The organism is Kordia sp. (assembly GCF_022447245.1).
Classification (GTDB): domain Bacteria; phylum Bacteroidota; class Bacteroidia; order Flavobacteriales; family Flavobacteriaceae; genus Kordia.
This window is the reverse complement of the sequence record NZ_JAKVBC010000003.1, coordinates 57,672-173,014: the sequence shown is the minus strand read 5'-3', so window position 1 is coordinate 173,014 and position 115,343 is coordinate 57,672. Positions and strand designations below refer to the sequence as shown.

The following is a 115,343-nucleotide window of genomic DNA, read 5'->3' as shown; positions in this document are numbered from 1 at the left end:
TAAAGAATTAGAATCTCCATATAATACTTACAAAAACAGAGGTTTGCCGCCAGGGCCTATCTATATTCCTTCGGTACAATATATTGATGCTGTGTTGAATTATGAAAAGCACGATTATATCTTTTTCTGTGCGAAAGAAGACTTTTCAGGATATTCGAACTTTGCGAAAACGAATCGTCAGCATGAAATCAATGCACGTAAATACCACAGAGCCTTAAACGAACGTAAAATATTCCGCTAATGGCAAATTACAATAGAAGAGACTTTGCAAAATTGGTGGTTTTGGGCGGAATCGGTTATACGGTTTTTGCTTGTGCAGATGATCCTAAAAAGGATGCTTCTACCGCAACGAAAGAAGAAGAGAAAGTAACTCCAAAAATCCCGGAATTGCTTCCTGAAAATATAAAACTCTATCAAAAAGCAGATGCAGAATATCAAGATCTAGCTGACCGATTCAACAAACGTTTTCAACAATCGCCAACATATATAGCACAATGCTTTACAACACAAGGTGTAGCAGATGCAGTAGAATTTGCCAATTATAAAGACCTAAAAGTAGTCGTAAAAAGTGGAGGACATAGCTTTGAAGGATTTTCAAGTACCAACGACGGTTTGGTAGTAGATGTTTCTGCCATGAAAAAAATGGAGTGGAGGCCAGATCACAGTTTGTCGGTAGAAACAGGCTGTATTTTAAAAGAAATTTATAACGAAATGTTACCAAAACAACGTATTTTGCCATCAGGATCTTGTGCTACGGTTGGAATTGCAGGTCTAACTCTTGGCGGTGGTTATGGTTTTTTTAGCCGTAAATATGGTTTAACATGCGATAGTTTACAAGCGATTACAATCGTTGATGGACAAGGAAACATTCGTCACGAAAGTGGCAATTCAGCGATATTAAAAGCCTGTAAAGGTGGTGGAAATGGTAATTTTGGAATTGTTACTAAAATGAAGTTTAGAACCTATCAAGCACCGAGTTTCTTTCAAGCCTATCGTTGCAAAGCCTATAAATTAGATACTGCCAGAGCTAAAAACTTACTTGAAACTTGGTTCCGTTACACAAGAAGTCTTCCGAATACGGCGTTTTCCGCTTTTGTATTAAACGGAAAAACCTTGACAATTCTCATCACCAATTATTCGAACGATAACAAAGGTGTGATGGATATGTATAATGCACTCAAAGAAGTTTCAGATAAAGCCACCATTGGAAGCAAACGACCGTTACCAAAAGCTTTAAAAACATTTTACGGTGTACAACATCCAATCTATTTTAAAAACGCATGTGCAGGATTGTATAAAGATTTTGCTGAAATTGAAGGTTGCATTGATGATGTCATTTCCAAAGTAATTTCTTCCAGAGGATTAATTTATCAAGTGAATACGCTTGGTGGAAATATCAATTCCGCGGCTTCTGAGAAACGTTCGGTATATCCGCATAGAAGCTATCCGTATTTATCAGAATTACAATCATACTGGGATAAACCATCGCAAGAAGTGAGTAGATTAGTGGCGTTTAAAGAAGTGCAAGATCGTTTCTATAAACAAGGAATTCGTGCGCATTATCGCAATTATCCGGATATTAATTTCAAAGATTATGAAACGGCGTATTATGGAAAATACCTTCCAGAATTGAAAGCCATCAAAAAACAACTAGATCCAGACAATCGTATTCAGCATCCGCAGAGTATTTCTTTGTAGACTTCTTAGATTTTTAGATGATAAGACTTACTTAGCGCTGAGGTAATGGGGCAAGCCTACTTTTGTTAATTTTCCTTTTTGTGTCAAAAATCACTAATAAAATATTCGTTAATCCTAACACACTATTATCCCTTGTGGTTCGATACCTATCATTTTGTTTAGTACACAAGTATCTGCTTGGAAATAATAGGTTTTGTAGTTTTTGCTTTTAAAATAATTCCTTAAACTACTGTCCTAATTTCGGGGGAATAATCAAAAAACAGTAAAAAGTAAAGTAGCTAATTGCTGTTTTTCTTTTTTGAAAGTGATGTTTTCATTTCTTATATATACGATGCGGCAGTAATAAAGCAGCAAAAAACAGTATTTGATAGCAATAATGAAAGTAATACAAGAACCAACTATGCTGGAAATTACATTTACAAGAAATCAAATGCAGACACAGCATGACACCATGGTGAGAATACTGTCCCGAGAAAAAGGAAAACCAAAATTGACAGATCAAGAAAAAGAGGCTGTAAACTTCGAAAATCAATTACAAGAGCTTCAACTAGAAATGACATCTTAAAAAGGTGATCAGTATCTTCTCCTTAAGCGACAGGATAAATACCAATTTATAAAATGTCATACATTCAAGTTTCTGGTAGAGAAGATTTGTAAAGTCGCAGGAGTAAGTATAAGTTGTTATTATGACTGGATGCAATCAAGATTATTCAAACGTTGGTAAGAAGATGAAATTATCAACATTCTTATTAGTTATATTTTCAGTGCAATTCACCAGAACTATTGACCTATTGGAATTAAAGCTGAATTAAAAATTTGATATAATAGAAAAAGAAGACATTTACATCTTGGGCTTGTGTTTACATGGGAATTTGAACTTAATAAGGAACAACAAAATTAGCAGCTTATTAATCTTATCTTTTTGTCTAGTTTTTTGTTGTAAGTCCAAGTTTACTATGTATCAATGAAGCCAAGAAAAAAAGGGTTCAACACCATGTTGAACCCTTTTTTAAATTAGTTGCCTAAAACTATATTATTTTTCTTCCGCAGAAAGGTTTTTCATTTCTTTTTCTATCATTTCGTAGAACTGATCAATCTTTGGCAATACCACAATACGTGTACGTCTGTTGGTAGCTCTATTTTCAGCAGTATCATTTTCTACCAATGGGACATAATGACTTCTTCCTGCCGCGATTAACTGTCCGGGGTTTACACCTAATTCTTGCAGTACACGGATAATAGATGTAGAACGTTTTACACTTAAATCCCAGTTGTCAATCAACACACCTTTTTTGTACGGTACATTATCAGTATGACCTTCTACCATACATTCAAAATCAGGCTTGCTGTTTACTACTTTTGCTACTTTTCCTAGTACTTCTTTTGCTCTTGTAGTCACGTTATAACTTCCGCTCTTGAATAACAATTTATCAGCAATGGAAATAAATACAACTCCTTTTTCTACGTTGATTTCAATATCCGGATCACCAATTCCTACAGCTTTCTTCAAACTAGATACTACCGCTAAGGTAACACTGTCTTTTTTGTTGAGTGCATCTTGCAAACGAGTAATCTTCAAGTCTTTCTCCTTCATGCTCTCTAATGACTTTTCAAGATTTTCTGCACCTTTGGTACTTAAAACAGTGATTTCTTTAGTGCTTTGAATTAAATCTTCATTGGTTTTTTTCAAATCTGAAATACGATCTTCCAAAGCATCAGCTTTAGCAGTAACAGAGGCTTTTTCTTCTAAACAAGCATTTAATTTACAGTTGCGGAATTTAATAAATCTTTCGTCTCTTTGTGTCTAGCTTCTAAATCAGCAAATTCTTTTTTAGAAACACATGAGGATAATACAATGGAAGCTGTCGCTGCCAATAAGAGGATCTTCTTCATAAATCTTGTATTTTATATATAATTAAAACGGTTTTTTCAAAACTTTAACCAAAAGTATTAAAAATGATATGGAATTTACAAGGATTAACAAACTTTTAAAGATATGAATCCTCGTTTTTTTAACATTTCAAAAACAACTCCTTTTTATTGAAAATATTGTATTTGTTTTCAATTTTTCAAGTAATTTTCTTTGGAGTATTGATTCTTCAAATTGATAAATTTGAGTTGTCGCTTCTATTTTTATCCATAAAATACGATTACATTAAAAAACGAATCAAATCAATTTAAACTTTTTGAAAAAAAATCTTAAAACATTAGACCTTAACAAAAAGTCTATTTCGAAACTACAAGGCAATGTAGATGCTGTGAAAGGTGGATCTTGGGTAACACTTTGTGACTGTCCAGTATCTGTAGGACCACTTTGATGCGGAGCAACAAGTGTGTTTGTAAGATGTGCAGCTTGCTTGTCCAACAATACCTGAATAAATTTAAAATACTGTCTAAAAAGTGCAGTAGAAGTGACATAAACGCGCTACATAACTTTTTAAGTTTTACATAGCATTATAAAACCTTTTTCAGTTTCCATTTCTCAGCGCCAAGTTTGATTAATTTACTTTTTCTAAATCGATATTTTAATTGAAAATTTACATTGTCAAGCTGTACCCAATTTCCTTTAGAAAGTGTGCTATCTCTATCTTCTACATGTGTGATTTTTTTTGATGTTAAGATCAGTGTATCATTAGCATTCTCCCAAATACCTTCACAAAATTCTAGAGCGTTCTTTTTTTGAATTGTAAGTGTAAATGTTCTTTCGTGAGTCATTGTCAATTCAATTTTAGAACGATTTTCACCTTTTCCTTTGAATGTACCATAAAAAAGATGTGTGGTATAATCTGGACTTTTAATTTCCAATAATTGATACATTGTTGAATTGAAAATTTCAATAAATTCTTCATCGTAATGATTATCATTACATCCATAGCAGAAATTCAGACAAGTTATTTTTATAGTGTTTAAATAAATTGTTTCGATCTTATTTTCTTCGCGACAACCTTTATAACCACCAGTTTCACCGAGCAAAATATATTTTCCTTCTGCATGTAAAGCGGAGACTAGTTTCATAATTTTTTCTTTCATCCAATCAATTTCTTTTGGAGAAAATTTTGCAAAATGTTTTAATCAATGATGAAGTCTAGTATTTATAATTGAATTGAAAGCTATTCTTGAAATACGAATTTCAGGATTGTAAATAGTATCGTTTTCAAGACTTTTAGGAACATAATTGAAAAGCTTATTATATTCGTCTAAAATGACTTTAGAAGTTGGTTCTTGTGCACTCAGCAGTGAACTAAAGAGTAATAATATAAAAAAGCTTGTCTTTTGTAATGAATACATTTATTCTAAATCAGAATATTGCTTTTTCCCTTTGATAAAGTAGGAATACACAATAGATTTCTGATCAAAATACTTTTTTTGCTGAACCTTTTCACGTTTTTTAACGATCTTTAACAAACGTCCATAAAAGTGAAAATGTGCTTTGAGAATGGCGAAGAAATGATTGAACTTGAATTTGACTAAAAATTGAATTCCAGCAATGCCATCCAAAACTAAGCGTAAAAATATAACAGGAATTAATTTTCCTTTGGGAAGATTCTTCACCAGCAAAGACAATGAATTTCTAAAATTCAAATAGGTTTTTCGCGGATTTGTACTGTCCAAAGTTGCGCCACCAACATGATATACAACACTTTCTCCTATATACTTGGCTTTGTATCCTTTGTTATACGCACGCCAACATAAATCAATTTCTTCTTGATGTGCAAAGAAATCTTCGTCCAAACCATTTAGAACTGAAAAAACTTCTTTTCTAATAAACATGCATGCTCCAGAAGCCCAAAAGATTTCTTTGGTATCGTTGTATTGTCCATTGTCTTCTTCTAAAGTATGAAAAATGCGTCCACGGCAGTATGGATACCCGTATTTGTCAATAAATCCGCCCGCAGCGCCAGCATATTCAAAATGTGTTTTCTGTTTAAAATCTAAAATCTTTGGTTGAATAATCGCAGTTTCAGGATTTGCTTCAAATTCTGCTAGGATAGGAGCAAGCCAATTTTCGGTAACTTCAATATCAGAATTTAACAAACAAAAAATTTCTTCTTCTACAAATGGCAATGCATCATTATATCCTTTGGCATAACCACCATTTTCAGCATTTTGAATGATTTTCACGGTTGGATAATTTTCCTTTACATAGTCAATGGAATCATCTGCGGAAGCGTTATCAGCCACATATATAGAAGCATTATTGGAATATGACACTACTTTGGGTAAAAACTGTGCTAACAATTCTTTTCCATTCCAATTTAATATAACAATAGCAATTTTAGTTGGCTTCAAAAGTGATTCCCGTTTTAAGAATTAAGAGATTTCAAAAGTAGTACATTTTTATTCAATAATTAGTTTTTATAAAAATCAAATAAAAATACGGAAACATGCTTAATGTCATTTTTTGCTACAAATACACACGGTAATTTTGCCCTAAAATTTATTAATTAACTTTAAAAATATCAATAAAATATTATTTAGAATGATTTTAAATAGTTAAATTTGAAACATCAAAAAAATATAAAATGAAAGCATATACGACAACAGCAGAAGAAGCTGTTAAAGTAATCAAATCAGGAGACCGAGTTTTTATTCATACAGCCGCAGCGGCGCCACAATCTTTAATACAAGCGATGACAAATCGCCATCATGAATTGAGAAATGTAGAAATAGTTTCAGCACATACAGAAGGAGAAGTTCCGTATGCAGCAGAGATGTTTTCAGATAATTTTACAATCAATTGCTTTTTTGTAGGGCATAATATTAGACCTTATGTACAAAATGGACGAGCGCATTATATTCCAATTTTCTTAAGTGAAATACCAGCATTATTTAGAAGTGGACAAATGCCAATAGATATAGCTTTGGTAACTGTTTCTCCACCAAATGAAAAAGGATTTTGCTCTTTAGGTTGTTCGGTTGATATTTCGAATGCAGCTATTGACACTGCTAAATATGTTATTGCAGAAATTAATCCTAACATGCCATTTGTTCATGGAAATGGAATCATACATTTGAGTCAAATTCATGCCTGCGTAGAAGTAGATAGACCATTGCAAGAAATGAATATTAAACCAATTACGGAGACCGAAGATAAAATAGGAAGACATATAGCAAATCTAGTCGATGATGGTGCTACACTACAAATGGGAATCGGAGGAATACCAGATGCAGCACTGTCTCACTTAACCAATCATAAAAACTTAGGAATTCATACAGAAATGTGTTCTGACGGAATTATTGATTTGGTAAAAAAAGGTGTGATCAACGGAAGCAAAAAAGTAACAGAACCAGGCAAAATAGTTTCGGGATTTGCTTTTGGTACAAAACGTATTTACGATTTTATCAATCAAAATCCCATTGTCAATATGATGGATGTTGGTTATGTAAATGATACAAGAACTATTAGGCAAAACCCAAAAGTAACTGCGATTAATAGTGCTATCGAAATTGATTTATACGGTCAAGTTTGTGCAGATTCTATTGGAACAAAACATTATTCAGGAGTAGGAGGACAGATGGATTTTATTCGTGGAGCAACACTTTCTGAAGGCGGAAAAGCCATTTTAGCATTGCCATCAAGAACCAACAAAGGAATTCCTAGAATTGTGCCTACATTAAAGGAAGGCGCTTCTGTGGTAACTACAAGGGCACACGTTCAATATATTGTAACAGAGTATGGTATAGCTTCTTTGTATGCTAAAAACTTAAAAGAACGCGCAAAAGAAATGGTGAAAATTGCGCATCCAGAGGATCACGAATTTTTGTGTAAAAAGGTATATGAAAATGCGAAAGTTTTAATCTAATAATCACTAAAACATTTATTTTGAGAGAAATACACCATTTATTTGATAATGATTATGGCATTGCTTTTCGTTGGAAGCATTGTGGACCTAAAGAGTTCAAAAAAATACAATTGGTATTTAATGATATTGGATTCAATCTGTCCATGAGAAATTTTAAGAAGTTTTTGAATAATATTAAAACTACCTTAGAATATCCTCCAATTTGTGATGCTTGTGATGATCACGGGAATTGCAAATCCTACTTGTTAGAAACACCTTCTTCTATGATAAGTTTGGCAGTTAGTTATACTGAATTGAAGAAATTAGAAGAATTACTAGAAGGCGCATTTTTTCAAATAGAAATGGATAATATGCTAGGAACAGACGCTATTGAGTAGACAAAATACAAAAGGATAGGATGAATTTTTCATTCTATCTTTTATATGTCAAATTCCAAAATTGCTGTTTTGAAAAAACCAACATTCACTTTGCCATGTAATTCCTGTTCTGTATGAAAGTTAATTGCAGTATTATTGGGAAGCATGACAACATTCATATAATGATTTCCTAGAAAAATACTTCTTGTTATTTTTGTTTTGATGGTATAATCCGCTGTTGAATCAATTGAAAAATCACGTATTCTAATCGCGTAGGTTTTATCTTTTGAAGTTTTAAAATTAAAGAAACTTAAATCTTCTTCAGAAAAAAGATGTATCGGATTGAATAATGCTGCTACATACTTAGTTTTTGGATGATTATACATAGTGTCTACTGAACCTTGTTGTACAATTTTACCATCTTTTAAAACAATAATAGTGTCTGCAATGGCTATGGCATCTTGGGTATCATGCGTTACAAAGATTGAGGTAACACCTTCTGTTTTTAAGATGGTAAAGATTTCGTTTCGCAATTGAAGTTTTAAAACTACGTCCAAATTACTAAAAGGTTCATCTAAAATGAGCAATTCAGGTTTTGGAGCCAATGCTCTTGCCAATGCCACACGTTGCTGTTGTCCACCAGATAACTGATGCGGATATCGATCTTCGAAACCTACTAAATCTACAAGTTGTAAGACTTCAAAAACACGTTGTTTTTTATCCTTTTTGTTTGCAATTCCATAACTCACATTCTGCGCAACTGTCAAGTGTGGAAATAAAGCATAATCTTGAAAAACCATGCCAACTTTTCTTTTTTCTACAGGAATGAACGTTGTTTCATCATTGACAACTTTTGAATTCAATTCAATACTTCCAGCATCAGGAGTTTCGAGACCAGAAATAAGTCGTGTCAAAGTAGTTTTTCCACTTCCGCTTTCGCCAATAATAGCAGTAATACTTCCCTTTTTCAAAGAAAAGTTCACATCATTTATTACAGGTTTTTTACTGTTTTTAAATGATTTTTTAAGAGATTTTATGGTGATGAATGCTTCCAAATTCTATTTTTTAGTGAGTATCCAAGCGCTAGAAATTGTTGATTGATGAAATTTTACAATACTCGTAAAACCTACTTTTTCTGATAAAAACTTCAATCGATCTTCACTGATTACGTTCAATACATTTAAAATACGTTCTTTACGCATTTCTTTTTCTTCTCGTGACCAATTATAAGGGAATGTGTGACTTAAAATATCATACTGTTGTTCCAATTCTTCTTGTGTTCCACAAATATCAAATAATACAAACGTTCCTCCAATTGTTAACTTATTATAAATGTCTTGTAATAGCTGTTCTTTTTCTCCATCATCAGATAAAAAATGCAGTACCAAAAACAGTGTAATGGCTGCATACGATTTGTTAGTCGGTAAATTTTCTACAGTACAAGTATGCAGACTAACATTTTGATAAGCAGCTAATTTTTCTTTTGCGATAGCTATCATTTCTTCAGAAGGATCACACGCATCAATTTTCCATTCGTCATTAAAAGCAGCTATTTTTTTCGTTTCATTTCCTGTTCCGCAACCTACCACAAGAATATTAGGAGTCGTTACAGATGAAAGTATGCCTTTTAATAATTGAGGAATACTATTCATTACAAACTCATAATTTGGAAAAAAATGACGAACAAAATTATCGTAATTGGTGGCTCTATCACCTTCAAAGATTTCTACTTTTTTATTTTTTATCATTATTCAAAATTAATTTGTTCAACAAAATGATTGGAATAATTCCAGTAAATATAATGCACAGCGAAGGTAAAGAGGCTTCCATAATTAATTCATCACTAGCGTATTCATACGATTTTACAGCCAATGTATTGATGTCATACGGTTTCAATATGAGTGTCAGTGGCAATTCTTTCATTACATCCACAAAAACAAGGATAAAGGCGCTTAGTAAACCTACTTTTAGCAATGGAAAATCTATTTTAAAAAAGGTATATAGATTTCCTTTACCGAGTAATTTAGAGGATTCTGAAAGTGATTTTCCAATTTTTAGCTGACTGGCTTCTATTGGATTGTAGGCTACGGCTAAAAAGCGAATGATATATGCATATAAAAGCACGATGATTGTTCCGTTGATAATTAAACCAACATTGGTGTCAAATAATTCTTTTATTGTAGAAATCAGCCATTTGTCAAGTTGCAATGTTGGAATCATAATACCAATCGCAATCACAGCTCCAGGAATGGCATAACCAATAATAGCAATACTTGAGCTGTTTTTTAACCATGAAATCCGATTCCATCTTGGTACATAAATCAGTATGATAGCAATGAACACTGTTAAAAATGCAGCCAGTAATGAAATGCCTAAACTTTGCAAAGCTATTGTAAAAAAAGAAGCAGAGGCAACTTCTGTGTACGTTAAAAAACTCCAATATACCAATTGTAAAAATGGTAAAATGAACCCAAAGAAAACAGGAATACAGACTATTGCAGATAATACAAATCGCGTACGTTTTCTAAGGTTTATTTTGGGTGTTTTAATATCGCTTTTGGTTGTAATTGCATAGTTTTTATTGCGTCGTTGTAATTTTTCAAAATAAATGATAGCAAAAACAATTACTAGTAAGATAGCGGCTAAATATACAGCAGTAGCAGGTTCTTCTAAAGAAAACCACGATCTAAAAATTCCTGTAGTAAAGGTATTTACTCCAAAATATTTAGCAGCTCCATAATCGTTTAAAACTTCCATGAGCACTAAAATGAGTCCACCAATAATGGCTGGTCGTGCAATTGGTAATACGATTTTGAAAAATGTTTTTCGTTCGCCAACGCCCAAATTTTTAGAAGCTTCTATCAGTCTACCAGATTGAAATAAAAACACAGCACGTGCACTTACGTATACATAAGGAAACAAAGAAACACTCAGTATAAAAATAAGTCCAAAAATATTAGTGATATTTAGCTTTACGCCAGATATTCCAACACTTTCTAAGAGTAATTCCAAAGATCCGCCATAGTCAAAAAAGCCAGCATAGGCATACGCGGTAATATATGACGGAATCGTTAAAGGAAGAATTAGCATCCATTCCAAGTATTTTTGAAATGGAATAGAGTAGCGGCTCACAATCCAAGCTGACGAAACACCAAACGCAAGCGTTAAAATGGTACAACCATTAATTAAGAACAATGAATTTAAGGAATAGTCAAGCAATAAATTCTTTACGATATGATCCCAAGTTTCACCAGGACCATAAAATAATCGAAAGAAAATAGTAAGAATTGGAATGGCAATAAAAGAAATAATGATCAATGTTGTCACTGACCATTTATTCCAATCTCTTTTAATATTTTTTAACTTTTTGATATTCAAATTGTACTCGCTAATCGAGATTTACGATTATTTCCAACAGCTTCATCAAAGACAATCACAGCTTTTTTGTTATTCTTTCCTAAAATAGAAAGTGCAATATTGTCTTCTTTAAATGTTCCCCACGATTGTAACAACTCAGAAGGTTGAACTTCGGCATTTACAGGATATTCGTAGTTTGCTTTTGCAAATACTTCTTGTGCTTCTTTGCTCGCTAAGAATTCAATAAACTTGATGGCATTTTCTTTGTTAGGAGCATATTTAGCAACTCCAGCACCACTAATATTAATGTGTGTTCCTCTGTCTTCTTGATTAGGGAAAAAGATACCAACGCCATTTCCTGCTTTTACTTCCTCAGGATTTTTAGAGTTTAATAATTTTCCGATGTAGTAAGTGTTTACAACTCCAACATCACCTTCGCCAGCTACAATTGCTTTTACTTGATCTCTATCATTTCCTTGTGGAGAACGTGCCATGTTTCCAACTACTTGTTCTGCCCAAGTTTTGGCAACTTCTTCACCGTTATGTTCAATGATTGAAGCCATTAAGGATTGATTGTAGATATTTCCAGAAGAACGAATTAAGATTTTATTCTTCCAGGTATCAGCCGCTAAGTTTTCATACGTAGATAATTGCTCTGGTTGTACACGATCTTTTGCATACACAATCACACGCGCACGTTTAGTCAATGCAAACCATTGATTATCTTCATCACGCATGTTTGATGGAATGATTTTATCTAATTTTTCTGATGCTACGGATTGCAATAAGTTTTTATCTTTTGCTCTAACCAGTCTTCCAGCATCAACTGTTATTAATACATCTGCAGGCGATTGCTCACCTTCTTGCGTCATTTTAAGAATCAATTCGTCTGCTTTAGCATTAACAACATTTACTTTGATACCAGTTTTCTTTTCAAAAGCAGCAAATAATTCTTGATCTGCCGGGTAATGTCTGTGTGTGTATACATTTACTTCTTGAGTTTTTGCTTTCTCTTCAGTATTTGTATTTTCTTTTTTATCATTTTTACATGCAACAAAAACTAAGAGTGTTGCAATTGCTAATAGTGTATTTCTCATCAATTGTATGTTAAATTATCTTAATGATTAAATTTCCGCAAAGTTACTATCTAATAATTCTTTATGAAAGTTTATTTAGAATTATTTTAAATAAAATAGCTTTTTCTTTATTTAGGAATTTGTATAATCTGGGATTTCTCTCAAAAAATGATACTGTTGTGCCTCATAATTCATCGTGCAATAATAATGATGCAATCCGTTGGTGACCATTAAGTATTCTGCATTCAAAATCATGTTATAACGTGCAATTTGATCAAAGGTTTGCTGCGTAATTTTTACTTTACTACGTTTACATTCTGCCACCAAAAAAATACTTCCATCCGAATTAAAAATTACGATGTCGTATCGTTTTTTTAAATCGTTATATATAAGTTCTTTCTCAATGTTAATCAAGCTTATGGGATAGTTTTTTTCTTGAATTAGAAATTGTACTGTGTGTTGTCGAACCCATTCTTCAGGAGTCAACACCACAAATTTTTTCCGAATAGCATCAAAAATATAGATTTTATTTTCCTTATTTTTGAAGCGGAATGTATATTTTGGAAAATTCAAGGGTTCCATGGCACAAAACTAAGGATTCGTGCATCGAAAACCAATACAATTTCGCATTTGTAAGATAGAATGGAAGAAGCTAAACAGATTGTCGTAGATATTCAGAAAGGAAATATTAAACCTATTTATTTTTTAATGGGTGAAGAGGCCTATTATGTAGATAAGATTGCGGAATATATTGAAGATAAAGTGTTGGCAGAAGAAGAAAAAGGCTTCAATCAAATGGTATTGTATGGACGCGATGTTTCTGTAGATGATATTGTGGCAAATGCAAAACGCTATCCAATGATGGCAGAACGTCAGGTAGTGATTGTCAAGGAAGCACAAGATTTATCACGTACGATTGATAAGCTAGTAACCTATTTTGAAAACCCGCAACCTACAACGGTGCTAGTGATTTGTTATAAATACAAGAAGATTGCTAAGAATAAAAAAATCTACAAAGCTGCTGCGAAGAATGGCGTTATTTACGAGAGTAAAAAACTATATGAAAATCAGGTTGCCGATTGGATTCGCAGAGTCTTAGCAGGGAAAAAGTATCAAATTACACCGAAAGCCGCACAAATGTTGGTGGAGTTTTTAGGAACGAATCTGAGTAAAATCAATAATGAACTTGAAAAGCTACAGTTGATTTTACCCAAAGGAAGTGAAATCACACCTGAAATTATTGAAGAAAACATCGGAATTAGCAAAGATTACAACAATTTTGAGCTCCGAAAAGCCATTGGCGATAGAGATGTAAAAAAGGCATTCCGGATCATTACTTATTTTGCGGAAAATCCAAAAGACAATCCTACAGTAGTTACCGTTTCTTTGTTGTTTAATTTCTTCTCACAATTATTACAATATCACGGTTTGCGCGATCAAAATCCTCGAAATGTAGCTTCTGCATTGCGAATCAACCCATATTTTGTAAAAGAATACCAAGCAGCGGCACGCAACTATCCGATGAAAAAAGTGAGTGGTATTGTGGCAACCTTACGAGAAATGGATGTCAAAAGTAAAGGAGTTGGTGCAACAAATTTATCTAATGGTGATTTGTTGAAAGAGTTGATGGTAAGGATTATGAATTAATCTTTAAACTTGTATTAAATTTTTGAAACGTCACTACAAGGAGTTAACGACGTTAGTCTTTATAAATGCAATACTAATTTTTTTGAAACATATTACTTCACTTCATTCGTAATTACGTATTATGTATTAGTAAAAAATATTGAGTATACTGAGCCTAGCCTAAGTGATGTTTTTTTAATTATAACCAACTTTATTGCAAACATAGCGCAGACTGAGCGGAGTTGAAGTCAAGCAGCATTGATATCCACTTGAAAGTTTTTCTTCATAAAATGCCCAATCATTTGTCTGGCTAGGCCTAAATATTCTTGAGTTGGTTCTAAAAAACTTTGTAAAGTTTCCATTTCGCGTTGGAGTACTTTGGCAAAACGTTCGGAACGTTCCGGATCGTCAATGAAATCATTATAATTCACAAAAGCTTCTTCTACACGTTGCATTTGTGCACTGATAAGAATGGCTCTTTTTTCACGCTCCATTACTAGAGGAACACGTTGCAATGCAAATACTTTAATAGACGATAATGCACGTTGTTTTAGAAATTCTTTTTGTTTTTTGGGCTGAATTACGCCTGACTCAATATCATATTTAAAATAGTCTTCTGGATTTTCGATACACGGATTTAGCAATAAACGTACTTTTTCTTCTTCTTCTATGTCATCCTCATGCGAACGTACACGTTTCGACTCATCAAATAAAGGAAATTGATTCATTTTTCCCATACTTTTTGCTTCATCAACAAAAGCTGTGACTTGTTTGGATTTCTGATTGCAGTTTCTACACGAAAATAACAAGTTCTCCCAATCGGCAGCCAACCAATAATAACATGGTTTTGAATTGCCAGTAGCTTTTAATTCTTCAATTTCTCCTTTTGGGCGAAAATGTTCAATATCACCAACATACGTTGCTAAAATATCACTTTCGCAATAGGCGCACTTTCCTTTGCCCATTTCAATCAAAGCTTCTTTTACTTTTGCGTGGCTATACACTTTGAATTTATAAGCCTTTTTTCGCTTTTCAGGATCTGTATAATGCTCAATCGCTGCTTTTAATTCTTTCTCCAGTTTTTCACTTCCATCTTTTAGAATCTCTGGAGTTTCAACCGAAGTTCTATCAATGAAAATCATAATTTATTTTTTGCGGAGATATTTTTCCAAATATCTTGTACTTTTAAAATGGTTTTTTCTTTAATATCATCATCAATAATCTTGAGTTTTTTACTCTTCATTTTCTTTGCTAACAACTCGTCAATAGCGTGATACATCAAGTCTTCGCGGGCATCTTGTCCCAAACGTTTTTTCTGTGGAAGCACTTTTTGCAAGGCTTCTATTTCTTTAATTTCAGATTCAGTTCTGTCGGTTTCTTCAATGGTTAGTAATTCATAATAACGTTCAAATTCCTTTTCGGTTTTAGAATCCATCGTACTATTCAATCCAAAATATTCCGAAGTCAACAATTGATCAATTCGTAAGGTGCTTGGATCAGGCAAATCACTAATCGCAATAATTACATTCTCATCATCACGTTTTAAAACCACAACTTCATTCTCCTTCAAACCACGTAAACACAAAGGTTCGTGTGTCGTAATAATGAATTGAATTTTTGGAAATGTATTGCGCAAACGTTCAATAATTTCCATTTTCCAACGTGGATGTAAATGTGTACCAATTTCATCAATCAACACAATTCCTTCTGCCAATTCGTATACGATGTTTTCTTGCGAAAGGGTGTAAATCATATCAATTGCCACAGCAAAAATGGACTTATATCCATCGCTTAAATGATCAATATTAATATTATCGCCAGATTGATGGTATTTAATATAAATTTCACCTTTTTTCGGACTTCTTTTAATGGAATCTAAATCGTCTAGCAACAATAAGTTTTTCAGCGTTTTAGATACTTGATTGAAGGTTTTACGATTGGTAGCTAAGAACCATTCTTTAGCACTTGATAAGGAAACCGAAGGATCAAATAAGTTTTTGATCTTTAAATAACTCGGATGATCTTTTTCGGGTTGTAAATTTCCAATCGGTAACAAACGTGTAGAACCATAGCCAATAATAAACGCTGGTGGTTTTTCAATACTGGCTTTGATTTCATTCTTTTTTTTGCTGAAAGTGACACTATACACTTCTTCATTCCCTTTTCCATATACTTTAATGTATCCGCTATAGGTATTGTACTTTAAGACATCTTTTACCGTAATACCAAGAACATCCAAATATTCTTGTCCCATCAATGCAATTGCAATGGCTTTGAGGACAGAACTTTTTCCAACACCATTTTCACCTAAAAAAACCAACCAAGGTTCTTCGCTAGTATCATCCGCATAACTTGGCAATTGAAGTGCTAAGTTGGAAAAACACTTAAAATTTTTCAATTCAATGCGATCGAGATATACATTTTTGAGAATGCTTTTGTAATAAGCATCGTCTTTTTGTTGAAAAATTGCCTTTTTGACTTTTGGAGGTTTTGTTTTATCTCTTGTATAGCCTTCTTCCGTTTCTTCTAGTGGAAAAGATATAGATTCAAAGATGCTACCTCCTTTGATGTTGGAGCTTCCTTTTATATTTATGTTTTGTTGAGCAGTTGGACTTGGCGGTGTTTGCTCCTGTATTTGTTGCTGTTGTTGAGTTTGACTAAAATAGGAATCTTTTGAATCTACTAAGCTAGAAACTCTATCATAGAGTTCTTGATTTTCTAAAAGTTTATTGATAATTGCAGTACATAGTGCTAAATGATTTCCATTAGAATTCCCTTTTAAAATTTTATTCCATTCTAAGGCTATTTCTTGTGAATTTTTTGCTCCATTTAATAAATCATCAGCATTTTTTTGTATGCTATGTGCAACAGCTTGTCGTCCATAAATTAAATCGGAACGATTCAATCCTAAAATTTGAATGGTTGCTTCTGCTCGTTGTTTATTGGCTTCAATTTGCGTTGAAAACTGTTGGCTATTCTGTAAAAAATCAGGGTAATTTGAAGCACTTTTAGGAATGATTTCAAACTTTTCTAGATCGAAATCAAAAAAGTCATTTGGATCTTCGTTGCAAGGATCAATTAAATAAGCATTTTCCTTTTTTGCAATTTGAACGTACGGTGTTTTCATCGCAGCACGTTTACCTTCTACAGGAAATACATTTGATTTAAAACGTTGACAGGCGTGACAAATCATATATAAATTTTCCCATTCATAAGTAAGCCACCAATAATGATCTTCTGATATTTCTTTACTATCAAACCCTTGAGTATAGCTGCTAGGACGAAAACGTTGCAAATAGCTTTCATACCCTGGTTTTCCTCTTCGTAGGGTAGATTCACACATCGCACATTTATGATCAAAAAGTTCTGCCAGTGTATCAGAAACTTCGCTTGGTATATAACCTACACTAAACGTACGTTGCGCACGCGAATTTTTATGTAAACTATAAAAATCATTTATTTCTTGTTGTAGCTGTTCATATTCTTTGGAGGAAAAGAAATCTGGCTTTGGTATTTTATTTCGATCTACTTTAATCACAATGAATCAATTTTTAGAGATTTTGTCACTTTTAGTACCTAAAGTACGTGAATATTTCATGAATAGTAAAGAAAAGATAGGAAATACAGTGTTTTTCCCCTATGCTATTTTTTGATTAATAGCTACTTTGTAATCGTAATTAATGCATGTAAAATCACCTAAGAAAATTAAGTGTGAAAGTGGAGAAGCAGTCTGATGCGACAGAAGAAATAGCTCAACTCATACAACGAAAGGGAACGAAGTGTGTTTGTCACTAAAATACTGCAATAGTTAGTTAATAAATTTAGAAAATGAAAACAGAAAAACAACCGAATCAACAGGATAAAGGCACTAAAAATATCATTCAAAAAAAGGATAAAGGTTCTTTTATAAAACCTGTTGGTGATACTACAAAGTTTTCGCCACCTTCCACAGCTGGAAAAAGAAATAATAGCTTGCCAAACAAATTACAATCCAATATGGAAAATTCGTTTGGACAAGATTTTTCTGATGTAGGAATTCATAAAGATTCTCAGAAAGCGGTTCAAATGAATGCACGTGCTTATACACAGAACGAACAAATTCATTTTGCACCAGGTGAATTTAATCCAGAATCTACTTCGGGTCAAAATTTAATTGGTCATGAGTTTACACATATTGCACAACAGCGAGCAGGCGTAGTAAAACCGACCAAAGTATTGCAAAAAGGAGTCATGGTGAATGACGATAAAAGTTTGGAAAGCGAAGCAGATGCTTTTGGACGCAAAGCAGCTAAAGGAGAAGCCATTTCAAAATACCGTTCAGCAAGCTTGGAAATGCGAAACTCGGTAAGAACTGCGCAGGCTAAGAGTAATGTGGTGCAGATGGTAGCTACTGATTATGGAGAATTTAAGGATGAATCATACACAACGTTAAAAAATTCGGCAGGAAAAGAAGTAGGAGTAGATATGTATATGAAATTTGTGCCAGGCAATAATGTAGATGCCAAACTTATTGGGCTTACACAAACAGTTCGTTCTATTAAAAGTGGAGGGAAGCCAATAAATATAAATCCTACTGTAGGAACAAGATCTATTACTAGTGGAGATGCACAACCTATTAGTTCTCCTACATTGGGTACAGATCAAGGAATGCATATCGATCAACATTCAGGTGCAGGATATAGAAATCCGCTGTATGCTACAGGAAAAATTTCAGATAAAGATACAGAACTAGCACAAGCAGGAACGCCTAGCCCTGTTAAGAAACTAACTGCAGCCGAGATTGCTGCTTCCAGTTATTCTGGATTAAATTACAAAGGCTGGGGAGAACATGGCTATCGTTACAAATCTGGGAAGGTATGGAAATCAAAAGATGCAGAATTACACGATGCACCAAAGTTGACAGCTAGGGGAACTAATGCCGAACAGTTATTTGAAACAGCAGCATTAGCTATTGATGGAAATCAGGAAGGAATGTATTATGGATCTGTAGAATGGGGCTGGCGAACAGATGCTAAAGGTGTATTTACAAGACTTCCTTTTAAAGTAAAATCGAAAGCGGTACCAACTTCAACTTTTATGAAAGCTGCGCAAGTATGGAATGCCGATAAAACAGCAGGAAAAGATAATATCCAATTACCAGCAGTATGGACAGGTACGATACATAATACGTCATTAGCAGCTTTAAGATCAGGACAGTCAGCAGCATCACAAATTTTAGCAGATTTACCAACAGGAACTTCATTGACCGTTTTAGACGATTCATCAAATTGGTTGCATGTCCAATTGAGTACCACACAGGCAGGATTAATATTTAATAGACATGGAAGAGCGGCATTCATGACAGGAGATTTGATCAGAGGATATGTTTCTAAAGAATTAGTAAACAAAGATGCAAGTTATGTTCGATAATTGTTATGATAATGCAATACTTTTCTTTTAATTTTAAATATTGTTTATTTAGATAATGAGGAGAATTAAAGTAAATATAATAGCACTGTTACTGATTTTCATTAGCTCATGTGCAAAAAATAACAATCAAAAAAGCATGTCAGCATCAGATAAAAATTTAATAGAGGAAATAGAAAAAAATAGTTACAGTGATTTGTTTTTGACAGAAAATGAAGAACTGATAAAGGAGTTGTGGAATGAAGGCAAAAATGAAGAATCTTTGTTTCATATTTTAGAAATAGATACTGTTCATGATCTCACCAAGCTTAAGATAGCCGAGTTATTATTCCTCCAAAAAATACATATACCTAAACAGTATTATCAATCAATTGCCCATAGCTATGCTTCTTGTTTGACACTTACAAGTCGTGAAAATAATAATAGTGTAGGCTTATCTGGTAATTCTTGGGGATTTCTCTATGAGGATGATGATGCAGGTGTATTGGGTAGTCGATTTTTTGTTTTTGGGGAAGAATCTATGACTGCATTACTGAAACTATTGAATGAAGATGCTGCTATTGAATATGAAGGTAGTAAAAGCGCTATGATTGGCAATGATTATCAATACCGAGTAAAAGACTTCGCAGCATTCTACATCTCAAAAATTAAAAATATTTCCATCACTTTTTATCAAGATTTTGATAAAAGAGATGCGGAAATTGAACGTTTGAAAGGAATTTTAGAAAAAGAATAAATACAGAATAATGGACGCATTTAACCAAGATATTAAAATTGTACAAGAATTGGAACGTCAATTGGAGCGTTCAGGGTATTTTACGCATAGTTCGTTGAGTCAGCAAGCAGAACGTATTAATGAAATAGAATCGTTTTTATATGGTTTGATTGTTACGTTGATTGACGATGGAAAAGTTCAAAAAGAAAAACTAGAACAAGTCGTTCAAAAAGTACGGAAAGAAACGGTAGAACGCCATGAACATTTTCATGCAGGAATTGCGATCAGAGTGGATGGAAAAGAAACAGCAATAGACGATTTTGTACCTGTAAATTGCGACGAGCGCATGCACATTTGTAAAGGTGTATGCTGTAAACTCAACTTTGCGTTGTCTGTAGATGAAATTGAAAGTGGAAAGCCAAAGTGGGATTTAGGACAACCGTATTACATCCGACAAAAATCAACTGGCTATTGTACACATTTAGATGAAAACAAACAATGCTGCTCTATTTATAACGATAGACCGAAAGTATGTAGAAAGTACAGCTGTGCTAAGGATACACGAATTTGGAAAGATTTTGAAAAAATGGAACTCAATACCGAATGGATTGCACAAAACTTAAAAGAAAGACAAGTGCATTTGCAAGGTATTTATATGATTCCAGATCAAAAAGTTGAGTACAAAACTAAATCGTAATTAAAATAAACTCTTTATTCCTTTCGCCAGTTCTGTTGCTGCGTCATTATGGAAGCGAAACCACAATTCGGGTTCTATCAATTCCAATTCGGAGATCGCAAGTTGATCTTCATTGTCCCACACTATGTCTACACGTGCATACATTGGCGGTTCAATACAGGCTTTTACAGCATTTTCTGCAAATTCAATTTCTTCTTGTGAAGGTGTATATTCATGAACGCTTCCGCCGAAATCATCTTGTACTCTAAAATCTCCTTTTTTTGCCTTTTTTAAGATTCCGTGTGTATATTTTCCATTGATGACTATCAATGAAACTTCTCCTTTGGTCATGATTTGGTGCATAAAAGGTTGCAACATCATGGATTCGTTTGCAATGAGTTCTTTAAAGATAGCTTCATACTCGTGAATATTTGCTGGGTTCAATTTGTACGTATGTCTTGCAGCTCCAGAAACACATGGTTTTACAATCGTTTCTTTCCAAGTAGTTTCTGCATGTATTTCAGCAAGTGTACGTGTATCTCCTTTTTCAATAAAGTACGTTGGAACAATGGCAACTTCTTTTTTTGCGATATCTTGTAAATAGTGCTTGTCAATATTCCAATAGATCATTTTTACGGAATTTAACAATATAGTTTGTGTACTAACTTTTGCGAGCCATTCAGAGAACTCTTCAAAACGATGAAAATAATCCCAAGTCGTTCTAAAAAGTGCATATTTGGTTGTATTCCAATCAAAATCAGCATCATCCCATGAAAGTCTTTTAACTTTTAAACCTTCTTTTTCAAGTGCTTCTTGCACTAATTGGTCTTCTAACAATACATTATCAATATATGCATCGCGCTCCAAAGGATTTACGTAACGATTGTCTGTTAAAATGACAACATCAATGGATTTCATAGCTAAAAAGTTAAGAGCTACAAATATAAAAAGCCTGTGTATATAAACAGACTTTTTATGATATATATTTATACAAAATTAATTTATAAAAGGATCAGCGAATTTAGGATCATTTACTACTGTTTCATCCGTTAGCGTTCGTAAAAAGGCTACTAAAGCATCTTTTTCAGCTTGTGTTAAGTTCATGCGCCTTGGTTGTCCGTTTTGCATCAAACGATTGTCTAACGATGGACCTAATTGAATTCCAGAATTGTAAAATTCTACAACTTCTGCTAAACTGCTAAAGCGTCCGTCATGCATAAATTGTGCAGAAGTTCCAACGTTTTTAAGTGAAGGCGCTTTAAAAACAGTTGTTTCACCAGCATCCAAGCCTATACTTCTTGAGTTTTCATTTAGAGCAAATGTTGGCAGCTCATGACAGGTTGCACAGTTTATATTCCCTTGATTTGTGGTGAAAATTTGTTTTCCCAAGTTCTCTTCAGCTGTAAATTCTGGGAAATTTTGCCCAACACCATCGCCAGGCGCATTCGGATTGTATACTTGTGCAAATGCTTGATCAAATCTACTATCGGTAGAAACCATACAACGAATGTATTGCGCTAAAGCACGTTGAATTCTATCATGTGTGATAGCGTTATCTCCAAATACCATTTCAAATAATGCTGGATAATATTCAATCGTATTCATTTTTGTAATTAGGGCATCAATTCCGCCATTACTTGCATCAAATCCCATTTCTACACTGTCCATAATTGGCATGGTAGATTGTTCTTCCAAAGTCTGTGCACGCTTATCCCAAAAAAATGATCCATCTTCATAAAAACGAGCATTTAATAATCGCATCGAATGTGCAGCTGTAACATTTACACCATCAATTCCTGTACTAAACTGATTATTGTCTGTAAATGCTATTCCTTGTTGGTGACAACTTGCACAAGAAATGGTATTATTGACACTCATTTGCTTATCAAAAAATAAAATTCTTCCTAAAATAGCGCCTGTATCTGTTGCTTGATTGTTTGCAGGTTCATTATTGTCAGCCAACGTGTTTATGTAATGAATTGGATAGTCAGGATTACTATAGTTAGGTAAATCGCTAAAATTGATTGAAAAATAGTCAGACATATCTATTCCGTTCACAATATTAGAATCTGGGACTGTTGGTGTTTCAATGTTTTCTTCTGGAATTTCAGTATATACTTCTTCATCAGAAGCGCAGGCACATACTAAAATCGAAAATAGGAATACATACTTTTTCATAAGGTATAGGTGTTTTAATATTATCAAGTAGTATTACTGCAATAGGCAAATTGATTGTGGTTTTAGTATAAGATGTTGTTTTGACAAAAAACTTGCGCATTGGTTTAATTTTTTTTTGAAAAAGTTAAAAAGAGACTATAAAAGCCTCTTTTTTAATCTCAATAGTGATGTCTTTTTTTAAAATAATTTCACGGTAGTATTTGCATCTTCTTTTTTGATAATGACTAATAATTTTCGCAACCCTAAACCATTGACTTTATATGTTTTAGTACCAATGGTCCAATTTTCTTTACGAGTAGCATTTGGTATCATTGGAAATCCGTAACTAAACTTAGAACCCTCTTTTTTTGGACCTACAACAAAGAAGTTATTTCTTTTTGAATTGTTATTTTTTATCTTAAAATGAATACATTCAGCAGTAGGATTTTTATGGTATTAGAAGTTTCTGCACTTTTATAATGCGACCTTCTTTTCGAGTTTTCTTGTTAATTTTTTTGGGCGAATTGACATAGATAAGCTTTCCCCGGTTTTTTACTTCTGCATCTAAGGTATTTGTGACATTCACTTTGGCATTTCCCCAACTCCAAATGTTAATCACAGCATTTTCTGCCACTAATTTTGAAGCGTCTACATTGGCAAGTTCTACACCTAAACGAAACTCTTTGGTTTTTCCTTCTAAAATAATGGTGCCAATAGGTGCCGTAAGTTGTAAATAGTCGTTATGTACATTGATGATTCTCGTTACATCATGCGTTCCAGTTTCTACATGACGAAGGTTTGGTGCTCCAATTGTAATCGTAGCTTGTGATGGTTCAATCCATTCAATTTGCCCTAATTGCAAGGTATTTCCGTTAATTTCTTTCGCGATTATTTCCATGACATTTTCATCGGTAGTAATCGTCATACTTTCTGTTGTTGCAGATTGATCAATGGTGATTTTTGCATAAAAATTGATTTTATTTTTTTACTGGTGAGATAATCGAGTCCAAAACGCCCCGATCCGAAGTATACATTGTAAATAGCAATCCAAAGGAATCCCATGGCTGGAAGCATTGCCCATGTTCCTTGTCCCCATTTTTGTAGAAAGATGGCAACTAGCATGGTACACATAATTAAGAAGGAAGCGATACGTGTTTGCAATCCGAGGGCGAGTAATAATCCGCCAACAGCTTCACTAAATGCGCCCATCCAAGCGAAGAATACAGGAAATAATGCGAAGATTCCACCATAGTTGGCAACATCTTCAGGAAACCAAGCAGCAACTTCAAATAAGTTTAAGTTTTGACCTTCTTCTGTCCAAGGCATTCCAAACTTGCTGGCTCCAAAGTCAAGTGCAAGAATCACACCTGCGATAATTCTAATGAGCGCGAATAATACATCGGCAAACCAATGTTTTTGTGTAATGGGATTTGTAAGTCTTATCAAGTAATTTTTAAGCGTTTTCATGATGCATAAATTTGTTTCGTTTTGTTTGATACAAATTTGCAACATGATGTACTGCTAGGCGACTTAAAACGTGTAGAAACGGCTTATGATACGATTTGAGACGTCTTATTTTTGTCGAAATATGGACTCGCTGTGCTCTCAGATACGCTTTGCTGTTGGATTGTTAGATTCCCTTGCGCTCTTGGAAGTTTTGGTTGATAGTAATAGAGTTATTTTGAATGAACAAATTAACGAATTAAGAAAAAGATAAATCAACTAGATTGCGATTGCAAATACTGCGTAGGAGAGAAGTTTGTTAGTTTCTTGAAGACTCTATTAAACGTTGCTTTGCTGTTAAAACCACATTCGTAAGCAATTCCAAGCAACGATAATTGTTTGTGTTTTCCTTCTTTGAGCATTCCTTTGAAGGCATTGACGCGATAAGAATTTACAAAATCATTGAAGTTCATTTGAAATCCATTGTTGATGATTTCAGAAAGCTGTCCACGTGTCAAATTTGCTTGCTTGGCGAGTTCAGATAAATTTAAATCTGGATTTAAGTATGGTTTTTCGGTCTCCATCAATTCTTTGATGGCTGTAATTGCTGCGTTTGAGATTTCTTTTTTAGCGTCCTTTGTTGGTTCGGGAATTGAAATTTGCTTTGGTGAAAAGCTAAAGTCCAATTTATTGAGTTTGGTAGTATCTGTAAAATAGCCTTTCAATCCTATATAAATGGCACAAATAGCCATTGCTAAATTCAACCACCAACGTTCATCGTATCCTAAATCGATGATGACACTTCCGACAAAATCTTGTATAGAATTATAGATAAATAAAGCACTAAAGACAATCAGGAAGTTTCGAATCCAATTCAATTCTAACTTAAAAATATTAGAGAAATACTGCTTTATCTTTTGACGATAGTTAACATATAATTGAATTGTAAATGCCAAATAGAGTAACATAACAGAGAAACCAAGTACGGTTAAAATGGGTTGTACAATTGGTTCATCGAGTTCAATTTTTAAAAGACCATTTTGCGTTTCATTGAACCCTGGTTGCAAAGCATCATACGTAAAAATGCCAAGTCGGTAAACAACCAAGCTAATTGGAATAGCAAAGTGCCACCAATGTTGTTTCTGGAATCGATAGTTTGACTTCGTAATTGATGTTACATAGAAATAGATAAGTGGCGCAATGGCAGTGCCAGCAGGAATTAAAAAGTAATTGATTTTTGTATTTCTAAATGTATCATACCAACCCATAAAACCAACCGTATAGCAGATTTGGGTATAGGAAACTACAAGTAGTAAAATTGCTAAAATAGCATCGGAAGCATTCTTTTTCTCTACATAGCGTTTTAACAAAAGTCCCACTAAAATCAACGCTTGTATAACAAGAATCAGTAGCGGTGTACTAAGAATATTAAAATGCGGAAAAAGAAACATTTACTCGGTGTATTTGATTGTATTCAAATCTACTAAACTTTTTCAATTTTTAAGCTGGCAAATTGACTCAGGATACGATTTGAGACCTTAATTTTTATAAAACTACCACCAAACAATAAAGAAGTTTTCAAAAGAACTTCCCTGTTTCTGCCAGCATAAAAGTGAATGTTTTGCTGATAGATTTTCTAGAATTGTTTTTTCTGTGGTTAGAAAGTCAAACCAATTTGTATGTGTGGCAGGATTGATTCCCCATTCTTTTTTGGTAGGAATGTAATAATTTTTTTCAGGATGATCTAATTGCTTAAACATTTCAAAGTCCATATAGTAACCTTTTACAGCCTCTTGATAATCATTATGCAGTTGTACTTTGTATTGATATGGAACGAATAAATACGCCAATATACACAGTTTTTGAGTTATATTTTTAATATGAATATTTGGTAAATGTGACTTGGTAATTTCATGATAGAGTAGTGGAAATTGTTTTTGTTGTAGCTTTTCTAACTTTTCATGTAAGGCATCTTTCCGATTTGGTCCAATCCAACAATGTTTTACATTTGATGAAAGTGTCGGATCAAACAAATAGAATTTATAAGCCAATTCTAAGTGAATGATCTCTTGTGTTTCTAGATTCTTAATAATAAAATCGAGTTCTCCAATAGTATTTTTATTCTGTATGATTTGTAGATTTTCATGCAGAATGGTATAATTCTCAGAAGCTTTGATAAGTTCAGATACTATTATTTCTACCAAATGTCCCAACCTACGATTGTTAGGCAATTCAATTTCAGGAAACTTTTTAAGCTTTAATACCGAGAGATTAAAATCGTCAATAGTTACAATCACATTTGACAATAGTGTTGCATTTAGAACGGATTCTATTCTTAATTTTGAGTTCATTTAGAATGATTCGATATATAATTAATTCAAAATTAGCCAACTACCAGGAAGAGGTCTCACTATATTTCCATCAATTTTTATTTCTTCCCAATACCTTTTGTCATCTGATTCATGGTCTTCAATAATTCTAAACTCTGAAGAAGGCGTATTTGTTTTATTTTCTGGTATTTGCACAATTTCTTTTGTAATGTCAATATTGTATAAATCTCCTTTTTTGAGCCAATTTATTGCCATGTCTAATGCTTTCTTTTCAGCTAATAATTCTGGAGTTTTATGAATTCTTAATTCAGTAATTATTTCTGCAATTCTTTTTTTGAGAATGCTTATGGGTATATTATAATCAATCTGCATTTTTAAAGTTTGTATAAAAATATTAATTATTAATATGAACAAAAAAACGCCAAACTATAATGAGTTTGGCGTTTGTGTATTTTAAGATATATATTTTCTAGTACAACTCAGGATAATTTGTTGGATTAGCTTCGTGCATCATAGCATATATTTTTTCAAAAATGTCTTCTGCTGAAGGTTTCGAGAAATAATCTCCGTCAGTTCCATATGCTGGTCTGTGTGCTTTCGCTGTTAACGTTTGTGGTTTGCTATCTAAATATTGGTATCCATTTTGTTCGTCAACAATATGTTGCAAGATGAACGCTGAAGCTCCACCAGGTACATCTTCATCCACCACTAGTAAACGATTTGTTTTTTGCACACTTTTTACCGTATCGTGATTGATATCGAAAGGAATTAAGGATTGACAGTCAATAATTTCGATATCGATACCAACAGCTTGTAATTCTTTGGCTGCTTGTTCTACAATGCCTAGGGTAGAACCATACGAAACCACAGTCATATCACTTCCTTCTTTGATAGTTTCTACAACACCGATTTTTGTTTTGAATTCACCTAAATTCGTAGGTAGTTGTTCTTTTAAGCGATATCCGTTCAAACATTCTACAACTAAAGCAGGTTCATCACTTTCTAGCAAGGTATTATAAAAACCAGCAGCTTTGGTCATGTTTCTTGGTACTAATACATGAATTCCTTTCAATGCATTGATTACTGCTCCCATTGGAGAACCTGAATGCCAAATTCCTTCCAAGCGATGTCCACGCGTACGGATAATAACCGGCGCTTTTTGGGGTCCTTTGGTGCTGTATAAAACTGTTGCCAAATCATCACTCATGATTTGCAATGCATATAGTAAGTAATCTAGGTATTGAATTTCTGCAATTGGACGTAATCCACGCATTGCCATTCCAATACCTTGACCTAAAATCGTCGCTTCACGAATTCCTGTATCCGAAACTCGTAAGTTTCCATATTTCTCTTGCATGCCTTCCAATCCTTGGTTTACGTCACCAATTTGTCCGGCATCTTCTCCAAACACTAATACTTCAGGGTATTTAGCAAATAGTGCATCGAAGTTGTCTCTTAACACAATACGAGCATCAACTTCTTGTCTTTTTTCTCCATATACAGGAGCATTGCTTTCTATGTTTAAAACACTTTTAGCAGATTCGCTGTATAAATGTGAACTATATTTTGGTTGAATTTTTTCAAAGTACGCTTTAATCCAAGTACTTAAAGCTTGCTTTTCTGGAGAATTTTCACCAATTACCAAACGCAACGCTTTACGTGCATATCCTGCAATTTCTTTACGAATTGGTTCTGCAATTGTAGCTAATTCTTCTTTGAGCTTGTTGATGAATACTTTGTTAGGACTTGTTTGTGCTAAGTTTTCAAGCAAACTGACAACTTCAGTTTGTTCTTGCTTCATTGGCGCTACAAAATCTGTCCAAGCAGCTTTTTTTCCATCACGTACTTGCTTTTTGATGTTTTTCTCTAGCGTAGTTAAATTTTCATCTGTTTCAATATCATTTTCAATAATCCACTTACGCATTTGTGCATTACAGTCGTATTCAGTTTCCCAAGCTAAACGTTCTTTGCTTTTGTAACGTTCGTGTGAACCAGAAGTAGAGTGTCCTTGTGGTTGTGTTACTTGTTGGACGTGAATCAACACAGGAACATGTTCTTCACGTGCAATGTCTGATGCTTTTTGATATGTTGCAATCAATGAAGGATAATCCCAACCGTTTACTCTGAAAATTTCATATCCATTTTCGTTTTCAGTACGTTGGAAACCTTTTAAAATTTCAGAGATATTTTCTTTGGTAGTTTGATGCCTTGCATGCACTGAGATTCCGTATTCATCATCCCAAACACTCATCACCATAGGAACTTGTAATACACCAGCTGCATTGATCGTTTCAAAGAACAATCCTTCACTAGTACTAGCATTCCCAATAGTTCCCCATGCAATTTCATTTCCGTTTACAGAAAATTTTTCAGCATCGATTCCTTCAACATGTCTGTATATCTTAGAAGCTTGTGCCAATCCCAATAAACGTGGCATTTGTCCAGCAGTAGGGGAGATGTCAGCACTAGAATTTTTTTGTTGTGTTAAGTTTTTCCACTCACCATTCTTGTCTAAACTGTGTGTGGCAAAGTGTCCACCCATTTGTCTTCCAGCAGACATTGGTTCTACTTCAATATCTGTATGTGCATACAATCCAGCAAAAAACTGTTGAATGTTCAATTCGCCAATAGCCATCATAAACGTTTGATCTCGGTAGTATCCTGATCTAAAATCACCATTTTGAAATGCTTTTGCCAAGGCTAATTGTGGTACTTCTTTTCCGTCTCCGAAAATACCAAACTTCGCTTTTCCCGTCAATACTTCTCTACGACCAAGAAGGCTACATTCACGACTGATTACTGCTGTTGTATAATCTTGAATGATTTCTTCTTTGAACTGACCGAATGAAATATCTTGTGTGTTTTCAACTTTTGCTTGCATAGTTTTATTTTGGATTGAAGTGTTACAAAAGTACAAAAAAGCTAGGAGACTTCCAATACTGGATTCTCTTAAAAAAATGTGAATAATTCAATGAAAATGATATTTTGATGAGATATTTTTAATTTTGTCTAAAAAATAACTTTTTGACTGATAATTGTTCAATTTTCTGACAGAGGACATTTGACTAATTTTAAGCCTAATTAATCAGAATTAGCGAGTTACTTTTTTGTTGATTAAAATATATTTTTTATTTGATTTTTCATTTTAGTAACAGATAATTCCATAGTTTATAATTAGAACCATCCATAAAGTTTCCACTTTTATCTTTTTTCCATTTTTTATGTGGTAAAATTTTTTTGAGTTTGAGTAAGTATTTTTTCAGACTCTTAATTTTTTGAAGTAAATATTTTAGTTTACTTTACATCAGAATAGATGATGGTGACTGAACCACTTGCTTTGATCGTTATAGATTCTGTATGTGAAATCTTAAGATCTCGCTGAAATTTCTTGATTTCTTTATTGTCTTGATCAACGACTTTTATAAATTTCCATTCGTCAATGAGAATGTCTTTCGATTTTATTAACCAAAGATTAGAACCATTTTCGTGTAAAGAGTTTTAATAAGGTTTTTGGGCTGAGCGTTACGATAAATCGGATACGTTGATCAAAACCTGGTTGTGCAATTTCCCAACCATTGTTAGAATACACAGGAAAGTACAATTCAAAGAAATCTGGCACTAAATTCAAACGAATTCCAGAATCGTATACAAATCGAGTATTACTTCCATTGTCTTTAATAAAACCTATGTCTCCATACGCTTCAATCCATTTCCAAAGACTGTAACTCGCATTGGCAGTTCCTATCCAATCATTTGAGAATGGATTTGGAAGTTTTGATTTGAATCCTCCTTCTGCTACAATGATTTGCTGACTAAATAATCCTGTATCTTCTGATCGTCCGTAATAATTGTAGTCAAATAAATAATCCGTTGGTCTGTCGAGTGCAAAGCTAAAAAAATCTGAATTTGTATCGTTGAATAAAAACTTACCAAAAAAGAAACGAACATTTAACTGCCTGTTATCTTGAAACAATTTTCTGTAGTCTAAATTGAAAGAGATTTTAGAGAATCGCTTGGTAATTTGGAAATCCGTAAACCAAACCATGTGACGAATAGGATCAGGGTTTGAGTATACATAGCGTGCATTGAATACGCTGTAGTTTGGGTCATTATCGACAGCAATATCTGGATCGGCAGATTGTTCTCGTTGAACAATTACATATCTAAGATCAATAAATTCCTTTTGATTTGATCTAAAATCAGGATCTCTAAAACCAAAGGTTATTTTAGGTACAAAGCGCGTATACGTTAGATCTTCTGCGTAGTTAAAGTAGTTTCCACCTACAGTATAGCGTATAAAGTATAAATCACTGTTTGTTTTTTCAATATCATGACGATATGATACAGATCCAGAACCTACTAACTGTTTGGAACGAAGCCCATAAGATGGTTTTAAGTCGTATAAGAAACGTTTTGTAAGGAATACTTTGTTGTATAAACGCATTCCTGGCGTAAATCCATCATATAAATTGAAACGTGCTACAGGCACAAAGAATATTTGATTGTAATGCGGATTTTCTGCATCTTTAAAGAAAGTGAAACGTAGCTTTTTATTGTTTGCAAAGAATCCATTCAGTGATTTCCAGTTGTCACGTTGATTAAATTCTGGAATAATTTTATCGTAATTTAATACCAAACGATCAATGCCATCGCTCGGAATACTTACTGTTTTCTTTTTTCCAATATCCGTGACCCAATGTTTAGAAACCACCGTATCATTTTTGATTCCAAATAGTGAAATAGGGAAGTCGCCGTCATATTTGTTTTTGATGGTTACTTGCAAAGAATCGTCAAGTTTTTTGACCTTTTTAATTTTGTAATCGATACGTTTTCTGGTATCTACATAGGTGTCAAAATACCAATCAATATTTTTTGGAGCTTTGGATTTTAGTAAATCTTCAAAATCTTTTCTTGAGGATATTTTTAAACGATTTGTTGCATAAAATTCTTTTACAAAGTCATCAATGATAGTATCGTCAAAGTATGATTTTAGATATTTTAAACCAACACCAGCTTTGTATTTGTTGGCAATATTGTTGTTGAATTTTGTCAAAGAATCCTTAGAGGTATTCAAAGGTTGATCAATATTTTTACGTGCCATTAACATGTACAAAAACGGATATTGATCGTTAAAGTTGAGTTTTGCAAATTCATACGAACGAACGCCCCATACTTTAGATAATCCACCAGCAAGCATCATGTTTGGGTAAAAAGTTTCTGCGTATACCATCAACATGTATGTTTCCAACGCATCAGAAATCCACTTTTCAGTTCGTGTGTCCATCCACATAGATTCCTCTAAATTTTTAGTAAGAATAGCTTTGAGGATTTTTATTTCATATTGAAAATCATCTGTAAATGGTCTGATAAATGATGGCAATTGTCCTAATCCGTATACAGGGTTCTTTTTATTGTCAATTCTGGAGATCATCATGTTTTTTCTAGGAAAATCTCCTAGTTTTTCATGAATGAACTGTACAACTTTATCAATAGCAATAGCTTGTTGCTTTTCGTTGAGTTGATACGGATCTAAGTTTGTAGTAATATTTACTTTGTCTGTTTGAAACGTTTTAAAATCAGAGTTTTGGCGTAGTAAAATGGTAATGTCTTTTACAGCCTTAGCACTTAGTTGAAATGTTCCATTTCCATTATCTACAGCAGTGTCAGCACTCGAAACAACTTTAAATTTACTAGGAACAGTCAATGTGATGTTATGTTCCGCTTGTTCTGTATATAAATCGTCTAAGTTTTTGTTACTATATAATATCCAACCGTTTCTGTAAGCTGCTGGCGTCATGTACCAATAACGCAAGCTAAAATCTCCATTTTTTTTGAATCCGTAACGTGTGAATTCGTCATACGGAAGTTTTACTTGATAAATAAGGTCAAGCGTAACCGTTTCATTGGCTTGCAACGGTTTGTTAAGCGTTAGTTTTATGATATCAACCTGCTTTTCCAAACGTTCCCAGTCTAGCGTAGCTCCATTTGCAGAAATTTGATCAACGGTGGTGTTTCCACGTTTCTTTTCTCTTGCTAAGTGAAAGTTTCTATGGTATTCTTCTGCAAAACGTTTTGCCAAAGGTGTATCTTTTCCAGAGAATGCATGACTCCAATCGTTGAGATAGATTTCGGTTAGCGTAGTTCCTGTTTCGTTTGTGTAGGTTATCTTTTGTGCCAGAGTTAAAATGTTACTTTCAGCATTAAGTGTTGCTGTAACGTCGTTTTTATGTTGACCAAAAGCCGAAAAACTCAAGAATAATAATAGATAAAGTTCGAAATGGGTACGTATTGTCTTCAATTATCTTTTTTTAAATTTTTTAGTTTCTGTAAAATCATCAATTTTTAAATAATAAATACCTTTTGGTAGGTTTGCTACATTTATGTTGGTAATATCATTATTTTTTACTTTTCCAGACATTAATTTTCGTGCTAAGACGTCGTAAATCACATATTCATTGCTTGTTGCAGCAGAATTTAACATAAATGCCAATTGATCTTCAGCAATATTTCCGCGAATGAATTGAAAGTTGTTTTTAGCAGTAAATTGTGCGGTATTTAATAGTTGCTCATTGGTTTCTAATTCCATTACCACTGGCAAGTGATCGCTCATATCGTGTAATGCATTCCGTAATGCTTGCGAATAGCTAATACCAGAACCTGGAACTTCTGCACAATCGGATGAGTTAATAGCGCGATTATAACAATCTGGATTTATGTTGTTTCCAAAAGACTTATAAGAGTCTGGAACGTAATATAAATCTGTATTGGTCAATACATTTTCTGAAGTTAGAATGAAATCAAATCGATCGTCAAATCCTCCAGAAGCACCACCTAAACCACCTTGTGTACGTGTTGATTGAGTCATTACGTCTAAAAAGGCACTGTTGGTATGCCAATCGCCTAAACGATTTACTGGATCTACAAGTGTAATGGCATTCGTAGGATCTGTTAATTTTTGAAAGGCAATATCATTGCTGGTATATAAATTCAAATCGCCAGCAAAAAGTACTTTACTATCTGCATCAATCGTAGAAAGGTAATCCGTAAATTCTTCAACCATTAAAAAACGGCGCAATTCGTCTTCAGGAGAGTTTCCTGCTTTTAAATGTGTTACAAATACTTCTACACGGATAGGATTTGTTGCTTGGTTTACCGTATTTAGTTTTAGTGTATATCTATTAAAATCGCGGAGTGTAGTAGGAATGATGTCTTGTCCTTCCAAAATAAATTTAGAACTGTCGTAATAGATTAAATTTTGAAGTAGATTTGAGTCATTTCCGGCATCATCGGATGTATTGTTAAAGTAGGTTGCTTGCGCATAGTTTGGATTGATCATTTGCAAACGCGTTAATATCAATCCTGCGCCAAAAGCATCATTCAATTCACAAACCATGAATAAATCTGGTTGGTAATCAGAAATGATAATTTCTAATTCATCCAGTCGATCTAGCGATAGTTCAGGAAAGTTTAAGAGATTGTAAAACATCGTCTTGATATTTTCCTGTGCTATATTTTGTTGTAATCCCAAGCATAGCAAGCAAAGGAAGAGTATTTTTCTTTTCATTTTTTCTTTTTCGGGTTCAATTTTTACAAATGAGCTACCTGCCATAGCTCATTTGTATATTATTCTACAAAACTTCTAATTAGAAGTTAGGACTTAGGTTGTATTTTCTATAGAACTCGTCTAAAATATCTAATACTTCGTCTTCATTATCAACAATATGGATTAAATCTAAATCTTCAGGACTGATGTTTGAAAATTTGTCTAATAATGTTGCTTTTACCCAATCCATCAAGCCAGACCAGAATTCTGTTCCAACTAAGATAATAGGGAATTTGTCAATTTTTTTAGTTTGAATGAGTGTAATCGCTTCAAATAGTTCGTCTAACGTTCCAAATCCTCCAGGCATTACCACAAATCCTTGCGAATATTTTACAAACATTACTTTACGGACAAAGAAGTAATCAAAATTGATATTTTTATCAGAATCAATATACGGATTATCGTGCTGTTCAAATGGCAGCAATATATTCAATCCTACAGAGGTTCCGCCGCCAAGGTGCGCACCTTTATTACCAGCTTCCATAATACCAGGACCACCGCCTGTAATTACTCCATATCCATGATCAACAATTTTATGTGCTATTTTTTGCGCTAATTGATAGTATTTGTTGTCAGATTTTGTACGAGCAGATCCGAAGATAGATACGCATGGCCCGATTTGACTCATTTTTTCGAATCCGTTTACGAATTCTCCCATTATTTTAAAAAGTGCCCAAGAATCATTGGTTTTTATTTCATTCCAACCTTTGGCGTTCCTTTCTTTTCTCATGTTCATTTAATTTTTAATCAAAACGTGCTAAGATACTATTTTATATAGAATAGTGAGGCAACTTTTTTAGCTTATTCATATAATAAATGATGATTAATGTAAAGATAAAAATCAAGCTTCTAAGATTCATGCTCTTTAACAAAGTATTATGCAAATTGTTAAATGTTTGAATATTAAGTTGCTAAAAAAATAGCGAGATATACGTCTTGAAATTATATTTAAAATAAGCTAAAAAGAGAGTCTTAATGAACATTTCGTTTTTAACTTTTAAATTTGCTTCAAAACTACAGATCCAACCATTTTTTGAAGACTGTTACTTTGTTTTTACCAATGACAATATCAATTTCAGAGACAGGTTGCATTTCTATTTTGAACGTACTGTTTCCATATTTAATGATTTTATCTATTGCGTAAATAGCGACAATGGTTTGTCGGTTGGCTCTAAAAAATACTTTTGGATCTAGGGAAGCATATATTTGATCTAAGCTGTCATTAGCTGTATAGCGTTTTCCATCTTTTCGTACTACGTAAGAGATAGAGTTTTCTACATAAATATACGCAATGTCTTCAATCGCAATTGGCATCAATTCGTTACGAATGTAGGTGAGGAGTCGTTGTTTTGGAATTTCCTTAGTGTCCTTTTTAAAGACTTTCTCTTCTACAGTTGGTTCAGATTTTGTTTGTAATTCGGCAATGCTTTTTTGATAGTTTTCTAAAGAATCATTCAACTTAGATAAATTGAGCATGCCATCTTCAAACTTAGCCGCTTTTCGATCAATAATTTTTTCGTAATAGATGGATAGTATTCTTATTGTAATTAAAAGAAATAACAAGAGAATTAACCCAAGAATTAGATAAATGGTTTTGCTTGTTCGGTAAAGGCATTTGTTTGAAGATTGATATTATCTAGATTTAAATGTGCTGCAATGATGAAATCTGAATTTTCGATTGGGCGTAGTGCAAGGATTTCAGACATCTGTTACTCGTTTTCATCCAAATTTGCCAAATGATTCTGCAATTCTTCACCAGTAACCACACTTTCCATGTTGGATACCATATTGCTTTTCTGTTCGTTTTTACTACCTAATTTGGTTCTGTCAGAATAGCAAACAAATGTTACAGACCAATCAAAAACTGATAAATATATACTTTTGTTATTGCTTCCAGAAATAGCTTCTTATATGGTATTGACAATCGTTTATCGCAGACAGAATGTGCTCAAGAGTAGGGGTGGACTATGGAATCTCAGATCGTTTGACCATTGGTTTTGGTTCTGGAAACTCGAATGGAATTGTAGATATCTATTTAAAATACAGACTCTTACGTTAGATAGATGATAATCGTAATCCGTTTAGTATTTCTTTATTACAAACGGCTAGTTATAGAACACGATTTTTAAACGGAATTATATCGCGTGCCAATACGGGAGATAAATTTGCTTTTACGTCACAAGCGTTGATTGCTCGAAAATTCACAAGATTTCTCGTTGTAAGTTTTGCCAACCCTTATTCATCGCACTTCGTCGCTTTCAGCCTTAGATGATCACAATCACTTTGCTGTTGGTTTTGGTGGACGCTATAAGTTAGGAAATCATGTGTCTTTAGTCTCAGAATATTACTATGTAGCCAACAAACTTGAATCCAGAAAAACGTACGGAGCTTTTGTATTAGTAGCCAATTGGGAAGTCAGCAAGTTATTATTACAGTTTAAGATGATCAACAATCCGATTTTTTTAGAAGATACCTTTATTGTACAGACGTTTAAAAACTTTAACCTTGATGATGGGAATTTCTTCTTTGGTTTCCATGCTACGTTTCATTTGCAGTTGTAGCTAGCGGAAGGATTGTATAATATTAGAAGATTTTTACTTAGGAGTCTTTTAGTTAAGTACTGAGCTTTATCGTATGCAATGATTTAATTTAGGGTTTCTTAAATTGAATTATGGATGAAATTCTATCTGGGATTATTCCACTAATTTCAATTCTAGTGCTTCAAATTGAGTCACCAGTGGTTTTTTAAAATCTATATGATGTAGAAAAAAGGCAAGTCGAGTAAAGTCTAAAGTATTCTTTGGAGAATTCAACCAGTCTCCTGTAATTATAGTTCCTTCTTCATTTAGGTATTTTTCATCCCAAGGTATTTGCCAATTCAAACGATCAACGCCTTCCTTAGCCTGAGTGAATTTTCCGATGTCAATATTCTTAGGATTCGTTTTGAGTATCAATTCTACAAGGTGAACATCCTCTTATCCATGTATTTCATAAATTCCAATTATTTTTATTTCAAAGCTCATTTCTGAGTTATAGTAGTTATCTACATTGTTGGTGGTAGTTTTTTTATTCGACAATCAATTGTTGTCTATCAGTAAGAAAATCAAAAGTTAATTCCGATAAGCCTTTTCCATCCACTATTGCATTCCAAGCTCCATGTCCAGCAGGAGCTCCATTCGGCTTTAGTAACGTAACCAGTTTATTGTAAATACCCAAAGAGTTGTAAACTTCTTGTAGTTCAAGAGCTTCTTCATAAGGTGTAACAAGATCCTCTGCCGTTCCATGCCCCATAAATAATTCAGGATCATTGACGTCATATCTGTCGTATTGATTCAATGCATAGACTGCTTCAAAAACATCTAACTTTATGTTTGAACCCCAAAAATATAACATACTTCTCACTTCATAAGATTCGTTTAAGTTTGTAGTAGAAAGTGTAGGATCATCGTTAATGCTAATTTCGTCTCTAAAGTCTTCTTTATTTGAAATTCCTAAAGCAATTGTCGTAATCGCTCCAGCCGAGGCTCCTCCGACTGTAATATAGTCTGTATTTATATTATATGCTACAGCGTTGGCAACAATCCAGCGAAGTGCAGCTTTTGCATCTCTTTGGGCGAGATACATAGCAGTGGCTTGTTGAACTTGATCCGAATTCTGCGCTCCTTGCAAGGCATTATCAATCCATTCTTGAGGCGCAATTCCTGTATAATAGCTTACTACTTCTTCTGGTGTCATTCCTTGAATTGTACCTAATTCCTCTGTAGTTCTATAATCTACAGAAACAAACACCCATCCTCTTGAAGCATAAAAGTTAGCCATATCTACAATTTCAGGCTTGGTCTTTGTTCCGCCTGTAAATCCACCACCATGAATAAACATAAAAACAGGCCTATTTGTAGTATTATTATCGGGATAGTAAATATCTAATTTGAGAGGTATTGCAAAAGAAGAAGTACTTGTCATGTTATGACTGAGTCCCTCCGCATACGAGATATTTTCTTCTTTTAAAACCGTGAATGAAGATTCAGCTTGAACTACTGGAATTACATTGTCTATTGCAATTGGTTCCTCCTCACTACAAGCAGTAAATAAGAATACTGCAAAAACTGTTAAATAAGCTACTTTACTCATACTACGTATATTAATTAAATTTCTTTCTTAGACACTAACTTCTTGTAAAGGTTTAATCACTGCTAACATGTTTATGTATGGCTTTGTGGTGATTATGAAATTGATTTCGCAAAAAAGAATAAAGAGTGCAGAAATTAGGAAGAATTTCCAAAAGACTCTTCAAGCAATATTAAACAGGTTATTAATCTGCCCTCACTGTTTTAGCCAATCGTTTTATAATTTGTTGAAGTCAAAGAATCTAATTCCGTTAAGAATATAATCTTCTTTATTGTTAATTTTAATTTCACACCATTCATCTTTTTTTCCATCCCAACTCGAAAATCCTGAGCTAAAGTCAAAATAAACATTGCTATTAAACTTTATAATTTCAGGTTCGTTTTTATATGGAACTTCTAATTTAAATTTGGTTTTATTATTATTCAAGATTTCAGTAACCTCTTTAAATGTAAAATCTTTATTTACTTCTAAAAACCAAGTGTCTACTTTGAATTTTTGATTTTCAAATAATATCATTTCATCGTGATTTCCACAATCAGCCTGTAAATGGTCATTTTGTATTCCAAATAGTTTTTTTGTGTCAGACCAAAAAAAGAATTCATACCAACCATATTTAATAATTTGGGTTTCTCCTCCGTCATAATAGTCAAAATCATTTCCAAATTCTTCTATTACGTCATTTTTAAGGTTTCCAATTCCGATTTCCCCAAACTTTCCTGTTTCTGCAAAGTGTTTTAAAGAAATTATTTTCATCTAATGTTTCCTATGGAGTAAATGTGTTGGATGGATTCAGTATATCATATCAATTTTAGTAAATAATAGGACCAAATTATAACCAACTTCCTAGCTTCTGTTATTGTGATAATTCTGAGATCTACTCTAATTGAAATCAAAATGCATAAGCATACAAGTAGCTTCAATGATGTATTGTTTAAATGTGATGCATTATTTAATTCCCTTTTACAGCATTATTAAAAGCTTTAATACCTCCGACAATAGGTAAAACCAAAGTTGTCGATGCTAGATCGATAGTTAATTCGGCTCCAGGATCTGGATGTAAGGTAAACTCTTTATCACTTGAAAAAATCATGAGTCCTATTTGTTGTCCTTTTTTTATGATTTGATCATCAGGCATTAAATCGAAGGTCACTTGATAGAATTTCCCTTTTTCTAAAGGTTCACCTTCTCGTATGGATTTGTGATTCTGTGGATCGGCCCAACCACGAGTTATGATATTATCCGTAATTTTTACTTTACCTTCAGTATTCCAAGGCAACGAAACCAACCAAACCGAAAGATTTGCAGCTTCCTTACTACTAGATAAATTAATAGACACTTTTGCTGTACCAGATATATGAACGTCTTCTGTAAATGATGGAGTTACATATAATAATCTGTGCTTGCTAGTTTCTGCTTGTGCTAATTCGCGACCAGAAATTGAAAAATCATCAATAAGCTTTTCCTTTCCTTTACTTTTTGTTTTCTCAGTTCCTAAACCTCCTTTAGTAGGATTTCCAGCACTTAGATACAAGGTTACATCTGATGCATCAGGATTTGGATATTCTTTATAAGGAGTAGGATTTTGCATTTTATCATCTTCTCTAACAATCCATGCGCGCGCATCATTTTCTACGCCATTTTCTACACCATGTAAATAGCGTGTAAACCATCTGTTCCTCATTTTCATTGGTGGTGGACCGCCATGTCCATATTGATGATAATATATCTGACAATCTAAACCTTTGTCCTTGGCAGCTTTATAAATTCTATAACTATGTTCAGGCATTACATTCCAATCATTAAATCCATGCGACATGAGCAAAGCTGCTTTCATAGGTTCCATTTCATTTAAATAATCGCGTCCAGCCCAGAAATCATTATAATCTCCTGTAATTCTATCCATACCATTCTTTAGTTCCTGATCTCTTACTGTAGCATTATTGTATGCGCGTTTAGATTCGTCTCCACTGTGAACAAAATCATACAATACATCAATATCTTCGCCTAAATATCCTCCTGGAGATCTTACCAATCCATTGGATCTATAATAGTGATAATAAGAAGTATTTGGTGCAATTGGTATAATTGCTTCTAATCCTTCAACACCAGTTGTAGCTGCAGCCAAAGGAATGGTTCCATTATAGGATGTACCTGTCATTCCTACTTTCCCAGTTGACCAAAATGCTTTTACTTCTTCTTTCCCGTCAGGAGATGTATATCCTGGAATTCGACCACATAACCAATCAATGACAGCTTTTGGAGCCAATGACTCGTTATCGCCACCTATTGTAGGTGCACCTTGAGAAAGTCCAGTCCCTGGAGAAGAAGAGTGTACTACAATATAGCCTCTCGGTACCCAAGTTCGTATATGTGAATTTGAAATAATAGGTCTCTTTCCTGTTCGAGTAACTTCTGGATGTATACGTTCTTTTGCAGCTTCTCCTAGTTCATGCCTAACATCCCAAAATGAACCAGGTAAATCTGGTGCAACACCAGCAAAATATGGACTAGAAACATATACAATAGGTAATTTAAGTCCTTCAGTTTCTGTTTGTTTAGGTCTTGTAACTGCGACATGCATTCTATCTAGTTTGCCATCACCATCCGTATCAAACTCAGTTTCAACCCATAGATCATGTCTAATCCATTGTTCTGAATCTTTAAATGCAGGGACAATTTGAGCCTCTCCATCTTTGAAAACAGGAACCGATTTTTTTGTGGTTTGAGAATTAACTGAGAGTAGCGGAGTAGTTAGTAATGCTACGAGAAACGTGAATTTGATCAATTCCTTCGTTATATTTTTTGTCATTTGTATCTAGTGTTTACCAACAGTCTTGACTGAGAAATTATTGTGTTATTTTTTGTTTATAAATATAGGAAACATTTGATTTTTTTAGTGGCCATTTCTATTTAAATATTTCGATAAACTTAATCCACATTCGGGAAGTTAAGCATGATTACTTATTGAAAATCAATATAAACGTAAAAAAAACTCATTTAAATACTCCAATAAACTCAACATAAGTTGCAAAAAACAATTAGGGATAAAAGATTTATTCCGCATCAAGTACTGAATTACAATTCAAAAGCAATTCATCTCTCCATTAAAATAGGAGAGAAGACAACTAGATTTAATACGTTTTAGCTTTATACTTCCGCCTCTTGAGTACTCAGTACTAACTCAGGCTTTGCATCTAAGAGTGAAGCTAGTTTGTTACCATACTCTATAAACGCAAGTGTTTCATCCGTTCTCGCCAATTTAATTTTATCAAAAATAATCAACGCTTCCCCATTACTTTCTAAATGATAAATATGATGGTTTTCAAAAAAGCGAATGATTTCCTCTGTAAAGAAAGAACGAATTTCTTCTTCATTATTCCCCATCAACAGGAATTTTTTAGAAAAATCTGGATACATTTTAAAGTCAATGTCCTTATAGCCTGTGAATGCCATCACTCGATCAAATAACTTTTCTAACACCGCTTCTTTTTCCATTGTAAAGATTGGTATTTTTTTATTCAATTTTAAGACCATAAGCGTAGTATTAAAGGTCTCTGCGGTAAACGCTTGTCCTTCATTGAAAGTTACATCCGCAATTTCCCAAGATATATTTAAATCATTGAATGCTCCTTTCAAACAGTTGTATTTGCGTTCAATAGGTCTAATTTCAAAAAAGTGGAACTTCTTTAAATATGTCGTATTCCAATCCACTTGGTTTGCATATTGATATCCTTTCTAAGTAGCTAAATTTCGTAATCGTTTTTGTCGTTGCGATAATTTAGAAGTATTACTCGTCAAGCAAATTTTTAAGGCTCTGTTATAGGTAGATGAGGAAACATGTGAATCCAATCCAGTGATAAAAACTTCACCACCTGTAGCTCTTTGTGTTTTTAAGTATTCTACTAAGTAGTCCATATATGTAATACCAACCAATCTTGTTTCTGATAAGTCAATATTAACATTGGCTCCAGAAGGAATTTGCGCTACCAATTTATCTACTTTCAAGATGCCTAAGAAATTTGCAACTCCTCTAATCTTTAAATCGTAATTTCCATCCGTTCGCTTTATCAACTTTGTGCGCGACTTGTAGACCATTCTAAAAAATTGAGGTATGGAAAGTCTTGCCAATAGCATGTGGGTTACCATTGCTAATAATAATCCGCCCAATAAACCAATTAGTAAATTTGTGTAGAGTGTTAAAATCATCGTTGCAATAAAGAATACCAATTGCTCTGTTCCTTGGCTATACATTTGTTTAAATACAGATGGCGATGCCAATTTAAACCCTGTATACACTAGTAAAATAGCAAAAGCACACAGCGGAACTTGTACCATTATTGGACTTAATACCACAATAAAAACGAGTAATAAAAGTCCTTGATACATATTGGACCATTTTGTTTTTGCACCATTATGGATATTAACAGTACTTCTAATAATTACAGCAATAATTGGTAAACCTCCAATCATACCTGCAACTACGGTACTTAAACCAATCCCTGTTAAATCCTTATTCAAATCCGTTTTTCGTTTGTAAGGATCAATTTTGTCCACGGCTTTTGCAATAGCTAAAGATTCAATACTTGAAATAATTAAAATAGAAAATACGGTTGTCCAAAATTCAATAGTAGCAATTTTACCAAAGTTTGGAAGCATAATAGAATCTGTAATCGTATCAGGAATATCCAATAATAGTTTAGGTCCTACTTCATAAGCTTTTCCAAGGAATGATAATGTATGTTGATCAAAGAAATTGAACGCATACACAAATGGAATGGAAAGCGCAATTACCCACATAGGAGTAGGTAATAAATGGAAAATTCGGTTACTAATTTTGGAATGAAATAATAATAAAAGTAACCCTGTTAACGCAATAATCAATACAAAAGGATTGGCTTGCGGTAAGAACATAACGGCATCAATAAGATTTTGCACAATGCTTGGATCATCCGAATGTGTACCCATAGCCACATGGATCTGTTTTGCAAATATAATGATACCAATTGCTGCTAAAATACCGTGAATCACTGAAGAATGGAAGATGTCTGCCAATCGTCCCAATTTCAATATTCCCAATACCATTTGAAGCGCACCAGAAATAACAACTGCTGCTAATATATAATTAAAGGCTTGACCCGATCCATCGTCCATCGCTATCATTCCCCAAAGTATCACGCCAATAACTCCTTTAGCAGGTCCGTTGACAGATATATGTCCTCCACGATACAAGGTTGTAACGACACCACCAATAATAGCTGAAAAGATACCTGACATTGCGGGTGCTCCCGCTGCTAAGGCAATACCTAATGAAAGTGGTAAGGCAATGAGTGAGACACTTATTGCGGCAATTAAATCACTTTGCCAATTTTCAACTAATCCCTTAATACCATTTTTAGGTGTAACTTCCATTTATTTAATTATTCGATAAGTTTGTAAAAATTAAAACTGATCGACGAATATAGTAAATATTTAGAACAGTTTGGAATGATTCAGAAAGCGCTTTTAAGGAAATAGAAAAAATGAAACAGTCTTTTTTTGTAAATGATTTTTTGAGGAAAAAAAGTGTTTATTATAAGTTTAATTTTTTGAATGTTACTTAATAGTTAAATCAGAGATACTGAAATTTCCCAGTATAGTTCATTGGATATACAACCTCATCAAGCCAGCGATCGTTTCTTAAATAAACTCTTTTAACAATTAAGGTGTGATCTTTTATTCCTTGTTCACAAAGAATTTTAAAAACTAATTCAAAGACAGGTCTTTCATCAGTATAATAACAAAGCATATCTAATCCACCATGACCAACAGAACTCGCAAAGAAGATTCCTGCGTTATTTTTTAATAATTCAGCATTAATTAAATCTTCGATCATATCTCTGTATTCAGAATCTTTTTGATCTCCTAGAATTTCTTTTGTTGGTTGAACTTGAATCCAAAACATTTTATTTTCATGTGCTAACTACAATGAATATTGAATTTTGTATTTCTCTTTGATGCTGTCTTTTTTTGCAATAGGAAAGTTTTCTTTTTTGACCAAAACTTGTTGAAGTGGTTTTAGATCCTTTCCAGGAATTAGAGAAATATGATTGACTTGCATATTGTCAGATGAAGTTTTAAAAGCCTTGATTAGCTGGAGGTTATTTTGATCTCCTTGATAGAGTGTAAATAGTTCAGGAGGATACACAACGTTTACATCTTTACATCTTTACATTGCGGTGAATTGGTACAGCTAAATAAGGTTATTGAAATGATGATAAATAAGTAGAATGATTTCATTTTTGGTGTTTTATAATTCCTATTGAAACATACCAAAGGAACTTTTGTAAGTTATCTAAATTTAAAATAAAAGCCACACATACACAATGTTTACGATAAGTTGAAATGTCTCCTGTTTGCATCTCTACTGTGTTTGAGGTGAAACAAGAATGCTTATTGGGAATTAATTCATATTCAATCTTATGGACAAAAAACCTGTAGAATCAGTTTCAATTCCGTTTGTATATAGAGGAATCAGGCTTTTATTTTGAATCAAATATTTTCTAGCTCGTTTTCCCCACTTTCTTTCTTTTATATCTTTATCTAAAAAAATCATACTATCATTGAGTTGATACATGCCTCTGTCAATAGTGGTCCATTCATAATCTCTTGTACGCAACATATACTTTCCAGCCCCTAGCAATTGTAATTCATTTCCAGAAGCATCTTTGGCAATAAATACAGCTTCTGTATCAAAAAAGTCTTTAGGAATCCAAAATGAAACAATCGCAATAAAAGTAGCAATAAAAAGTACACTTAAAATAATTTTTGCCTCACTGACTTCGGTTTTATGCTTTATATGCTTCCATTGTTTTGTAAAAGTATAGACAAATACCACAATTCCTGACATTAGAAAGAATGCATATTTGACAAATTCAACTAATCCACCAAACTCACCTTCGGTTCTGAATTCTGATTTTAATACAAAAAAAAGAAGAATCCCCATAGGAATACAGGATAGCAATACTGATTGGTAATTTGTTTTTTTCAATTTTTTGGGAATGTTTTTAGCTAAAAAAGCTATTATTTTTTACAAATACTACACTCATGATGCTCATTGATATACGCGATTGATCCCCTGCAAAGTTGCTCTAAGAAAGAAATATCGATGTCTTCAAAAGTTTTTTAATATAAATACAGGCTTTCCCCATTTTAAGGTTGCCAAAATCTTTAAGGAGCGCATCGCTCTTTTCTGTTTTAGAATAAATATACAGTGAAAACTGTGCTTTTCTAGGCGAAAAACCTAAGATTGGCGCATCGCCTTCATGTCCACTAGCATATTCGTAGTGATAGCGTCCGAATCCAAGTAATGGTTGGTCACCACATTCTAGGTTCATAGCCCGACCATTCCCTAATGAGTTCAATCAATTTAAGACTGTCTAATTTCTTTTGTTCTTTATCAACATACGAGTCGATAAATTCAAAAACGTTTACTTCTGTTTCGGTGGTTTTGTTTTTTGCCATACTTTACTAGTATAAATCTTTTTTAATTAGCGGCAGGGTTAATTGTTTAAAAATTAAGCAATTACGTTTTGTTTTAAGGCTTAGTTTTTTTATAAATCCACTCTAAAACAAAACATATTACTATGATGGATACCGCAATGATTACCCCAGTTTTATTTGTTTTTATTTGCTGACTAATAAGTACAACTAGCGCCAAAATACATGCAATAAACCCAAAAAGTGGGATTATAAAATTCCCATTAATTTCCTTTCTCAATTTAAAACCAACATAATTAACTATCGCAAAAATCAATAAAAAACCTACACTCCCAGCAGTTGAAATGCTTTCTAGTTTTAAAAGATTGGCAATTATAAGCGTTAAAACAGCAGTAATTAATAATCCAATAGGTTGATTCCACAATTTATAAGTTAATTGATGTGGAAGCTCATCGTCCTCTGCTATTTCATAACTTACACGACTTCCGCCATATAATGAAGCATTAATAGCTGAAAAAGTTGATATCAATGCGGCAACAGTAATAATACTAAAGCCTATTTTTCCTAACATTGGTTTTGCAGCTTCGGCTAGTACATAATCTTCTGCTGTAGTAATTTGCTCAAATGGAAGAGAGCCAACAGTGACTGCGGCTATTATAACATAAAGCAAAATCACAAATACAACGGAATAGTAATAAGCTTTTGGAATATTTTTTTTAGGATTTTTAATATCAGGTGCAGCGTTTGCTATGAGTTCAAAACCTTCATAAGCAACAAATATTACCATACCTCCTGTTAAAAGTTTTATGGAAGTTTCCCAATTTGCTGTTGAAAGTTGAGACAGATTTGGATTTCCAATCAATCCATATACTCCAATTAAAATAAATGAAAGCAATATGACAAGCTTTATAATTACTGCATACGATTCAATTTTACCAACAACTTTAATACTGTAATAATTTATTGCTGTGGCTATAATGATAATTAAACTTGAATATATATGAAAGTCAATTGGTGTATCAAAAATGGAAAATAGGTTAGGAGCATACGAGCCAAATGCAGATGCATATAATGATAGCATAATTATGTAGCTAATCCAAAGTAAGTTATTGATTCCTCCACTAAATATAGATTTTCCGAAACCTTGATTCATAAACTTAACTGTTCCGCCACGATCCGGATATTTCATAGATAGTTTTACATAACTGTAGGATGTAATTAAAGCTAAAAGTCCTGCAAAAAGAAAAGCTATTGGTGTACCACCTTGTGCAAGCGAAACAGCTAAGCCTAACACAGCAAAAATTCCACCGCCTACCATTCCCCCAATTCCAATGGACATTGCTTCTTTAAGCCCTATTTTTTTACTCATAACTTAAATATTTATTTTTGTTATAATAAAAACTAATTTTCAACGAATACTTAAAACTTGCATTTAATCAGTTTTCGACTTCTTTTCAATAATCAACGCAGGAATCTCCAATGATTTGTACAAATCGTTATACGCTTTCATCTCAGTATTGATAATCGCATCACGTTCGTTTGTATACACTTGCCAATCGTTTAGTAAATCGTTCAAGCGTTGTTTTGCGCCTTGTGTTACTTTAGGATTCGGTTGGTCTATATAGCGTAACAATACAATCAACTGTGCATTCAGTTTATTATTAAAATTGATCACATCTTGAAAGGTTTTTTGTTCCACTTGGATTAAATTTTCTTCCCAACTATTAATACGCTTCAATAGGGCTTCTCCTTTTTCTAATAAAGGTTTTGCTGCTTCATTGCTTTTTAAAAGCTTGGCATAGGTATTTAGTTGTGTTTTAGCAGAGCGCATCTGATTTACAGATTCATGCATGTTTCTGACAGTATTCTCAATAGTAAAGAGCATTTCTTGTTGTTCAGTAAAATCTCGTGTTGTCGATTTGTTGGCAGGATTTGGAAGAATCGTAGCTTTTGTTTCAACACTTTCATCATCTAGCGTTAAGCGTAAAGTATAATTTCCTGGAGCAACGTTTGATCCCGCATGTCCACCAAAAACAAATACTTTATTAATAGATGGTATAGCTTCTCTAGCAAAGTTCCATGTAAATCTATTATAGCCTTTTTTAGATGGTAAAACTTCAGGTTTAGAAGGTCCGCCTGGCCATGATCTAAATTTCTTTGGTTTCTTATTTGTATACGTTCGTATTACTTTAGAACCTTGTAGAACTTCTAATTTTAAATCTAAAGTATCAGCGTTTTTATCTAAATAATAATCAAAGGTCACACCGCTTTTAGGATTTGTACCTTGTCCAACTGCCTTCGAAACACCTCCAAAAATACGATAGCTAGGCTTAGGTGTAAATAGTTGAATAGACTTAGTTTCAGGAGTCATATTTTGTAATACACCAACATCGTCCAAAATCCAAAATCCACGCCCTGAGGTTGCGATGACCAAATCGTTGTCCTGCATAGTCAAATCGTTAATAGCAACTACGGGTAAATTCAAATTCAAACGTTGCCAAAATACGCCATCATCATTTGATACATACAATCCAGTTTCGGTACCAGCGTATAACAATCCTTTTCGTTTCTTATCAGCTCTTACCACTCTGGCAAATCCATTTGGATCATTCAATCCATTTACAATCTTTGTCCACGTTTTTCCGTAATCGTTTGTTTTAAAAATATACGAACTTAAATCTAAGGATTTATAGCGCATAATCACGACATACGCTGTAGCAGGATCGTGCTCAGAAATATCTATACTATTGATGATGCCATCTTCAATTCCTTTTGGGGTAATATTTTCCCAATTCGCACCGCCATTTCTAGTAATATGTAACAATCCATCATCGCTTCCAGCATACAATACACCTTCTTCATGTTGTGATTCCACCAAAGCAGTCAACGTATTGTAATTTTCGCCTCCAGCAGCTTCGTTGGTATAAGGACCACCGCCAGGACCGTGTTTTTCAGTTTCGTTCTTTGTTAAATCAGGACTGATGATCGTCCAATTAATTCCGCCATCCATTGTTTTAAAGACTACATTTCCTGCGTGATAAATTGTTTTTCTATTGTGCGGAGAACTGATAATAGGAGCATTCCAGTTGTAACGGTACTTTGCATCTTTTGGCGCAATACTGAGTCCTAATTCAGGATATTCTTTGATGTTTTTTTGGGTTCTGGAAGATTTAGTCCAAGAATTGATATTTCCTTGATAGGTTCCACCATATACCGTTTCTGGATTGTCAGGATCAAAGGCAATAAAAGCACTTTCGCCACCAGCAACTGAATACCAATCTTTCCAATCAATACCGCCATCGTTGGTACGACTGGCAATCGCTATGGCAGAATTATCTTGTTGTCCCCCATATACATTGTACGGTACTAAATTATCTGTAATCACACGATAAAACTGTGAAGTAGGTTGGTTTTGTTGTGTAGTCCAACTTTTTCCACCATTAAAAGAAATATTAGCGCCACCATCGTTCGAGTTGATCAAATTGCTATTGTCATGCGGATTGATCCATAAGTGATGATTATCGCCATGTGGCACAGGAATATTGGTAAAACTTTTTCCGCCGTCAATAGACTTCATTACTGGAGCATTTAGCACATACACCACATTTTCGTTCTGTGGATCGGCAAAAATCTCCATATAATACCAAGAGCGTGCAATATTGACACGATTTCCATTGACTTGAACCCACTTTTTTCCTGCATCATCAGAACGATACACACCGCCTTTTTTTCCTTCTGCTTCAATCACTGCAAACACACGTTCTGGATTGGCTCTAGATACTGAGATTCCTGATTTCCCAAAAGCTTTTGGTAAGCCTGCTTTCAATTTTGTCCATGTATCTCCGCCATCTGATGATTTATACAATCCAGAATGTTCGCCACCAGATTCCATATACCAAGGATAACGACGATGTTGCCACATAGAAGCATATAAAATTCGAGGGTTTTTCATATCCATCGATAGGGAAGAAGCGCCTGTGGTATTGTTTACATATAAAATCTTTTCCCAAGTAGTTCCGCCATCTGTCGTTCTGTAAATTCCGCGTGCTTCTGTTGGTGCATATTGTGCGCCTTGCGCTGTAACATAGATAATATTAGGATTTGTAGGATGTATAATAACATCTGAAATATGATGCGTATTCTCTAAACCTAAGTGTTTCCATGTTTTTCCTGCATCCATCGATTTATAAACTCCATCTCCCATAGAAGTCATGACACCACGTGCTGCATGTTCTCCCATACCGACAACAACGATATTGGTATCGCTTTCTGAGACCGCAATGGCACCGACAGATCCTGTTTTAAAAAAGTTATCTGAGATATTTTTCCACGTAATCCCAGCATCGGTAGTTTTATACACACCGCCACCAGTAGAACCCATGTAATAGGTCAGTGGATGCCCTATGACTCCACTACATCTTACACTTCTTCCACCTCTAAACGGACCAATATTTCGCCATTTTAAACCGTGAAATAAAGAATCAGTCAATTGTATAGCTGGTGTTTTCTGTTTCTTTTTTCGTTTTTGAGCATGATGCTGCATAGGAAATAGAAATAGACAAAGGACAAGTAATTTTATGGTTTTCATAGGGTTGGTTTTGATTGGTAATTTGTATAAAGGTAAAAAGAGTTTTGTGATTATTTTGACAAAGGCTTAATATTAACAGATTTCACTAAATGTTACATTGATTTCTATGACAAAAACAAGTCATTGTAAAAATTATGACTTTACACTTATGATTCGTCATCACGAGGAACTTAGTGACGTGGTGATCTGTTTATCATAAAACATATCTGTTGTTTAAAGTTATAGATTGCTTCACTTTGTTCGCAATGACGCATTAAACTCAAGACTTCACATCGAGTGATTTTCGATAGAAAATTGTATGGAGATGTATAAGTAAATTCTAAGCTGTTCATTGCCTTTTGGTAAGTCTTTGCGAGATTTTTTCATTTAGCATACGCATAAATGATAAAAAACGTGGCAATCACATTTTAAGAAAACTCAATATATGCTTTGAATCAAATTACAGCGCTTACGTTCGCAAAGACGAATCAAAAGATAAATTCTAATTAATACCTCCAACTTTTCAAGTCTGCATTTTTTGGCGCTACTTTATGCACTTTCTCCACATACTTTTTAATAAACATACGGTGATAGCGCAAGCGACTGATATGATTTCCATTATCGTGATCTCCGTTCCAACAATGTTCTGCACGATCACCGTAATCTACTTCACCATCGTAATAAGGTTCAGTGGTTTCTGACAGGATTTCTTCTGCAAGATATACGGCATTATTTAAATAATAATTATCCATATCGCCACAATACAAGTGAATTTTATGTTTCCAATTGTTTCCGTGTGTAGCCCAATCTCTTTTTAAAATATAGGCGAGATCGTAATTTTCTTTCCAATAGGCAGCCACTTCCTTGTCGATTTCTCCCGTAAGGCGATTCCAAATTCGCTTCGGATAACCTTCCTTATCTATAGGAGAATAGGTAGCTTCCCAAATATCCCATTGTTGTCCAGAGCGCCCTTTGGTACCTATGACCAATTCACGATAGTTCATGTCTTTTAATGTAGCATCTACATTTCCCAAATAATCGCGATGTCCCGCAACCAGTGTTTTTCTAAAAGTTCCTTTCTCGTAATAGGCGTTTTCGTCTTCGTAAATATTGACCAAACAATAGGCTCTAAAATCAATTGGATCTGGGCAGGCTGCAAAACACATTCCGTATTCCTTAGGATACTTTACCTGTACTGCCAAGGCTTCCCATCCACCAGTACTTCCGCCATATACAAAGCGCGACCAGCCTTCTCCAATGCCTCTAAACTGTTTTTCTATATGAGGAATGAGTTCATAAGTAATAGCATCTCCATACGGACCTTGTGCTTCGCTGTTTACCGCATACGAATCGTCATAATATGGCGTTGGATGTTGTATTTTAATAGCGATGACTCTAGGGAAATCAGGACTTGTCCAAGTTTTATAAAAATCATACGCTTCTTGTTGTACTGTGATATTATATCCTTTTACATCAAAGCGTTCATTATAGTCAGGTTTTAGATTCGGATCGGGCGGCGTGGTTCGAAATCCTCCAAAATCCTTTGGAAAATGTCCATGCATAATGGCAAGTGGGTATTTTACATCAGGATGTGTGTCCCAACCTTCTGGCAACAACACATGCGCGCCTATGTACATATCTCTTCCCCAAAAATCACTCAACAGTTTACTCTTGATTTTTATATGCTTTACATACTTTGTGTCTTCGGGCGCTTTGATAGGCGGTATTTTTTGATCTAGTTGTATGTTTAGTGGAGGAAATTGTCCATCTTTAATCGTAATCTTTTGTGGTGTAGAGTAGAGGTTTCCAGGCGCACGATTCCATTGTTGTCCTTCGCCACGGTCCATTGGCAGCTTTACGACATGTCCATCCGCACGGTTAAAGGTTTCGTATTTATGAAATACAGCTTGTACATAAAATTCTCCCAAAGGTAGGTCTGAAAAGGTTTGCATCGGGTATCCAAAAGCGTTTGCATCAAATTGTTTCGATTCATTGGGTTTCCAGTTGCTAATGTCCATTCCGAAGCCTTGACAGGTTTTGGAATCGTCTCGAAGTTGAAATCGAGGTTCTGTATCTTTATTTTCTGAAATTAACAGAATTAATCTTCCATCTAAGGCTTCTTTATAATGTTCTGCTGGGAACGGAAGTTCTATGTTTACTGTAGCAGCATCTTTTTTGCCCGATTCGGTACAGGAAAAGAAACAAAATACACTAAGAAATACTAGTAAGAAACATTTGGCAGGTAGTTTACAAGAACGTTTGATCATGGTATATGGTTTGGTTATCAGATTTTTGATTTCCTATAAATGTACCACAAAACTAATACATGTGCAAAGTACAATTTATTCCAGTATTTGTTTGAGGCGATGTTCTAGATATTTCACATAGTTGGTCACTAAAAATGATAAAACAGCCATGTTACCTTTATCCAATTCAATTATATAACTCAGCGTTGCTTCCGTTTGTTGTTTCATTACATTCAGAATCTGATGACTATTTAACATCTAAAAGTCAAAAAGCTCTTAGGTTTCTGAATTTTATTAATAATTCACCAGTACTATTCATTTTGATGATATTTTCTGATTCGATACAGTTTCTCAGCTAATTTAATTTCCGTAAATCGTCTAAGATTGTTGATTCCAAAATCAATTAAATCCCCATGAATTTCTTTTTTGACCATTTTCAAGTACATTTTTCTACTTGTTTCTGATTGAGAAGTTTGCTTAAAATATTTAGAGCCACTTTGGTCTAGTTGTTTGAGTTTGGTGTAGATTTGATGCGATTTTTCGGTTTTGTTGAGTTGCGTCATTATTGGAAAATAGAAATTTAAGCATAATGATTTATACATGTATTAAGTTCGCATTTTACTAAATTAGCTTGGATTTAAAATTAGGTGTTAGGGGGCACTTGTAACCGATAGTTGAGGATTTATATCTGTTAATTTTCAGTTTAACACTTATGTTGGTAATTCTGAATGTATTAAAAAATAGTCTGATCATACGTAATTGCGGTTATACATCGCACCTATTGTACAAGTCTAATATATCTAATAATTATGTGTATAATTGTATGTAAATCAGATAAATATATCAAATAAACTATTTGGTAATTTGATCGAATTCCGAAAGAGAATATCTACCTTCTTCTGTTAACTGTTTTGGATTATTATATAAACACTATTTCTATATTACAATAGATATTTTTTTTAGAGTTATATAGTTAGAAGAAAAAAGACACGCTGAATACAATACGAATACCTTATTTTTTGAAATTATGGGCTTGTGCAACAATTATTAGTATTGTGCTTTTATTGTAATAAATGAGTTATTGTTACTTCTTAAAAAACCTTTTTGAAAATTTCCTATTATCTTTAGAAGTCAGACTAATAATATAAAAACCTGGCACAAGATCATCTATTTTAATTTGTGATTCGAAGTTTAAGATGTCAATACTTTTAATTAGTCGTCCAATCGAATCATAGATTTTAATACTAGAAAGGTCTATTTCATTTAAGTTATTAATAAATATGATATCCTCTGCTGGATTAGGGAATATTTTAATTTCATTAATTTGCGTTTGGTCTTTAACTGATAATGTACAACCACCATTACAAGATCCAAGTCTGAAAGATAGATTAACTAAATTAGCATTAAATATGCTACCTCTTATCCAATTTGTGTAACCAGCACCAAACACATCATTAGGGTCTATTATTTGAAATTCCTCTCCCACTACAGGAGAGCCAAATCTAGTCCAATACCATCTACCAGCATTCCCTGAAAAAGCTAAGATGGGCGCAATAGTGATCCAATAAGTACCTTCAGATAAAACCAATGGATTATTAGGATCAATATCTAATATTATATTTGGGTCATTTGGTCCTGAAGTAGGTGTAATAACAACATCATAAATTTCAGTATTTGGTAGGGATGACACAGGATCATGAGACCATATAATAAGTTGTACATCTGAGAGTGGATTGGAATTTTTTGAGCCAAGAGATTCTATTCGGTCAATATCCCATTGCTCTCCAACTGGAACTACAAAATCATCAGCAGCAAAAACTGGACCACCAAGATCTGTAAAAACTTGAGATGTTATACCTGGACTTGTAGAATTCATTCCTTGCTCATAGAAAATGATTGGGGGTTGTGAAAAAACTGAAAAGGAAATACCAAAAAAGATAATAAATACGGTTAATGAAGTATTTTTCATGTTAAAAAGTCTTTAGTTTATTAAGTTTAGTTCGGTGTAATGAAGTATAACGGCAATACGTGTCAAAACTACCTATTTTTTTTAAATTTGACACCTATTCTAAAGACTTTTTGACATATGTATAATTATTATTTTGACATTTTAATGATGCTATTTTTGGGCTCATATAAATAATTAAGCCTTTTAAAATGGTTTAAACATTGTTTTTCGGTACTCTATAAAGCTTTGCCAATATTGATGATTTTTTTCAAATAGTAGGCTAAAGCAATCAATCCAAAATCAGCAGATGCTGATTCTATTGTTCTTTTAGTAATTATATGATCAAATCCCATTGTCTTTTGATGGTTCTTAAGAGATGTTCTACGATAGCTTGTCGCTTTTTGTGTATGTGTCTTCAGTAGCTTTTACACGTTCTGCATTGCCTTCAATAGCATACGCATATTCACTTGGTTGTACGATCTTTCCATTGACTTTAGCTGTTGTACATAAGTTTCTAACAGTGCAAGTTTTGCACGCCTTAATTTTGTATTGTTTGAATTTATAGTTACGTGCCTTGTACCAATTTTGATTACTTGTCAGTTCATGTTCTTATGGGCATATATAACAATCTTTGTGTTTGTCATATTTAAAATATTCTACATTATATATAGGATCAGGGGCTTGACTGGCTTTGCATATATAAGGGATAGCAACTAATGTTTCGACACCTAACGAATGTGCAATATCAAATTCACTTCCTGTATGATATCCTTTGTCATAAAGTCCTGTAAACTGATAATTTCTCAAAATAGATTTAGCTCTTCTGAGCATCATTCCCATAGCTTTCTTATCGTTTTGATTGGTGACTTAATAATCAATAAAGATGTTATGTTTTTGGTCAACAGTAGTTTGTGCAGTACAGCAAACTTCTGTTATCGTTCCTCTTATTATTTGATGTCTACTATCTGGGTCGTTAGTAGATTATTGAAGGTTTTCAGTAGTGACATCAGCTTCTAATTCTTGCTTTATCTTTGCATACTTAAATATCGGAATATGTAACATCAATAAAAAATAATATGCGAGTATTGAGACAGTCTAACGGTCTTGTATATGAAAAGTAGCGGATTTTACGAACTAATCTTTCAGTTATGTAATGACCTCTAATTTTTTAATTTTCTGTTACCATACAGATTAAATCATTATTTTTTGTTAATGGTCTTTGGCATAGTGCTTTTTTCATATTGGTTATGAATTAAAATGATTAACAGACCGAATAGAACTGCAACAACAACTAGAATTGTGCTTACCAATCCTGAAACACCGAAGGATAATCTAATCAGAATTGTAGAAACAACAAATCCTGAATTTCGTATAATCCTGTGAAATTTATCTGTATAAAAGAACGAAACTATTAATAGCACAACATCTACAAGAATTAAGACAGTAAAAAATTCATCAAAAAACAAGTTATTGATTTCATCAAATGAAGGTAGCTTATTCGCTGAAAAAGATATTTCAAGGGACCAATTTATGAGTGTGATTAAGGCCAAAGTGAAAAAGAGCGGGACTAGAATAGTGGCAATTATCTTTTTTCTTTTTATAAAACTTTGAATTTTTGAATCGATAATATCCTTTTTAATTGAAAATCTTTTGCCTTGTTTTTGAAACTGAAAAATCAAATAAAATAGAACCAATGAAGCCACAATGTCATAAGTAAACTGGAGATCACCTTTAATTTCGAACCAATTAGCTTTAAGTTCCAAGGAAGAAAGGTCCTTAAAAAGTTTTCGGATTATTATGAGTGCTATGATTTCATATTGTTTTGTAATATATGTTGTAAAGGATTTTGGTAAATAGTATATCAAAAGGTAAACTTCATAGATAAGTATGAAAGAGAAAGGAGTGTAAATAGCTGATACTGGATTTTTGAACAAATCAGACTCAGGAAATAATTTAAGAATCTCAAATTCAGAAAGATATATCAATGTTAGATGTGTAAAAAAACTAACAAGAGAAATATATAGTATTAATTTTTCAATTTGTCTTTTTGTTTTTTTGGAAAGAAATATGATATGTAGTTTATCGAATATCACTCAGTTTTAATGATTAAGATTTATTTTACAAAACGATAAGAATAAGTTGGGTTTAAACGCAATTTATTCCATAATTAATAAATATTTATATTTTCATTCTTAGTTAAACTAAATTACAACTTAAATTTAAGCAAAAAAAAGTGTTCAAAAAAGAGCCAAAATAGCATTAAAATCCGTTTGAAATAGGAAAAAAGTTCTGCTTTCTATTTTTTGTATGAGGTGTACCTTTTATTAGCATCTACGTCTTTAGATTTTATTGATTTTATGAAATAAATCTACTACATTTTTCAAGTTTTTAACTACATTTCAACATTTGAAATAACTGTCTTTCATAGTGTAACTGATAAAAACTTGGATGAAAATCTTAGTGATTTTAATTTAAAAACCACATAAAATCTTCCTTTTATCCCACTTAATAGGGTATGTCTCCGATTCTCTTTTTGAATTATGTATAACGTATGAATAACAGGAATTCCTGTTATTTCCACTATAACTGGAGTTCCTGTTATTTCTAAATTTTGTAAATATTTGCTTGTTAATATCGATTTTACATGGGTATATAAAGTATTATTTTACTTACCTCATCATGCCAAAGATCGTTTTCCTGTTTTTAGGTATCGGAGAATCAACTGTTTTTATGATATCATACGATGTCGGTTTATACTTAAATTTTGGACAAAAAAACACCTTGAACAAGGTGTTTGTGGCAAGTAATTATGTATTTAACGGCTTGAAAACCATCATTATTATAGTATTTATATACAGTTTGCTCCTAAAATTAAAAAGAAAGACATCCTTAAAACGCTAATACTGCCTTTTTTTAGAAATTATAGGCTTGTGCAACGGTTACCATTGTTGTATCCATTTTTTTATTCTTTTTTTTGTTTAAAAATTTTCTCAAAAGAATTAAATACAGCAATATGTAATGCGTTTCCGTGTGTTTTGTTCACTAAAAATTCATAAAATAAATTCGTTTTTTGCTTTTTATTTTTTTCAGCTTGGCAAACAATTCTCTTGCTATCCTTTCCATTACTTCTCCGTCTTTTCCTCCTGCAATATAAATCGATTTTGTTGAGATATAAGAAGCCATTTCAAAGTCTAGGATTTTTTCGTCATCCCACCATAAACTTGGACTTACAATAATATAATTATCAAAGAGGTGAGGTCGTTTAAATAGAATTTCTGTCGCTAACAGGCCACCTAGTGATTGTCCAATAATCGTTTTCACTTCTGTTGTTCTGTATTAAGAATCTATGAAAGGTTGAAGTTCTCTTTCAATAAAAGTGATGAAGTTTTATGATTTTCCAGATGTCGGGAATTCATTTTGGTCAAGTTTGTTTTGAGAAGGATAGGTAAAATCCCTTTTTCTGTCCAGATTTTCAATCCCCACAATTATTGTTTCAGGAATTATATTAATCCAGGAAAAAGAGCCAAACTGAACAATTCCAGAAACAAGTATAAAATCTTCATCTTTTGAGCCGTATAATAAATATATTACTGGATAAGTTTTCAAACTGTCCTGAGTATAACCAAGAGGTAGATAAATATTCAAATCTCTTGATTCACCCAGTAGTTGCGATTTAATTTTAAATGTCTTACCAATTGTAAATTCGTTTTCGCTCATTTTTTCGACTAATTCTTGACCGAAGGAAATTTTAATGTCATTAGTAAAATTAGACTTGCTATTGTTTGATTCATAATTTTTTGTCCAAATTGGCAACAATGTTTTGTACATGGTTTAAGAGCTAAATTTAGCAAATTGAAACCGAATAGAAAATCCGACAGGATTTTCGCAAGTAGACAAGAACTAGCAATAAGTTATATAAGGTGTTACCCCAACGTTTTTTATTTCACTTTTTATTGTTTCAATCCAGTTTTTGTCAGTAGGTTTAATAATAATTGCTTTAAAATTAAATCATTAACTCTCAATCACAACACCTTTTAAATCGTCAATATGTAAGTCAAAATCAAATGCTGTTGAAAATTTCTAGGAATTAACATTCCGAGATTTTAGAACTTTTTGGTTTTCCGTCTGGTTTACAATTCGGTTAACTTTTATCCCATAATATTTTAAAGTACGTCTTTCTTTTCCTTTTGTCCTAAATGATGTTGTACAGACATGAAATTTATGTCCTTCACATTGTAAATGAGCACTTTGTTTTCTATTGCTAATTTTAACCAATTTTTAAATAAATCAAAAGTAAATTCATCAGATGGTGTTCCCTTTTTTAATCAATTTCACTTTATTTTTAACGATATTTACTCACATGTGACAGCAGTATTGCCCCAGTAATAATTTAGTTACTTAACTTTACAAGCACCTTCAGCACCTGTACAACTTGGGCAAAAATTATACACGCTTACCAACATTTCTCCTTTTTTAGCCTCTTCTTTTAATTTTGTTTGAATAGCCTCTTTTTGTTTTGCAGTAAGCCCAGCGTTTTCAAAGTGTTGATCAAGATAAGATTTAACAACGTTTTGAAATGCAAGTTTACCTGGCTTTCCTTTACCTTTAACCTTCTTAAGATAAGCTACTTGACCACTCATTTCGCTTTCATTGCTAAAGCCTTCATGCTCTTTTAAGGCCTTGCGGACATTTTTACAAATATTACATTTTTGGACAAAAAAACTATCTACAGCGGCAACTTCTAAAGCTAAATCTGTTGTAATTTTATCTCGCTTTAAGCCTTCAGTAATGGCATCTTGTAGGAAAGTATCCATACTTACCGTTTCGTTGGCTTTATAAGTTGGTGTGTTTTGAGAAATAGTACAGGCTGTAAAGCTTATTGTAAACAGTAATAAAAATAATCTAATAGTCATGATTTTATATTTAGAAATTATAAATATAAAACTCAAATAGCTCTTAACAAAATTCAATGAAGTATTGAGATTTATTCAAACTATTTTTTTTGCACGCGATAATCGAGTTTTATATTTTTCAACAAGTTTAAGCTATTTTTACCAAAAAAACCAAGGGAGTTTCAAAATTAATAAATGATGTTCATTATTGTGAAATCAAATTCTTTCTCACAAGAATACCTGTGATTCATACACTTAAACATTCCTAATGGCATTTTGTTTTGAAACATATTTTGCTTTTCAAATTCTATGATTTTCAATTTTAGTTTTTGATATACACCAAAGTGTTTTCTCTCAATTAACTGTTTCATTTAATTCAGTAATTCCTCATCTCATACTAGCTATTCTTTTTTCATTAGTTTATGAAGTTGAAACTTTTTATGGGTAAATGCTTCTTGCACGGTCAAAGATCCTTCTAATTGGTGCTTGAATTTTTGTTTTAACAATGATTTTGGCTGTTATTACACTGAATGGTAGCTAACGTTTTCCCCAAGCTGTGTTTTAATGCAGTTTAGGTGCTGTGCCTGTTGCACAAGTTTAAGATATTAAATAATTACGTATCTTAGGTTATGCAAGGCAAGAAAATCTATCAAGAAAAATTATTTAGCAATTTTCAATTAAGTGATCGTATTCCAAAGCAGAACTTTTATCGTCGTTTATTAGGAGTTTTAGACTTGGATTATTTGTATGAACTTACCAAAAGATACTATGGGCATAGCAGACAAAAGAGTATCGATCCTGTCGTATTTTTCAAATTGTAATTGCAACAAAAACGACTGTAGCTTGTCTTAGATATGGATTTGAGAAACTCGATTTAAAAGAAATAGGAGCTGCGGCGGACATAATTCATGGAGTTTCCAACAAAATTTTACAAAAAGTTGGTATGAAGTTTATAGATACTTTTATGTATGATGGTGACCTTCATAATTGGTATAAAATTGAAATATCGGATTGGCTAAAAAATAACAAGAGTAATTACTAAAGTATCATGATCAACAAGAATGGAAGCAACATACAAAGAATCTTAGCGATACTACTTTTTTTTAGTATATCCCATGTTTTTGGACAACGTGACTTGAAAATTAACATTGATGATTTTAATAATGATAAAGTTATTGATACACTAAAAACGTTTTACGAAGGTGGCAGTGGATTTGGCGGGAGATATGTTCAAATTGTAAATGGGAAAACCAATGAAATGTATGAACTTACGAATGATGGATGTTTTTGTGACATTAAAAGTACAATTCTTATTCCTCCAAAACTTGCTAAAAAAGAGAATGCACGTTTTCTTGAAATCATGATAACTCGTCTGCTTCCGAAGAAGAGAAATAATCCAGATGCTTCCTTAGATTGGATGATTAAAAGCGCTTATGCCAATGTCAGCTTAAAAAATAATCCTTTTTTTAATTTAATTATAGATCCTCAAATCGAGTGGATACAAGGAGAATTTAAAGCACCAGAGAATTATTATATGGAAATAGAAGGTGATTCATTGATGCAATTGTATAGTACTCCGTATGAGGCTCCTGAATGGTTAGATGCTAAAAATGCGAAAGGATTTTTAATATATTATGCAAACAAACATTACAGGAATAGAGAAGGCGATAGTATACGACTTTCAGACAGCAATGCTACATATAAAGTATATAATACCTCACATGGTGTGTATGTACAAAAAGAGAATACTTACAAATGGTAGTTTATCAGTGATGTTTCTACCACGGGCGCGCCTTTAAAACTCAGATGGGAATCCATAAAGGGAGCGAAACTATTTGGGAAATATGTAGTAGTGCAACAACATTTACCTATTATAGATACTGATGAACTATTTGTAATAAATATAGAAACAGGCATTTGCGGGCGATTAAATTATGATTTACCAGATGCTAATATTACTGCTATAGAAAATCTTCTTGAAAAGGAAACGGGCAACTTAACAGCCGGTGAAAAACAAGTTATGGCACAATTAAAGGCTGTTTTTAAAGAGCTGGAAAACCATTATATCACTAAAAAATAGCGTTTAATACCTGTATTTAAAAGGATATAGAATAGTTTCTAAAGAAGTAGAGAGTGTAAAGTACTAAATACCTATCCAACTCTCAAGTTCTCTTTTAAGTTCATCTACAGAAAACCAAGTAGAGCTCTTATCTATATCTTCTGAGTTTTTGTCATAAGCACAAATGTATTGGATATGTAACTTTTCATTTAATCGTAAATCTGGAATATTAGTTGTAAAGCCGTTTCTTTCCATTTTTGTAATGGACTGATAAAAATCAACTTTATTTTGCAATCGTTCAGGAAACCAATCACTGTTTTTTGCTCTAAAATTCATGACTTCTCCGTCTTCCGTTCCTATATGTAAAACCCAATCAGCAGTACTAGCTTCAATGGCATCCAAAGATTCTCCTGTTGCAGTATCAAATTCAATCTCTGATTCGGTATTTTCAAGTTTACAATAAAGTTCAATAGTTTCCGAGTCTTCTTGAAGCTTTGTAATTCGCCAAATCCATCCTTGCGAATCCGTTACCGACTTTCCATCATATAAGGGAATTCGAATTTTAAACTCAATAAGTTCTATGAAGTGACTACTTGTCTTGTAAACAGTAGACTGCCCATTTTGATACGTTCTATTTTCAATAAAATCAATCGTAGTACTGTTGCTTATTAATCTGCAAGTAACAATTCCAAGAGGTGTTTTATATTTTCTATCAATTGATGTGTGCTTCATGTTTGTAGACTGTTTTTTATATAATAGTAACGTATGCTTAGAAAAAGCATTACTATTGGCAGAACAGTATGTAATTGATTATTATTCCAACTCCTTCTTCAAAAAACGTGCTGTATGACTCTTTTTATGTTTGGCAACTTCTTCAGGAGTTCCTGTAGTTACTACTTGTCCGCCGCCTTTTCCTCCTTCATATCCGATATCGATAATATGATCTGCCATTTTAATCACGTCCATATTGTGCTCAATTACGACAATGGTATTTCCTTTATCGACCAATTTATTTAAAACTTCCATTAAGACGCGAATGTCTTCAAAATGCAGTCCAGTTGTAGGTTCGTCTAAAATATAAAAAGTATTTCCTGTATCTCTTTTCGATAATTCTGTGGCTAGTTTGATACGTTGTGCTTCCCCACCAGAAAGTGTGGTACTTTGTTGTCCAAGTGTAATATAACCCAAACCAACATCTTTGATGGTTTTTAGCTTTCTATAAATTTTTGGAATGTGTTCAAAAAAATCAACCGCTTCATTGATGGTCATTTCTAACACATCAGCAATGGATTTTCCTTTGTAACGAATCTCTAAGGTTTCACGATTAAAGCGTTTTCCTTGACAAGTCTCGCATTCCACATATACGTCTGGCAAGAAATTCATCTCAATGACACGCAATCCGCCACCTTGACAAGTTTCACAACGACCTCCTTTTACATTAAAGCTAAATCTTCCCGGTTTGTACCCGCGAATCATAGCTTCTGGAGTTTTTGCGTACAGACTTCTAATTTCACTAAAAACACCAGTATACGTCGCAGGATTTGATCGTGGTGTACGACCAATTGGCGACTGATTGATATCAATTACTTTGTCTATATGTTCCAAACCTTTGATGCTCTTGTACGGCATTGGTTCTTTTACAGCATTGAAGAAATGTGCATTTAGAATAGGGTAGAGTGTCTCATTAATTAAGGTAGATTTTCCACTACCAGAAACTCCTGTAACACCAATCATTTTCCCTAAAGGAAATTCTACAGAAACATTTTTCAAGTTATTTCCTGTAGCGCCTTTTAAGACTAGCTTTTTTCCATTTCCTTTTCTGCGTTCTGCCGGAACTGCAATTTCTTTGTTTCCGTTTAAATACGCTGCAGTTAAGGTATTGTGATTCAACAATTCTGTTGGTGTTCCTTCCGAAATGATTTCTCCACCATGTCTTCCTGCATTTGGACCAATATCAATGACGTGATCGGCACGTTCAATCATATCTTTATCATGTTCTACCACAATGACAGAATTTCCAATATCACGTAAAGATTCAAGCGAATTAATCAGTTTTTCATTGTCTCTTTGGTGTAAACCGATACTTGGTTCATCCAAAATATATAAAACACCTACTAACTGTGAGCCTATTTGTGTTGCGAGTCGAATTCGTTGCGCTTCTCCACCGGAAAGCGATTTAGAACTTCTGTTTAAAGAAAGGTAATTTAATCCAACATCTAATAAAAATCGCAGCCGTGTCGATATTTCTTTAACAACTTCCGTAGCAATTTTTTGTTGCTTTTCAGTAAGATTGTTTTTTAAATCATCAAACCATTCAGACAATTCTACTACGTCCATATTCGCTAATTCCGCAATGTTTTTCTCATTGACTTTAAAGTAGAGTGACTCTTTGCGTAAGCGTGAACCGTTACATTCTGAACAATTTACTTTGTCCATATAATTTTTAGCCCAACGTTTGATGGATGATGAATCACTTTCTTCGTATTGGTTTTTGATAAAACTTACAATTCCTTCAAAATCAATCTTATAATCACGCGTAACACCAAGCGTTTTGCTAACTACTGAGAATTTCTCGTTTCCACCATTTAAAATGACATCCATGGCTTCTTCAGGAATATCTTTGATAGGATCACTGAGTTTAAATTCGTAACGTTCTGCTATGGTTTCCAATTGCTTGAAAATCCACGATTTTTTATATTCACCCAAAGGAGCAATTCCACCAGCTTTGATGCTCATTTTTGGATCAGGAATCACTTTGTTTTCGTTTACTTCATATAACGTTCCTAAACCATTACAGTTAGGACACATTCCTTTTGGAGAGTTGAAAGAAAACGTATTGGGTTCTGGATTTGGATAGGAAATCCCAGAAGATGGACACATTAAGTTACGACTGAAATAACGCGCTTCCGTAGGTGCATCTTGATCAATGACCATTAATACATCATCTGCGTGATACATGGCGGTTTTGATTGTCTCTGTTAAGCGTTTATCATTATCAATATTGTTATCTACCTTCAAGCGATCAATCACAATTTCTATATCGTGGGTTTTATAACGATCGACGCGCATTCCTTTTTCAATATCCAGAATTTCGCCATCGACACGTACTTTTACAAAACCTTGCTTGCCAATATTTTCAAATAATTCACGGTAATGTCCTTTTCGTGAACGTATGATAGGAGCAAGGATGTTGACACGTTTTCCTTTAAAATCGTTTAGAATTAAATTTTTGATTTGCTCATCACTATAACTCACCATTTTTTCACCAGAATTGTAACTATACGCATCCGAAGCTCTGGCAAATAATAGACGGAGAAAGTCATAAATTTCAGTAATAGTTCCAACGGTAGAACGCGGACTTTTACTCGTAGTTTTTTGCTCTATGGCAATTACGGGCGACAAACCATCAATTTTATCAACATCAGGACGTTCTAATCCACCGAGGAATTGTCGCGCATACGCAGAAAATGTTTCAATATAGCGGCGTTGTCCTTCGGCATAAATAGTATCAAAAGCTAGTGATGATTTTCCACTTCCTGAAAGTCCAGTAATTACTACCAATTTCTCCCTAGGAATGGTGACATCAATATTCTTTAAGTTATGAACTCTAGCGCCTTGTACTTCAATATTTTCTTCGTAATTCGTCATAGTTTTTCGCAAAAATGCAAAGGTACGAATTTTAGTAGCAGAAAATGACCTAGAATAATTTCAATTTTACACAATAATAGAATTTAAACGCTTTGTGATATTTTAATAGTACATTTCAAAAAAATAGTGGTATTTATAAATATAAATGAAATTGTTATTAGCTTGTTAAATAAGGTTTTACCGTAATTGATTTTTGGTGAATTCATTTAATTTAACGCCATAACTTTTAATTTATATAATCATGAAAAAAAAGAATCTTAATTCATTAAAGCTTAACAAGAAGTCTATCTCAAATTTTAACACACCTGCTATCAAAGGTGGAACATTTAATACAATATCGTGCCAGCCAATAGGTATTTGCGCAGAAACACAAGGATGTGCCACGGATAATAATTGCCCAACGGATAATTGTCCAACTAATAATTGTACTGTAGGTTGTAACCCAAGTAATGGTTGTCCTACGATATCTTGCGAACCTATTGGAATTTGCAGATAAGATTAACTGGAAATGAAATGTATCATTATGAAAACGAACTTCGGTTCGTTTTTTTAGTATATGATCCATTAGTTGGAATTTTTAAAAAATGCTTTTCTGATCAAAACCATATAGACCGTAAATGGGGTAAGCAGACAAATAATCACGGAAGAAGCCACATAATTACTTCCAACAGTATTAAAAAGATTTAAAAAATCAACTGATTTCTGAAAGAGCCAATCGCAAAATTCCGTAAAATTAGGAATGAAGACAAGTGTAAGCACCACAAGCAAACTAAAGGCAATTGTAAACAAACGTCTCTGATAAATTTTGTCGAGTAGTAGCATCCACGAAAGTGGAATAACAATAAACCACACTATGATGTTAATTTCCTTATACGTGAATCCTGTGCTTTCGGAAATTGCCATTAAAATTTTGTATGTATAGTCAAAAACGGTTTTCATAAAATGTAGATAAAAAAACTCCGAAATACAAACGTTTCGGAGTTTTAAATATATTATAAAAAGTTAATTACTCAACAATTAACTTTTTAGTAACAGTTCTTTCTTGATCAGTTACGGTGATTAGGTACATACCAGTACTTACATTCTTTAATGAAATGTTTTCATCAAAGTTAGAAGTAGCATTGTAACCTTTCGTATAGATTAATCTTCCAGAAATATCATGAACATCGATATTGATATCTTCTCCTGAAGTTGAGTTAAACGATAAAGAGAATTCCCCTTTGTTTGGATTAGGATATAGAGTAAAGTTTTCTAATTCGAACTCTTCATTACTTAAAGTAACTGTTGTCGTCGTTGTACAAAGTTCAATAGAAACTTCATTAATCACACCTGTATCTCCGTTATAGAAATCAGCAGCAACTAAAATCCAGTCACCAGAAGGGTTAATTCCTCCAAGTGTTGCTAAAAGTGAGTTTGCTGGTGGAGCAAAAGTACCAACGGTAGGTGAGGCACAAGTTATACTTGCTTCTCCATCTCTAAATGTAGCATTTATATTTCCGAATTGTGCAGTATTACAGCTTCGTATCCAAAAATCTGCAAAAGGTCCACTATTTGGAGACTGTAAGCGTAAGTATAGGTCGCCAATATAAGAATGAGTGATATCTGTAGTTACTCTAATATCTGTAATAGCAGTAGTTTCAGTTACTGTAATGGCAGGTGTAGCTACAGCATTTCCTTGTTGATTGGCACCCGAACCATCAGGAATTGCTGTTGCAATAGATCCTGTAGTATATGTGTTACAGTCAGTAGATGTAGATACAGTTGCTCCTACAGAGAATGATTTTGAAATTGCAAAGAAAATGTTTCCAACAGCTTCAATTTTAATTCTACAGTAAGGTTCAAAAATTACAGGGAATGTAATTGATTCAGAACCATCATTGGCAGTATTTGCAGCTAAAACAGTTGGAAAGGTTTGCCCTCCATCTGTTGATAATAAGATATTTACATTTGAAGTATTGATTCCGTTAGCAGTAGTTCCTGCAACATCCCAAGTAATAGTTGTTGTTGAGTTTGTGTCAAAACTTTCGTTGGTTGTATCTGGAGCAGTTACTCTAAAAGGACCTGTATTTGCCAGGGTAACTCTCATGTCATCTCTATTAGTTTGACCTCCATTTGGAGTTCCATTATCTCTTACTGTTAATGCGAAATCCATTACTCTGGCAACATTAGGGATAACTTCCCAAGCTGGAGTTAAGTTGTCATTTAAAATATCTTCCAAACGTGGGAATGTACGATCTCCTGTTGCTACTGGAGAGTACGATCTAAATTGTGGATCAGTAGTACTCGTTGTATTAGGAACACCTGCAATAACTCCAGCATCTACTTGTTCCCAACAGTATGATAATGTAGTTCCATCAGGGTCAGTAGCAGAACCTGTTAATGTAAATGCAGTACCATAGGGAATTGTATAGTCAGGTCCAGCATCTACTGTTGGAGCTGTATTCCCATTTGCGGTATTATTTGAACATGTTGGGTTTTGGTTCAATCTATTCCACATGTTGTCAATACTAATGGCATGGAAGTGATCGTCACTATTGTTTTGTACATTATCTGATCCGCAAATTCCAGCATATGCCATTATTGTAGTTCCACTTCCTGGCTCAACTGCCGTTGCAGCATTTCTATTTCCACCAGAGCAATTTCCTTGACTACCATTAAAAGTATGTGGAGCTCCAAATTGGTGTCCCATTTCGTGTGCTACGAAATCAATATCAAAAGGATCTCCTACAGGGTTTCCAGAACCAGTAACTCCTGCAGCTTTGTTATTACTAAAGCAAATACCACCTAAGGCAGCTAATCCACCACCACCTGTTGTGAATACGTGACCAATGTCATAGTTGGCAACACCAATATTTGCGTTTACGATGGCAACATTTTGGTTGATTAATTGTCCTGCATTACTATCGGTATATCCATCATTTTCAGCTAAGAAAATAATACTTGTGTTATCTACTAAAGTCATGGTTAAAGACATATCTCTTTCGAAAACAGCATTTACTCTAGTCATTGATACGTTCATAGCAGCTAAAACCGTAGCTCTTTTTACAGCATCAGTAGCACCAGATTGTCCAGCAGCATCGATATGATAATTAGCATATTCTTGCGTACAAGCTAAGGCCAAACGGAAAGTTCTTAATTGACCATCATTTGCATTTTTAGCTGGTGTTTCACTTGCATTTGAGCCAGTTCTGTTTGCATTACCACTGTCCTCAACTAGACATCCAAGTCTTTCTTGTACATCACTGTAAAGATCTGCTTTTGCATACATTACGTATGTTCCTAAATCAGTAGTGAATGGGTCAATGTACATAGTTTTACCAATGGCATGTACTGTAGCATGAAATCCAAAAATTGTCGTTGAGAAGCGGATTACAGTTCCTGTGTTTTCTCTACTTATAGCTACATACGACTGAATGTCTGGGTAATTTGCCGCAAATGTAGGTTCCATAATAGAAGCATTATATACTTCAAAGTTTTCCATTTTTCCTTCTGCACCTGGGAATTGTACGACAATTTCTGACTTAATGTTTAAGTCTCTGTCGGGAGCAGCAGCTAGTAACTGTTTAAGGGAATTTAGGTCTAATGTGTATAATTCATATACAACTGGGGTAGAGGATCTTTCAAGCAATTCTTCTGGCTGAAAGTCTGTTTTGTTAGATTGTTTCCAAAATAATTTTCCTTGCGAAAAACCAAGCATAGGCAACAACATCAATATTAAAAAGTAATTCTTTTTCATAATGATTAGATTATAGAAGTTTTTTGTATAATAAAAGTGGGCTAAAGTTAAGTCTTTTTTTTAATATGTTAAGAAACATTTAACAATACAAGAAGATACCATAAAGAAATTTGATAAGCTGTTTATTTACTTTAATTCCAAGCTTTTATACTATCAACATGTATGTCTAAAAATAAAAGAGTATGTAAGCTAGCTAGCGGAATACCGTTTTTCATTGTTTGCCAATGATCCCAAGAAGCATATAAACCGCCAATAGGAAGAATATCTACCCACATTTGATAGCCTTTAGGACGACCATTTTCGTCTAGAAACCATAAATACGAGTCGCCAGGAGTAGTTCCGCCAGAAGAATAGGTAACTAATAGTCCTTTTTCCCCTGCTTTGTTACTAACAATACTACGTGTTGCTCCTTCGTCAAAAACTTTGTAGGGAGCTACCAGCCAGAAAGAATCGTTGTTGAAATAAGAAAGTGCTTTTTCAAAATAATGTGATTGATAATGGTTGGTAATTTTATTCCCATTAACAGTAACTGTACTTGTGTTTGGAGTTTTTAAATTCAAATCCACTTTTATATCATCCCAAGATACTAGTACTTGATATTGATCTTTATCCCAAACATAATGATGAGCTCCGCGAAAGGTCCAACTTAAATATCTGGTGTTTTTATACGCTTCGTGATTTAATGCAGTCAACATTTTAGTAGCCATTGCATCTGCTTCGGAGCCTTCTGTTCCTTTTGGTAAAGGTTCATTGTACATAAAATATAAAACGGCGAATAGGAGTACGATTGTTAAAGCAATTCCTAAGATAAATTTGCCTAGGATTTTTAGTATTTTCTTCATGAATAGTTTTTAGGTTGGGTTTTGAAAGAATTAGTCTTTAAATCTTCTGAGATCACTACTCTCAAAAGTCCATTCAGGAGTTCGCAATGTACCTTCTTTTGCTTTATACCAGGGACTTATCGTTTCATTTTGATTATTGACTAAGATTTGAGTTTCTTGTGCTGGCATGTAACTTTGTGCTATCATGAATATGTTTTCACCTTGTGCATTTTTGGCAACATCGACAACAATGACTGCATGTCCGTACGGATTTCCTTGTTGAATAAATACATCACCAACTTGAATATCTTGGATGTGTTTGACCTTTGCAAGTTCTTTGCGCAAAGATGCTGTGTTTGCATACGCGAAAATGTAGTTCATATAGCGTCTAAACTTTTTATACGAATGATCACCTTTGGCGTACTTTTTGAAATATCTTGGTTTTCCATCTGATAAAAAGGTAAAGTGTATGTCGTTTAAGCGTTTTTGCTTAAACAAAAATTCACCTCGTAAACGCATTACAGCATCAGCACATTGTTGCAAGTCACGCGTACCAATTTCCATATCGATCACAGAAATGTAAACGTTATTATTGTATTTATCGCTGCCATCAAAATATTTGACTTTACTATTAAATGCTTTCAAAGGTAGTTTTCGCAAATACGAACCAAAATGCTTTTTATCTAAAGGAACTCTTGTATATGCTTTTGGTGTATTAAAGCGTTCTTGAATTGTTTTTCCTTCAGGATTGATTAAACTTTCTCCCGTATTTGTTTCCTGTTGCAGAGCAATCTCTTTGGTATACTTTGTCGTTTGTTTTTGTTCATTCGTACAAGCAAAATAGATCAAACTTATACAAATAAAAAATACAATATTTTTTAATGGATGTATTGCTAGATTTCTCATAGGATAGTATTTTTACTTAATAATCGAGACTTAAATATTCTGATGCTTCTGTCAAAATATTTTAATTATTTTTTCTAAAGGTCTCATGGCCTTGCCTTGTGGCAAAGCAACATTCAATTATTAAATTTACAAATTATTGAAATAGAATTTATACAAAACAATAATAATACCACAAAAATATATGAACATTTTAGGAATAAGTTCCCGAATCAAACATCCTGAGTATGGATTGGGCGTTGTAACCAATGTAACTTCTAAACATTATTGGGTTACTTTTATTGAAAACGGATTGGAAACCATTGATATTGATAGCGATTTTGAAATTATAGAAGCTGTTGAAGATGAAGTTGATAGCGTAAGTTTTTACGAAGTAGAAACTATTTTACGTAACATGCTTAAAAAATGGTCTGATGTTTCTGAGATTGTTCCAATTGGCGATAAGTGGAAAGGAGGAAAGCTGATTTTAGAACCAGGTGATACCAATTTGAAGAGTAAAGAACTTCCGATTGATAGTTTCTTTCATAAAATTGTCATGGTACGCGATCGCATCCGTGTGATGGAACAAAAAATCAATTCAAGTAATTTGGATGAACAAGAAAAAATTGATTTGCAACAATATATTACGCGTATGTATGGAAGTTTAACAACCTTTAATGTGTTGTTTAAAAACAAATCGCAGCAATTTGTAGGTTCTAGATCAAAATAGACAACTAGCTTAGATTTTTAGCATTTTAGATATAAAAAAGGGAACGATTTAAAACCGTTCCCTTTTCTTGTAAAACTAACTAGCACCAAAATTATGGCATTACTACGCTATCAATTACGTGAATTACGCCATTTGTTCCCATAACATCAGTTTTTGAGATTTGACTATAATTTCCGTTAGCGTCTTTCAGCCAAATACCTTTATCGTTTTGGATAACGGTTATCTTGCTTCCGCCAAGTGTTGTTAATGTTACTTTTCCTTTTCCTTTTTTCAAAGCAGCAACTACGTCTTTTGCAGTTAATTTTCCCTTGATCACGTGGTATGTTAAAATACTTGTCAATTTTGATTTGTTTTCTGGCTTCAATAATTCGCCTAACGTATTTGCATCAATTTTAGCAAATGCGTCGTTTGTTGGCGCAAATACAGTATATGGTCCATCAGCTTTTAGTGCATCCACTAAACCTGCTGCCTTTACAGCAGTGACTAATGTTGAAAAACTTTCACTAGAAGCTGCAATATCTACAACATCTTTTTTTTGTGCATGTGAGTTAGCTGTGAATAAAAATAAAGCTACGGTTGTGATTGTTAGGATTAATTTTTTCATAATAATTTTTTTAGTTTTTTAATTTTTAATTCTTTTTTGATTTTTTAAGCGCTTTTGATTTTATATACACAAGTTTTTCCCTTTTGGATGAGCTAGGTGAATTTTTTTTTTAAATTTGATAAGATTTATCTCAAAAGTGAGCAACGATACCATATATATAGAACGATTTCAAAATCGTGACGAAACCGCACTCTCCAAGCTATACGACATGTATTCTGGAGCTATTTATGGTGTTATAATTCGCATGTGTAGAAATGAAGAAGCTGCACAAGAAATTTTGCAAGAAACGTTTATGAAAGCTTGGGATAAGTCACATTTGTATGATGCATCTAAAGGTAAATTTTATACTTGGTTGTATAGAATAGCTAGAAACACTACCTTAAATTTTCTTCGAAAAGACGAAAAACTCATCCAAACAGAAGATTTAAGTGTATATAAAGATGAAGGAGTTGAAGAAAATGAAAACTTACATGTAGAATTGAAAGGTGCACTATCAAAATTAGACGAACATCATCAGACAGCTCTAAAGCTAGTTTACTTTAACGGACTCACACACAAGGAAGCTCACGAAGAAATGGGTGTTCCTTTAGGCACATTTAAATCGTATGTTCGACAAGCTGTTGGGAAATTACGTGATATATATGCAAAAGAACTATTGGTTTTAATCTGTATTTTAGAATTGTTGACATGAAAGATAGAAATGCTATCATAGAAAGTGGAATGTTAGAGATGTACTTATTAGGTTTAATACCTGATAAAGAATTGGTAACGCTTGAAAAAATGTTAGCAGAAGACGAAATTCTGGCTCAAAAGTATGCCGAAATAGAGCAAGATTTTGAAAATGTATCGCTCGAAAATGCTATTCAGCCACCAGATTTTATCAAGGAAGATTTATTTGCAGCAATTAGAGAAGATTATGTAAATGTAAGAACACTTCCAGAAGAAAATGTTTCTATAGAAAAACCTGTAAAAAAATCACAAACATTCATGTGGATTGCAGCAAGTTTGGCCGCAATATTCATGGTAAGTTCGCTTTGGATGTTTACGCAATGGGATAGTACTAAAACAGATTTGAAAACAACGCAACAAGAATTAGATAATATTAAATCACAGATTGAAAATTTACAAGGTGAATTGAAAAATTCTCAATTGTTAGCTGATGTTATAAAAGATCCAAATACACTTCAATATGCACTAAAAGGGAATGATAAAATTCCCGGAGGATTCGCTACCGCATATATCAACCATGAAGAAAAATCAGCGATCGTAAATGTTCAAAAACTCCCTGGATTATCTGCAGATAAAACTTATCAGATGTGGGGAGATGTGAATGGAGAAATGATCAGTATGGGTGTTATTGATAAAAGTAAAGATGTTGTTGTATTAGAATATATAAACAAAGCTACGTCACTTAATATAACGATTGAACCTAAAGGAGGAAGTGCGCATGCGACTGTAGAACAGTTGGTTTCCAATGTATATCTTTAATTAAAAACTTTTCAGAATCTAGACATAGTATACAAAATCTCTTTTAACTTTATCACATACCAATACGGCAACAGATTAAAGCCATGTAAGTAAAATTAATCTTATTTTCTGTACTATTAGCTGCATCTATGTGTATAGCGAGCAAAAAGATCATTTAAAAAGTAAAATTAAAATTTGAACAAAAACGACCCAAAAAAATAGGGTTTTTTACAACTCCTAATAACTTTTTCGTAGAAGAAAGAAAAAGGGATGTATTTCTGTACAATTAAATGTTGAGATCATAAAGCGCTTATAGAAATAGGGTTAATCACTCAAAAGCAAAATATGAGGCGCATATTCAGAAATCCTATCTATTGCGGATTACTTGCAAATCGTTTACTTAATGGAAAGGTTGTGATAGGAAATCAAAAGCCTATCGTATCAAAAGATTTGTTCAAAAAAAGTAAATAATATCAATACCCAGAAAAACGGTATAGGAAGCAAACAACATAAGAATAACCCAAACTTACCAATGAGAGGATTTTTAAAACGTCATGCGTTTGGAAAAATAAACACCTGACATACAGAAAGATAAATAATATTACTTATTGTAGAGGACACGTAAAAGGTTGTTTTGGTTGTAATCGTGTAGACAAACTCAATGAAAAGTTTAAATCTTTTTAACTACGTTTCATATAGATGAAAAATTTATAGTATGGCCAAAGCTACACATGAAATATACATTTGATTACTTCAGTGAGTCAAATAAGGAAGTTATATAGCATTAAAAATACAATATAAAGGCTACTAAATAAAAGATTGAAAAAATAAAGGAGCATTTTGTATTTGCCGAAATTAATATGGAAGTTTACAATAAATTTATCAACAAATTAAAATTATAAGAAGCTGAAATATTGAAAGAAATTGAAAATAACAGTATTGAAAAGTGTGAGTTTAATTTACACGTTGAAAATTCATTAAAATTATTGCCTTACTTGCCTAAAACATGAGAGTTGTCAAGTTTTTCAGTTAAGAAGAAACTACAAAGCCTATTGTTCCTTTGTGGTATTCGCCATAAACGTGAAAATGATAGTTATCTAAGTTTTGACATAAGCCCGACATTAATAATAACCAATACATTAAAAGTAAATCATAATCAAATTAATATGAGCTCAAACACAAACAAAATGAAAAAGTCTCAAGAGGTAAAAGCGAAGCGCATCTAAAAATCTAACAAATCTAAAACCCAACCGCTTTATCATCACCACGTGGATCTGCGCCACCTTCCAGTTTTCCATCAGGTAATACCAAGATTCCTTCTACTTTTCCAATTACTGGACTATTGGTTGCATCAATGGTATAACCTAGTTTTGTCAATTCTGCTTTCAATTCGTCACCAAATCCATTCGGCTCCATTTTTACGGTATCTGGCAACCATTGATGATGAAAACGAGGCTGATTAATGGCTTCTTGCATGCCCATATCGTATTCATACACGTTTAAAATGGTTTGTAAAACACTGGTAATAATTGTTGATCCGCCAGGTGTTCCTACAACCATATATAATGTGCCATCTTTCTCAACAATCGTAGGAGTCATAGAGCTCAACATACGCTTTTCAGGAGCAATACTGTTGGCTTCTGCACCAACGAGTCCAAACATATTAGGAACACCAGGTTTCGCGCTAAAATCGTCCATTTCGTTGTTTAAAAAGAAACCTAATTCCTCACAATATAACTTAGAACCATACGCACCATTAATCGTCGTAGTGACAGAAACAGCATTTCCAAACTGATCTACAATAGAGTAGTGGGTAGTTTCATCACTTTCTACAATCTCAATATTTCCATGAGCAACTTCCGATGACGGTGTTGCTTTTTCAAAAGAAAATGTAGACATCCGTTCTTTAATATAATCGTCACTCAATAAAATTTCTGTTGGAATTTTTACAAAGTCAGGATCGCCTAAAAAATAATTGCGATCTGCATACGCTCTACGTTCAGCTTCAGTAATTAATTGAACGGCTTTAGTAGTATTATGTCCAAGTTCAGCTAAATCATACGGTTCTATGGCTTTCATAATTTCTGCTAAGCATATTCCTCCACTTGATGGTGGCGACATGGAAATAACACGCAAATCATCATAGGTAAACGTAATTGGTGTACGCCATTTTGCTTGGTACTTTGCCAAATCTTCCATCGTCATAATTCCACCAGATTTTTGCATAAAATCTACCAGAATTTGTGCTGTTTCTCCTTTGTAGAATTCATCGCGACCATTGTCTCTAATACGTTCCAGTGTTTTTGCCAATTGTAAACGTTTGATTGTATCTTTTGCTTTCCAATCCTTTCCAAATAAGAAGTCAGCATCATTGACTTTAAAAAAGTAGTCTCTATATTTTTCTAGACGCTCCTGTTGCTTTTTGGTAACAACAACACCTTTTTTGGCAAGCTCAATCACTGGCGTAATGATTTCATCCATTGATAATTTTCCATACTTTTCATGTGAAGCATACACGCCCGCGACATTTCCAGGAATTCCTACCGCCATGGCACCAAGCGTACTTTTATTAGGAATCACTTTATCGGTGATAGAATCAATATACATGTTTTTAGTTGCTGCCAACGGTGCTTTTTCTCTAAAATCTAACGAACCAATACTACCATCTCTTAAGCGATACACCATAAATCCGCCACCGCCTAAACTTCCTGCATACGGATAGGCAACTGCAAGCGCCAATTCCATAGCAGCCATCGCATCAAAAGCATTTCCAGCTTTTTTCAGAATCAGATTTCCAATTTTAGAAGCTTCTACACGTGCAGAAACTACCATGGCGTTTTCCGCAATGACACCTTTTACGGGTTCTTTTTCTTTTTTAGCTTCTTTACAGGAAAAGAAAAATAAGCAACAAAGGCAAAAAAGCAATAGTTTATTCATGTTGTAATTCGTTTAGTTTTTGTTTAGAAAATTCGATTAATTCATCAAAAAAAGAAGTGAATTCGGCTTCAAATTCATCATAAAACTCCTGAAGCTCTATGACAGCCAAATTCATTTTGGAACGGTTTTGAGTTCTACGATTCATTCCTTCCAACACTTTGGTTATGCCTTCAATAGAAGCATAGCTAAGCAACCAATTGTCATGAATCATGTGTGGAACTAACCGCTGTACATGCAGCGGAAGCATTTCAAAATGATCTTCTAGCAAGTGATAAAAATCATTCACATACCTTTCTAGTGGAATATCTGAGTAATTTTTCCAGTTTTTAGCCAAAAAATGATCGTATAATATGTCAACAATTACACCACTGTAATGACTGTAATTCTTGTGCAGACGTTTGGTGCTCATTCTTACTGTAGCATGTGTATCGGTATACGTATCAATATGTCGATGCAGTAAAATACCTTGTTGGACTCTTTCTGGATAGTCTTTATATTTTTTTCCACGAACACTATCGGCAATAAAGTTTCCGATTTTTATTTCGTCGTCGTTATGTGAAAGGTAAATATGTGCTAAGAAATTCATTTGTTAACCCAGATTATGTATTAGAACTTCGTAATGAAGGTTCGAAATACCATGATATACGAGTATTTTTCTTAATTTAGGTAAAGCCATAGCTATAGTTACATTAAAAAAGTACAGCAAAGCGATCGTATTATAGTAACTCGGAGCTGTAATAGATTTTCTAATAAAGAATATGGGTTAAATTTACTAAGAATATTTTTCTGAGAATATTATATTTGTAAAAAACATTTTTGATACTTCCCAACCTAAACCCATTACGTTTTATATTAGCATTACTTGTAATGTTAGTTCATATTCCTGAATTTTTCAGAAACAGAGGATTACCAACGTATAATGAGGGCGTTATTTTTCATAGAGGAAGAGAAGCTGTGTATGTTTTTTTTGTGTTGAGTGGATTCTTAATCATCCGATTGTTGTATCGTGAAGTTGTACAAAAAGGAAAAATAAATCTGAAAAGCTTCTATTTGCGGCGAATTCTAAGGATTTATCCATTGTACTTTTTAATCTTAATTGTAGGATTTCTTTATTACAAAGTAGTGTTGTCGTATATGGGCATTCCCTATGAGGCTGATTACGATATGTCCAATGCCGTATTGATGTTTGTGTTTTTCTTGCCCAATGTAGCTTCTACCTTATATCAACCTGGTGGAGCATTAGAAATACTCTGGTCTATTGGAATAGAAGAGCAGTTTTATTTGCTCATTCCACCGATGTTATTTTTTATAAAAAAGAAATTCTTTATCAGGTTCATAGTGATTTTGACAATGGTGTACTTTGCTATTTTTGCTAGTGATATCTTTCCATTTCTACGAAAATTTGATTTTCTTTATTTTTACTTCTCAACAGGAGGATTGCTAGCAGTATTACACGAGCGATTTGATTTAGGGAATAAGATGCATAAGTACATCAAAATAGCTGTTTTAGGGATATTTTTAGCATACTTTTGTACAGATATATTCAAAGGAATAGACGCAAATTTATACCATTTTTTCAGCATGTTATTGTTTAGTTTTGTAATATTGACATTGAGTTACAGTCCTTTAATTAACATACGAAATAAAGCATTGAACTATTTAGGAAAGATATCGTATGGTATTTATATGTTTCATCCCTTAGTAATGCAGCTTATAGGATTAGTAATGCTCAAAATGGTAGACAAAGTTGCCATGTCGGATATAACAATAATTTTACTCTCGTATGGGTTAGTCTTTGCTGTAACTTTTATAGTTTCGCACTTTTCATATCAATACTTTGAAAAACCATTCTTAAAACTTAAAAATAAATTTAGATAGATATATTATGACGTTAATCAAATCAATTTCAGGGATTCGTGGAACCATTGGAGGAAATGTAGGAGATAATTTAACACCGATTGATGCAGTAAAATTTGCCAGTGCTTATGGAACTTGGTTGAAAAATGAATATGACAAAGAAAAATTAACCGTTGTTATCGGTAGAGATGCACGAATTTCTGGAGAAATGATTCAGAGTTTAGTTGTAAATACCTTAGTTGGTTTAGGAATTGATGTGATTGATTTAGGTTTGTCAACAACACCAACAGTAGAAGTTGCGGTACCTTTAGAAAAAGCAGATGGAGGAATCATCTTAACAGCTAGTCATAACCCGAAACAATGGAATGCGTTAAAGTTGTTAAACCATAAAGGAGAATTCTTAAATGGAGCAGATGGAGCAGTGATCTTAGAAATTGCAGAAAGTGACGATTTTGACTTTGCAGAAGTAGACGATTTAGGAACAGTGACACCAAATGATACGTATATTGACAAACATATAAAAGAAGTATTAAACTTACCATTAGTAGACGCTGAAGTCATTAAACAAGCCAATTTTAAAGTGGTTGTTGATGGAGTGAATTCTACAGGAGGAATTGCTATTCCAAAACTATTACGCGCATTAAACGTAGATGTGGTTGAATTGTATTGTGAGCCAAATGGACATTTTCCACATAATCCAGAACCATTAAAAGAACATTTGACGGATATTTCAGAGCTTGTCGTAAAAGAAAAAGCTGATTTTGGTGTCGTGGTTGATCCTGATGTAGATCGTTTGGCATTTATTTGTGATGATGGAGAAATGTTTGGAGAAGAATATACCTTGGTTGCTTGCGCAGATTATGTGTTAGGAAAAGTAAAAGGAAACACGGTTTCGAACTTATCATCCTCAAGAGCATTGCGTGATGTAACTGAGAAACATGGTGGAACATACCAAGCAAGTGCCGTTGGAGAAGTAAACGTAGTGATTAAGATGAAAGATACCAATGCAGTAATTGGGGGAGAAGGAAATGGAGGAATCATTTATCCTGAATTACACTACGGACGTGATTCTTTAGTAGGAGTGGCTTTATTCTTAACACATTTAGCGGAAAAGAAAATGACTGTTCGCGAATTGCGTGATAGCTATCCAAGTTACTTTATGAGTAAAAATAAAATTCAATTAACGCCAGAATTAGACGTAGATGGAATTTTAAAAGCGATGGAAGAGAAGTACGCTAACGAAAATGTAACTACAATTGATGGTGTTAAAATTGATTTCCCTGAAAATTGGGTACACTTGCGTAAATCAAACACTGAACCTATTATAAGAATCTATACGGAAGCAGCATCACAACAAGAAGCTGATGAGTTAGCACAGCGCATTATGAAAGAGATTTCAGCGATAGCGAATTTATAGAAGTAAAAAATATATTAGAAAGAAAGCCGTCTATTTTGGATGGCTTTTTTTTATGAGAATAATTAAAGAATCTAAAAATATTCAAATATACTAGATGCTTTATTTAGATCGTTACTATTTTGATAGCGTGTAACGAAAAGAAAAAATACACTACTCATGTTATCAAATACAATTCAAATAAAAAGTGCTATAGGAACTACATATACAGATTGGAAAAACGCAACGCTTCGAACTTTAGATGAAAAAACAGCTTCTTTTGACGAGTCGCTACATAAAAAAGTAGAAACAGCTTACTTTAAACGATTGTTAGAAAAAATGGCAACACATGCTGCTTCTTCAGAAGCACTAGATGCATTTAAAGCAGAAATGGATGCGTATGTGGCTTCAATTCCAAACAAGGTAGGTTTTGAAGACAAAGAAACGCGTCGTAACTTCTTAAAAAAGAAAGCAAAAATCAAAAGTGCAGCTATTACAAAGCACAAATTGGTCAATAAAGGTTTTTATGTAAGTTTATGGATACCCATAGGAATGGCTATTGGAATGCCTTGGGGCGTTGCTTTCGGAAATATAGCATTGGGTTTACCTATTGGATTGGCTTTTGGTTTAGCTATTGGAGCTTGGTTAGATGGCAAAGCTGTAAAAGAAGGTAGAGTAGTGTAACGCAATTTTAATTGCTGTAATATTGATTAAATTCTTGTTGTATTTTTTGTAAATGATGTCTTGATATAGGCAACACATTTTGGATATCAGCTTCTTTATTTTCTGTGGAAAACAAACAGGTGTCTTTTTCTTTATTATGAGAAGAAAATTGCATGTTTTTAGATTTAGCAACAACAATTTCACGACCTTTAAAATACTTATAATCGGCTTGATAGATAATACCTTCCTCTGTAAAAGTTAGTGTTTCTTTTCCATGCGTATTCCACAAAACGATTCTTAAGATAAGATAGGAAGCAGCTTCAAAACTTATAATAATGGCAACAATTCCAAAATGAAAACCTAAGCCTTCAATTCCACGATACGTAAGTACAGCAACGGGAACTAATGCTGTAACAATTGCTAAAATCAACAATGGAATTCTGGTAAATAAAGGAGATGTATTTCCTTTGATAACAATCTGATCTTCTGAAAATCAAACATCTGATAGTTTCATACAAAAGGTAGTTTTATTTTTGATGCTCAATCGGCACTTTATCTCGGTGTTTCCAGCGTTTATGAACCCAATAGTAATGCTCAGGAACTTCTCTAATTTGTTTTTCTAGTTCTCTGTAAAATAAATCAGTTGGCACATGTTTTGCGTAATTTGAAATTCCTTTTGGAGTCAAATCCATAAATGATCCTTGGTAATGACCTCGTTTTATTTTTTCAATTCTAAAATATATGAAAGGCATATCAGCTTTACGTGCTATTATTTCTGGTCCATCAAAACAAGGAACGGTAATATTCATAAAATCTGTCCAATAATAATGTGCTAAAGGCTTTGGTGATTGGTCGCTCACCATATAATAAATACCCAGCAAACCATTATCTTCATTTTTTTTTATGGTCTTAAAAGTTTCTTTTGTTGTAATCAGTGTAGCATCGGTTTTTTCACGAATCTTACGAACAAGTTTGTCAAAATATTTATTGGTAAGCCTTTTATAAATCCCGAATCCTTTATGTGAAACGTATTCGTTCATAATATTCATCCATTCCCAATTAGCATAATGTCCAGAGATTAGAAGGATACTTTTTCCTTGTTTTTCGTATTCTGTAATTAATTCAAGATCAGAAAACACAAAACGTTTACGCATAGATTTTTTAGAAATGCTAAGTGATTTAATCATTTCCAAAAACATATCACACAAAAGACTGTAATATTTCTTTTCAATCTTCAAACGATCGGCATCACTCTTTTCTGGAAAAACCAACGCCAAATTCCCACGTACAACTTTTTTTCGGTAGCCGATTAGGCGATATATAATAAAATTGCAAAAGTCAGAAAATAAGTAGAGTAGCGGAAAAGGTAAAATAGAAATCAACCAAAGTATAGGATAAATAAAAATGAACGCAATAAGCTGCATAGGAATACTAAATTTTCACAAATATAGCTATATTTGGCACTTAATAAAGGCTAATTTATGATGAATTTAGAACCCATAACGATTGGAATAATTTTGGCAAACGTTTTACCATCAATCAAAGGATTTGATGATGATTCATTTATAAGAAAGTATTTATTCAATATCAGTGCTATTGACAATGGTCAACATTACCGAATGATGACTTCTGGATTTTTGCATGCAGATGTCATGCATTTGGTATTTAACATGCTTACCTTGTACTTTTTTGCCAATAGTGTAATTTTCACTTTGGGAGCGCAATATTTTTTACTTATTTATGTTGCTAGTTTGCTACTAGGGAATATACTTTCCTATTATTTTCATCGAAATGAGCCGCATTACAGTGCTTTAGGAGCCAGTGGAGCTGTTTCTGGAGTATTATACGCTTCTATCTTACTATTCCCTAATAACAGCTTGTATATCATGTTTATTCCCTTTCCTGTAAAAGCGTATATCGTTGGAATATGCTACTTAATATTTTCTATTTATGGAATGAAAAAACGCGTAGGAAATATAGGGCATGATGCGCATTTTGGTGGCGCTGTAGCTGGATTTGTGATAACGCTAATACTTCGCCCAAATATACTTGTACAAGAAACAGAAATTGTGGTATTTATGGCAATTCCAATTATTGCTTTGTTTGTGATGACAAAGCTCGGTAAAATCTAATACAGACACTAAAAAAGGGGAATTTTCCCTTTGGTATAATTTAGAAAAAAATATTTACTTTGTTCAAAACTAATTATTATGAATATGAAAACTACACTTATCTTAATTGCATGTATACTTTGTTATAGCATGTCAGCACAAGTAATTACGAATGAACAAGATTCTACGGCTCAAATTATTCCAATTTTTAAAAAAGGACAAAAGTTGACCTATAAGGTGAATGAAATAAATCATACACCAGAGGAAAAAGATACTACGAATTATCATTTGAATTTCAAATTTGGGGAAACTAAAGGTGATTTTGTAAATGCTACAATCTATTTAGACAAGTTTGATAAAACTGATTTGGAAAGTGTACTTTTAAATGGTGTAAAAAGTGAGATTTACTTAAATATTGCTAAAGCAGAATTTAGTATTACGAATGAAGAAGAAGTGAACACGAAAATTCAAAAAAATATAAAAAAGGCAAAACGAAAATTTTCAAATGGCTCAAATTTATCAGAGTTAATTTCTTCATTAGAACAACAATTAAATGAAGGGACGTTTTCTGTAACACGCATTTATCAAAAGGATATCAATTCTATTTTTGGATTTTATAAAAAAGAAATTTCATATCAATATTATAATAAGGATACAATTCCAAAAAATGATCCAATGGGACATCCCTCCAAACAAGTGAGGAAATATGGAGTTTTTAAAGTAGGAGAGAATTATGAATTTATTCATTCATCAGAGATATTGAATGATGGAATTAAAGAAGCGATGCGAAAAGATACAGAAAAGGTGATTAGAGAGCAATTCAAAGATTCTCTTGATGTAGAAGGAAAGCCTATCGAGATTTCTGAAATAATTATAGAAGATCAGGATGTAGATGTTGAAGTAACAAAAGATATACGAATTATGTATGCAAGCGAAAGCGGAATTGTAAGTTCTTTTTCTTTAGAAGACAAAAAAAATATTTTTGATTTAAAATTATTGCTGAAACGAACGCTTACACTTTTAGAATAAAAAATCGCTCTTAAAATTTATCTTGAAACAAGTTTTCAAAACGCTTGAAAAAACAAAAAACCACGTCAGTTGACGTGGTTTCTTGCTTGATATGGGGAGGGCAGGATTATTTGATAATCCTTTTCCGCGCTGCTGCAAATAGAAAACCCTAAGGCTACGCATTGTATTTTTTGCTTTTTCCAAATTCTTGAAGCGTTGCTTCAAATTTTCCAAAAACAAAAAAATCCACACTTTCGTGCGGATTTTTTGTTATGTGGGGAGAGCAGGATTCGAACCTGCGAAGGTAAAAACCAACAGATTTACAGTCTGTCCTCGTTGGCCGCTTGAGTATCTCCCCAACGCTTTTTTGCTTTATTGCGGTTGCAAATATACCATAGTTTTTGAACCGTGCAAATAAAAAATATGCGTTTTTTTGAATAAAAAACTAACTTCTTGAAAATCAGCTTTCATATAATTCGGAATTATATTTACTTTCCGAGTAATTCTTTAATTTTTGCTTCTAATGAGGCTCCACGTAAATTCTTTTCTACAATTTCACCTTTTTCATTTAAGATAAATGTAGCAGGAATAGAACGAACATTATAGGTACGGGCAATGGCATCTCTAAATCCATCTAAGTTAGAAACCTGTGGCCATTGTAAACCATCTGTTTTAATAGCACGTAGCCAATCCTCTCTAGCGTTATTTTGGTTAGGACGTCCGTCTAAAGAAACTCCTATTATCTCTAATCCATCTTTATGATACTTTTCGTAAATCTTTACCACATTCGGATTCTCTCTACGGCAAGGTCCACACCAAGAAGCCCAAAAATCAATGATAGTGACTTTACTCTTTACTTCATCTAAAGAAATCTTTTTTCCTTCCGGATTTGGTGCTGAAAAGTTTGTAGCTACGGAACCTAAAGTAGATCGCAACATTTCTGTTGATTTTATAAATAAATCTTGTGCTACGCGTGTTTTCTTCATGTCATCAGGAAGTGCATCAAAAAATTGCTTTGCTTTTTTAGCAGTTGTCAATTTACTACGCAACATACGGTTTACCAACATTACAGAAATATATGAATCTGGATGATCTAATACATACTTTTCCTGATATTCAACTGCTTGCTTGTCTAAATCAGCAACTTGTTTCTTTGCAGCATTAATAACAGCAGTATCTCTTGTAGTGACTGCTTTTTGATAGCGTGCTCTTATTTTTTGTACTTTTTCAGATAGTGCCTTTGAATCTTCGACAAAATCTACATATTCTTGGTTGTGTTTTCCTCCAGAAACTTTAGAAGTTGACAAGTTGTCCTTATTAGCGTCAATCGTGATGGTTGCATTTTCTAAAAGTAAGTTTACATTCCCTTCTGCACCATTTATATAAATAAACCCTAATTCAGGATGCTCTAATTTTCCTGTAAATGTAAATTTTCCATTTTGTATTACAGCAGTATCTTTTGGTTGCGGAACACCTTTTTCATTTGGTACTTTCAAAAATGCACGAACACCATCAGGAAGTCCGTTAATTGTAGTTTCTATTGTATATCCATCTGCCGAGTTTTGTGTCTTTTTATCACAAGCGGAAAACAATAACGTCCCAATAATACAAGTAATCACAAATACTTTCTTCACGTTTAAATACATTTTTGTTGAATAATTTTAAAAGTTAAACGCGCAAATTTAACCAAATGCAAAGAATTACCCTAGAAAAATTAGAATTGATAGCGTACGCCAAGCGCTAAATCCAAATCTAAGTCGTCATTAAATCCATCGTCAAAACCAATTTCGGGACGTACATCTAGTGAAAGTTGTAATGGAAAGTCAAAATTATATTCAATACCAACGTCACCCGCTAAGAATGCGTAAAAGCCATCATTTGTCAAATTGCGATTGCTATTCCAACTTCCAACTCCACCACCAGCGCCAGCGTACCAGTTAAATCCACCATCAATATTCCAAACCCATTGGTACAATCCAGTAATTTTATACGCATCATAATCATCGTTGTCTTTCCAGCCCAAATCTAATTCCAATCGATTGTTGTCCCATAATGCTCTTTGATATGAAATTTCAGTACCAAATCCGTTATTTCCACCAATTCGTAAACCAATTGCGTTATCTGAAATTTGCTGAGCAGAAGCTGTATATCCTAGAAATAGAACTCCTAAAATCAATAGTTTTTTCATGCTTAAATAGTTTATATTTTTAATTTCATTTGATGAACCAAACCAACAACCATACCATTCCTAAAATGTGTAGTCTTATTTAATTAATTTCACATGTTAATATCTTATTGTTACAGGGTGCTTGTTTGTTATTTATAACTTAAAAAATAAGTTTATATTGCTGCAAAATTACACACAATATCAATAACACCAGCATGAAGGCGAAATTGGAGCAGTTGAAAAATACCTTTTCAGGTACCATTTTTTATGATGATTTACACAGAATCCTATATGCAACTGACGCATCTGTATATCGTAAACTTCCGCTCGCCGTTGCATACCCTAAGGATACTACGGATTTAGTAACTCTTATTGATTTTGCAAAAACAAATCATACTTCACTGATTCCAAGAACAGCAGGAACTTCCTTAGCAGGACAATGTGTAGGAGAAGGAATTGTGGTAGATGTTTCAAAATATTTTACAGAAATTTTGCATGTTGATACTGTTGCAAAAACTGTTACGGTGCAGCCAGGAGTTGTTCGTGATGCACTCAACAATCATTTAAAAGCAACTGATTTGTTTTTTGGACCTAACACTTCCACGTCTAATCGTTGTATGATTGGAGGAATGGTTGGAAATAATTCTTCGGGCACAACATCTATAAAATATCGCGTGACGCGTGATAAAGTCATTGCAAAGGACGTAATACTATCGGATGGAAGTGAAGTGACTTTTGGAGATATTACTACGGAAGTATTTCATCAAAAACGCAGCTTAGAGACGCTTGAAGGCAGCATTTATCAAAAAGTGTATGAGATGCTTTCTGATGAAGGAAACCAACATGAAATTAGGTCAGAATTTCCAAAAGACGCTATTCACAGACGTAATACAGGTTATGCGATTGACGAATTGCTAAAGTCCAAACCTTTTTCAGTAGATGGTGATACCTTCAATATGTGTAAATTATTATCTGGAAGTGAAGGAACATTAGCCTTTACTACTAAAATAACGTTGCAATTGGACGAATTGCCACCAACAGAAAGTTGCGTGGTAGCTGCTCATTATAAAAGCATAGAAGATTGTTTGCAATCAGTTTCGTTGACGATGGAACATAATTTGTACACCTGTGAAATGATGGATAAAATTATTTTGGATTGTACAAAGTCAAATCTGGCGCAAGCCAAAAACAGATTCTTTGTAAAAGACGATCCTCAAGCGATTTTATTACTCGAATTACGATCAAATTCAACAGAAAACTTACAAATACAAACAAAAGCTTTAATTGCGTCACTTGAACAAGAAGGAAAAAGCTACCATTATCCAGTTTTAAAAGGTGAAGAAATTGCCAAAGCGATGGAATTACGCAAAGCGGGTTTAGGTTTGTTAGGAAATATTATTGGTGATAAAAAAGCAGTAGCCTGCATTGAAGATACAGCAGTTGCATTGGAAGATTTAGCAGATTATATAGCTGAATTTACACAACTTATGGATGGCTACAAACAGAGAGCTGTATATTATGCACATGCAGGAGCAGGAGAATTACACTTACGTCCAATATTGAACCTAAAAAAGAAAGAAGATGTTGTGTTGTTTCGAAAAATAACACACGATGTTGCTAAACTGGTTAAAAAATACAACGGTTCGTTTAGTGGTGAACACGGTGATGGAATTGTACGAGCAGAGTTCATTCCAATAATGATAGGAGAGAAGAATTATGAATTACTAAAAGAAGTCAAAGCAGTTTTTGATCCAAATAATATCTTCAATCCAGGAAAAATAGTAGATGCGGCAAAAATGGATACTTCGCTTCGCTATGAAATTGATCGTACAGAACCAACAATAGATACTTTATATGATTTCTCCGATAGTCAAGGAATTTTACGTGCAGCAGAAAAGTGTAATGGTTCTGGTGATTGTAGAAAACCAGCTTCATTTTCGGGAGCTATGTGTCCAAGTTATCGAGCTACAACTAATGAAAAAGATACAACACGTGCAAGAGCCAATGCATTGCGAGAGTTTCTAACATTATCCGAAAAGGAAAACAAATTTGATCATAAAGAATTAAAGGAAGTTTTTGATCTGTGTTTAAGTTGTAAAGCTTGTGCGAGTGAATGTCCAAGCAATGTAGATGTGGCTGCTTTAAAGGCAGAATTTTTGCATCAATATTACAAATCTAATAAGCCAAGTTTTCGGGATAAAGCCTTTGCATTTTCTACGAAATCCAATCGTTTGGCAAGTACATTTCCAGTGCTTTCTAATTTTGTAAAAACAAATAGTTTTACATCTAAAATTATAAAAAAACGACTAGGAGTAGCACAAAAACGCACACTTCCTGTAAATTCAATAAAAACTTTAAATAGTATAATTCAAAAATCAATAAATCAATTAAATAGTAGTTTTTTTAAATCTAAAAAAGTATACATTTTTAGTGATGAATTCACCAATTATTTAGAATCTGATATAGGACAAGACGCTCTAATTGTATTATCTAAATTAGGATATGAAATCAAACATATTTCGCATGCAGAGAGTGGACGAACTTTCATATCAAAAGGGTTCTTGTTAGAAGCAAAAAAAGTTGCTAATAAGAATGTAATGATTTTTAAAAATCGGATCAACGAAAATGCTGTTTTAGTAGGAATAGAACCTTCAGCAATACTTACATTTCGAGATGAATATATTCGTTTAGCAGATGATAAAGAAGCGGCAAAAAGCATTGCAAAACACACCTATTTGCTAGAGGAATTCTTAGCTGCAGAAATCAAAGCAGGAGAAATTACTTCGGAAGCATTTACAGAAGAAGCAAAAAGCATCAAAATTCATGTACATTGTTATCAAAAATCATTATCCAATCAAAAGTGTACGTATGACATTTTGAATCTTCCAAAAAACTACAAACCAACAATTATTGCTTCGGGTTGCTGTGGAATGGCAGGTTCATTCGGATATGAAAAAGAGCATTATGAAGTTAGTATGAAAGTAGGAGAGCAGTCGTTATTTCCAGCAGTAAGAGCAGCAGAATCCGATACAATTATAGCCGCCAATGGAACAAGTTGCAGACATCAAATTAAAGATGGAACTGATAAAGATGCTTTACATCCGATTACAGTGCTGAGACGTGCTTTACTATAGATTACTTTAGTTTTGAAGAGAATCAATTTGTTTGATTAATCTTTTAGCTCTTTTTTTACCTTTGGTATAGATATCCTTCATTTGTTGTTCGCGAACAATAGACATGTTAATATAATTTCTACCTTCTACTGAGTTCACTATGTTTAGTAATTTTTTGCGGTTTTCTTCAACATTTACAATGGGTTGTATAGAATCGAAATATGTTGTCTCATAGCGATTTTGATATACCCAAAAATCTGAATCCCTAGAGGCATATTTTTCTTCCCATCTATTAAATTCGTTCAAGTAATTACTGAAAATAGTATAATAAGCATCTAATCTTTCGAATAAAAACTTCTTTTCTTCCAAAGTTACAATACCTGATTCTATCATTTTTTTGTATGCATTGTTATTAATAGAAATATTATTGGTTCCAGTTGCAACTATTCCTTGTATTTGTATCGTGGAAAATTTAGTTAGACTATCTTGGTTGAACAGACTTTTTTTATAATCAATTTTTAAATCAATTCTTTTAATGGCATATTCAAAAAAGGAAGTGTCTACAGCCAAATCTTTTCTGATTTTATCGATATATACGTTAGCTTTTTTCAGGGAAATACGTTTTTCATTCCAATTATTAATATTCATTGCAATGAGAATACCTGCAATGATCAAAATAAGTTCTCCTAGTGAGAATAAAACATATTGTTTAAAGCTTTTCTTCTTTGAATTTTTCATTGTGCTATTGAATCCGAATTTTGGGTAAATTAGGAATTATTTTCGTCTTCACATAAATATTGGTAATCAGAGTGAAGATCATGAGTAGTTATCCAACTCCGTATAGCTCTGATACTCTTTTTAAGTCTGTAGTAGTGTTTATTTCATAAAAATAATCCAATTGCCATTTCTGAGTTTGTTCAGCATGTTTATTGTTTGGAATATCCCATTTAGGATAGACTAGAAAACCTCTTTTTCCTTCTTTCTTTCCAGTTGAAATAATTCCTTTTTTGATAAGTATCGCTTTTGAGAAGACAAATTGTCCAAAATGATTTTCAGTTCGAACGTTTACAATATAAAAGTCAATACAATCAGATGTTTCAAAAGGAGCAGTTATTCCATGCTCGTTTCGTTTCCAAAAAGTTACAAACTGTCCAACTTTTTTTGGTGTTATTTTAGCGTTTCTACTTAAAATGTTTAGTCCATTAAGCTGAAATCGAGAAGCGTAGTATTCTTTACCTTCTGATTCAATTGTGAAGTTTGAAATTTCGGAAGAACAATTATCATAAATCTCTGTTTTAAGTTGATTCAGATTAAGATCCATTGTTCGAATTCTTTTAATTTAATGAGTTTTTAAATATGTCATCAAAACTACAATTTTCTTAGCTGAAAAGCTTCTAAAAGTGAGGAAGACTTCAGGTAAATCACTTAAAATCTAAGTATATTTAACTAATTCGAATCAAGTCTAAAGTAGTGCTATACAAGCTTATTTCAGATCTTTCACAATGGTAATCGCAGCTAGCAAATCCTTATAGTCCATGGATTTTAGCTCTTCGTCTGCGTAAAAAGCGGTCAAGCGATCTTCTGAATGACGATATAGTTTCCAACGATTCTTATGATATTCTAAAGCAGTTAAATTTTCGATCCAATCACCTGAATTTAAGTAAATACAGGAACCTTTTTTATTGGTTTTCTTCTCCATTTGTGGTTGATGGATATGTCCACAAACTACATATTGATATCCATTGTCAATTGCCAAGTCGGCAGCAACTTCTTCAAAATCACTTATATATTTTACAGCTTTCTTTACACTGTTTTTTATCTTTTTAGAAAGCGAGTATTTTTCACGACCTAGTTTCAATAAAAACCAGTTAATTATTCGGTTCAAACGGATTAATAAATCATAACCTATTCCACCTAATTTTGCAATCCATTTTGCATTTTGAATAGAGGTGTCAAATACATCTCCATGGAAAAACCATGCTTTTTCTCCATTTAACTCCAATACCAATTTATCAACCAAAGAAAAATTACCAACTTTTGTATCGGAAAAACGACGCAAAGATTCATCGTGGTTTCCAGTAATATAAATCACTTCTACACCCTTTGTAGTGAAGTCAATTAGCTTTTTAATAATTTGTAAATGCGGTTTTGGAAAATAACGCTTTCTAAATTGCCAAATATCAATAATATCACCATTCAAAATCACTTTTTTTGGATCAATACTGTTTAGGTAGGCTAGCAGTTCGTTAGCGTGACAACCAAACGTTCCTAAGTGAACATCGGAAATCACAACAAGATCTATTTTTCGTTTTTTCATGGGCTATTCTTACAATGCTACAAATAAAAAACAAACAAGAAAAAATTATGAAAAACTAGCGTTAAGCTTAGTAGGTTGAATGTTAATAATTTATGAAGGCGATCTGTCAAATGTTAAGTTAATTTTAAGCATTTGTTGGGTTTTTAAATCTGTTAGTTTAAATTTACATTTGATAAAAAAATACTATGGCAGGTAATACTTTTGGATCTCTATTCAAATTGACCACTTTTGGAGAATCACATGGAAGCGCAATTGGAGGAGTTATTGACGGTTGTCCGGCTGGATTGGAATTGGATTTAGAAATGATTCAACATGAGATGAATCGTAGAAAACCAGGGCAATCAGCAATTGTTACACAACGAAAAGAACCAGATGAAGTTTCCTTTTATTCTGGAATCTTTGAAGGAAAAACTACGGGAGTTCCTATTGGGTTTGCAATTCACAACACAAATCAAAAATCACACGATTATTCACATATAAAAGAAACATATCGTCCATCACATGCCGATTATGTTTACGATCAAAAATACGGACATCGCGATTATAGAGGTGGCGGAAGAAGTTCAGCACGCGAAACGGCTTGTAGAGTCGTAGCTGGAGCCATTGCAAAACAGTTACTTTCCGATATAAAAATAAACGCTTTTGTATCTTCGGTAGGAGAAATTAGCTTGGATACGCCTTATCATGAATTGGATTTTTCTTTGACAGAAAGCAATCCTGTACGTAGTCCTGATGCTGCGAAAGCTGCAGAAATGGAAGAACGAATTCGTCAAATACGTAAAGAAGGTGATACCATTGGAGGAACTGTGATGTGTGTAATTCAAAATGTTCCTACTGGCCTAGGAGAACCTGTATTTGATAAATTACATGCAGAATTAGGAAAAGCTATGTTGTCGATTAATGCTGTAAAAGGTTTTGAATATGGAAGTGGATTTGAAGGTGCAAAAATGAAAGGAAGTGAGCACAATGATATATTCAATGCTGATGGAAGCACAAAAACCAATCTTTCTGGTGGAATTCAAGGAGGAATCAGCAACGGAATGGACATTTACTTCAATGTGGCGTTTAAACCTGTGGCAACCATTATGCAATCTCAAGACACGATTAATAAAGATGGTGAAATTGTAGAAATGACAGGAAAAGGACGTCATGATCCATGCGTAGTACCAAGAGCCGTACCAATTGTGGAAGCAATGGCAGCATTGGTATTAGCCGATTATTACTTACTCAATAGAACCATTCAAAAATAACAACAAGATAACCTAACACAAAACGAGCTACATGAAAAAAATGGCATTACATTGGAAAATTTTGATAGGAATGACATTAGGCGTAATTTTTGCCTTCATCTTACTGTCAACTTCTTGGGGAAGTGAAAAAGTAGTTTTAAAAGAAATTCCTGCTTCTCAGCAAATCGTTCAAGAAATTATCAATGGAGAAGTGGTGACCACCATTAAAGAAATCAAAGCTAAGAATGTAGAAGTAACAAAAGCAGAACATTTTATTAGTAGCTGGATAAAACCTTTTGGAACCATTTTTATCAATTTACTTAAATTAATTGCTGTTCCTTTGATTTTAGCATCACTCATTAAAGGGATATCTGATTTGAAGGATATTGCCAAAATCAAAAAAATGGGTTTGCGAACTATTGGAATCTATGTAATAACGACTTTAGTTGCAATTATTATCGGTTTAGGTATCGTAAACACTGTACAACCAGGAACAGGAATGCCCAAAGAAACAATTGAAAAAATAAAAGAAAAATATGCGGATTCCGATGGTGTAAATGATAAGCTGGTGAAAGCCGCAGCTCAAAAAGATGCTGGTCCATTACAACCACTAGTTGATATTTTTCCAAAAAATATTTTTAAAGCTTTGGGAGAAGCTAAAATGCTTCAAATCATTTTCTTTGCATTATTTTTAGGTATTTGTTTGTTGCTCATTCCAGAAAACAAAGCCAAACCTATGATTGACATATTCGACTCCTTGAATGAGATTGTTATGAAAATGGTAGATTTAATTATGTTATTCGCCCCATACGCCGTTTTTGCACTCTTAGCAAATGTAATAGTAGCCTTTGATGACCCTGAAATTCTAATGAAACTTTTATCTTATGGATTATGTGTTGTTGGAGGATTGATTTTAATGGTTGTTTTTTACTTAGCAGTTGTCAGTGTGTACACAAAAAAATCACCATTATGGTTTTTAAAACAAATCAGTCCAGCACAATTGTTAGCATTTTCAACTAGTTCCAGTGCAGCAACATTACCTGTAACCATGGAAAGAGTAGAAGAACATATTGGAGTTGATAAAGAAGTCTCTGGGTTTGTTTTGCCTGTTGGTGCAACTGTAAATATGGATGGAACAAGTTTATATCAGGCAATTGCAGCAGTATTCATCATGCAAGTACTTACCCCTGAAGATATCAATTTTCAAGTTCAGTTAATCATTGTATTTACTGCGCTGTTGGCTTCTATCGGGAGTGCCGCTGTACCAAGTGCAGGAATGGTAATGTTGGTAATAGTATTAGAATCTGTAGGGTTTGATCCGACACTATTACCAATCGGACTCGCTTTGATCTTTGCGATTGATAGACCTTTAGATATGTGTAGAACGGTGATTAATGTTACTGGAGACGCTACTGTATCAATGGTTGTAGCAAAATCTTTAGACAAATTACACGATCCAAAACCTAAAAATTGGGACGATAATTATCAATCAAAAGAATCATAGTGTAAAAACCAACTATTTTATATATTTTTAAAAGAACCAAAAACCAACCAAAAAAATATCGCAATGAATATCTGTTTTTTAATGTATCCTTGGGAAGATATTGATCCAGAAAACGATACAAGTTTAGCTTTAATTAAAGAATGTGTTAAACGAGGACATGGAGTAGCCATGTGTACACCATCTAATTTAACGATTAGAGATAGTGTTACCAATGCTTTTTGTAATGTAATCGCCCGAATGGATAAAGTGCCCAGTACCTTAAAATCATTTTATTCAAAAGCACAATTGAGAGAAGAAATGTTGCCATTAGCAGGATTTGATGTAATTTTTATGCGAGCAAATCCGCCACTTGACCCAATCATGCTTAATTTTCTTGATTCTGTAAAAGATGATGTCTTTATTGTAAACTCACTTCAAGGAATGCGAGAAGCTAACAATAAGCTTTATACAGCAGCTTTTGGAGATGCACATAGTAACATTATTCCAAATACGCATGTTTCTAAAAATAAAGACTATTTAGTTCAGCAAATTAAAGAATCGAAAGCGGATAAAATGATTTTGAAACCTTTGAATGGCTTTGGAGGTTCTGGAGTTATTTTAATAGAAAAATCGGCGATGAACAATATTAAATCGTTGTTAGATTTCTATATAACAAATAGCGATGGAACGTCAAATTATGTAATTCTTCAAGATTATATCGAAGGAGCAGATCAAGGAGATGTTCGTATTTTGTTGCTAAATGGCGAGCCAATTGGAGCTATGAAACGCGTACCAGGTTCCGATGATCATAGATCCAATGTCAGTGCTGGCGGAAGTGTGCAAAAACACTCGCTTACGAAAGCAGAAAAAGCCTTGTGTAAACAAATTGGTCCAAAATTAGTGAATGATGGACTCTATTTTGTCGGAATTGATGTGATTGGTGGAAAATTAGTAGAAGTTAATGTAATGTCTCCAGGAGGAATTACCTATATCAATAAAGTGTACAAAGCGAAAGTACAGGAAAAAGTAATCGATTTTATAGAAAGTAAAGTTGTCGATAAATTACAAGCATTTGACCGACGCGTACGATTGCGTAAAGCTGTTGATGACGCCTAATGCTACTACAAATTACAAATTCAATAGTATCTGTAGATTGGTTGCAAGAACATATTCATGCAACCAATCTTATTGTTTTAAATGGTACAATATCAAGAGTTGTAGATGCTGATAAAGCTGCAGAAACTACTCAAATTCCAAATGCACGTTTTTTTGACATAAAAAAAGTATTCAGCGTTATAGATGCTCCATTTCCAAACACGATGATTTCTGTAGAAGCGTTTACTGAAAAAGCCCAAGCACTAGGAATCAATCAAGAAAGCGCTATTGTTGTATACGATGAATTGGGGATTTATGCCTCACCTAGAGTTTGGTATATGTTCAAAGCAATGGGATTTGACAATATTGCAGTCTTAGATGGCGGATTTCCCGCATGGAAAGCGGAAAACTATCTGCTAGAAAGTAAAAAAACATATCGAGGAAATAAGGGAAACTTTCAAGGAAAAGATCATCTATATCTCTTTAGGAATTATTCAGAAATGCTTCAAGAAATAAACAACACCAAAAGTACAATTCTTGATGCACGCTCAGAAGGAAGATTTACAGGAAAAATTTCAGAACCAAGAAAAGGTTTACGAAGTGGACAAATTCCAACGTCACATAACCTTCCATATTCCAAACTTTTGCACAATCATACATTCAAACTAAAAACAGCGCTTCTAGATATTTTTGAATCATTTCATAAAGACGATTCATCATTTATATTTTCTTGTGGATCAGGAATTACCGCTTGTATTTTAGCATTAGCTGCGGAACATGTAGGTTTTAAAAAATACAGTGTATATGATGGTTCATGGACGGAATGGGGAAGTTTGTATAAAGAATAATTAAATCATCATAATGATTCATAACTACCACATAGTATAATGGAGAAAGAAGATAAAGAATATTTTAGTGTAGAAGTCCTCAATAACCTTGTGGAAATAGAGAAACTCAAACTAAAACAAAGAGAATTACTTATAAAAGGAAGCACATTGGGAATCATTGCACTTGCAATTATTGGCTTAGGTGCGTATGGAAGTTCGGCTGAATGGACAACATTTCCAATATTTCAAGCAACAATTGCTGCGGGAGGAATTTTATTGGCCATAGCTTTTAGACCTATACAACAATGCAAAAAGCAAATTGATATTCATGAAAAAAAACTTCGAGAGTTGGAATCATTACTAAAAAAGAATAACTTAGAGTATACAGCAGATGTGCAGGTTTCTCGAGATCAAAAAGGAGCCTATATTGTTAAAAAAAGTATCAAACTCATAACTATTAAATAAGAATACGTGGAAATTTCTAGGCATTGTACTTTTTGTGAGCATAAAAAGTTTGACTTTACAACTGGTAATTTATGTGGAATTACACATGAAAAAGCAGATTTTATTAGAAAATGCCCTAAAATTGAATTTGATGAAAACGCTAAAGAGGAGATTGCAAAAATAAACTTAGAAGACAAGGACTTACAAGAACAAAAATCTAAAGTAATAAGGCATTTAATTTTGTATTCAATTGTTGGAGTTGCGATCATTTTAGCAGATATTTATTTTACACAAAAATTATTTGAAGCAGGTTGGATTTCTACGGGAAGTCTAATTGGAATTTCCTTTGGAATGGGATTTATAGGATATGCCTTTACACCTTATATCAAATACACAAATGCTCACAGTGTAGTCAAATCTCAAAAAAAAAGAAATGGATAATTTATTGGCATTGTATGATTATGATTATAAAATTGATTTTAAAGTGGAAAATCAATATGAGTATGAATATAAATGTGCTGACATAAAATTATTTAGATCAAAACGACCAATAGTATAACATAAGTAATAGATGTATGAAAAGACTAACCATTGACGAAATCATTTCAAAAATTCAACAAGAAGAGCTATTTGAAGCTGTTTCAGCCGATTATTCTTTTACGATAAAAATTGGCAAATATGTACCTTATGCTTGTGGAGCGGTACATGATGGACATCAATTTAGACGTGAACTTTGGGAGAATTGTATTCATACCGAATATGAACGCTGGTTTGAAGAAGATCCTGCAACTAAAGAAATGGTACAAACACATCCCATTGTCATTGCCGGAATGGATTCTCGTTTTGAATATGACTTAAATCGCGCGCCAGAAAGTGCTATTTATGAAGATGCATGGGGAAAACAATTATGGCATTCTCCACCGCCAGCCGACATGAAACAGAAGAGTTTGGATAAACATGCTAACTTTTATAAAGTTGTACATGTGTTAATTGCAAAACTGGAAGAAAAATTTGGTGTTTGCGTTGTATATGATATGCATTCATACAATTGGAAACGTTGGGAGCGAGAAGTGCCAACCTTCAATTTAGGAACAGGAAATGTTGATAATGAGCGTTTTGGTGAACTTATTGAATCTTGGCGTACAATGCTTTCAGAAATCAAATTGCCAAACGGAATTGCTTCCTCTTCTAAAATAAATGATACGTTTCAAGGAAATGGATACTTTTTAAAATTTATTACACAGCATTTTAGCAACACCTTAGTTTTGGCAACTGAAGTAAAAAAGATATATTGCGACGAAATTAATCAAATCATGTTCCCCGAAGTTGTATCTGCCTTAGAAGAAGCCCTAAAAACGCTTGTTCCACAACATGCAGATGACTTTTTCCAAAAACATAGCTAAGAAAAGAACATAGTACGAATGAATGATATCAATGTAGCGAGTAAAGTGCTTTTTGAAATAGATAAAAATATTGATGACTTAGTAAAGAAAGTGGAGTTGCTAAGTTATGTCAATCCGATAAATATGGAGGAAGAAAAACAAAAATTCTTCCAATCAAAATACCTTACCGATCCTAAATTTGTCTACCCAAAAATAGATTTTGATCGTTTTCATTTGCATAGAGAACTTTTTGAACAGCCTATTGAGAAAATTGAAGATGAATCTACCAGAGCACTTTATGAAGATATAATTTATGCGTATTCAGGACTAATTCAGTGCATAGAAACTATAGGAACAAAGCGTAAATTTTACTACAATAGTTTGCGTTCTTTTGGAACGCCAACCGAACAAGATGTAGAAAATGCGAAATTTATTCTGCATTTTGATGAAGAGGATGAAAGTGATACACAATTTCAACCAAAATATAGTGCTCAAAAGACAGAAGAATTGTTCCGAGAATATTCAAAACAATATGATTTTTCATATCAAATCAAGTTTTCTAAGGACATGAGTGCCATTGCAATGGTGTTGAACAACATCAAAACGCTGGTGATCAATGAGAAGCATATTTTTTCTAAAAATGAAATTGCCGTATTGACCAATCATGAAATTGGAGTACACATGGTAACGACCATGAACGGATTGTTACATCCACTTAAAATATTTGCAAATGGTTTTCCTAACTATGAAGAAACTCAGGAAGGTTTGGCTGTTTTTTCAGAATATATGAGTAACAATTTGACGGTAAAGCGCTTAAAAGAATTAGCATATCGCGTGATTGCAGTAGATAGTTTGGCAAAAGGATATTCATTCTCCAAAACATTCCGCTTGTTTGTAAATACCTACGATTTAGATCGTGAAACTGCATTTAATATATCTACTAGGGCACATCGTGGTGGTGGATTTACCAAAGACTACTTATATCTCACTGGATTAAAAAAAGTATACGATTACCACAAATCTGGAAAAGATATGAAGCCATTATTGCGTGGTAAAATTTCATTAAATTATCTTGAAAACATTGAATCATTAGCGAAAAATGGATTTGCTGTTGATTCAAAACACATCACGGATTCATACATTGTAAACAACAATACCAATAAAACGGTAGATTTTATTTTAGAGAATTTGAAATAGCGAATCTAAAATTCTGCATGTTTGTATAAGAAGTTTGTTTATCTTGTAATTATACTTCAAAACCATACTATGTTCAATTTTAAGCGGTATTTCTGTTCCTAAATTTTCAAAATCTGTATTCTATTTCTCTGCCTTTTCGGAATAATTCCAACGTTTAGGCAAACAGATTCATTGATGACAAAATCGTACAAAGAACTTTTAGCGAAGTATTTTGAAACAATCAATAGACACAACTAGCAAAAACAGACATCTATATTGCTGCTGCCTGTAAAAATGCAGTGCAAAAAAATGACACAAACAATATAATTGATGCGTTGTCAAAAAGAGCATATAGTAAATTGTTATTAACTCAAGATAAAGCAGTACTAAAAGACCTTGAAAATGCTATAACCTAAGCAAAATCAATCAACAATACACTTTCATTAAGTAGAATACACAATCAAAAAGGGTTGATTTTAATAAAAATGGGAGTGCATCAAAATGCACTAGATGACTTTATAAAAGTCAAAGAATATGCAGTGTTAAGAGTAAATACAATATATGAAATTGTGGTTTCTGAGAATATCGCTTTTACCAAACAAATGAATCAAGCTTATAACGAAGCAATCTCCAGCTATACAGGTAGTTTGCAATGCTTTTAGATCAGTAATTTGTTAGAAGAATTTTTTATTTTTATTACGTAAAGTAAAAAGCGAACCGAAGTTCGCTTTTAAGCATTTAGTCCATGCAATAACAACTTTTCTTCTCGCAAGAATATTGGCAAGTTTGTCTTTGAGTTACTGGAGCAGGGCAATCAGCCAAACGGAAACTTTTGCTACTCGCTGCAGCGCCTCCTAATACTTTTGTTGTTAAACTAGAAACTGTTTTTTTGCTTAATGCAAGATTTTTCAATTTACTTTTTTTCATTTTAAAAGTTTTTAAGTTAATATTATTACCAAGTGCATAAACTTCAAAATTGTTACCTCTAAATTTTATGAAATTCTTATGTTTCTTGATGAATTTCTTTTTTAAATGAGACTTAAGAAGAAAAAGAAACTTTTTTTCCAAACTTTTCTTATCTTATGAAATCAAAAACCAACGCTATACATGTCATATTGGACACTAGGAATTATAATATTTATCATCATTTACATCATTGCAAATGTAGTATTGTACTTTTTACAAGAACGTTTTATCTTCAAAGCTGAAAAACTTCCAAGCGATTTTGAATTTAATTATGAGAATCAAATTTTTGACGAATATAATATTGAAGTCGATCCAGGTGTAAATATCAATGGAATTCATTTTAAGGTCCGTAGACCCAAAGGAGTGGTTTTATATTTAAAAGGAAACTCAAGAAGCATTAAAGGTTGGGGAAAATTTGCAGTCGATTTTACACGTCACGGTTTTGATGTATTAATGGTAGATTATCGCGGCTACGGAAAAAGTACAGGAAAACGGACCGAAGCAGGCATCAAAAAGGATTTACAGCACGTGTACGATCGTTTAAAAGAACAAGTAGACGAACAATATATAACTTTGTATGGAAGGTCGTTAGGCTCTGGATTTGCTGCAAAATTGGCTTCAAGTAATAATCCACGCTTACTAATCTTAGATGCGCCTTATTATAGTGTAAAACACATAACAAAACGTTTTTTGCCAATCATGCCTATGTCTCTGATTCTGAGGTTTCCAGTAAAGACATATCGTTGGATTGAATATGTAAAATGTCCAATCAAAATAATACATGGAACTAGTGATAAACTCATTCCATTCAAAACTAGCGTGAAATTGTCTAAAATAAATCCAAAATGGACACGATTATATCCCGTAATTGATGGCGGACACAACAATTTGCATACTTTTCCGCAATACCATCGTTTTTTAGAAGAAATTTTGCATTCAGAATTGCCTAAAGAAATAGATCCAAAAAACTCTAGTTTGAACTTTAGAAGAAAAAAAGCCTAAATGAAATTTATCAAACGTATTGTTATTTCACTGATTGCATTATATTTGCTCATAATTTTTATGTTACTCGCTTTTCAAGAAAAAATAATATTCCACAGTGAAACCTTGCCGCAAGATCATGTGTTTACATCTTCTTTAGCTTTTGAAGAAATCTATCTAAAAGCTTCTGATGATGCAGTTTTACATGGTTTGCACTACAAACAAGAAAATCCAAAAGGTGTACTTTTATATTTTCATGGAAATGCTCGTACGCTGGAATATTGGGGAGAATGGGCAGAGCAATTATCTTCAAAATACAAGTATGATGTCGTAATTATGGATTATCGTGGTTACGGTAAAAGTATGGGGAAACGCAGTCATCAAATGATGTTAGAAGATGCATTATTATTTTATGATTATGCCAAAACAAAATTTTCAGAAGAAGAAATTACCATCTTTGGACGTTCACTAGGAGGCGCGTTTGCTACACATACAGCAATAAAGCGCAATGCAAAATTACTATTGCTAGAATCCACGTTTACAAGTGTATACGAAATAGGGAAGAAGCGTTTTTGGTTTTTGCCGCTAAAATGGTTGTTGAAATATCCTTTTCAGAACATTCAAAATATTCAAAAAATTTCAATGCCTACGTATATGATTCATGGAACAAGTGATGTTGTTGTTCCTTATGAACATGGGCAAGAGCTTTATAAAAAATCGGGTAGTGACACTAAAAAGTTTTACACCATTGAAAATGGCGAACACAATAACCTAATCAGTTTTCCTGAGTATTTTAAAGCCTTGGATGAAATTTTAAACTAAGGTGTTTCAAAGTTTATAACTTTGAAATAAATAAAATAAACAATTTAGCCAATAGCCAATAGCCAATAGCCAACAACTACGCCTTCTTTCTAGCCATTCTCAAATTCAGGAATTCTACCATTAAAGAGAAAGCAATCGCAAAATATAAATATCCTTCAGGTATAGCGCCTACATGTTGACCAAGTACTGTGAGGTGTGAAATATGTGCAGCTTCTGCAATAAGCATAAATCCAATCAAAATCAAAAATGACAATCCTAAGATTTGTATCGAAGGGTTCTTATTTACAAACGAACCTACAGAATTCGCGAACAGTATCATAATAATAACTGAAGCCACAACAGCAATAATCATTACAATTAATGCATCTGTCGGATTCGGAGAAATTCCGTTAGTCATTCCAATTGCGGTTAAAATAGAGTCAAATGAAAACACAATATTAATCATCGTAATCTGAATAATAGCTTTCGTTAAAGTAGTGGAACGATGATTTATTACTTCGCGCTGATCATGTTCTTTATCAACTACTTTTTCGTGAATCTCTTTGGTACTCTTATACAACAAGAAAATTCCACCAAAAAACAAAATTACTGCTTGCCAGCTAATACCACCAGTAATCCAACTTTCATTAATCAACCAAAATGGTGCTTTCATTGCCACAAGCCAAGAAATTCCAAACAATAAAATAATACGCATTGCCATGGCTAGTGCTAAACCGATACTAGTAGCACGTTTGCGAAGTTTATCAGGTAACTTTCCAGCGGCAATTGAAATAAAAATAATATTATCAATTCCTAAAACAATTTCTAATAAGGTCAGTGTTACAATCGCTGCCCAAACATCTGGATTTGAAAATAATTAGAACACACTAATCTATTTTTTTAACAGTTCCACGCTTTCTAGTAGATGGATCTTCCAATAGATTATACTCCAACAAATACGAATCTTTCGTTGTAGTAAGAATCTTCATTTGTATCGGTTTGCTGTCTGAATAATCTACAGGATGCAATTTGCGACCTATAAATTCACAATCAGTTACCCAACGTACAGTGAATGTATCAATCTTATTTTCATAATAATCAATACTCAGTGTGTCTGTTCGTACAGATTTCCCTGTTTTAGTTTCACCATTAATTTCATAGGTAAATTCAAAAGTTCCTGTTTTAAAATCTTGGCAATTTGCTTCCACATCATAGCAAGAAGTTAGGAGTAGCGCCAAACCGATCGTAAAAATGATTTTTTTCACTAGAATTATAATTTTTGCGTGAATTCTTTACAAAGTAACTAAAAAATCAGATGCAGATACACAAAATCCTGAAGGAATACAGTAGTTGTTGTATTTTAGTATCTTTAGGCGAAACATGATTTTTTTAAAATATGAAAATCAATTATTATCTAGTTTCAACCATATTTTCTTTGATTTCTGCTGGGCAACTTGCTTATGTTTTATTGTGGATCATGGGTATGGAAGAAGTTGATACACTATCATTAGAACTCATACTTATAATCACATTAGTATTGGCAACAATAATTTTATTGATTGCATTTCCTTATACAAAAAGAAAATCAGTAGCTACACAAACAACAGCAGGCTTAATTAGTATTGTATTTGTTTTAGTAACATTACTTTGGACAAGCTATAATTTCTTTTTGTTTGAGATATCGATGTTTACATTAATATTACTAATACTATATCTAATTGCAGGAATATAGTATTGTTGAAAATTGGAAGTGAAATTAGTTAATTTACTTCTGATACGCCTCAAAAGTTCCATCTGTATAAAAAATCACAATCTTGTCAATTGTTTTATCACTTGAAGAAACTTGTGATGGAATAGTGGCTTGTATTTTTTCTTCCAAAGGCAATGATTGTTGAATTGTAGTTTGTGTAGTTTTTGGTTTTGAAATTGGAGCAGTAGGCTGCAGTATTTCATTTGCTTCTGTTTTTGGAAAACTACCTTTTCCATTCAACAACCAATACAATTCTACTTCTGGAAAATTACTCAAAATCTTCATTACAAATTCTAAACTTGGTTTGTTTCTTCCAGATAAAATATGTGAGATACTAGAACGTTGTACGCCTAATCTATCAGCAAATGCAGAAGCAGATAAGTCATAATATTCAATTACTTTTTTAAGTCTTTTTGTAAAATCTGAAGTGTTTAGCATTGTAAACAATAAGTGTTGAATTGATATGTTTACAAATGTAAAAAGAATATTTCAAATGTACAAGTGTACAAAGTTAAACAATAATTAATAGGTTATATATTACTTTAGGTTGATGTTCTTAACATGTTAATAAACAGTTGTTTGTATTATTTTTATATCTGATATACATATATACTTCTATTTGTAAACAAGTGTATATTGAGTCTATAGAATCTCGTTTACATTAATAAACAAGTAGATGTAATTTTTGTGTTTACAATTGTAAAATATACAATGTTTACATTTGTAACTTGTAAACAGACACATATGTATACACATCCATTAGCGAATTGGTTTCGCTCAAATTTTGAATCATCATTAGAAGGTCGATACATTACTCTTACACATATTGATCCTTTGCTAAAATCATTGCCCTTAAAATTCAAGGTAAAAGTAATTGGGCGTTCTGTATTAAATCGCCCTATCCATTCCCTAACGATTGGAAATGGAAGCAAAAAAATACTTATGTGGTCACAGATGCACGGAAATGAATCTACTACCACCAAAGCTATATTTGATCTATGCACTTTTTTAAAACAATCAACAGAAGCTTCAGAAGCAATTCTAAGCAATTGTACTTTATGTATCATTCCAATGTTGAATCCAGATGGTTCTCATGCCTATACGCGCTTAAATGCCAATGAAATTGACCTAAATCGTGATGCACAAACACTTTCGCAACCAGAAAGTACAGTTTTAAAAGCTGTTTATGAGGAATTTCAACCTGATTATTGCTACAATTTACATGGACAGCGCACAATGTACAGTGCAGGAAATGTAGATAAGTCATCTATACTATCGTTTTTAACGCCTTCTGAGGATCAAGAGCGATCAATAACTCCAAGTCGTCAAAAAAGCATGCAAATCATTGTAAAAATGAACGAAATGCTTCAAAAAATCATTCCAAATCATATTGGGCGCTACGATGACGGTTTTAATATTAATTGTGTAGGAGATACATTTCAGTCCTTAGGAACACCAACTGTTTTATTTGAGGCTGGACACTTTCCAGGCGATTACAGACGCGAAAAAACACGCGAATTGATTTTTTACGCACTTATAGAGGCAATTCAGTACATAAGTTCAACAGAAATTACAGGGCAATTTACAGACGCTTATTTTGCAATTCCCGAAAATGCAAAACAGTATTATGATGTCATTTTAAAAAATGTAAAAACAGAGCAAAATGAAACTTTTGATTTAGGAATTATGTACCAAGAAGTGCTCACAAATGAAAAAATTGACTTTCAACCACAAATTGAAGATAAAAAAATATTAAAAAAATCATTTGGACACAAAATCATTGATTTTCAGGAGGCAATCGCTGCGAAGTATATATTTCAATCGTTTTCGTTGCAAACAGAGGTAGCTGAGTATTTAAGAAAATTCAATAAAATTGACAATTAGTTAACATATCTAATGGTGTTTTATGCATTATTATTCGGTTTTTTTTGTTTTTTTTGCATTATCTTTAAAAAATAATATAAGATAATCATGGCAAAATTTAGGTTAGATGAAGTGGATCATCAGATATTAGACATGCTGATTGAGAATACTAGAATTCCATTTACGGACATCGCAAAGAAGTTATTAATTTCTGCAGGAACAGTTCATGTTCGTGTTAAAAAATTAGAAGAGGCAGGAATTATTAAAGGGTCTTCGTTAACATTAGACTATCATAAATTAGGATATTCATTTATCGCTTATGTAGGTATATTCCTTGAAAAAACCTCGCAAACAAAGTTTGTGTTAAATAGAATACAAGAAATTCCATATATCACGGTGGCGCACATTACTACTGGAAAGTTTAATATTTTCTGTAAAGTACGTGCAAAAAACACAAAACACGCTAAAGATATCATCTTTATGATTGATGATATTGATGGTGTATCGCGTACAGAAACCATGATTTCGTTAGAAGAAAGTATCAACGATAAGAATCGCTTGATGCATTCTATTTTTAACGATTTATAACGATACAGCGAAAAATACAGCATATAAAAACCCTTGCGCTTTTCGTGTAAGGGTTTTTTCATTAGTAAACTCAATTTTAAAAAGCTTCGAAAAATATTTTGAATTGTTTGTTTAACTAATCTGATTTCAGGTATGTACCTTCTATTTGAAAAACCACATTAAAATTTTGAGCTTATGTCTCGCAAACCAAAACTAGAACGATTTAAAGAAAATGTTTCTTCTAAATATCAAATCTACAACAGTATTTTTATGACTTTACCTTTTGATGGAATCTCCAATACAGGTGTGTTATTGCCTTTATTTAGTGAGATTTGTGAAGAAGGGTATAGGCGCGATAAGAATCCATCACAAATCATGGACAAATTCTTTGAGCGCTATGTTGAAAAAGATAAAACTGAGGAAGAAAAGGTTAATTTACTGTTTCGCTTCATTCAATATATTGAGCGTCAGGTAGTTTTATTTGATGCTGTTGAAGATGCAGCGTTTCCTATTGTAAACAATATGGATGGACGTGGAACACTACGAAACATAAAGGAGGAAGCGCAAGAAAAGCATCAGATGGATGCATTAAAAAACTATTTAAAACATTTTAAAATCCGTCCTGTATTAACAGCGCATCCAACACAATTTTACCCTGGACAAGTACTTGGAATCATTACTGATTTAGCAGAGGCTATTGAAAAAGATGATTTATTGACGATAAAAAAATTATTGGCGCAATTAGGAAAAACTCCTTTCTTTAAAAAGGAAAAGCCTACACCATATAACGAAGCGGTAAGCTTAATATGGTACTTGGAGAACGTTTTTTATCATTCTGCAAGTAAAATATACAATTACATTCAGGATAATATCTTTAAAGATGAAGAACTAGATAATCAAGTGATTGATTTAGGTTTTTGGCCTGGTGGCGATCGTGATGGAAATCCATTTGTAACAACAGATATCACACTTAAGGTGGCAGAGCGTTTGCGTAGCACAATTTTACTGAACTATTATAGAGACATTCGTAAGTTGAAGCGTAGACTCACGTTTGAAGGTGTAGAAAAGCGCTTAGTACGTTTAGAACATATGTTGTATGACAATGTATATCTGCGAAAAGAAGACGGAATGCTTTCTTTGGCTGAGTTTGAAGCGGAATTAAAAGCAATTAGAGATGTTATAATAACTGACCATCAATCATTATTTTCTACAGAATTGAATGACTTAATCAATAAAGTAAAGTTGTTTGGATATCACTTTGCGATGTTAGACATTCGTCAAGATTCAAGAGTGCATCAAGGTGTATTTGAAAACATTGTAGATGTGATGGAATCTCGAGAAGATGCTTTATTTTCTATTGACTATGCGAATGCTACGGCAGAAGAAAAAATAAAAGTACTGACAAATATTGATAGCGTTATACAAGCTGAATATTTTGATAATGAAATCACAAATGCTACTATTTCATCAATTTATGCGATGAAAACCATTCAGAGCCGCAATGGTGAACGTGGAGCTAATCGTTATATTATTAGTAACAATCAATCGGCATTGCATGTAATGGAAGCATTTACAATGTTGCGTTTATGTAATTGGAAGCAACCGGATGTAGATGTTTCGCCTTTATTTGAAACAGTTCCGGACTTGCAAGCGGCACAAGATGTGATGCGAACTTTGTATACAAATGAAGCTTATGCAGCGCATTTGAAACGAAGAGGAAACAAGCAGTATATTATGTTAGGTTTCTCTGATGGAACAAAAGATGGAGGTTATTTAATGGCGAATTGGAGTATTTTTAAGGCAAAAGAAGAACTCACGGCTATTTCACGTGAATTTGGAATCAAAGTTATTTTCTTTGATGGTAGAGGTGGGCCGCCAGCACGTGGAGGAGGAAAAACACATCAATTTTATGCTTCGTTAGGGAAAACAATTCAAGATGAAGAAATTCAATTAACGGTACAAGGACAAACAATTAGTTCAAATTTTGGAACTCCAGAGTCATGTCAATACAACTTAGAGCAATTGTTGAGCTCAGGAATCTCAAATGAAATATTTTCAAACGAAGAAGCAGAGTTTTCAAATGAAGATAAAAAGACAATGGAAACCTTGGCTTCGGTAAGTTATGATACGTATGTAGCTTTTAAAAAACATCCAAGATTCTTAACTTATTTGGAGCGAATGAGTACATTAAAATATTATGCAAAAACTAATATTGGTAGTCGTCCGTCAAAACGTTCAAAGTCTAAAGAATTCAATTTTTCTGACTTGCGTGCCATTCCATTTGTAGGAAGCTGGAGTCAGTTGAAACAAAACGTTCCTGGTTTTTATGGAGTAGGAACTGCATTAGAGTATATGGAGAAAAACGGACAGTTTGAAGCGGTTGAAAACCTATACAAAAACTCTTCTTTCTTCCGAACATTGCTTGAAAACAGTATGATGAGTTTAACGAAGTCTTTCTTTAAGTTAACTGCATATATGAAAGATAATGAGGAGTTTGGTGAATTCTGGACTATTGTTTTTGAAGAATTCAATCGCACAAAGCGAATGCTCTTAAAACTAACAGGTTACGAAACCTTAATGGAGAATGAACAGGCAGGGAAAGCTTCAATTCATGCCCGTGAAAAGATTGTTTTACCGTTACTTACGATTCAACAATATGCCTTACGTAAGATTCAAGAATTACAAAAAGATCCAAATGCGGATGAAAACGAACTAAAGACCTATGAAAAAATGGTGACACGTTCGTTATTCGGAAACATTAATGCGAGCCGTAATTCAGCATAAAACTTCTATTTTTAGATACCAAACATTGAGTGTAGTCGAAATGTGAAGTAGAATTATTAATTGAAAAAATAGATTAGGATTCAGTATTTTTCTGTGTTTTACAGTAAGTGCTGAATCTTTTTCTTTTGAAGATAGTTCTAAAACATCTAAGTAAATCAACTTTCTGAAAACAAGAGCGCATCTAATCGCTTAATATTCTAACTTCCGAAACTCAGAAGGTGATAATGCTGTTTTCTGTTTAAATAATCTCGAAAAATACGAGTAATCTTCAAATCCTAAATAATTGGCAATTTCATTTACAGATAATTCAGGCGTTAATAACATTCGTTTTGCTTCTAAAATGATACGATCAGTAATAACAGTCGTGGCGGTTTTTTCTAAGGTTTCCTTGCAAATTCTATTCAAATGTTTCAAAGTGATATTTAACTTGGAAGCATAAAAAGAAGGCTTCTTTTCGTGTATGTAATACTGTTCAAGCAATACTTCAAAATTTCTTAAGACGGTATGGTATCTTTTGATTTGCAAATGAGTAGGATTGATGTAGTGACGTGATAGTTTAATGTAAATTACATCCAATAAACTCAAAACGGCATGTTCTTTTAATAAAGCTGTTGAAGAATATTCTGCTAAAACCATTTCAAAAAGCGATGAAATATTGTTCGCTTCTTCAATATCTAAAACTAGTTCAGGTGTATTGTATGTAGAAAAGTAAAATGGATAATCATTAATTTGTTTATGTTGAAAATGGAGATTGTAAAATTCTTTCGAATGAAATAGAATATAACCATCGATATCTTTAGAGAGTTCCCAATGATGCATGTGTCCTGGTTGTAAAGCGAAAACACTGCCGGGAACAATATGAAACGTATTAAAGTCAACTACATGTGTGCCAGTTCCTTTTGTGAAAATGACAAGTAAATGAAAATCATGTCTATGTGGTTTTTCAATAAATGGATGCGTTTGTAAATGCTCTTTAAAACGATTGCAGTACAAGTGTTTGCTTGTTTCTTGTTCTTTAAACTGTGAAATATTATAAACAGGAAGTAATTTCATTTTCTATAAAATGTCTTTTTTGTGCTATAAAATGCGAAAATACAAACTTTAAGGCAAATCATTGGTTTTTAACTTTGTATTAAAATTAGAATTCATGGAAAATACAGTTAAAAATATATATATTGGAACTTGTCCTAATTGCCGTAAAGGAAAGGTTTTTAAAGAAAAAGGAGGGTTTTTTAAGCTAAAATTACCAAAAATGCATGAAAAGTGTACAGTTTGTGATTATAAATTTGAAAAAGAGCCTGGATACTTTTATGGGGCGATGTATGTAAGTTACATGTTGACAGTTGGTGAGGCAATTGGGTTGTATTTATTACTGTCGTATGTTTTTCAGTTTGGAGATAACTTTCAAATCTTCTTAATGATTGCTGTTGCAATGATTGGATTGTCCTTTTTTAACATGCGGATTTCAAGAATAATTTGGATGTATTTGTTTAAAATTTGATTTTCTTTTGACTATGTTGCTGTGCTAACTTTTCAAGAAGTGAAATTAGCAGTATATTCAGTTTCTAAAAAATAAAAACCAAAAAACCGCAATTAGTTATGATTCCATTTCCAAACATAAACGAATACAATCCATATTTTGATCCGTATATTCAGAAATTTAAAGGTAAAGATATTTTTGAAGCATTGGCAAAAGGTGTAGAGGAAGTGACGGAATTGGTAAATTCTTTAACTGATGCGCAATTGAAAAGCGCTTATGCGGTAGGAAAATGGACAATCAAAGAGGTGTTGCAGCATATTATGGATACAGAACGTATATTTTGTAACAGAGCGCTGCGTTTTGCAAGAAATGATAAAACGGATTTGCCAGGTTTTGAACAGGATGATTATGTTCCGTATTCTGGAGCAAATGATAGAGATAGTGCTGAAATGCTTCGTGAATATTGTGCGATTCGACAAGGGACAATTGCGTTATTCCAGAGTTTTTCAGATGAAATGTTGGCTAGAGTAGGCGTCGCAAGCGGCAATGAAATGTCTGTTCGTGCTTTGGCATACATTGTAGCTGGGCACGAAAAGCATCATGTTAATGTAATTAACGAACGCTATGTTTAACGCTACTCTTCCGAAAAATCATTCACAATATTTTCGTCAGGAGTAATTTCTTCAATAACAGTATTACTATCTACATTGGTCATGGTGTAGTGTAATTTGCTACTCACTTTTACTAAATAAATGGTGTCGTTAGTGCGGACCTCTACGGCTTCAATAGTGTTATTGTGATGGTCATCAAATACAATAATGTCCCGATCTCTATAGCCGCCAGGATAACGCTCTTGTAAAAGTTGAAGAATTTCAGGCGTCACTTTTTTATAATCTATGATAGCTTTTCTCATAGGAATAATCTTTTAAAATTAATACTACGGTCTTAGGTAAATAAGGAGAATTTTTAGCTATTTAGCTCATAATAAAAATACAACTATTTTTTTTGAAAAGAAAAAAATAATGTCAGTAAACTGTGTTTTTAATGTTAAGAGTTGTAAAAATTGAAAGCCTCAATAATGATTTCATTCGGAACAATTTTATCTAAAACAGGCGTTCCAATATCGCTTAATAATACAAAATTGATATTTCCGTGTGAGTTTTTCTTATCGTATTTCATTAAATCGATAATAGCTTCATAATCAGAAGAATCAAAATAAACTTTTCCGTACATGTTTAAAATAACTTGTTTGATTTCAGCCAATTTCTCTTCTGGAAAACCTTCTTGTTTGTTGGAAATGTATGCTGCTAGTACCATTCCTACAGCAATTGCTTCTCCGTGTAACAAAGCTTCTTTAGTTTTGTGTGTAAGCAGGTAAGATTCAATAGCGTGACCGAGTGTGTGTCCAAAGTTCAATATTTTTCGCACACCATTTTCTTTTGGATCTTCGGTTACTACTGTGTTTTTAATCTGTACAGAATCATAAATCAATTCATCTAAATCTTCAATCGTAAAATTTGCCAAATTGATCATCTTCTTCCAATATGCTTCATCGTAAATCAACCCGTGTTTCAGCATTTCTGCCAAACCACTTCGCATTTCGTTTGCAGGTAATGTATTTAGGAAGGCAGTATCAATCAATACCATTTCCGGAATATTGATTACACCGATTTGATTCTTTAATGTTCCTAAATCTACACCTGTTTTTCCTCCAACAGAAGCATCTACCATTGATAATAAGGTTGTTGGTACATTAATGTATGAAATTCCACGTTTAAAAGTAGAAGCTACAAATCCACCAAGATCTGTAACAACGCCGCCACCAACATTGATTAATAAGCTTTTACGATCCGCATTCAGTTCAGAAAGGACATTCCAAACGCCAGTACAAGTTTCAATATTCTTGTAAATTTCTCCTGTCATGATCTCCACAACTTCAATCGGTGTTTCTGTTTGTATATTACTCATAAAATACGGTAAGCAAAATTCGTGCGTATGTGCATCGACTAAAATAAAAATCTTGGAATAGTTTGAGTTTGCAAGATGTTCTTGAAGATTTGCATAGCAATTTGTATTGAAATGCACTAAATAATCTGCCGCTTGAATAGAATTCATAATCTGTAAAAACTAGTATTAGCAACAAAATAAAGCCTTTTTTAAACAAAAAAATAATAATTCAATAACTATATTTGTGAAAGTAATTATTTATAGATGGAACCTATTTTTAACAACACAGAGAATGCTTTTGCTTTAAAAACAGATTCTCAGCTCGATAGAGCCTATTTTTTATTTAAATTAATTTCAAACCAGCCTCTAGTACGAATTGGAACTGCAGTTACAAATTTTGCCATAAAGGCGCATTTGCCAGTAGAGAGTTTAATTAGAGCTACGGTTTTCGATCATTTTTGCGGAGGAACTTCAGAAGAAGAATGCTTGCCTGTTGTAGATAAAATGTTTGAAAAAGGAGTTTGTAGTGTGCTGGATTATTCTGGTGAAGGAAAAGAAGAAGAAGAGCAATTTGATGCAACACTAGAAAAGATACTTAAGATACTAAATTTTGTAAAAGAAAAAAAAGCCATTCCTTTTGCAGTGTTTAAACCAACTGGTTTTGGTAGAATAGATTTATATGAAAAAGTAGGGAGTGGAGATGCATTAACTGATGATGAGCAAGCAGAATGGAAGCGTGTTATTCATCGTTTTGATACCATTTGTAAGAAAGCTCATGAAATGGATGTTGCGTTATTGATTGACGGAGAGGAAAGTTGGATGCAGGATGCTGCAGATACTGTTGTTGCTGATATGATGCGAAAGTATAACAAGCAAAAAGCTGTTGTTTATAATACATTGCAAATGTATCGTTGGGATCGAATGGAGTATTTAAAACAACTTCATGTAGATGCCAAAGCGCAAGGTTTTCACATTGGGATGAAGCTTGTCCGTGGTGCATACATGGAAAAAGAAAATAAAAAGGCTGAGGAGAATGGGTATACATCTCCAATATGTGAATCAAAAGAAGCTACAGATAAAAACTTCGATATTGCTGTAGCATATATGTTAGACAATTTGGATTGCATGGCAGTATTTGCAGGAACTCACAATGAAGCTAGTTCATACAAGGTTGCTGAGATTATGAAAGAAAAAGGTATTTCTAATAATGATGCACGTGTTTGGTTTGGACAATTGTATGGAATGAGCGATCATATTAGTTTTAATTTAGCAAAAGTTGGTTATAATGTAGCAAAATACTTACCTTTTGGACCTGTAAGAGATGTAATGCCGTATTTGATCCGAAGAGCTGAAGAAAATACGTCTGTTGCAGGACAAACATCTAGAGAATTAAGTTTATTAAAACAAGAACGAAAACGAAGAAAAATGTAACACTCAATTACGCCCAAAAAACACTAAACAACCATTATTACTGCCATGAAAATTAAAAACTTGCCAATTGCTATACTTATAGCATGAATTTTCATTTCTTTTTCTTGTGAACAAAAAGAACAAATAGAAAAAAAGCAAAGTGATTCAAAATTCACATTAAAATACGAAAAGTTTACGTTAGATAATGGTTTGGAAGTGGTTTTACATGAAGATCATTCAGATCCGATGATTGCCGTTGCTACGTTGATGCGTGTAGGTTTAAATAGAGAAAAACCAGGAAAAACTGTTTTTGCACATTTCTTTGAACATATGGTGTTTAATGATTCTGAAAATGTTCCTACAGGTTCAAATAGGAAGGTGATTCCAGAATGGGAGGAAGTCGTAATGAAGGAACTTGGTCAGAGGTTACAATCTATTATGAAGTATTGCCTAAATATGCTTTTGAGAAGATTTTGTGGATTGATTCTGATCGTTTAGGGTATATGATCAATACAGTTACAAAAGAAGCTCTAGAGCGTGAAAAGCAAGTGGTTAAAAACGAAAAACGTCAAAACTATGATAATGTGCCGTATGGATTCACTTCTGAAGTAATTCGTGCCAACTTATATACAAAAGATCATCCGTACAACTGGACAGTGATTGGTTCCCTTCCTGATTTACAAGCTGCTACGCTAGAAATACGTATTACAGGCTAAACAATGCAACCTTGGTTATTGCAGGAGATATTGATATTGCAGAAACAAAAAAAGCTGTTAAAAAATGGTTTGGTGAAATTAAAAGAGGAAATGAAGTTGCTGATTTGAAATTTATGCCTGTAACATTGTCCGAAAAAAAATCATTATACTTTGAAGGTAATTTTGCAAAGCTTCCTGAGTTTCAAATGGTATTTCCAACAGTAGAGATGTTTCATAAGTATCAATATGTATTTGAAATTTTAGGAGAAATGCTTGGTGGAAGCAAAAAATCTCCTTTATATCAAGAAGTAGTAGTTTCTAAAAAATTAGCACCAAGAGTTTTTTCATATAATAGTAGTAATGAACTTGTAGGAGAATTTTCGTTTGCTGTTCGTGCGAATGCAGGAGTAGATTTAAACGAAGTAAAGGTAGTGCTTGATAAAGGATTAGAAAATTTTGAAACTAATTTTGACGAATCACAACTAAAACGAATTAAGGCGCAATTAGAGGTAGAACTTTACAGAGGTACGGAATCTGTTCAAGATAAAGCTTTTGCTTTGGCAAGAGGAAATGTGTATGCTAAAGATACAGCAAATGTAATTAAGTAAGCAGAGCTTACTAGTATGGTAACGAAAGAAGATGTATTTCATGTGTACAATACATACATAAAAGATAAAAATTATGTGATGACTTCGTTTGTTCTTAAAGAGCAATTTAGGCTAGCCATAAAAGGAGCTGACAAAGCATAAGTGTATCAAGAAGAAATTGTACAAGGAAAAGTACTTGAAGAAGTTGGGTAGAGAGCAGAAGCTCAATATGAAAAAACAGTTACAAAACATGATCGTTCAGAACCTGAATTTGGAGACTTGACTTTGTTTAAATCTCCAGAAGTTTGGAAAACCAAATTAGCTAATGGAATTGATGTATTTGGAATAGAAAACAACGAAGTTCCATTAGTATTTTTGCTATTACAATTGGCGGTGGACATTATTTAGATCCTAAAGATAAAGCAGGAAAGTTATTCTTTATTGATTTTCCTGGAGCAAAACAGTCTTTGATTTATGCTGGACAATTAGCATTGTCACAAGTGGATCCAATGTATAATAATTTGGAGTACACAAATCAAATACTTGGAGGAGGATCAAGTGGTCGTTTGTTTCAAACACTTCGTATTGAAAAAGGGTATACGTGGAGCTTATTCATTTTTGCAAAAATTAACAGAACAAGCGTCTTTTGTGCTGTAAACGAGTGTTCGCACTAATGCGACATTACCTTCTTTAAAAATTATTGAAAGTTTAGTGAGTAATTATGCAAAAGATTTTAATGAAAAAGAAGTATAGATTACTAAGAATAAAATCTTAAAGAGTAGTGCTAAAGATTATGAGAAGTTAAATTCCAAATTAGGAATTTTAATGCAAATTAGTAAATATGAAAAAGACTTTGATT

At 33.3% G+C, this 115,343-nt stretch carries 115 protein-coding genes, 1 tRNA gene and 2 pseudogenes (2 of these 118 cut by a window edge); 49 read left to right on the top strand and 69 right to left on the bottom strand.

The window, feature by feature from the left end; genetic code table 11:
• From mltG to MK119_RS03485, 3 genes are all read left to right on the top strand, one after another.
• Positions 1 to 241 carry the end of an endolytic transglycosylase MltG gene (gene mltG / locus MK119_RS03495; protein ID WP_290670938.1) on the top strand. Its footprint begins 803 nt before the window's first position, so 241 of the gene's 1,044 nt are visible here — the last part of the coding sequence; the start codon falls outside the window, past its left edge; the stop codon is at positions 239 to 241.
• A complete protein-coding gene (locus MK119_RS03490; protein WP_290670936.1) occupies positions 241 to 1,698 on the top strand; it encodes an FAD-binding oxidoreductase in 1,458 nt (485 codons plus the stop codon). The genes mltG and MK119_RS03490 overlap by 1 nt, the downstream gene beginning before the upstream one ends.
• 376 nt (positions 1,699 to 2,074) lie before the next feature.
• Entirely contained in the window at positions 2,075 to 2,263 is a 189-nt protein-coding gene (locus tag MK119_RS03485; protein WP_290670934.1) for a hypothetical protein, read from the top strand.
• A 468-nt stretch (positions 2,264 to 2,731) separates the two neighbouring features.
• Here MK119_RS03485 and MK119_RS03480 read toward each other — a convergent pair.
• Positions 2,732 to 3,591 (bottom strand): annotated as a pseudogene (locus MK119_RS03480) (OmpA family protein).
• 293 nt (positions 3,592 to 3,884) lie between these two features.
• Here MK119_RS03480 and MK119_RS03475 point away from each other — a divergent pair.
• Entirely contained in the window at positions 3,885 to 4,016 is a 132-nt protein-coding gene (locus MK119_RS03475; protein ID WP_290670932.1) for a hypothetical protein, read from the top strand.
• 136 nt (positions 4,017 to 4,152) lie between these two features.
• Here MK119_RS03475 and MK119_RS03470 read toward each other — a convergent pair whose 3' ends face one another.
• Together MK119_RS03470 and MK119_RS03465 are read right to left on the bottom strand one after the other, a co-directional pair.
• Positions 4,153 to 4,713: a hypothetical protein gene (locus MK119_RS03470; protein ID WP_290670931.1), complete on the bottom strand. Its 561-nt coding sequence runs from the start codon at positions 4,711 to 4,713 to the stop codon at positions 4,153 to 4,155.
• A gap of 273 nt (positions 4,714 to 4,986) precedes the next feature.
• Positions 4,987 to 5,988: a glycosyltransferase family 2 protein gene (locus MK119_RS03465; protein WP_290670929.1), complete on the bottom strand. Its 1,002-nt coding sequence runs from the start codon at positions 5,986 to 5,988 to the stop codon at positions 4,987 to 4,989.
• A gap of 233 nt (positions 5,989 to 6,221) precedes the next feature.
• On the opposite strand from MK119_RS03465, the gene MK119_RS03460 reads away from it, so the two are divergent.
• Both MK119_RS03460 and MK119_RS03455 read left to right on the top strand, forming a co-directional pair.
• The gene (locus MK119_RS03460; RefSeq protein WP_290670927.1) at positions 6,222 to 7,502 is read left to right on the top strand and encodes an acetyl-CoA hydrolase/transferase C-terminal domain-containing protein; all 1,281 of its coding nucleotides are present in this window, start codon (positions 6,222 to 6,224) and stop codon (positions 7,500 to 7,502) included.
• 20 nt (positions 7,503 to 7,522) lie between these two features.
• Entirely contained in the window at positions 7,523 to 7,879 is a 357-nt protein-coding gene (locus MK119_RS03455) for a hypothetical protein (protein WP_290670925.1), read from the top strand.
• A 41-nt stretch (positions 7,880 to 7,920) separates the two neighbouring features.
• On the opposite strand, the gene MK119_RS03450 is transcribed toward MK119_RS03455, so the two are convergent.
• The 5 genes from MK119_RS03450 to MK119_RS03430 all read right to left on the bottom strand — a co-directional run bounded on the left by MK119_RS03450 (position 7,921) and on the right by MK119_RS03430 (position 12,873).
• Positions 7,921 to 8,913: an ABC transporter ATP-binding protein gene (locus MK119_RS03450; protein ID WP_290670923.1), complete on the bottom strand. Its 993-nt coding sequence runs from the start codon at positions 8,911 to 8,913 to the stop codon at positions 7,921 to 7,923.
• Between the two features lie 3 nt (positions 8,914 to 8,916).
• Positions 8,917 to 9,606, bottom strand: a complete 690-nt coding sequence (locus MK119_RS03445; RefSeq protein WP_290670921.1) for a class I SAM-dependent methyltransferase — start codon at positions 9,604 to 9,606, stop codon at positions 8,917 to 8,919.
• On the bottom strand, positions 9,593 to 11,236 hold the full coding sequence (locus MK119_RS03440; RefSeq protein WP_290670919.1) for an iron ABC transporter permease: 1,644 nt from the start codon (positions 11,234 to 11,236) through the stop codon (positions 9,593 to 9,595). The genes MK119_RS03445 and MK119_RS03440 overlap by 14 nt, the downstream gene beginning before the upstream one ends.
• Positions 11,233 to 12,312 (bottom strand): Fe(3+) ABC transporter substrate-binding protein, encoded by a 1,080-nt coding sequence (locus MK119_RS03435; RefSeq protein WP_290670917.1) that lies wholly within the window; start codon positions 12,310 to 12,312, stop codon positions 11,233 to 11,235. The genes MK119_RS03440 and MK119_RS03435 overlap by 4 nt, the downstream gene beginning before the upstream one ends.
• Before the next feature lie 111 nt (positions 12,313 to 12,423).
• Complete coding sequence (locus MK119_RS03430) at positions 12,424 to 12,873, bottom strand: type I restriction enzyme HsdR N-terminal domain-containing protein (protein ID WP_290670915.1); 450 nt, start codon at positions 12,871 to 12,873, stop codon at positions 12,424 to 12,426.
• 60 nt (positions 12,874 to 12,933) lie between these two features.
• Between MK119_RS03430 and holA the strand changes: the two genes are divergently transcribed.
• Entirely contained in the window at positions 12,934 to 13,938 is a 1,005-nt protein-coding gene (holA, locus tag MK119_RS03425) for a DNA polymerase III subunit delta (RefSeq protein ID WP_290670913.1), read from the top strand.
• Between the two features lie 227 nt (positions 13,939 to 14,165).
• Here holA and MK119_RS03420 read toward each other — a convergent pair whose 3' ends face one another.
• Together MK119_RS03420 and MK119_RS03415 are read right to left on the bottom strand one after the other, a co-directional pair.
• Complete coding sequence (locus MK119_RS03420) at positions 14,166 to 15,059, bottom strand: hypothetical protein (RefSeq protein WP_290670911.1); 894 nt, start codon at positions 15,057 to 15,059, stop codon at positions 14,166 to 14,168.
• Positions 15,056 to 17,455, bottom strand: a complete 2,400-nt coding sequence (locus tag MK119_RS03415) for an AAA family ATPase (protein ID WP_290670909.1) — start codon at positions 17,453 to 17,455, stop codon at positions 15,056 to 15,058. Before MK119_RS03415 ends, MK119_RS03420 begins: the two co-directional genes overlap by 4 nt.
• Before the next feature lie 290 nt (positions 17,456 to 17,745).
• On the opposite strand from MK119_RS03415, the gene MK119_RS03410 reads away from it, so the two are divergent.
• The 3 genes from MK119_RS03410 (at position 17,746) to MK119_RS03400 (ending at position 20,735) form a co-directional block, all read left to right on the top strand.
• On the top strand, positions 17,746 to 19,326 hold the full coding sequence (locus MK119_RS03410) for a DUF4157 domain-containing protein (RefSeq protein WP_290670907.1): 1,581 nt from the start codon (positions 17,746 to 17,748) through the stop codon (positions 19,324 to 19,326).
• A 136-nt stretch (positions 19,327 to 19,462) separates the two neighbouring features.
• Complete coding sequence (locus MK119_RS03405; RefSeq protein ID WP_290670905.1) at positions 19,463 to 20,059, top strand: hypothetical protein; 597 nt, start codon at positions 19,463 to 19,465, stop codon at positions 20,057 to 20,059.
• 10 nt (positions 20,060 to 20,069) lie between these two features.
• Positions 20,070 to 20,735: a YkgJ family cysteine cluster protein gene (locus MK119_RS03400; protein WP_290670903.1), complete on the top strand. Its 666-nt coding sequence runs from the start codon at positions 20,070 to 20,072 to the stop codon at positions 20,733 to 20,735.
• Here MK119_RS03400 and MK119_RS03395 read toward each other — a convergent pair whose 3' ends face one another.
• The 14 genes from MK119_RS03395 to MK119_RS03330 form a co-directional block, all read right to left on the bottom strand.
• Entirely contained in the window at positions 20,736 to 21,632 is an 897-nt protein-coding gene (locus tag MK119_RS03395; protein WP_290670901.1) for a hypothetical protein, read from the bottom strand.
• A gap of 78 nt (positions 21,633 to 21,710) precedes the next feature.
• Positions 21,711 to 22,892 carry a cytochrome c peroxidase gene (locus MK119_RS03390; RefSeq protein WP_290670899.1) on the bottom strand — a complete coding sequence of 394 codons (1,182 nt, stop codon included), beginning with the start codon at positions 22,890 to 22,892 and terminating at the stop codon, positions 21,711 to 21,713.
• A gap of 177 nt (positions 22,893 to 23,069) precedes the next feature.
• Positions 23,070 to 23,204 (bottom strand): hypothetical protein, encoded by a 135-nt coding sequence (locus tag MK119_RS03385; RefSeq protein WP_290670897.1) that lies wholly within the window; start codon positions 23,202 to 23,204, stop codon positions 23,070 to 23,072.
• Positions 23,205 to 23,319: 115 nt separating this feature from the next.
• A complete protein-coding gene (locus MK119_RS03380) occupies positions 23,320 to 23,796 on the bottom strand; it encodes a DUF2807 domain-containing protein (protein WP_290670895.1) in 477 nt (158 codons plus the stop codon).
• Positions 23,793 to 24,338 (bottom strand): DoxX family protein, encoded by a 546-nt coding sequence (locus MK119_RS03375; protein ID WP_290670893.1) that lies wholly within the window; start codon positions 24,336 to 24,338, stop codon positions 23,793 to 23,795. Before MK119_RS03375 ends, MK119_RS03380 begins: the two co-directional genes overlap by 4 nt.
• A gap of 251 nt (positions 24,339 to 24,589) precedes the next feature.
• Positions 24,590 to 25,765 (bottom strand): AraC family transcriptional regulator, encoded by a 1,176-nt coding sequence (locus MK119_RS03370; RefSeq protein WP_290670891.1) that lies wholly within the window; start codon positions 25,763 to 25,765, stop codon positions 24,590 to 24,592.
• 102 nt (positions 25,766 to 25,867) lie between these two features.
• Positions 25,868 to 26,665: a DUF1853 family protein gene (locus tag MK119_RS03365; RefSeq protein ID WP_290670889.1), complete on the bottom strand. Its 798-nt coding sequence runs from the start codon at positions 26,663 to 26,665 to the stop codon at positions 25,868 to 25,870.
• A gap of 21 nt (positions 26,666 to 26,686) precedes the next feature.
• A complete protein-coding gene (locus tag MK119_RS03360; RefSeq protein WP_290670887.1) occupies positions 26,687 to 27,016 on the bottom strand; it encodes a hypothetical protein in 330 nt (109 codons plus the stop codon).
• A 97-nt stretch (positions 27,017 to 27,113) separates the two neighbouring features.
• Positions 27,114 to 29,525 carry an alpha-ketoacid dehydrogenase subunit alpha/beta gene (locus tag MK119_RS03355; protein WP_290670885.1) on the bottom strand — a complete coding sequence of 804 codons (2,412 nt, stop codon included), beginning with the start codon at positions 29,523 to 29,525 and terminating at the stop codon, positions 27,114 to 27,116.
• A gap of 591 nt (positions 29,526 to 30,116) precedes the next feature.
• Positions 30,117 to 32,942, bottom strand: a complete 2,826-nt coding sequence (locus MK119_RS03350) for a metalloprotease (RefSeq protein WP_290670883.1) — start codon at positions 32,940 to 32,942, stop codon at positions 30,117 to 30,119.
• Positions 32,943 to 34,208 carry a T9SS type A sorting domain-containing protein gene (locus MK119_RS03345; RefSeq protein ID WP_290670881.1) on the bottom strand — a complete coding sequence of 422 codons (1,266 nt, stop codon included), beginning with the start codon at positions 34,206 to 34,208 and terminating at the stop codon, positions 32,943 to 32,945.
• A 79-nt stretch (positions 34,209 to 34,287) separates the two neighbouring features.
• A complete protein-coding gene (locus MK119_RS03340) occupies positions 34,288 to 34,977 on the bottom strand; it encodes a TIGR00730 family Rossman fold protein (protein ID WP_290670879.1) in 690 nt (229 codons plus the stop codon).
• A 284-nt stretch (positions 34,978 to 35,261) separates the two neighbouring features.
• A complete protein-coding gene (locus MK119_RS03335) occupies positions 35,262 to 35,810 on the bottom strand; it encodes a LytTR family DNA-binding domain-containing protein (protein ID WP_290670877.1) in 549 nt (182 codons plus the stop codon).
• Positions 35,811 to 35,827: 17 nt separating this feature from the next.
• Entirely contained in the window at positions 35,828 to 35,953 is a 126-nt protein-coding gene (locus MK119_RS03330) for a hypothetical protein (RefSeq protein ID WP_290670875.1), read from the bottom strand.
• 236 nt (positions 35,954 to 36,189) lie between these two features.
• On the opposite strand from MK119_RS03330, the pseudogene MK119_RS24195 reads away from it, so the two are divergent.
• Positions 36,190 to 36,808 (top strand): annotated as a pseudogene (locus MK119_RS24195) (DUF5777 family beta-barrel protein).
• 132 nt (positions 36,809 to 36,940) lie between these two features.
• On the opposite strand, the gene MK119_RS03315 reads toward MK119_RS24195, so the two are convergent.
• The 21 genes from MK119_RS03315 to MK119_RS03215 form a co-directional block, all read right to left on the bottom strand.
• Positions 36,941 to 37,201, bottom strand: a complete 261-nt coding sequence (locus MK119_RS03315; protein ID WP_290670871.1) for a hypothetical protein — start codon at positions 37,199 to 37,201, stop codon at positions 36,941 to 36,943.
• Positions 37,202 to 37,313: 112 nt separating this feature from the next.
• A complete protein-coding gene (locus tag MK119_RS03310; RefSeq protein ID WP_290670869.1) occupies positions 37,314 to 38,378 on the bottom strand; it encodes an alpha/beta hydrolase in 1,065 nt (354 codons plus the stop codon).
• Positions 38,379 to 38,591: 213 nt separating this feature from the next.
• Positions 38,592 to 39,128, bottom strand: a complete 537-nt coding sequence (locus MK119_RS03305; RefSeq protein WP_290670867.1) for a hypothetical protein — start codon at positions 39,126 to 39,128, stop codon at positions 38,592 to 38,594.
• 196 nt (positions 39,129 to 39,324) lie between these two features.
• Positions 39,325 to 41,184: a Xaa-Pro dipeptidyl-peptidase gene (locus MK119_RS03300; protein ID WP_290670865.1), complete on the bottom strand. Its 1,860-nt coding sequence runs from the start codon at positions 41,182 to 41,184 to the stop codon at positions 39,325 to 39,327.
• Between the two features lie 338 nt (positions 41,185 to 41,522).
• On the bottom strand, positions 41,523 to 42,086 hold the full coding sequence (locus tag MK119_RS03295; RefSeq protein ID WP_290670863.1) for a hypothetical protein: 564 nt from the start codon (positions 42,084 to 42,086) through the stop codon (positions 41,523 to 41,525).
• Positions 42,087 to 42,110: 24 nt separating this feature from the next.
• Entirely contained in the window at positions 42,111 to 43,784 is a 1,674-nt protein-coding gene (locus tag MK119_RS03290; protein ID WP_290670861.1) for a SulP family inorganic anion transporter, read from the bottom strand.
• Between the two features lie 199 nt (positions 43,785 to 43,983).
• Entirely contained in the window at positions 43,984 to 44,316 is a 333-nt protein-coding gene (locus MK119_RS03285) for a hypothetical protein (protein ID WP_290670859.1), read from the bottom strand.
• 498 nt (positions 44,317 to 44,814) lie between these two features.
• Entirely contained in the window at positions 44,815 to 45,402 is a 588-nt protein-coding gene (locus MK119_RS03280) for a hypothetical protein (RefSeq protein WP_290670857.1), read from the bottom strand.
• A gap of 100 nt (positions 45,403 to 45,502) precedes the next feature.
• A complete protein-coding gene (locus MK119_RS03275; protein WP_290670855.1) occupies positions 45,503 to 45,748 on the bottom strand; it encodes a hypothetical protein in 246 nt (81 codons plus the stop codon).
• Complete coding sequence (locus tag MK119_RS03270) at positions 45,729 to 45,875, bottom strand: hypothetical protein (RefSeq protein ID WP_290670853.1); 147 nt, start codon at positions 45,873 to 45,875, stop codon at positions 45,729 to 45,731. The genes MK119_RS03275 and MK119_RS03270 overlap by 20 nt, the downstream gene beginning before the upstream one ends.
• A 73-nt stretch (positions 45,876 to 45,948) precedes the next feature.
• A complete protein-coding gene (locus MK119_RS03265) occupies positions 45,949 to 47,220 on the bottom strand; it encodes an APC family permease (RefSeq protein WP_290670851.1) in 1,272 nt (423 codons plus the stop codon).
• Positions 47,221 to 47,283: 63 nt separating this feature from the next.
• Positions 47,284 to 50,439, bottom strand: a complete 3,156-nt coding sequence (locus MK119_RS03260; RefSeq protein WP_290670849.1) for a glycosyl hydrolase — start codon at positions 50,437 to 50,439, stop codon at positions 47,284 to 47,286.
• A 485-nt stretch (positions 50,440 to 50,924) separates the two neighbouring features.
• Positions 50,925 to 52,685: an alpha/beta hydrolase-fold protein gene (locus MK119_RS03255; RefSeq protein ID WP_290670847.1), complete on the bottom strand. Its 1,761-nt coding sequence runs from the start codon at positions 52,683 to 52,685 to the stop codon at positions 50,925 to 50,927.
• Between the two features lie 75 nt (positions 52,686 to 52,760).
• Positions 52,761 to 52,892: a hypothetical protein gene (locus MK119_RS03250; protein WP_290670846.1), complete on the bottom strand. Its 132-nt coding sequence runs from the start codon at positions 52,890 to 52,892 to the stop codon at positions 52,761 to 52,763.
• Positions 52,893 to 52,975: 83 nt separating this feature from the next.
• On the bottom strand, positions 52,976 to 53,227 hold the full coding sequence (locus MK119_RS03245; RefSeq protein WP_290670845.1) for a hypothetical protein: 252 nt from the start codon (positions 53,225 to 53,227) through the stop codon (positions 52,976 to 52,978).
• Between the two features lie 521 nt (positions 53,228 to 53,748).
• A complete protein-coding gene (locus tag MK119_RS03240) occupies positions 53,749 to 54,633 on the bottom strand; it encodes a T9SS type A sorting domain-containing protein (RefSeq protein ID WP_290670844.1) in 885 nt (294 codons plus the stop codon).
• Between the two features lie 588 nt (positions 54,634 to 55,221).
• Complete coding sequence (locus tag MK119_RS03235; protein ID WP_290670843.1) at positions 55,222 to 55,446, bottom strand: hypothetical protein; 225 nt, start codon at positions 55,444 to 55,446, stop codon at positions 55,222 to 55,224.
• A 365-nt stretch (positions 55,447 to 55,811) separates the two neighbouring features.
• Positions 55,812 to 56,375 carry a hypothetical protein gene (locus MK119_RS24190; RefSeq protein WP_366512762.1) on the bottom strand — a complete coding sequence of 188 codons (564 nt, stop codon included), beginning with the start codon at positions 56,373 to 56,375 and terminating at the stop codon, positions 55,812 to 55,814.
• A gap of 1,279 nt (positions 56,376 to 57,654) precedes the next feature.
• Positions 57,655 to 57,933 carry an alpha/beta hydrolase-fold protein gene (locus MK119_RS03225; protein ID WP_290670841.1) on the bottom strand — a complete coding sequence of 93 codons (279 nt, stop codon included), beginning with the start codon at positions 57,931 to 57,933 and terminating at the stop codon, positions 57,655 to 57,657.
• Between the two features lie 66 nt (positions 57,934 to 57,999).
• A complete protein-coding gene (locus MK119_RS03220; protein ID WP_290670839.1) occupies positions 58,000 to 58,440 on the bottom strand; it encodes a hypothetical protein in 441 nt (146 codons plus the stop codon).
• A gap of 566 nt (positions 58,441 to 59,006) precedes the next feature.
• Complete coding sequence (locus tag MK119_RS03215; protein WP_290670837.1) at positions 59,007 to 59,525, bottom strand: hypothetical protein; 519 nt, start codon at positions 59,523 to 59,525, stop codon at positions 59,007 to 59,009.
• Positions 59,526 to 60,133: 608 nt separating this feature from the next.
• Between MK119_RS03215 and MK119_RS03210 the strand changes: the two genes are divergently transcribed.
• The 3 genes from MK119_RS03210 to MK119_RS03200 all read left to right on the top strand — a co-directional run bounded on the left by MK119_RS03210 (position 60,134) and on the right by MK119_RS03200 (position 61,584).
• Complete coding sequence (locus tag MK119_RS03210) at positions 60,134 to 60,325, top strand: hypothetical protein (protein WP_290670835.1); 192 nt, start codon at positions 60,134 to 60,136, stop codon at positions 60,323 to 60,325.
• 227 nt (positions 60,326 to 60,552) lie between these two features.
• On the top strand, positions 60,553 to 61,266 hold the full coding sequence (locus MK119_RS03205) for a hypothetical protein (protein ID WP_290670833.1): 714 nt from the start codon (positions 60,553 to 60,555) through the stop codon (positions 61,264 to 61,266).
• 90 nt (positions 61,267 to 61,356) lie between these two features.
• A complete protein-coding gene (locus tag MK119_RS03200) occupies positions 61,357 to 61,584 on the top strand; it encodes a hypothetical protein (RefSeq protein WP_290670831.1) in 228 nt (75 codons plus the stop codon).
• A 63-nt stretch (positions 61,585 to 61,647) separates the two neighbouring features.
• On the opposite strand, the gene MK119_RS03195 is transcribed toward MK119_RS03200, so the two are convergent.
• Both MK119_RS03195 and uvrA read right to left on the bottom strand, forming a co-directional pair.
• Positions 61,648 to 62,295, bottom strand: coding sequence for a hypothetical protein (locus MK119_RS03195; RefSeq protein ID WP_290670829.1), 648 nt, complete (start codon positions 62,293 to 62,295; stop codon positions 61,648 to 61,650).
• 81 nt (positions 62,296 to 62,376) lie between these two features.
• On the bottom strand, positions 62,377 to 65,211 hold the full coding sequence (gene uvrA / locus MK119_RS03190) for an excinuclease ABC subunit UvrA (RefSeq protein WP_290670827.1): 2,835 nt from the start codon (positions 65,209 to 65,211) through the stop codon (positions 62,377 to 62,379).
• A 241-nt stretch (positions 65,212 to 65,452) separates the two neighbouring features.
• Here uvrA and MK119_RS03185 point away from each other — a divergent pair, with 241 nt between their 5' ends.
• Positions 65,453 to 65,707 carry a hypothetical protein gene (locus MK119_RS03185; RefSeq protein WP_290670825.1) on the top strand — a complete coding sequence of 85 codons (255 nt, stop codon included), beginning with the start codon at positions 65,453 to 65,455 and terminating at the stop codon, positions 65,705 to 65,707.
• Between the two features lie 68 nt (positions 65,708 to 65,775).
• Here MK119_RS03185 and MK119_RS03180 read toward each other — a convergent pair whose 3' ends face one another.
• The 4 genes from MK119_RS03180 to MK119_RS03165 all read right to left on the bottom strand — a co-directional run bounded on the left by MK119_RS03180 (position 65,776) and on the right by MK119_RS03165 (position 70,674).
• The gene (locus MK119_RS03180; protein ID WP_290670823.1) at positions 65,776 to 66,150 is read right to left on the bottom strand and encodes a hypothetical protein; all 375 of its coding nucleotides are present in this window, start codon (positions 66,148 to 66,150) and stop codon (positions 65,776 to 65,778) included.
• Between the two features lie 67 nt (positions 66,151 to 66,217).
• Positions 66,218 to 68,947 (bottom strand): reprolysin-like metallopeptidase, encoded by a 2,730-nt coding sequence (locus MK119_RS03175; RefSeq protein WP_290670821.1) that lies wholly within the window; start codon positions 68,945 to 68,947, stop codon positions 66,218 to 66,220.
• A 131-nt stretch (positions 68,948 to 69,078) separates the two neighbouring features.
• Positions 69,079 to 69,789 (bottom strand): hypothetical protein, encoded by a 711-nt coding sequence (locus MK119_RS03170; RefSeq protein WP_290670820.1) that lies wholly within the window; start codon positions 69,787 to 69,789, stop codon positions 69,079 to 69,081.
• 30 nt (positions 69,790 to 69,819) lie between these two features.
• Positions 69,820 to 70,674 (bottom strand): DUF4846 domain-containing protein, encoded by an 855-nt coding sequence (locus tag MK119_RS03165; RefSeq protein WP_290670818.1) that lies wholly within the window; start codon positions 70,672 to 70,674, stop codon positions 69,820 to 69,822.
• Positions 70,675 to 70,855: 181 nt separating this feature from the next.
• Between MK119_RS03165 and MK119_RS03160 the strand changes: the two genes are divergently transcribed.
• Positions 70,856 to 71,380, top strand: a complete 525-nt coding sequence (locus tag MK119_RS03160) for a hypothetical protein (protein ID WP_290670816.1) — start codon at positions 70,856 to 70,858, stop codon at positions 71,378 to 71,380.
• Positions 71,381 to 71,471: 91 nt separating this feature from the next.
• Here MK119_RS03160 and MK119_RS03155 read toward each other — a convergent pair whose 3' ends face one another.
• Entirely contained in the window at positions 71,472 to 71,984 is a 513-nt protein-coding gene (locus tag MK119_RS03155; protein WP_290670814.1) for a fasciclin domain-containing protein, read from the bottom strand.
• A 136-nt stretch (positions 71,985 to 72,120) separates the two neighbouring features.
• Between MK119_RS03155 and MK119_RS03150 the strand changes: the two genes are divergently transcribed.
• From MK119_RS03150 to MK119_RS24185, 3 genes are all read left to right on the top strand, one after another.
• A complete protein-coding gene (locus tag MK119_RS03150) occupies positions 72,121 to 72,675 on the top strand; it encodes a sigma-70 family RNA polymerase sigma factor (protein ID WP_290670812.1) in 555 nt (184 codons plus the stop codon).
• The gene (locus MK119_RS03145) at positions 72,672 to 73,472 is read left to right on the top strand and encodes an anti-sigma factor (RefSeq protein ID WP_290670810.1); all 801 of its coding nucleotides are present in this window, start codon (positions 72,672 to 72,674) and stop codon (positions 73,470 to 73,472) included. Before MK119_RS03150 ends, MK119_RS03145 begins: the two co-directional genes overlap by 4 nt.
• Positions 73,473 to 73,796: 324 nt before the next feature.
• Complete coding sequence (locus MK119_RS24185) at positions 73,797 to 73,922, top strand: recombinase family protein (RefSeq protein WP_366512761.1); 126 nt, start codon at positions 73,797 to 73,799, stop codon at positions 73,920 to 73,922.
• Between the two features lie 768 nt (positions 73,923 to 74,690).
• Here MK119_RS24185 and ggt read toward each other — a convergent pair.
• Positions 74,691 to 76,388 carry a gamma-glutamyltransferase gene (gene ggt / locus MK119_RS03140; protein WP_290670808.1) on the bottom strand — a complete coding sequence of 566 codons (1,698 nt, stop codon included), beginning with the start codon at positions 76,386 to 76,388 and terminating at the stop codon, positions 74,691 to 74,693.
• Positions 76,381 to 76,974 (bottom strand): acyl carrier protein phosphodiesterase, encoded by a 594-nt coding sequence (locus tag MK119_RS03135; protein WP_290670806.1) that lies wholly within the window; start codon positions 76,972 to 76,974, stop codon positions 76,381 to 76,383. Before MK119_RS03135 ends, ggt begins: the two co-directional genes overlap by 8 nt.
• A 230-nt stretch (positions 76,975 to 77,204) precedes the next feature.
• Here MK119_RS03135 and MK119_RS03130 point away from each other — a divergent pair, with 230 nt between their 5' ends.
• From MK119_RS03130 to MK119_RS03120, 3 genes are all read left to right on the top strand, one after another.
• A complete protein-coding gene (locus tag MK119_RS03130) occupies positions 77,205 to 78,266 on the top strand; it encodes an acyltransferase (protein ID WP_290670804.1) in 1,062 nt (353 codons plus the stop codon).
• A 7-nt stretch (positions 78,267 to 78,273) separates the two neighbouring features.
• On the top strand, positions 78,274 to 79,662 hold the full coding sequence (glmM, locus tag MK119_RS03125; RefSeq protein ID WP_290670802.1) for a phosphoglucosamine mutase: 1,389 nt from the start codon (positions 78,274 to 78,276) through the stop codon (positions 79,660 to 79,662).
• 156 nt (positions 79,663 to 79,818) lie between these two features.
• On the top strand, positions 79,819 to 80,322 hold the full coding sequence (locus MK119_RS03120) for a hypothetical protein (RefSeq protein ID WP_290670800.1): 504 nt from the start codon (positions 79,819 to 79,821) through the stop codon (positions 80,320 to 80,322).
• Positions 80,323 to 80,329: 7 nt separating this feature from the next.
• Here the strand turns inward: MK119_RS03120 and MK119_RS03115 are convergent, their stop codons facing one another.
• On the bottom strand, positions 80,330 to 80,731 hold the full coding sequence (locus tag MK119_RS03115) for a hypothetical protein (RefSeq protein ID WP_290670798.1): 402 nt from the start codon (positions 80,729 to 80,731) through the stop codon (positions 80,330 to 80,332).
• Positions 80,732 to 80,828: 97 nt separating this feature from the next.
• Positions 80,829 to 81,725, bottom strand: a complete 897-nt coding sequence (locus MK119_RS03110; protein ID WP_290670796.1) for a lysophospholipid acyltransferase family protein — start codon at positions 81,723 to 81,725, stop codon at positions 80,829 to 80,831.
• A 57-nt stretch (positions 81,726 to 81,782) separates the two neighbouring features.
• Here MK119_RS03110 and MK119_RS03105 point away from each other — a divergent pair, with 57 nt between their 5' ends.
• Complete coding sequence (locus tag MK119_RS03105) at positions 81,783 to 82,433, top strand: rhomboid family intramembrane serine protease (RefSeq protein ID WP_366512760.1); 651 nt, start codon at positions 81,783 to 81,785, stop codon at positions 82,431 to 82,433.
• 84 nt (positions 82,434 to 82,517) lie between these two features.
• Complete coding sequence (locus MK119_RS03100) at positions 82,518 to 83,441, top strand: hypothetical protein (RefSeq protein ID WP_290670794.1); 924 nt, start codon at positions 82,518 to 82,520, stop codon at positions 83,439 to 83,441.
• 254 nt (positions 83,442 to 83,695) lie between these two features.
• Here MK119_RS03100 and MK119_RS03095 read toward each other — a convergent pair.
• The 3 genes from MK119_RS03095 to MK119_RS03085 all read right to left on the bottom strand — a co-directional run bounded on the left by MK119_RS03095 (position 83,696) and on the right by MK119_RS03085 (position 85,608).
• Positions 83,696 to 83,778 (bottom strand) — tRNA-Tyr (locus MK119_RS03095).
• A 130-nt stretch (positions 83,779 to 83,908) separates the two neighbouring features.
• Positions 83,909 to 85,054 (bottom strand): TlpA disulfide reductase family protein, encoded by a 1,146-nt coding sequence (locus MK119_RS03090; RefSeq protein WP_290670792.1) that lies wholly within the window; start codon positions 85,052 to 85,054, stop codon positions 83,909 to 83,911.
• An 80-nt stretch (positions 85,055 to 85,134) separates the two neighbouring features.
• Positions 85,135 to 85,608 carry a hypothetical protein gene (locus tag MK119_RS03085; protein ID WP_290670790.1) on the bottom strand — a complete coding sequence of 158 codons (474 nt, stop codon included), beginning with the start codon at positions 85,606 to 85,608 and terminating at the stop codon, positions 85,135 to 85,137.
• Positions 85,609 to 85,802: 194 nt separating this feature from the next.
• Here MK119_RS03085 and MK119_RS03080 point away from each other — a divergent pair, with 194 nt between their 5' ends.
• A complete protein-coding gene (locus MK119_RS03080) occupies positions 85,803 to 88,721 on the top strand; it encodes an FAD-binding and (Fe-S)-binding domain-containing protein (protein WP_290670787.1) in 2,919 nt (972 codons plus the stop codon).
• Between the two features lie 6 nt (positions 88,722 to 88,727).
• On the opposite strand, the gene MK119_RS03075 is transcribed toward MK119_RS03080, so the two are convergent.
• From MK119_RS03075 to MK119_RS03065, 3 genes are all read right to left on the bottom strand, one after another.
• The gene (locus tag MK119_RS03075; protein WP_290670785.1) at positions 88,728 to 89,438 is read right to left on the bottom strand and encodes a hypothetical protein; all 711 of its coding nucleotides are present in this window, start codon (positions 89,436 to 89,438) and stop codon (positions 88,728 to 88,730) included.
• 88 nt (positions 89,439 to 89,526) lie between these two features.
• Positions 89,527 to 90,021 carry a MepB family protein gene (locus MK119_RS03070; RefSeq protein ID WP_290670783.1) on the bottom strand — a complete coding sequence of 165 codons (495 nt, stop codon included), beginning with the start codon at positions 90,019 to 90,021 and terminating at the stop codon, positions 89,527 to 89,529.
• A gap of 162 nt (positions 90,022 to 90,183) precedes the next feature.
• The gene (locus MK119_RS03065) at positions 90,184 to 91,017 is read right to left on the bottom strand and encodes a UDP-2,3-diacylglucosamine diphosphatase (RefSeq protein WP_290670781.1); all 834 of its coding nucleotides are present in this window, start codon (positions 91,015 to 91,017) and stop codon (positions 90,184 to 90,186) included.
• Positions 91,018 to 91,202: 185 nt separating this feature from the next.
• Here MK119_RS03065 and aroC point away from each other — a divergent pair, with 185 nt between their 5' ends.
• The 9 genes from aroC to MK119_RS03020 all read left to right on the top strand — a co-directional run bounded on the left by aroC (position 91,203) and on the right by MK119_RS03020 (position 99,315).
• The gene (gene aroC, locus MK119_RS03060) at positions 91,203 to 92,267 is read left to right on the top strand and encodes a chorismate synthase (RefSeq protein WP_290670780.1); all 1,065 of its coding nucleotides are present in this window, start codon (positions 91,203 to 91,205) and stop codon (positions 92,265 to 92,267) included.
• A gap of 31 nt (positions 92,268 to 92,298) precedes the next feature.
• Positions 92,299 to 93,750 (top strand): dicarboxylate/amino acid:cation symporter, encoded by a 1,452-nt coding sequence (locus MK119_RS03055; protein ID WP_290670779.1) that lies wholly within the window; start codon positions 92,299 to 92,301, stop codon positions 93,748 to 93,750.
• A gap of 63 nt (positions 93,751 to 93,813) precedes the next feature.
• Complete coding sequence (gshB, locus tag MK119_RS03050; protein WP_290670778.1) at positions 93,814 to 94,845, top strand: glutathione synthase; 1,032 nt, start codon at positions 93,814 to 93,816, stop codon at positions 94,843 to 94,845.
• A complete protein-coding gene (locus MK119_RS03045; protein WP_290670777.1) occupies positions 94,845 to 95,672 on the top strand; it encodes a sulfurtransferase in 828 nt (275 codons plus the stop codon). Before gshB ends, MK119_RS03045 begins: the two co-directional genes overlap by 1 nt.
• A gap of 39 nt (positions 95,673 to 95,711) precedes the next feature.
• On the top strand, positions 95,712 to 96,116 hold the full coding sequence (locus tag MK119_RS03040) for a hypothetical protein (RefSeq protein ID WP_290670776.1): 405 nt from the start codon (positions 95,712 to 95,714) through the stop codon (positions 96,114 to 96,116).
• Positions 96,117 to 96,122: 6 nt separating this feature from the next.
• On the top strand, positions 96,123 to 96,536 hold the full coding sequence (locus MK119_RS03035) for a hypothetical protein (protein ID WP_290670775.1): 414 nt from the start codon (positions 96,123 to 96,125) through the stop codon (positions 96,534 to 96,536).
• 134 nt (positions 96,537 to 96,670) lie between these two features.
• Positions 96,671 to 97,498, top strand: coding sequence for an N-formylglutamate amidohydrolase (locus tag MK119_RS03030; protein WP_290670774.1), 828 nt, complete (start codon positions 96,671 to 96,673; stop codon positions 97,496 to 97,498).
• Between the two features lie 18 nt (positions 97,499 to 97,516).
• Positions 97,517 to 98,674 carry a tyrosine/phenylalanine carboxypeptidase domain-containing protein gene (locus MK119_RS03025; RefSeq protein ID WP_290670773.1) on the top strand — a complete coding sequence of 386 codons (1,158 nt, stop codon included), beginning with the start codon at positions 97,517 to 97,519 and terminating at the stop codon, positions 98,672 to 98,674.
• Positions 98,675 to 99,138: 464 nt separating this feature from the next.
• Complete coding sequence (locus MK119_RS03020) at positions 99,139 to 99,315, top strand: hypothetical protein (protein WP_290670772.1); 177 nt, start codon at positions 99,139 to 99,141, stop codon at positions 99,313 to 99,315.
• Between the two features lie 76 nt (positions 99,316 to 99,391).
• Here the strand turns inward: MK119_RS03020 and MK119_RS03015 are convergent, their stop codons facing one another.
• A complete protein-coding gene (locus MK119_RS03015; protein ID WP_290670771.1) occupies positions 99,392 to 99,580 on the bottom strand; it encodes a hypothetical protein in 189 nt (62 codons plus the stop codon).
• A gap of 180 nt (positions 99,581 to 99,760) precedes the next feature.
• Here MK119_RS03015 and MK119_RS03010 point away from each other — a divergent pair, with 180 nt between their 5' ends.
• Positions 99,761 to 100,621: an alpha/beta hydrolase gene (locus tag MK119_RS03010; protein ID WP_290670770.1), complete on the top strand. Its 861-nt coding sequence runs from the start codon at positions 99,761 to 99,763 to the stop codon at positions 100,619 to 100,621.
• Positions 100,622 to 101,422 carry an alpha/beta fold hydrolase gene (locus MK119_RS03005; RefSeq protein ID WP_290670768.1) on the top strand — a complete coding sequence of 267 codons (801 nt, stop codon included), beginning with the start codon at positions 100,622 to 100,624 and terminating at the stop codon, positions 101,420 to 101,422.
• 76 nt (positions 101,423 to 101,498) lie between these two features.
• On the opposite strand, the gene MK119_RS03000 is transcribed toward MK119_RS03005, so the two are convergent.
• Positions 101,499 to 102,248, bottom strand: coding sequence for a TerC family protein (locus MK119_RS03000; protein WP_290671131.1), 750 nt, complete (start codon positions 102,246 to 102,248; stop codon positions 101,499 to 101,501).
• Positions 102,249 to 102,288: 40 nt separating this feature from the next.
• Positions 102,289 to 102,666: a membrane lipoprotein lipid attachment site-containing protein gene (locus MK119_RS02995; protein ID WP_290670766.1), complete on the bottom strand. Its 378-nt coding sequence runs from the start codon at positions 102,664 to 102,666 to the stop codon at positions 102,289 to 102,291.
• A 131-nt stretch (positions 102,667 to 102,797) separates the two neighbouring features.
• Here MK119_RS02995 and MK119_RS02990 point away from each other — a divergent pair, with 131 nt between their 5' ends.
• Positions 102,798 to 103,133: a hypothetical protein gene (locus tag MK119_RS02990; RefSeq protein ID WP_290670764.1), complete on the top strand. Its 336-nt coding sequence runs from the start codon at positions 102,798 to 102,800 to the stop codon at positions 103,131 to 103,133.
• Between the two features lie 33 nt (positions 103,134 to 103,166).
• On the opposite strand, the gene MK119_RS02985 is transcribed toward MK119_RS02990, so the two are convergent.
• Positions 103,167 to 103,589 carry a helix-turn-helix transcriptional regulator gene (locus MK119_RS02985; protein WP_290670762.1) on the bottom strand — a complete coding sequence of 141 codons (423 nt, stop codon included), beginning with the start codon at positions 103,587 to 103,589 and terminating at the stop codon, positions 103,167 to 103,169.
• A gap of 306 nt (positions 103,590 to 103,895) precedes the next feature.
• On the opposite strand from MK119_RS02985, the gene MK119_RS02980 reads away from it, so the two are divergent.
• The 3 genes from MK119_RS02980 to MK119_RS02970 all read left to right on the top strand — a co-directional run bounded on the left by MK119_RS02980 (position 103,896) and on the right by MK119_RS02970 (position 108,365).
• The gene (locus MK119_RS02980; protein ID WP_290670760.1) at positions 103,896 to 105,035 is read left to right on the top strand and encodes a M14 metallopeptidase family protein; all 1,140 of its coding nucleotides are present in this window, start codon (positions 103,896 to 103,898) and stop codon (positions 105,033 to 105,035) included.
• 87 nt (positions 105,036 to 105,122) lie between these two features.
• Positions 105,123 to 105,602: an Lrp/AsnC family transcriptional regulator gene (locus MK119_RS02975; protein WP_290670759.1), complete on the top strand. Its 480-nt coding sequence runs from the start codon at positions 105,123 to 105,125 to the stop codon at positions 105,600 to 105,602.
• A 174-nt stretch (positions 105,603 to 105,776) separates the two neighbouring features.
• A complete protein-coding gene (locus tag MK119_RS02970) occupies positions 105,777 to 108,365 on the top strand; it encodes a phosphoenolpyruvate carboxylase (RefSeq protein ID WP_290670757.1) in 2,589 nt (862 codons plus the stop codon).
• 189 nt (positions 108,366 to 108,554) lie between these two features.
• On the opposite strand, the gene MK119_RS02965 is transcribed toward MK119_RS02970, so the two are convergent.
• The gene (locus MK119_RS02965; RefSeq protein ID WP_290670755.1) at positions 108,555 to 109,418 is read right to left on the bottom strand and encodes a helix-turn-helix transcriptional regulator; all 864 of its coding nucleotides are present in this window, start codon (positions 109,416 to 109,418) and stop codon (positions 108,555 to 108,557) included.
• Between the two features lie 94 nt (positions 109,419 to 109,512).
• Between MK119_RS02965 and MK119_RS02960 the strand changes: the two genes are divergently transcribed.
• Together MK119_RS02960 and MK119_RS02955 are read left to right on the top strand one after the other, a co-directional pair.
• Positions 109,513 to 109,866: a DUF983 domain-containing protein gene (locus MK119_RS02960; protein ID WP_290670753.1), complete on the top strand. Its 354-nt coding sequence runs from the start codon at positions 109,513 to 109,515 to the stop codon at positions 109,864 to 109,866.
• 98 nt (positions 109,867 to 109,964) lie between these two features.
• Positions 109,965 to 110,477, top strand: coding sequence for a DinB family protein (locus tag MK119_RS02955; RefSeq protein ID WP_290670751.1), 513 nt, complete (start codon positions 109,965 to 109,967; stop codon positions 110,475 to 110,477).
• A 2-nt stretch (positions 110,478 to 110,479) separates the two neighbouring features.
• Here MK119_RS02955 and MK119_RS02950 read toward each other — a convergent pair whose 3' ends face one another.
• Together MK119_RS02950 and aroB are read right to left on the bottom strand one after the other, a co-directional pair.
• Entirely contained in the window at positions 110,480 to 110,758 is a 279-nt protein-coding gene (locus MK119_RS02950; protein WP_290670748.1) for a hypothetical protein, read from the bottom strand.
• Positions 110,759 to 110,892: 134 nt separating this feature from the next.
• Positions 110,893 to 111,960: a 3-dehydroquinate synthase gene (gene aroB, locus MK119_RS02945; RefSeq protein ID WP_290670746.1), complete on the bottom strand. Its 1,068-nt coding sequence runs from the start codon at positions 111,958 to 111,960 to the stop codon at positions 110,893 to 110,895.
• A gap of 96 nt (positions 111,961 to 112,056) precedes the next feature.
• Here aroB and MK119_RS02940 point away from each other — a divergent pair, with 96 nt between their 5' ends.
• The 7 genes from MK119_RS02940 to MK119_RS02910 all read left to right on the top strand — a co-directional run.
• A complete protein-coding gene (locus MK119_RS02940) occupies positions 112,057 to 113,223 on the top strand; it encodes a proline dehydrogenase family protein (protein ID WP_290670744.1) in 1,167 nt (388 codons plus the stop codon).
• Positions 113,224 to 113,591: 368 nt separating this feature from the next.
• Positions 113,592 to 113,918, top strand: a complete 327-nt coding sequence (locus MK119_RS02935) for a hypothetical protein (protein WP_290670742.1) — start codon at positions 113,592 to 113,594, stop codon at positions 113,916 to 113,918.
• An 11-nt stretch (positions 113,919 to 113,929) separates the two neighbouring features.
• Complete coding sequence (locus tag MK119_RS02930) at positions 113,930 to 114,505, top strand: insulinase family protein (RefSeq protein WP_290670740.1); 576 nt, start codon at positions 113,930 to 113,932, stop codon at positions 114,503 to 114,505.
• A 15-nt stretch (positions 114,506 to 114,520) separates the two neighbouring features.
• Positions 114,521 to 114,646, top strand: coding sequence for a hypothetical protein (locus MK119_RS02925; protein ID WP_290670738.1), 126 nt, complete (start codon positions 114,521 to 114,523; stop codon positions 114,644 to 114,646).
• 117 nt (positions 114,647 to 114,763) lie between these two features.
• Positions 114,764 to 114,892: a hypothetical protein gene (locus MK119_RS02920; RefSeq protein WP_290670736.1), complete on the top strand. Its 129-nt coding sequence runs from the start codon at positions 114,764 to 114,766 to the stop codon at positions 114,890 to 114,892.
• 59 nt (positions 114,893 to 114,951) lie between these two features.
• A complete protein-coding gene (locus MK119_RS02915) occupies positions 114,952 to 115,158 on the top strand; it encodes an insulinase family protein (protein WP_290670734.1) in 207 nt (68 codons plus the stop codon).
• Between the two features lie 151 nt (positions 115,159 to 115,309).
• Positions 115,310 to 115,343: the beginning of a hypothetical protein gene (locus tag MK119_RS02910; RefSeq protein ID WP_290670732.1), read on the top strand. The gene runs 197 nt beyond the window's last position; the window shows 34 of its 231 coding nt (coding positions 1–34); it begins with the start codon at positions 115,310 to 115,312; the stop codon falls past the right edge of the window.

Excerpts from the sequence above, each read along its gene's own strand:
- MK119_RS03490 (WP_290670936.1), top strand. The coding sequence starts at position 241 with ATGGCAAATTACAATAGAAGAGACTTTGCAAAATTGGTGGTTTTGGGC.
- MK119_RS03485 (WP_290670934.1), top strand. The coding sequence starts at position 2,075 with ATGAAAGTAATACAAGAACCAACTATGCTGGAAATTACATTTACAAGA.
- MK119_RS03470 (WP_290670931.1), bottom strand. The coding sequence starts at position 4,713 with ATGAAACTAGTCTCCGCTTTACATGCAGAAGGAAAATATATTTTGCTC.
- MK119_RS03460 (WP_290670927.1), top strand. The coding sequence starts at position 6,222 with ATGAAAGCATATACGACAACAGCAGAAGAAGCTGTTAAAGTAATCAAA.
- MK119_RS03445 (WP_290670921.1), bottom strand. The coding sequence starts at position 9,606 with ATGATAAAAAATAAAAAAGTAGAAATCTTTGAAGGTGATAGAGCCACC.
- MK119_RS03435 (WP_290670917.1), bottom strand. The coding sequence starts at position 12,312 with ATGAGAAATACACTATTAGCAATTGCAACACTCTTAGTTTTTGTTGCA.
- MK119_RS03430 (WP_290670915.1), bottom strand. The coding sequence starts at position 12,873 with ATGGAACCCTTGAATTTTCCAAAATATACATTCCGCTTCAAAAATAAG.
- holA (WP_290670913.1), top strand. The coding sequence starts at position 12,934 with ATGGAAGAAGCTAAACAGATTGTCGTAGATATTCAGAAAGGAAATATT.
- MK119_RS03420 (WP_290670911.1), bottom strand. The coding sequence starts at position 15,059 with ATGATTTTCATTGATAGAACTTCGGTTGAAACTCCAGAGATTCTAAAA.
- MK119_RS03410 (WP_290670907.1), top strand. The coding sequence starts at position 17,746 with ATGAAAACAGAAAAACAACCGAATCAACAGGATAAAGGCACTAAAAAT.
- MK119_RS03405 (WP_290670905.1), top strand. The coding sequence starts at position 19,463 with ATGTCAGCATCAGATAAAAATTTAATAGAGGAAATAGAAAAAAATAGT.
- MK119_RS03400 (WP_290670903.1), top strand. The coding sequence starts at position 20,070 with ATGGACGCATTTAACCAAGATATTAAAATTGTACAAGAATTGGAACGT.
- MK119_RS03395 (WP_290670901.1), bottom strand. The coding sequence starts at position 21,632 with ATGAAATCCATTGATGTTGTCATTTTAACAGACAATCGTTACGTAAAT.
- MK119_RS03390 (WP_290670899.1), bottom strand. The coding sequence starts at position 22,892 with ATGAAAAAGTATGTATTCCTATTTTCGATTTTAGTATGTGCCTGCGCT.
- MK119_RS03385 (WP_290670897.1), bottom strand. The coding sequence starts at position 23,204 with ATGATACCAAATGCTACTCGTAAAGAAAATTGGACCATTGGTACTAAA.
- MK119_RS03380 (WP_290670895.1), bottom strand. The coding sequence starts at position 23,796 with ATGACGATTACTACCGATGAAAATGTCATGGAAATAATCGCGAAAGAA.
- MK119_RS03375 (WP_290670893.1), bottom strand. The coding sequence starts at position 24,338 with ATGAAAACGCTTAAAAATTACTTGATAAGACTTACAAATCCCATTACA.
- MK119_RS03370 (WP_290670891.1), bottom strand. The coding sequence starts at position 25,765 with ATGTTTCTTTTTCCGCATTTTAATATTCTTAGTACACCGCTACTGATT.
- MK119_RS03365 (WP_290670889.1), bottom strand. The coding sequence starts at position 26,665 with ATGAACTCAAAATTAAGAATAGAATCCGTTCTAAATGCAACACTATTG.
- MK119_RS03360 (WP_290670887.1), bottom strand. The coding sequence starts at position 27,016 with ATGCAGATTGATTATAATATACCCATAAGCATTCTCAAAAAAAGAATT.
- MK119_RS03355 (WP_290670885.1), bottom strand. The coding sequence starts at position 29,525 with ATGCAAGCAAAAGTTGAAAACACACAAGATATTTCATTCGGTCAGTTC.
- MK119_RS03345 (WP_290670881.1), bottom strand. The coding sequence starts at position 34,208 with ATGAAAAGAAAAATACTCTTCCTTTGCTTGCTATGCTTGGGATTACAA.
- MK119_RS03340 (WP_290670879.1), bottom strand. The coding sequence starts at position 34,977 with ATGAGAAAAGAAAGGAACGCCAAAGGTTGGAATGAAATAAAAACCAAT.
- MK119_RS03330 (WP_290670875.1), bottom strand. The coding sequence starts at position 35,953 with ATGTCTGAAATCCTTGCACTACGCCCAATCGAAAATTCAGATTTCATC.
- MK119_RS03310 (WP_290670869.1), bottom strand. The coding sequence starts at position 38,378 with ATGAGTAAAGTAGCTTATTTAACAGTTTTTGCAGTATTCTTATTTACT.
- MK119_RS03305 (WP_290670867.1), bottom strand. The coding sequence starts at position 39,128 with ATGAAAATAATTTCTTTAAAACACTTTGCAGAAACAGGAAAGTTTGGG.
- MK119_RS03300 (WP_290670865.1), bottom strand. The coding sequence starts at position 41,184 with ATGACAAAAAATATAACGAAGGAATTGATCAAATTCACGTTTCTCGTA.
- MK119_RS03290 (WP_290670861.1), bottom strand. The coding sequence starts at position 43,784 with ATGGAAGTTACACCTAAAAATGGTATTAAGGGATTAGTTGAAAATTGG.
- MK119_RS03285 (WP_290670859.1), bottom strand. The coding sequence starts at position 44,316 with ATGTTTTGGATTCAAGTTCAACCAACAAAAGAAATTCTAGGAGATCAA.
- MK119_RS03275 (WP_290670855.1), bottom strand. The coding sequence starts at position 45,748 with ATGAACCTAGAATGTGGTGACCAACCATTACTTGGATTCGGACGCTAT.
- MK119_RS03270 (WP_290670853.1), bottom strand. The coding sequence starts at position 45,875 with ATGGCAAAAAACAAAACCACCGAAACAGAAGTAAACGTTTTTGAATTT.
- MK119_RS03265 (WP_290670851.1), bottom strand. The coding sequence starts at position 47,220 with ATGAGTAAAAAAATAGGGCTTAAAGAAGCAATGTCCATTGGAATTGGG.
- MK119_RS03260 (WP_290670849.1), bottom strand. The coding sequence starts at position 50,439 with ATGAAAACCATAAAATTACTTGTCCTTTGTCTATTTCTATTTCCTATG.
- MK119_RS03255 (WP_290670847.1), bottom strand. The coding sequence starts at position 52,685 with ATGATCAAACGTTCTTGTAAACTACCTGCCAAATGTTTCTTACTAGTA.
- MK119_RS03250 (WP_290670846.1), bottom strand. The coding sequence starts at position 52,892 with ATGAAACAACAAACGGAAGCAACGCTGAGTTATATAATTGAATTGGAT.
- MK119_RS03245 (WP_290670845.1), bottom strand. The coding sequence starts at position 53,227 with ATGACGCAACTCAACAAAACCGAAAAATCGCATCAAATCTACACCAAA.
- MK119_RS03240 (WP_290670844.1), bottom strand. The coding sequence starts at position 54,633 with ATGAAAAATACTTCATTAACCGTATTTATTATCTTTTTTGGTATTTCC.
- MK119_RS03235 (WP_290670843.1), bottom strand. The coding sequence starts at position 55,446 with ATGATGCTCAGAAGAGCTAAATCTATTTTGAGAAATTATCAGTTTACA.
- MK119_RS03220 (WP_290670839.1), bottom strand. The coding sequence starts at position 58,440 with ATGTACAAAACATTGTTGCCAATTTGGACAAAAAATTATGAATCAAAC.
- MK119_RS03215 (WP_290670837.1), bottom strand. The coding sequence starts at position 59,525 with ATGACTATTAGATTATTTTTATTACTGTTTACAATAAGCTTTACAGCC.
- MK119_RS03210 (WP_290670835.1), top strand. The coding sequence starts at position 60,134 with ATGCAAGGCAAGAAAATCTATCAAGAAAAATTATTTAGCAATTTTCAA.
- MK119_RS03205 (WP_290670833.1), top strand. The coding sequence starts at position 60,553 with ATGATCAACAAGAATGGAAGCAACATACAAAGAATCTTAGCGATACTA.
- MK119_RS03195 (WP_290670829.1), bottom strand. The coding sequence starts at position 62,295 with ATGAAGCACACATCAATTGATAGAAAATATAAAACACCTCTTGGAATT.
- uvrA (WP_290670827.1), bottom strand. The coding sequence starts at position 65,211 with ATGACGAATTACGAAGAAAATATTGAAGTACAAGGCGCTAGAGTTCAT.
- MK119_RS03185 (WP_290670825.1), top strand. The coding sequence starts at position 65,453 with ATGAAAAAAAAGAATCTTAATTCATTAAAGCTTAACAAGAAGTCTATC.
- MK119_RS03180 (WP_290670823.1), bottom strand. The coding sequence starts at position 66,150 with ATGAAAACCGTTTTTGACTATACATACAAAATTTTAATGGCAATTTCC.
- MK119_RS03175 (WP_290670821.1), bottom strand. The coding sequence starts at position 68,947 with ATGAAAAAGAATTACTTTTTAATATTGATGTTGTTGCCTATGCTTGGT.
- MK119_RS03170 (WP_290670820.1), bottom strand. The coding sequence starts at position 69,789 with ATGAAGAAAATACTAAAAATCCTAGGCAAATTTATCTTAGGAATTGCT.
- MK119_RS03165 (WP_290670818.1), bottom strand. The coding sequence starts at position 70,674 with ATGAGAAATCTAGCAATACATCCATTAAAAAATATTGTATTTTTTATT.
- MK119_RS03160 (WP_290670816.1), top strand. The coding sequence starts at position 70,856 with ATGAACATTTTAGGAATAAGTTCCCGAATCAAACATCCTGAGTATGGA.
- MK119_RS03155 (WP_290670814.1), bottom strand. The coding sequence starts at position 71,984 with ATGAAAAAATTAATCCTAACAATCACAACCGTAGCTTTATTTTTATTC.
- MK119_RS03145 (WP_290670810.1), top strand. The coding sequence starts at position 72,672 with ATGAAAGATAGAAATGCTATCATAGAAAGTGGAATGTTAGAGATGTAC.
- MK119_RS24185 (WP_366512761.1), top strand. The coding sequence starts at position 73,797 with ATGAGGCGCATATTCAGAAATCCTATCTATTGCGGATTACTTGCAAAT.
- ggt (WP_290670808.1), bottom strand. The coding sequence starts at position 76,388 with ATGAATAAACTATTGCTTTTTTGCCTTTGTTGCTTATTTTTCTTTTCC.
- MK119_RS03135 (WP_290670806.1), bottom strand. The coding sequence starts at position 76,974 with ATGAATTTCTTAGCACATATTTACCTTTCACATAACGACGACGAAATA.
- glmM (WP_290670802.1), top strand. The coding sequence starts at position 78,274 with ATGACGTTAATCAAATCAATTTCAGGGATTCGTGGAACCATTGGAGGA.
- MK119_RS03120 (WP_290670800.1), top strand. The coding sequence starts at position 79,819 with ATGTTATCAAATACAATTCAAATAAAAAGTGCTATAGGAACTACATAT.
- MK119_RS03110 (WP_290670796.1), bottom strand. The coding sequence starts at position 81,725 with ATGCAGCTTATTGCGTTCATTTTTATTTATCCTATACTTTGGTTGATT.
- MK119_RS03105 (WP_366512760.1), top strand. The coding sequence starts at position 81,783 with ATGATGAATTTAGAACCCATAACGATTGGAATAATTTTGGCAAACGTT.
- MK119_RS03100 (WP_290670794.1), top strand. The coding sequence starts at position 82,518 with ATGAAAACTACACTTATCTTAATTGCATGTATACTTTGTTATAGCATG.
- MK119_RS03085 (WP_290670790.1), bottom strand. The coding sequence starts at position 85,608 with ATGAAAAAACTATTGATTTTAGGAGTTCTATTTCTAGGATATACAGCT.
- MK119_RS03080 (WP_290670787.1), top strand. The coding sequence starts at position 85,803 with ATGAAGGCGAAATTGGAGCAGTTGAAAAATACCTTTTCAGGTACCATT.
- MK119_RS03075 (WP_290670785.1), bottom strand. The coding sequence starts at position 89,438 with ATGAAAAATTCAAAGAAGAAAAGCTTTAAACAATATGTTTTATTCTCA.
- MK119_RS03070 (WP_290670783.1), bottom strand. The coding sequence starts at position 90,021 with ATGGATCTTAATCTGAATCAACTTAAAACAGAGATTTATGATAATTGT.
- MK119_RS03065 (WP_290670781.1), bottom strand. The coding sequence starts at position 91,017 with ATGAAAAAACGAAAAATAGATCTTGTTGTGATTTCCGATGTTCACTTA.
- aroC (WP_290670780.1), top strand. The coding sequence starts at position 91,203 with ATGGCAGGTAATACTTTTGGATCTCTATTCAAATTGACCACTTTTGGA.
- MK119_RS03055 (WP_290670779.1), top strand. The coding sequence starts at position 92,299 with ATGAAAAAAATGGCATTACATTGGAAAATTTTGATAGGAATGACATTA.
- gshB (WP_290670778.1), top strand. The coding sequence starts at position 93,814 with ATGAATATCTGTTTTTTAATGTATCCTTGGGAAGATATTGATCCAGAA.
- MK119_RS03045 (WP_290670777.1), top strand. The coding sequence starts at position 94,845 with ATGCTACTACAAATTACAAATTCAATAGTATCTGTAGATTGGTTGCAA.
- MK119_RS03040 (WP_290670776.1), top strand. The coding sequence starts at position 95,712 with ATGGAGAAAGAAGATAAAGAATATTTTAGTGTAGAAGTCCTCAATAAC.
- MK119_RS03030 (WP_290670774.1), top strand. The coding sequence starts at position 96,671 with ATGAAAAGACTAACCATTGACGAAATCATTTCAAAAATTCAACAAGAA.
- MK119_RS03025 (WP_290670773.1), top strand. The coding sequence starts at position 97,517 with ATGAATGATATCAATGTAGCGAGTAAAGTGCTTTTTGAAATAGATAAA.
- MK119_RS03020 (WP_290670772.1), top strand. The coding sequence starts at position 99,139 with ATGGGAGTGCATCAAAATGCACTAGATGACTTTATAAAAGTCAAAGAA.
- MK119_RS03015 (WP_290670771.1), bottom strand. The coding sequence starts at position 99,580 with ATGAAAAAAAGTAAATTGAAAAATCTTGCATTAAGCAAAAAAACAGTT.
- MK119_RS03010 (WP_290670770.1), top strand. The coding sequence starts at position 99,761 with ATGTCATATTGGACACTAGGAATTATAATATTTATCATCATTTACATC.
- MK119_RS03005 (WP_290670768.1), top strand. The coding sequence starts at position 100,622 with ATGAAATTTATCAAACGTATTGTTATTTCACTGATTGCATTATATTTG.
- MK119_RS02990 (WP_290670764.1), top strand. The coding sequence starts at position 102,798 with ATGAAAATCAATTATTATCTAGTTTCAACCATATTTTCTTTGATTTCT.
- MK119_RS02985 (WP_290670762.1), bottom strand. The coding sequence starts at position 103,589 with ATGCTAAACACTTCAGATTTTACAAAAAGACTTAAAAAAGTAATTGAA.
- MK119_RS02980 (WP_290670760.1), top strand. The coding sequence starts at position 103,896 with ATGTATACACATCCATTAGCGAATTGGTTTCGCTCAAATTTTGAATCA.
- MK119_RS02975 (WP_290670759.1), top strand. The coding sequence starts at position 105,123 with ATGGCAAAATTTAGGTTAGATGAAGTGGATCATCAGATATTAGACATG.
- MK119_RS02970 (WP_290670757.1), top strand. The coding sequence starts at position 105,777 with ATGTCTCGCAAACCAAAACTAGAACGATTTAAAGAAAATGTTTCTTCT.
- MK119_RS02965 (WP_290670755.1), bottom strand. The coding sequence starts at position 109,418 with ATGAAATTACTTCCTGTTTATAATATTTCACAGTTTAAAGAACAAGAA.
- MK119_RS02960 (WP_290670753.1), top strand. The coding sequence starts at position 109,513 with ATGGAAAATACAGTTAAAAATATATATATTGGAACTTGTCCTAATTGC.
- MK119_RS02955 (WP_290670751.1), top strand. The coding sequence starts at position 109,965 with ATGATTCCATTTCCAAACATAAACGAATACAATCCATATTTTGATCCG.
- MK119_RS02950 (WP_290670748.1), bottom strand. The coding sequence starts at position 110,758 with ATGAGAAAAGCTATCATAGATTATAAAAAAGTGACGCCTGAAATTCTT.
- aroB (WP_290670746.1), bottom strand. The coding sequence starts at position 111,960 with ATGAATTCTATTCAAGCGGCAGATTATTTAGTGCATTTCAATACAAAT.
- MK119_RS02940 (WP_290670744.1), top strand. The coding sequence starts at position 112,057 with ATGGAACCTATTTTTAACAACACAGAGAATGCTTTTGCTTTAAAAACA.
- MK119_RS02935 (WP_290670742.1), top strand. The coding sequence starts at position 113,592 with ATGGGAGGAAGTCGTAATGAAGGAACTTGGTCAGAGGTTACAATCTAT.
- MK119_RS02925 (WP_290670738.1), top strand. The coding sequence starts at position 114,521 with ATGGTAACGAAAGAAGATGTATTTCATGTGTACAATACATACATAAAA.